This window comes from Kitasatospora sp. NPDC001540, assembly GCF_042894345.1.
In the GTDB taxonomy this organism is placed as follows: Bacteria; Actinomycetota; Actinomycetes; order Streptomycetales; family Streptomycetaceae; genus Kitasatospora; species Kitasatospora phosalacinea_C.
Map to the genome: position 1 here is coordinate 1 of NZ_JBIAVO010000006.1, position 111,311 is coordinate 111,311.

Consider the following 111,311-nt stretch of genomic DNA (forward strand, 5'->3'; position numbering starts at 1 on the left):
GGCTCCCAGTAGACGACTGGGTTGATAGGCCGGATATGGAAGCCCTGTGAGGGGTGGAGTTGACCGGTACTAATAGGCCGAGGGCTTGTCCTCAGTTGCTCGCGTCCACTGTGTTGTTCTGAAACAACGACCCCCCGCCGCACACGTGCGGTCGGGTGGTGCACAGTTTCATAGTGTTTCGGTGGTCATAGCGTGAGGGAAACGCCCGGTTACATTCCGAACCCGGAAGCTAAGCCTCACAGCGCCGATGGTACTGCAGGGGGGACCCTGTGGGAGAGTAGGACGCCGCCGAACAATCTTTGTGGGAAAGCCCCCTGACGGGAAGTCAGGGGGCTTTCTCGCGTTTCCGGACCGGAAGGCGGGAGGAGGAACCCGATGGGGTACACCGGGGTGTGGGTGGTCGCGGCGCTGCCCGATGCCGAACTGGCGCGGTTTCCGAAGGCGGACGAACTGTTCGTGCCGCCGGTGGAGGTCGAGGGTGAGCGGGCCTGGTGGGAGGCGTTGTACGAGCGGAGCCGTGCGGGGCGGGGCGCTCGCAGGTTGTGGGAGGACGAGGACGCCGATCGGCTCGGACGGTTGATCGGCGGGTGGTACGGGGAGACGGGCCCGGCGGAGGAGTTCCGCGAGGCGGTGATGGGGTGGTTGGAGGAGCCGGAGCCGGAGCTGTTCTTCGCCGGGGTGGTGCGGAAGGCGTTCCCGTTCGGGGCGTTGGCGTACGGGGTGGGGCCGGGGGCGGTGCTGGCGCTGCCGGGGTGGTTCGGGGAGTTCGTGCTGACCGCGGACCAGCTACGGGCGCGGCTCCCGGAGTTCGAGGCGGTGTTGGAACGGTCGGGGGAGGAGCGGGAGCGGGTCCTCGACCGGGTACGGGCCTGGTTGGCGGATCTCGGGGACGCGCCGGACTACCCGGTCGAGGAACTGCTCGACGGTCCGCTGCGGGTGGCGCGGCGGGCCGCCGCCCGGGGGTGGGGCCTGGTGGGGGTCGCGCCGGTCTACTGAACCGGGCGGGGGCGGAGTCCGGCTCAGAGCCCGGCGCCGCCCGTCGCGTCGATGGTGCGGCCGGTGACCCAGCGGGCGTCGTGGGAGGCGAGGAAGGCCACGACGTCGGCGATGTCGGTGGGGTCGGCGACGCGGCCGAGAGCGGCGAGGGAGGCGGCGTGGGCCTGGGCGGCGGGGTTGTCGCGGAGCCAGGCGGCGTTGACGTCGGTGTCGACGATGCCGGGGTGGACGGAGTTGGCGGTGATGCCGCGGGGGCCGAGCTCCTTGGCGAGGTTGAGGGTGAAGGTGTCCAGGGCGCCCTTGGTGGCGGCGTAGGCGATGATCTCGGGCATCGCGATGCGGGCGGCGCCGCTGGAGACGTTGATGACGCGTCCGCCGTCGCGCAGGCGGGGGAGGGCCTGCTGGACGAGGAAGAAGGGGGCGCGGACGTTGACGGCGAAGACCTCGTCGAAGGCCTCCTCGGTGAGGTCGGCGAGGGCGGCGCTGCGGCCGATGCCGGCGTTGTTGACCAGGATGTCGATGCCGTCGTCCGCCAGGTGCGGGGCCCTGGCGTCGTCGTAGGCGGCCCAGAGGCGGGCGGCGTCGCCGTGGGTGCCGAGCGGGGCGTGGAGGGAGAAGGCGCGGCCGCCGCGAGCGCGGATGCCGTCGAGGACGGTGGCGGCGGCGGAGTGGTCGCGGGCGTAGGCGAGGGCGACGGTGGCGCCGTCGTGGGCGAGGCGTTCGGCGATGGCGCGGCCGATGCCCCGGGAGGCGCCGGTGACCAGGGCGGTCTTGCCGTCGAGCGGGCGTGCGGACATGGGGGTCCCCTCTCTCTCGGCGTCACCCATTTATTGAGTGATCGCTCAAGAAAGAAGCTAGCACGCCCCGGCGCCTTTCTTGAGCGGTCGCTCTAAAATGGTCGGCATGACACCGGAGACGACGAGGACGGCCGGGACGACCGGGCCGGCGGCGAAGCGGGGCAGGCCGCCCGCGTTCGACCGGGCGGCGGTGCTGGCGGCGGCGACCAGGCTGTTCTGGGAGCGCGGCTACCAGGCCACCTCGGTGGGCGAGCTGACCGGGGCGATGGGGATCAAGCCGGGCAGCCTGTACGCGGCCTTCGGCGACAAGGCGGCGCTGTTCCGCGAGGTGGTGGAGGGGTACGGGCGCTCCCCGGAGGGGGGGTTCATGGGGGTGGCGCTGGCGCAGGAGGCGTCGGCGCGGGCGGCGTTCGCCCGGATCCTGCGGGAGGCGGCGCGGATCTACCCGGACCCGACGCACCCGGCGGGCTGCCTGGTGATGAACGCGGCGGTGAACACCGCCGTCCAGGGCGAGGAGGTGGCGGAGTTCCTGCGCGGGCTGCGGGCGGCGAACCTGCGGCTGTTCGAGGAGCGGCTGGCGGACGCCGACCGGCTGGGCGAACTGCCGCGGGGGGCGTCCCCGGCGGCGCTCGCGCGGTACTTCGGGGCGGTGCTGCAGGGCATGTCGCAGCGGGCCAGGGACGGGGCGGACGCGACGGAGCTGGCCGCGACGGCCGAACTGGCGCTCGCGGCCTGGCCCCCCGAGTCGCCGGAGCCCCCGGAGGAGCCGCCGAGCGGCGGCCTGCAGTAGCACCGTGGGAGCACCCGTACGGAAAGCGAGGCGGAGAACGTACGCTCGCTGGTATGCGGACTTCTGAGAACACGTCAGGCGCGGGCCGGGTCGAGCAGGTCGAGGTGCTGACGGAGGGGCAGGCCGGGCAGGTGCGGGAGCTGCTGGCGGCGGCGGCCCGGGCGGACGGGCGGGAGGCGGTGTCGGAGGCCGGGCGGCTGCGGATCCGGCCGGACCGCCCGCGCGAAGGGGTGCGGCACCTGCTGCAGCCGGTGGACGGCACGGTGGTGGGCTACGCGCAGGTCGAGGGGGAGCGGCCGGGGACGGTGGAGCTGACGGTGGCCCCGGCCGAGCGCGGCCGGGGCCTGGGCGGCGAGCTGGTGCGCGCGGTGCTGGCCGGGGCCGACGGCGGGCTGGACTTCTGGGCGCACGGCGGCCTCCCGGCCGCCCGGCACCTGGCCGAGGTGCACGGGGCGCATCTGGTGCGCGAGCTGCGCCAGATGCGGCGCACCGCGCCCGCGCCGGACGCGGTGCCGCTGCCCGCGGGCGTGCGGCTGCGGACCTTCGAGCCGGGCCGGGACGAGGCGGCCTGGCTGGCGCTGAACGCGCTGGCCTTCGCGCACCACCCGGAGCAGGGCTCCTGGACGGAGCGCGACCTGGCGGAGCGGATCGCCGAGCCGTGGTTCGACCCGAAGGGCTTCTTCCTGGCGGAGCGGGACGGCCGGCTGGTGGGCTTCCACTGGACGAAGGTCCAGCCGGACGGGCTGGGCGAGGTGTACGTGGTGGGGGTGGATCCGGCCGAGCAGGGTAATGGCCTGGGTAAGGCGTTGACGGCGGTGGGTCTGCGACACCTGGTCCTGGAGCGCGGCCTGCCGACGGTGATGCTGTACGTGGACGCGGACAACGCGGCCGCCGTGCGGGTGTACGAGCGGCTCGGGTTCGAGGTCCACGAGGTCGACCTGATGTACCGGTGGGAGCCGTCCGGGCTGCACTGAGCCGGTCGGACGCGGGCGGAAGGGCGCGTCCGACCGCGGCCACAGGGGTGACGGACTCAGCTTTCCTCCTGGCCATGCGGTGTTTACCGTGGATTCAATTGACGCCGCGAAGATCACAGAATGTCGTCCGTATTGCCGCGTCCGCGTCACCGCTCCACCCGCCGCCCGTCCGGGCGGATCCCGGCGTCCCCGGGCGGGTGGACGTGGGTCGACGAGGACGAGCAGCTTGCGGAGTCATGCCCTTCGCCCCGCCGGGGCCGCGTCCTGCAGGAGGAGCTGGAACCGATGAGCATCCCCCGCCCCGTCACCGACTCGGCCGGTCCGGTCGAGCGCAGCAGTGAGCAGAAGCCCGCCGTACGGTCGGGCGCGAGGTCCGGGTCCGGTGCCCGCGGCAGGGCCGCCGGCAAGGACGCCGACAAGGACGCAGGGAAGGACGCCGGCAAGGACAAGGACGCCGACAAGCAGGCGCGGCCGCGCCCGGTGCCGGTGCGCGGCAAGGCCGGGGCGGCCGGTCCCGAGCCGGAGTCCGGGGCTGGGGCCGGGGCACCGCGGGCGGCCACGGCGCTGCCCGCCGCGGTGTCGGCGGCCTTCCCGGCGGGGGCGCCGGGCGGCGTCGGCGCCGCGGAGGAGGCGGAGCTGCCGCAGGGCCGGTTCCTGGACCGCGAGCGCAGCTGGCTGGCGTTCAACGAGCGGGTGCTGGAGCTCGCGGAGGACCCGGACATCCCGCTGCTGGAGCGGGCCAAGTTCCTGGCGATCTTCGCGTCCAATCTGGACGAGTTCTTCATGGTGCGGGTCGCGGGCCTCAAGCGCCGGATCGCCACCGGGGTGGCCCAGCGCTCGGCGTCCGGCCTGCAGCCGCGCGAGGTGCTGGACCTGATCTGGCGGCGCTCGCGCGAGCTGATGGCGCGCCACGCGGCGACCTTCCAGCAGGAGGTGCTGCCGGACCTGGCGGCCGAGGGCATCGAGCTGGTGCGCTGGCCGGACCTGGCGGAGGCCGAGCAGGCCCGGCTGCACACGCTGTTCCGGCAGCAGATCTTCCCCGTCCTGACGCCGCTGGCGGTCGACCCGGCGCACCCGTTCCCGTACATATCGGGGCTGTCGCTGAACCTGGCGGTGGTGGTCCGCAACCCGGTGTCGGGGCACAAGCACTTCGCCCGGGTGAAGGTGCCGCAGTCGCTGTCCCGCTTCCTGGAGGCCTCGCCGCAGCGGTACGTGCCGCTGGAGGACGTGATGGGGGCGCACCTGGAGGAGCTGTTCCCGGGGATGGAGGTGCTCGCCCACCACGCGTTCCGGGTCACCCGCAACGAGGACCTGGAGGTGGAGGAGGACGACACCGAGAACATCCTGAAGGCGCTGGAGAAGGAGCTGATGCGGCGCCGCTTCGGCCCGCCGGTGCGCCTGGAGGTCGAGGAGTCGATCGACCCGTACATCCTGGACCTGCTGGTGCGGGAGCTGAACATCACCGAGGCGGAGGTCTTCCCGCTGCCCGGGCCGCTGGACCTGACCGGGCTGTTCGGGATCGCCGACCTGGACCGGCCGGAGCTGAGGTACCCGAAGTTCGTGGCGGGCACGGCCCGCGGGCTGACCGACGTGGAGTCGGCGACGCTTCCGGACATCTTCGCCGCGATGCGCGAGCGGGACGTGCTGCTGCACCACCCGTACGACTCGTTCTCCACCTCGGTGCAGGCGTTCCTGGAGCAGGCCGCCGCCGACCCGCACGTGCTGGCGATCAAGCAGACGCTGTACCGCACCTCCGGCGACTCGCCGATCGTGGACGCGCTGATCGACGCGGCGGAGTCCGGCAAGCAGGTGCTGGTGCTGGTGGAGATCAAGGCCCGGTTCGACGAGCAGGCGAACATCAAGTGGGCCCGGAAGCTGGAGGAGTCCGGCTGCCACGTGGTGTACGGCCTGGTCGGGCTGAAGACGCACTGCAAGCTGTCGCTGGTGGTCCGCCAGGAGGGCGACACGCTGCGCCGCTACTCGCACGTCGGCACCGGCAACTACCACCCGAAGACGGCCCGGCTGTACGAGGACCTGGGCCTGCTGACGGCCGACCCGCAGGTCGGCGCGGACCTGTCGGACCTGTTCAACCGGCTGTCGGGCTACTCGCGGCGCGAGTCGTACCGGCGGCTGCTGACCGCGCCGCGCGGGCTGCGGGACGGGCTGGTGGCGCGGATCAACGGGGAGATCGCGCACCACCGGGCCGGGCGGCCCGCCTTCGTCAAGATCAAGGTCAACTCGATCGTCGACGAGGTGGTCATCGACGCGCTGTACCGGGCCTCGCAGGCCGGGGTGCCGGTGGACGTGTGGGTGCGCGGCATCTGCGCGATCCGGCCGGGCGTGCCGGGGCTGAGCGAGAACGTCCGGGTGCGGTCGATCCTCGGGCGGTTCCTGGAGCACTCGCGGGTGTTCGTGTTCGGCAACGGCGGCGACCCGGAGGTGTGGATCGGCAGCGCCGACATGATGCACCGCAACCTGGACCGCCGGATCGAGGCCCTGGTGCGGGTCACCGACCCGGCGCACCGGGCCGAGCTGAACGGACTGCTGGAGCTCGGCGTCTCCGACGAGACCGACTCCTGGCACCTGGGCGCGGACGGCACCTGGACCCGGCACGCGCAGGACGCCGAGGGCCGCCCGCTGCGCCACGTCCAGGACCTGCTGATCGACTCGCGCCGCCGCAACCGCGGCTCCGCCGCCGCGCGCTGAGCGGCACCCCGCCCGCGCCGGGAGCCCCGGCGCGGGCGGACTGCACCCCTGGGGCTGGCCCAGGGAGGAAATCGGGGAGAGCCACAGCCATGACCGATGCGCCGACGACGGCCCCGGTGGCGCGCGCCGCGACCGCCGGGGAGGTCCTTGCCGGCTACCTGACCGCCCAGGCGGGCGCGTTCCTGCGCGCCCTGCCGCAGGTGGTCGGCGAGGCGGGGTCGAGACCGGGGGCGCTCCCGGCGTCGGCGCGGGCCGCGGACGACCTGCTGCGCGCGGTGCGCCGGGTCGGCGGGGCGCTGCACACCTTCGCGGCGGCCTTCGACCCGCAGTGGGCGCAGGAGTCGCGCACCGAGCTGCGCTGGCTGCTCAACCTGCTCGCCCAGGAGCCGGGCTACCAGCGGCGCGCGGTGCGGCTGACGGGCGCGCTGGACTCGCTGGCCGACACCTCCCCGGACGGGGCGGGCATGCTGGCCGGGCACGCGGGCGCGCCCAAGGCCCGGGCGCTGCTGGAGCGGCAGCTGACGCTGGCCAGGACCAGGGCCCACACCGCGCTGCTGCAGGAGCTGCGCTCGGCCCGGCTGCACGCGCTGGCGGACCGGATGACGCTGCTGGCCGGGGAGGTGCCGCTGACCGCGGCGGCCGCGGAACCGGCCGCGGCGCTGCTGCCGCAGACCGCGGCGGCGCTGGCGGCGCTGCTGGCGGCGGGCGAGCGGCTGCCGTGGCAGCGGGCGGCGCAGGCGTACGGCGGGGCGGGGCTGCACCGGCTGGGCGGGGCGGCGGCGGAGCCGGGCGCCGTCCCGGCGGCGCGCGGGGCGGCGGACGCGGACGCGACGCTGGCGGCGGACGACGCGCCGTGGCTGCGGGCCCGGATCCTGGTGAAGCGGGCCCGGTACGCGCTGGAGGTGTGCGGCGCCCCGGGCGGGGGCCTGGCCGAGCTGGACGGGGTGCTGGCCCGCCACCAGGAGGCCTCGGACGCGGCGGCGACGGTGGCGACGGCGGCCCGCACGCCGCGGATCACCCCGGCGACGGCGTACGTGCTGGGCGTGGTGCACGCGGACCAGCGTTTGGAGGTCGAGTCGGCCCGGTACGCTTTCGGGCGCCAGTGGCCGGGGGTGGCCCCGGGGCTGGTGGGCCCGGTGGCGGTGCTGCCGGGTTGAGGACCTCGTCGCCCCCGCCCGGACGGACCGCGTACCGCTGATGCCCGATCGTTCCTCCCCGCCCGACCCCGCTCCGGCCCGGTCGGGCGGTGCCCGGCTGAGCCGCCGTCCGGCGGCGGGCTCCCGTTCGACGGTGCTGGCGGCGGGGGCGGTGCTGTGGGTGCCGGGACCGCCGAAGAAGGGCGGCAAGGGCCGGAAGAAGCCGCGGATCGCGCTGGTGCACCGGCCCAAGTACGACGACTGGAGCCTGCCGAAGGGGAAGCTGGACCCGGGGGAGGGCTGGCGGGCGGCGGCGCTGCGCGAGGTGCTGGAGGAGACCGGGATGCGCTGCGTGCTGGGGGCCGAGCTGCCGGCCCAGCACTACCTGGCGCACGGCCGCCCCAAGGAGGTCCGGTACTGGTCGGCGGTGCCCACGGGTGGCGCGTTCCGGCCCAACCGGGAGGTGGACCGCCTGGAGTGGCTGCCGCCGAAGCGCGCCAGGGAGCGGCTGACCCACCCGCGGGACCGGGTGCTGGTGGACGCGCTGCTGGAACTGCTGCTCGGCTGAGGGCCGTCCGGGTGGTTCGCACAGGTCGTGCGGGTGATCTCACCGCGCCCCCACCGTGACGCAACCGTTACTACCGGCCGCAGTTTCCTGACGTCCCTTCGAGGTTCACTCCCCGTTCATTTGCGTCGGGCTGACGCGTCACCTGTCCTGCCTAACTTCTGGGTTACCGGAGGGCCGGAAGGGCCCCGGACCACAGCAAAACCGGTCGTTCCGAGACCGGCATTGCCTCAGAAAGGGACACCCAGTGAACCTGCGGAACGGCCGCTCCAAGGCCCTCGCCATCGGTGCCGTCGCGCTCGTCTCCACGCTGTCGCTCTCGGCTTGCGGCACGGACGACAACACCTCGAACAGCACCTCGGGCTCGTCCGCCTCCGGTGGTTCCACGGCGGCCGCCCCGGCCAAGATCGCCTGCGCCGACAAGGGCGGTCAGCTGCTGGGCGCCGGTTCGACCGCGCAGGCTCCGGCCATCGACGTCTGGAAGGCCGCCTACAGCGCCGCCTGCTCCAGCGCCACCCTGACCTACTCCGGCGGCGGCTCCGGTGCCGGCGTCACCCAGTTCAACCAGGGCAAGATCGCCTTCGCGGGCTCGGACTCGGCCCTCAAGCCGGCCGAGGTCGACGCCTCGAAGACGGTCTGCACCGGCGGCCAGGCGATCGACCTCCCGATGGTCGGCGGCCTGATCTCGATCGTCTTCAACGTCGAGGGCGTCGACAAGCTCGTCCTGGACGGTCCGACCCTGGCGAAGATCTTCGACGCGCAGATCACCAAGTGGAACGACCCGGCGATCGCCACCCTGAACCCGGGCGTCAACCTCCCGGCCGCCGACATCCAGGCGATCCACCGCTCGGACGACTCCGGCACCACCGCCAACCTGACCGGCTACCTGGCCAAGGCCGGCGGCGGCGCCTGGAAGTACCCGGCCGCGAAGACCTGGGCGGGCCAGGGCGGCCAGTCCGCGAACGGCTCCGCCGGTGTCGCCTCCCAGGTGAAGGCCGTCAAGAACTCGATCTCCTACGTCGAGCTCTCCTACGCCCAGACCAACAAGCTGAACAGCGCCGCGATCAACACCGGCGCCTCCAAGCCGGTCGAGGCCACCGCCGCCAACGCCGCCGCCACCCTGGCCGCCGCCAAGGTCGTCGGCACCGGTGCCGACCTGGCGCTGGAGATCGACTACGCGACCAAGGCCGAGGGCAACTACCCGCTGACCCTGGTCACCTACGAGATCGTCTGCGACAAGGGCAACAAGGCCGACAGCCTGCCGGTCCTGAAGTCCTTCCTGAACTACACCGTCAGCGAGGCGGGCCAGCAGGCCATCGGCGCGGTCGGCTACGTGCCGCTGCCGGCCGAGCTCGCGGGCAAGGTCAAGACCCAGATCGGCGCCCTCGCCTGAGGCTGAGCGACGACCGGCCGGGCGGCCCCCCAAGGAGGGGGGAGGGGCCGCCCGGCCGGGGCATTCGTCCACGCGCACCACGCACCACACCACCACGAGAACGTCCGGGGCACCGCCGCCAAGGTGCCGCCCTCCGCGGGGCAGCGCCGCCAGACCGGAGTAAACGATCATGACTTCTGCACCCCCCGCCGACGCGCGGGGACGGGCTCGACGGAGCCGGGGCGACAGCCGCCGCGGCGACAGCGTCTTCTTCAACCTCTCGCGCGGATCGGGCGTCCTGCTGCTGGTCGTCATGGCCGCCATCGCAGGCTTCCTCGCCTACCGCTCCTTCCTCGCCCTGGGCAAGAACGAGGGCAACTTCCTCACCACCTTCGAGTGGGCCCCGGACGGCGCCAAGCCGGTGTTCGGCATCGCCGTCCTCACCTTCGGTACCCTGGTCAGCGCGCTCATCGCGATGGTCATCGCGGTCCCGATCGCGGTCGGCATCGCGCTGTTCATCTCGCACTACGCGCCCCGCCGGATCGCCCAGCCCTTCGCCTACCTGGTGGACCTGCTGGCCGCCGTCCCGTCCATCGTCTACGGCCTGTGGGGCGTGCTGTTCCTCGTCCCGCACATGGACGGCCTGACCAGCTGGCTGGACCAGTACCTCGGCTGGACGTACGTCTTCGACCAGTCCAGCACCGGCGTCCCGCCGCGCAACCTGTTCACCGTCGGCATCCTGCTCGCGATCATGGTGCTGCCGATCATCACCGCGGTCACCCGCGAGGTCTTCCGGCAGGTCCCGCGGATGCACGAGGAGGCGGCGCTCGCGCTCGGCGCGACCCGCTGGGAGATGATCCGCACCGCGGTGCTGCCGTTCGGCCGCCCCGGCATCATCTCCGCCTCGATGCTCGGCCTGGGCCGCGCGCTCGGCGAGACCATCGCCGTCGCCACCGTGCTGTCCACCAACAACGTCCTGTCGCTGCACCTGCTCGACCCGGGCGGCGGCACCTTCGCGCAGAACATCGCGCTGAAGTTCAACGAGGCCCAGCCGCTGGGCCGGGACGCCCTGATGGCCTCCGGCCTGGTCCTGTTCGTCATCACCCTGCTGGTGAACGGCGCGGCCCGCATGATCATCGCCCGTCGCAAGGAGTACTCGGGGGCCGCCGCATGAACGAGCGGAGCGAGTTCGTCATCAACAGGTGTGCACGTGCGAAGCACGCGCCGAGCGCCAGCGAGGCGGGGGCATGAGCAGCACCGTCACCATCACCGATGCCACCCCGCCGCAGCTCGGCCACCGGCTGACCGCGGCCCGGCTGCCCCGCTGGGCGCCGGCCGGCACCGCCGCCGCCTCGATCGCCCTCGGCTGCGGCATCGGCGCCGCCGCCGGGCTGGAGAGCCACGTGCAGTGGGGCCTGATCTCCGCCCTGCTGTTCCTGGTCGTCAGCTACACCGTCTCGGCCTCGGTCGAGGGCCGCCGCCAGGCCAGGGACCGGTTCGCCACCTCGCTGGTCTGGGTCTCCTTCGTCTGCGCCGTGGTGCCGCTGGTGGCCCTGACCTTCTACACCGTCCAGCAGGGCGTCGGCGCGATCAGCCCCGAGTTCCTCACCCACTCGATGAAGGGCGTCGTCGCCACCCTGAGCCCGGACGGCGGCATCTACCACGCCATCATCGGCACCATCGAGCAGGTCCTGCTGGCCACCCTGATCGCCGCGCCGATCGGCCTGCTCACCGCCGTCTACCTGGTGGAGTACGGCCGCGGCCGGCTCGCCAAGGCGGTCACCTTCTTCGTCGACGTGATGACGGGCATCCCGTCGGTCGTCGCCGGTCTCTTCATCCTCTCCCTCTGGAACATCGCCCTCGGCTTCGAGTACTCCGGCTTCTCGGGCAGCCTCGCGCTGGCCATCCTGATGATGCCGGTGGTGGTCCGCTCGACCGAGGAGATGCTCAAGCTCGTCCCGAACGAGCTCCGCGAGGCCTCGTACGCGCTGGGCGTGCCGCGCTGGAAGACCATCCTGCGGATCGTCCTCCCCACGGCCATCGGCGGGATCACCACCGGTGTGATGCTGGCGGTCGCCCGCATCACCGGTGAGACCGCCCCCGTGATGATGCTGGTGTTCGGTGCCGACTTCATCAACAGCGACCCGTTCAACGGGCCCCAGCAGACGCTGCCGCTCTACATCTGGCAGCAGTACTCGCAGATCAACAACGACTTCGGATACCAGCGCGCCTGGGGCGCGGCACTGGTGCTGATCGCCTTCGTGATGGGGCTCAACCTCGTCGCCCGGGGCATCGCGCGCTGGCGCTCGCCCAAGGGCGGGCACTGAGACCGACTGACGTACGAGAAGACGAGAAGAGACCAAGGATCATGGCCAAGCGCATCGACGTCAGCGGACTGTCCGCCTTCTACGGCTCCACCCGCGCCATCGACGACATCTCGATGACCATCGAGCCCCGCTCGGTGACCGCCTTCATCGGCCCCTCGGGCTGCGGCAAGTCCACCTTCCTGCGCACCCTCAACCGGATGCACGAGGTGATCCCCGGCGCCCGCGTCGAGGGCAAGGTGCTGCTGGACGACGAGAACCTGTACGGCGCCAACGTCGACCCGGTCGCCGTCCGCCGCTCGGTCGGCATGGTGTTCCAGCGCCCCAACCCGTTCCCCACCATGTCGATCTACGACAACGTGGTGGCCGGCCTCAAGCTGGCGGGCGTGAAGAAGAAGTCCGTCCTGGACGGCGTGGTGGAGAAGTCCCTGCAGGGCGCCAACCTGTGGAACGAGGTCAAGGACCGCCTGAACAAGCCCGGCGCGGGCCTCTCCGGCGGCCAGCAGCAGCGCCTGTGCATCGCCCGGGCGATCGCGGTCGAGCCCGAGGTGCTGCTGATGGACGAGCCCTGTTCGGCCCTCGACCCGATCTCCACCCTCGCCATCGAGGACCTGATCGGCGAGCTCAAGTCGCAGTTCACCATCGTGATCGTGACGCACAACATGCAGCAGGCGGCCCGGGTCTCCGACCGCACCGCCTTCTTCAACCTGGCGGGCGTCGGCCAGCCCGGCAAGCTGGTCGAGCTCGACGACACCCAGCGGATCTTCTCCAACCCGTCGGTCCAGGCCACCGAGGACTACATCTCCGGCCGCTTCGGCTGACCGGCCCGCGGGGGCCGGAGCGCGGTCCCCGCACCGGTCGGCCCCCGCGCCGCAAGGACCGCTCCGCGGCGCTGCATGGCGGTGCCGCCGCGGAGCAAGCAGGAAGGGCCCGCCCCCGTGCTGTGGGGGCGGGCCCTTCCGTCGCCGGTCCGGGCGTCCGGGTCAGAGCACCAGCAGGTCGGTGATCCCGAACACCGCGGCCGCCACGATCGCCGCGGCCGGCATGGTGATGAACCAGCCCAGCACGATGTTCTTCGCCACCCCCCAGCGGACCGCGCGGACCCGCTTGGTGGCGCCCACGCCCATGATCGCCGAGGTGATCACGTGGGTGGTGGAGATCGGCGCCGCGTAGACGAACGAGGTGGTGTACATCACCGCGGAGGCGGTCGCCTCGGCGGCGAAGCCCTGCGGCGGGTCCAGCTCGATGATCTTCCGGCCGAGGGTGCGCATGATCCGCCAGCCGCCCGCGTAGGTGCCCAGCGAGAGCATCGTGGCGCAGGAGATCTTCACCCAGATCGGGATGCCGTTGCCGGTCTGGTGGCCGGAGATGACCAGGGCCATCACCACGATGCCCATGGTCTTCTGGGCGTCCTGCAGGCCGTGCGCCAGCGCCATCGCGGCCGCCGAGGCGGTCTGCGCCACCCGGAAGTTGCGCTTGGCCTTGTGCGGGTTGGCCCGCCGGAAGATCCACAGGATCGCCAGCATCACCAGGAAACCGCCGACCAGGCCGACCACCGGCGAGACGATCATCGGAATGATGATCTTGTCGACCACGCCGTGCCAGACCACCCCGATGCCGCCCGCCAGCGCCGCGCCCACCATGCCGCCGAACAGCGCGTGCGAGGAGGAGGACGGCAGGCCGAAGTACCAGGTCACCAGGTTCCAGGCGATCGCCCCGACCAGGGCCGAGAACAGGATCGCCATGCCCCTGCTGCCGGTCGGGGTCTCGATGATCCCCTTGGAGACGGTCTTCGCGACCCCGCTGCCGAGGAACGCGCCCGCCAGGTTCATCACCGCGGCCATCGCCAGCGCCGCCCGGGGCGTCAGCGCCCGGGTGGAGACCGAGGTGGCGATCGCGTTGGCGGAGTCGTGGAAGCCGTTCGTGTACGTGAAGAAGAATGCGACGCCGATGACGACGATCAGTGCTGCCATGTCCACGGAGGTCAGGACTCCTTGACGGCGATGGTCTCCACCGTGTTGGCCACGTGCTCGAACGCGTCGGCGGCCTCTTCGAGGACGTCCACGACCTGCTTGAGCTTCAGCACCTCGATCGCCTCGTACTGGCCGGAGAACAGGTGGGCCAGCAGCTTGCGGTGGATCTGGTCCGCCTGGTTCTCCAGCCGGTTCACCTCGATCCAGTACTCGGTGAGGTTCGACATCGACCGCAGGTTGGGCATCGCCCCCGCAGTCAGCTCGGCCGCCCGGGCCAGCACCTCGATCTGCTGCTCGATGCCCTTCGGGAGGGTCTCGATGTCGTACAGCACGACCAGGTCGACGGCCTCCTCCATGAAGTCCATGATGTCGTCCAGCGAGGAGGCCAGGTTGTAGATGTCCTCCCGGTCGAACGGGGTGATGAACGAGGAGTTCAGCTGGTGGAAGATCGCATGGGTGGTGTCGTCCCCCGCGTGCTCGGCGGCGCGCATGCGCTCGACGATCTCCGCGCGGGCTGACACGTCAGAGCCCAGTAGTTCCAGCAGGAGCTTCGATCCGACGACCAGGTTCTCCGCCGCGGCGGCGAACATGTCGTAGAAGCTCGTCTCCTTCGGGGTCAGGCTAAAACGCACGGAAATCTCCGATGTGCGGGGTCGGTACTTGACGATGCTAGGCGCACGCCCCCCGTGCATGAGCACGGGGTTGCCGACGCGCGCCCTAAGTGTGTCCCACGACACGCCGGTTTGCTCCCGCTCTGCACGGGGATCTGTGTCCTGACGCCCGGACGGCGGAACACCGGGCCGGTGTCGCGTGTTGGAGAATTGGCCGAGTACCGAGACCAAGAGGGCGGACCGGATGACCACCATCGACACCCCGAGCACCGACACCGCACCGGCGGCCTGCCATGGCGCCCCCGCGGCCGCCGGTCCGCACGGCTACAGCGGCGAGAAGGAGGCGCACCTCAAGCGGCTGCGCCGGATCGAGGGTCAGGTCCGCGGCCTGCAGCGGATGGTCGACGAGGACGTCTACTGCATCGACATCCTCACCCAGGTGTCCGCCTCCACCAAGGCCCTGCAGTCCTTCGCGCTCTCCCTGCTGGAGGAGCACCTGCGGCACTGCGTCGCCGCCGCGGCCGCCGCGGAGGACGGCGGCGAGGAGCTGAACGCCAAGGTCGCCGAGGCCAGCGCCGCCATCGCCCGACTGCTGCGCACCTGAGACCGGCCGCCGCACGCTGTCGAACCGCCGCGGGCTGACGGCCGGTCAGTCCTCCGGCCGCTCCGGCCCGCGGCGGGCCAGCAGGACTTCGTCGATCTGCTCGGCGGCCAGCCGTTCGGCCCGGCTGGCCGAGGCGGCGATCATCAGCTCGCCGGTCAGGTCGATCTCGTCCAGCGCGGTTCTGTCGTGGCCGCCGGTGCCGTTCTCCCCGGATGCCATGGCCTCCACCCCTTCCGCGCCCCGTCCGCCCGCCCCGGCTTGCCCGCCCCCACCAGCGTAGGGAGCGGGAGGCCGGGCCACATGGCACGGACGGGTCATCTCTGCCGCCCGAAACGGGTGGCCCGGCACCACCGGCCGCTGCCGGTTGCCGCCGGTCACTTCGGCGAGGGGCTGGCCTTCATCGAGTAGATGTCGGCGGCTGCGGGCTCGGCGGCCTCCACCGGCTTGCCGAAGTCGGCCAGCGACAGCGTGGACACCACCTTGACCTGGTCCTTCGCCGCGGTGGACCCGGCCACCCCGGCGAAGGCGAAGTGCTCCACCACCTTGTGCAGCCGCCCCTGGCCGTCCAGCCAGACCTCGTACGGGATCTCCTTCACCGTGAAGGTCTGGGCCGCCATCCGCAGGCCGTCCGCCCCGCGGCCGCCGGTCGCGTCGGCGGCCTTCGCCAGGTCCAGGGTGCCCTTGTAGTGCTTGAGCTCCACGCCGCCCACCGGCTCGGTGCCGACCAGTTCGGCGCTCTGCGCGCCGCGCAGCGCCCCGGCGGCGGTGGCCGGGTCGGTGGCGCCGGAGCTCACCAGGTTGCCGTCCGGGAGCTGGCGCACGTCCAGCTTGACCCACTTGCCCTCGGGGATCTTCGCGCCGCTGTTCTGCAGGTACACCGTGCCGGGCAGCACCACCTCGGTGATCTTCCCGGTGGTGGCGGCGCCGGGCGGGACGTCGATCTCCAGGCGGCCGACCCGCTTCACGTAGTCGTAGCCGCCGTTGCCGTTGAAGACCGCCTTCTTCTCGGCGGACTCGGTGATCAGCTCGGTCGTCGCGCGCACCGAACCCGTCCGGCCGGTGATGTCGGCGGCCGAGCGGACCGCCGTCAGCGGGTCGGAGGACAGCTGGTCGGCGGAGTTCGGCCGGTCCTGGCCGCCGCCCGTGCAGGCCGACAGCGCCGTGACGAGCAGGGCCGCGGCGGCGGCGCGGTTGAGCTTCTTCACTTCTTCGACAACCCCCTCGGGCCCCGGATGACCCGGCAAGCAACCGCCCCGGATGGGCAGAGCGCTTGCCAGGCAAACGAGTTGGGGCGCGGAAGGTTACGCCGTTGTTCACCGGACGGTGGGGACGCCGGGCCGTCCGCCCGGGCTACGGTGAAGGGTGTGGCAGACCAGCGCCCAGGGGCACCCGACGGGGCAGCGCGGACCGACCACCCGGACGAGCACCGGGTGGAGGTGGTGGAGCGCGGCTCGTTCAGCTTCGCGCTCTGCTCCTGCGGCTGGTTCGCGCCCGGGCGGCGCTCCCGCGACAAGTCCCGGCGCGACGCCGCGGGCCACCTGCCGGAGACCGGCGCCGAGGTCGCCTGAACCCGGCGGGCCCCCCTCCGGCGCCGCCGCTCAGGCGGCCAGGTCCTCCGGGGCGCGCTCCCGGTCCGGCTGCGGCCGGCCCCGGCTCCGGCGCCGCCCCGAGCGGCGGGCCGCCGGAGCGGCCGACCGCCGCCCGCCCGGCTCGACGGCGACCGAACGGGCCACCACCAGTGGACGCAGCGCGGAGCGCGAGAGCGCGTGGCACAGCGGCACCAGGACGGCCATCGCGATCGGGGCCAGCAGCAGCACCACGGCGGTGGCCAGCGCGTAGCCGCCGATCACGTCGGTCGGGTAGTGCACGCCGACGAACAACCGGCAGAACCCCTGCAGCAGCGCGAGCGCCCCGGCCGCCAGGCCCAGCTTGCGGTTGACCAGGAACAGCGCGACGGCGATGCCCATGGACATCGCGGAGTGGTCGCTGACGAAGGAGAGGGTGTCCTCCTTGCCGGGCACCAGCACGTCCAGCTCGGGGTGGCTGACGAACGGCCGCGGCCGGTCCACCAGCCGGGAGATCGGCAGGTTGGCCAGCTCGGCGACGGCCACCGCCAGCGGCGCCCACAGCACCCCGGCCACGGCGACCGGGGCGTCCGGCCGACGGCGGGCGACCAGCCAGGCGGTCAGGCCCAGCGCGGCCAGGCCGAGCAGGATGCCGTACTCGGCCGTCCAGGCGACCAGTGAGTCCAACCACCCCGGGGCGTCGGCGGCCAGGCCGTTGACGGCCTTGAGCAGGCCGAGGTCGGGGTCGCCCGAACCGGCTCCGGCGTCGGCGAGCAGCGTCGGCACGCCGCACCTCCCTGTCCGCTCTCCGCAATGGTCCCGGCTGGTGGTGCTCCCGGGCGCGGACCACCGGTAGCCTCCTGAGTCAACGCGATCAAGGCCGCCGCGGTTTCCTTCGAAACGCACCGTTATGCAAACTTGACTGACCGTCCACGGGGCGTGCACATGCCGGGTGCGGGCCGCGGTCAGCTGGTCCTCGGCGCCTCGCTCCTCGTGATGGTGCCGTCGTTCGGGTTCCGGTTCGGCAGCGCGGCGGCGCCGTCCGAGGTGACCCGGGTCGCCCCGATGTAGTCCCGCTGGTCGATGGTGTCGTAGCGCACCTTCGCCCCGGTGTGCGGCGCGTCGATCATGTACCCGCCGCCGACGTAGATCCCGACGTGGTGGATGGTGCGCGGGTCCTCCAGGTCGTTGGCGAAGAACACCAGGTCACCGGGCCGGAGTTGGTCCCGCGACGGGTGCGGCCCCGCGTACCACTGGTCGTTCGCCACCCGGGGCAGCTGGATCCCGACGCTCTCGTACGCGGCCTGCGTCAACCCCGAGCAGTCGAACCGCCCGTCCTCCCAGCTCTGCCCGGTGCCGCCCCACAGGTAGTCCGTCCCCAGCTTGCCCTGCGCGAACCAGATCGCCCCGGCCGCCTGCTGCGTCAGCGCCAGCTGCGCGCCCGGGTCGGCCGGTGCGGTGAAGGACTTCGCCAGCGCCTGGATGCTGCGGACGTAGCCCTGGGTCTCCTTGTACGGGGGGACGCCCCGGTACTGGGACACCGCGCCGGGCCCGGCGTTGTAGGCCGCCAGCATGTTCGCCTGCTTGTCGCCGGGAACATTGGCGACCTCTTTGGCCAGCCGGCAGTCGTAACTGGCGGCGGAGGCGATCGCGTCCAGCGGGTTCCAGACGTCCCGCTTGCCGTCCCCGTCGCCGTCGACGCTGAAGGCGTCCCAACTGGCAGGGATGAACTGGGCCATGCCCCTGGCGTCGGCCGTGCTCTTCGCCCGGGGGTCGAACCCGCTCTCCTGGTAGAGCTGCGCGGCCAGCATCGGCGCGGAGATCTCCGGGCAGAGGTTGCCCCACTTCTCGATCTGTGCCCGGTACGCGGCCGGAACCGTCCCGCCGGAGAGCCCCGGACGGGCGGCGGAGCGCCCCGGGACTCCGCTGGCCGCGTACGTCCCGAGCGTCACGACGCCCACGAAACCGATCCCGAGCACCGCCGTCGCGGCGCCCGCCCACCGAGCCTTCCGGAGCACCATCCAGCACCATCCCGACGGAACGTCAGCGGCCATGTCCTGTTGCGCATTTGCCCGGTGCAATCATCACAGATACCAAGGGCGGGAAGTATCCTTGAAGCACCGGACATCCTGGCGGAGGCGTCCGGCCAGCCACGAGCAATCCGCGAGAAGCAGCCAAGTCGACGTCAGATCTGGCCAAGAGTAGGCCCTGCCCCTTCGCTCGACCGTGGTCCGGGGCCTTGAATTTTCCTGATCGGGCGGTGAGATGGAATGGACCTGAACGTGGACAGCACAGTGATCCGGCACCTGGCGGAGGACCCGCCGAAGAAGGCCGACATCGACACCATCATCGGCGGGATCGCCCCCGACTGGGGCCCGTTCGCCACGCTCGGCTCCTCGGCCCGGGTCATGGTCCAGGTCGTGATGGCCGTCGCGATCCTGGTCTGCCTCGCCATCGCCATCTGGGGCGCCGCCAAGCAGCGGATCGGCGCCACCGCGATGCGCGACACCTTCAGCGCCGAACAGGGCAAGGGGCTGATCATCGCCGGCCTGACCGGCGTGTTCATCATCGGTTCGCTCGGCACCCTGTTCACCATTGTGTACGGCATGGCCATCTGACGATCGGACCGCAACTCCCGCCCCGGCGCAGGTGATCCGTTCCCGCCGAACCACCCCGCCCCCGCCCCTTCCCCACGCCGAGCACCCGTCACGCCGCCGCCCGCACCCCGCGCGGCGGCGTCCCACCAGGAGGGCCCCCGTGCCGTTGTCCGACGACCAGCCGCACACCCGTACGCGGCTACCGGTCGCCGAACAGACCGCCCCCGTGACCGGCCGTCAGGCCAGGCCGCTGCGCACCCTCCTGACCGTCCTCGGCATCGTCACCCTGCTGGTCGTCGCCGTCGCCGTCGCCAACCGCGACAAGCCGCCGGCCGCCCGCGGTGACGGCACCACCTCCGGCGACCGCGCGGCCGGCGCCGCTGCCTCCCCCGACCGCACCGCCGCCAGCGGCCAACAGCCCGTCACCACCACGGTCAACGGCATCGGCACCGGCTACCCGCACACCGACCAGGGCGCGCAGTCCGCCGCCGCCAACTACGCCGTCGCCCTCGGCTCCGCCGACATGTTCCGCACCGACGGCCGCCGCACCGTCCTCACCACCATCGCCGACCCCACCGTCCTCCCCGCCCTCCAGGCCCGCCTGGACCAGGCGTTCACGCCGGAGACGAACGCGCGCTACGGGCTCGACGCCCAGGGCAAGGCGCCGAAGGGGCAGACCTTCGTCAACCGGGTCGTCCCGGTCGGCACCCGCACCACCAACGGGGCCGACACCGCGACCCGGGTCGACGTCTGGTGCACCGGTCTGTACGGCCTGACCGGCGAGGGCTCCGTCGTCCCGGTCACCCAGGACTGGTACACCCTGACCGTCACCATGCGCTGGACCGGCAGCGACTGGAAGCTCACCGACTACTCCCGCGCCGCGGGCCCCGCCCCCCTGCCGGGCGACCAGCAGGCGGCCACCGCGAAAGAGATCGCCGATGCCGTCCAGCAGTTCGGAGGGTTCCGCTATGCCCGCTGACGCCGCTCCCAGAGTGCGCCTGCTGCGCCGCGCCGGGGCGCTCGGCGCCGCGATGAGCGTCCTCCAACTCGCCGCGCTGATGGTCGCGCAGCGGGTGTCGGCGGAGCCGTCGCCGAGCCCGAGCGTGTCCAAGTGCGCGGGCAACGACGCCACCGTCCTCGGCGCCGACAAGCTCTGCGCCCCGCCCGGTGCCACCGTGATCCCCGGGACGGACGCCGTGTCCGGGGTCACCGATCCGCTGGGGTCGTTGGCGAAGGGGTGCGCGCAGGCGGCGGCGTGGGTGGTGCGGCAGTTGTCGGGGGCGATCGACGGGACGACGAAGGTCGACTTCACGAACGCGGCGTTCCTGCAGCAGTACGCGGTGGTGTTCGCGGTCTCGACGGTGATCACGCTGGTGCTGTGGCTGCTGGCGGTGACGAAGCGCGCGGTGCGCGGCGCGGCGCTGGGGCAGGCGTTCGGCGAGGCGGTCGGGTTCCTGTGGTTGACGGTGATCGCGTCGGCGTTCACGCCGCTGATCCTGTACACGGTGGTGACGGTCACCGACGGGCTGACGGACGCGATCGCGTCGGGGACGAAGTCGGACACCGGCACCTACCTGGGCGGGTTCGCGGACACCCTGGAGAAGGGCAGCATGGGCGGTGGCCCGCTGATCCTGATCCTGGTGTCGCTGGTGGCGGTGCTGGCCGCGGCGGTGCTGTGGGTGGAGCTGGTGATCCGGGCGGCGATGCTGTACGTGGGCGCCCTGCTGGGGACGGCGGTGTACGCGGGGCTGGTGGACAAACAGATGTGGAAGCACGTCCGCCGGTGGGCCGCGATGATGCTGGCGGTGGACCTGGCGAAGCCGATCGTGGTGATCATCCTGGGGCTGGCGGGCGCGGTGGCGACCGGCGCGGGGGCGGACGACGACTTCGGGCGGGTGCTGGCGGGGCTGGCGATCCTGTTCCTGTCGATCTTCGCGAGCGCGGCGGTGTACCGGTTCGTGCCGGGCTTCGGCGACGAGCTGATGGCGATGCGGCGGGCCCGGGCGGGTGCGGTGCAGGCCGGTAGCGCGATGATCAACGGCCCGGCGAACTTCGTGAAGCAGGGCATCTCGACGCACGGTTCGCGCGGCGGCGCGGAGGGCGCGGGCGGTGGCGGCGGTGCCCCGGCCGGTGGCGGCGGAGCGGGCGCGGGCATCGCGGCGCACGCCTCCCGGCCCGCGAACCCGCCGCGGGCGGCGGTGCCGCCCGCGCAGGGCCAGGTCCAAGCTCCGGTCAACAACCCGAAGGGAGGGTGACGGGTAGATGAGCAGCGACCAGCTCGGCCAGTACGGCACCCAGTACGCCCAGCCGTACGCCCACCAGCGCCGCACCTACCTGATCGGCAAGGCGCGGCCGAACGCGCCGATCGGGCGTAACCGGGAGACCGGCGAGATCGTGCTGATCATCGCCGGTGCCGGCCTGGGCATGGTGTGGGGGCTGATCCCGAGCCTGCTGCCGTTGCGGATCGCGGGCCTGGTGGGCTTCCCGCTGCTGGCGATCATGGCGGTGTACGTGCCGTACCGGCGGCGGACGTTCTACAAGTGGGTGGAGATCAACCGGACGTTCCGGCGGACGGTGCGCAGCGGCCGCGCGGTGTGGAAGCCGGACGTGCACGAGGCGGGCACCCGGCTGGACGGGCGCGAGGTGGAGGTCGGCCCGCCGCCGGGGGTGGGGCGGCTGCGCTGGCTGACCGCGCCGTTCGGACCGGACGAGGTCGCGGTGCTGATGCACCTGGAGCGCCGGACGGTGACCGCGGCGATCGAGATCGAGGGCCCGGGCGTGGGCCTGCGCGACTCGGAGGACCAGGAGGCGCTGGTCGACCGGTTCGGCACGCTGCTCAAGCACGTGGCCAACGGCGACGGCTTCGTGACCCGGCTGCAGATCCTGGCCCGCACCCTGCCGGCCGACCCGGACGCGCACGCCAAGGACGTGGAGCGGCGCGGCGACCACGCGGCGCCGCGCTGGCTGCAGGAGAGCTACGACCAGTTGCAGTCGATGGTGTCGACCTCCTCGGAGCAGCACCGGGCGTACCTGGTGGCGTGCATGCACTACACCCGTGACCTGGCGGCCGAGGCGCACGCGATGGGGCGCACCGCGTACGGGCGGGGCGAGAGGCGGGCCCGCGACGACGACGGTCTGGCGACCGTGATGGCGCGCGAACTGACCGACATCTGCGCCCGGTTGGCGGAGGCGGACATCCGGGTGCGGCAGCCGCTGGGGCAGGCCCGGCTGGCGTCGCTGATCCACTCGATGTACGACCCGGACCACCCGATCGACCACATCCAGGCGATGAGTCGGCGCAACGCCTGGCCGGCCGAGCTGGACGCCACGCACCCGCAGTACCTGCAGGCGAAGACCCGGGAGGCGGCGACCCGGGAGCCGTGGTGCCACGCCACCGCGTGGATCAAGGAGTGGCCGCTGACGCCGGTCGGGGTGAACTTCCTGGCGCCGCTGCTGGTGCACACGCCGGACGTGATCCGGACGGTCGCGGTGACCATGGACCTGGAGCCGACCGACGTCGCGATCGAGCGGATGCTGACCGAGAAGACCAACGACGAGGCGGAGGCCAGCCGGGCGGCGAAGATGAACCGCACGGTGGACCCGCGCGACCTGGCGCACACCGGCCGGGTGGACCAGCGCGGCGACGACCTGGCGTCCGGCGCGGCCGGGGTGAACCTGGTGGGGTACCTGACGGTGTCCTCGCGCAGCCCGGAGGCGCTGGCCCGGGACAAGCGCACCATCCGGGCGTCCGCGGGCAAGAGCTACCTGAAGCTGGAGTGGTGCGACCGCGAGCACCACCGGGCGTTCGCCAACACCCTGCCGTTCGCCACCGGCATCCGCCGCTGACGCCGCTGACCTTCCGGAGGACCGTCGATGCTCGGCAAGCTCACCGATGCCTTCACCAGCACCCTGTTCGGCCGGGTGGAGACCACCCGGCTGCCGGTGCGCACCTCCAGCGGCCAGGCGCAGGCGGTGTACCTGCCGACCGCGGCGCCCGGCCTGGGCGACTCCGGGGTGATCATCGGCCGCGAGGTGTACAGCGGCAAGGGCTACGTCTACGACCCGTTCCAGCTGTACGGCCAGCAGTTGCCGGCCCCGCACTGGCTGGTGCTGGGGGAGTCCGGCAACGGCAAGTCGGCGCTGGAGAAGACGTACGTGCTGCGGCAGTTGAGGTTCCGCGACCGGCAGGTGGTGGTGCTGGACGCGCAGGGCGAGGACGGCGTCGGCGAGTGGAACCTGATCGCCAACGCGCTGGGGATAAAGTCCGTCCGGCTGGACCCGATGGCGGCCCTGGACGGCGGGGTGAAGCTGAACCCGCTGGACCCGGCGATCACCACCACCGGCCAGCTGTCGCTGCTGCGCACCATCATCGAGGTGGCGATGGGCCGCAGCCTGGAGGAACGGGCCGGGTTCGCGCTGAAGGCCGCGCACGCGTACGTGATCGCGACGGTGAAGGACCGTCAGCCGGTGCTGAACGACATCATCGACACGCTGCGCAGCCCCGACCTGTCGGCGGTGGAGTCGCTGGGCGTGGAGGTCGGCGAGGTGCAGTCCTGGGGCCTGGACGTGGCCCTGGTGCTGGACCGGCTGGTCGACGGCGACCTGCGGGGCATGTTCGACGGCCCGACCTCGGCGGGCATCGACCTGGACGCGCCGCTGATCGTCTTCGACCTGTCGCACATCGACCGGAACTCGATCGCGATGCCGATCCTGATGGCGATCGTCGGCGTCTGGCTGGAGCACACCTGGCTGCGCCCGGACCGGGTCAAGCGGATCTTCCTGGTGGAGGAAGCCTGGCACATCATCAACAGCCCGTTCGTGGCCCAGCTGTTCCAGCGGCTGCTGAAGTTCGGCCGCCGCCTGGGCCTGTCCTTCGTCGCGGTGGTGCACCACCTGTCGGACGTGGTGGACGGGGCGGCGGCGAAGGAGGCGTCGGCGATCCTCAAGATGGCCTCCACTCGGACGATCTACATGCAGAAGGCCGACGAGGCGAGGGCCACCGGCCGGGTGCTGGGCCTGCCGCGCTGGGCGGTGGAGATCATCCCGACGCTGTCGCCGGGCATCGCGGTGTGGGACGTCAACGGCAACGTGCAGGTGGTCAAGCACATCATCACCGAGGCCGAGAAGCCGCTGGTGTACACCGACCGGGCGATGACCGAGGACGCGGTGGCCGAGCGGGAGCGCGCGGACCAGCAGTTGACGGCGCAGCCGCGGATCTGAGCCGGGCCCCGACCGTGAGCAGGGCCCCGACCGGGGGCGGGAGCCGGTTCGTCAGGCCGCGGATACCAGCTCGTTACTCGCAGGTTCCTGACAGCTACGCGCGTTGACCCTAGGCTGCACCCAGACAACGCCAGGCCGCCCTGCCGCGGCCCCGACGGTCCAGGGGACAGCCATGCCCATTTCCGGTACCACCGGCCGCCGCACGACCGCCCTCGCGGCCGTCGCGGCCGCCGCCCTCTTCGGCACGATGGCCCTCCCGGCCACGGCCGAGGCCCACGGCCGGGGCCACGACAAGCCCAAGTACGAGGACCTGCAGCTCCTCGCGATCAACGACTTCCACGGCAACCTGGAGCCCCCGGCCGGCTCCTCGGGCACGATCAGCGAGATCGACCCCGCCACCGGGAAGACCGTCGCCACCCCCGCCGGCGGCGTCGAGTACCTGGCCACCGCGCTGCGCAACGCCCGTCAGGGCCACGCCAACAGCCTGACCGTCGCGGCCGGCGACATCATCGGCGCCAGCCCGCTGGTCTCCGGCCTGTTCCACGACGAGCCGACCGTCGAGGCGATGAACGAGATCGGCCTCGACGTCACCTCGGTGGGCAACCACGAGTTCGACGAGGGCTCGGCCGAGCTGCTGCGCATGCAGAACGGCGGCTGCCACCCGGTCGACGGCTGCTACGAGGAGGGCCGCACCTTCGAGGGCGCGGACTTCCCGTACCTGGCGGCGAACGTCACCAGCGAGAAGACGAACAAGCCGATCCTCAAGCCGTACTGGGTGAAGAACGTCCACGGCGTCAAGGTCGGCTTCATCGGCGTGACCCTGGAGGGCACCCCGAACATCGTCACCGCCGCGGGCGTGCAGGGCCTCAAGTTCGGCAACGAGGTCACCACGATCAACAAGTACGCCGCGGAGCTGAAGAAGCAGGGCGTCAACTCGATCGTGGCGCTGATCCACGAGGGCGGCCTGCCCGCCAGCGGCGTCTACAACTACGACTGCGGCGCGGCCGGGGCGGGCATCTCCGGTCCGATCGTGGACATCGCCAAGAAGCTCGACCCGGCCGTCGGGGCGATCGTCACCGGCCACACCCACAACTCGTACGCCTGCATGATCCCGGACCCGAACGGCGTGCCCCGCTCGGTCACCAGCGCCGCCTCGTTCGGCCGCCTGTACACCGAGATCGACCTCAAGCTGGACAAGCGGACCGGCGCCATCGTCCGCCCGTCGGTCACCGCCGCCAACCACGTGGTGCGCCGCGACCTGCCGAAGGCGCCGGACCTGACCGCGCTGATCGACCGGTACAGCAAGCTGGCCGCGCCGATCTCCAACCGCGCCACCGGCTACATCACCGCCGACATCAACGGCCGCGGCTCCAGCGCGCTGGAGAAGCCGCTGGGCGACCTGATCGCCGACGCCCAGCTGGCCGGGCTCTCGGCCCCCGACAAGGGCGGCGCGCAGGTCGCGTTCATGAACCCCGGCGGCATCCGCTCCGACCTGGTGTACAAGGCCAGCGGCGCCGAGGGCGACGGCGTGGTGACCTACGGCGAGGTGTTCGCCGTCCAGCCGTTCACCAACATGATGCAGGTCAAGACGCTGACCGGCGCCCAGCTGGTGCAGGTCCTGCAGCAGCAGGTCTCCGGGCCCAACGAGGCCTCCCCGAAGGTCCTGCAGATCTCGGGCAACCTGCACTACACCCTCGACCTGAACCAGGCCGGCGCGGCCCGCGTCCTCGTCGACTCGATCCGCCTGAACGGCGCGCCGATCGACCCGGCCGCCAGCTACCGGGTCGCCGCGAACGAGTTCCTGGCCGGTGGCGGCGACGGCTTCCCGGCCTTCGCGGCCGGCACCGACAAGCTGGTCGGCGCCTCCGACCTGGACGTCTTCAACGCGTACCTGTCCGCCCACAGCTCGGCCAGCGCCCCGATCGCGCCGCCGGCCTCGGACCGGATCAACGTCATCCCCGTGGTCAAGGCGGGCTGACCCCAGCAGCACGGCGGAGGGCGGGGCACCCCGGGTGCCCCGCCCTCCCGCGCGCCCTCCCGCGCCTGCTCAGCGCGGTTCCTCCGGCTGCCCCGGCAGCACGATCACCGCCTGCGCCCCCGGCCCGCCGTCCGGCGCCGGTCCCAACGAGACCTGGCCGCCGGCGTCCTGCACGGTCTGCGCCACGATCGACAGGCCCAGGCCGGAACCCGGCAGCTGCCGGGAGGACGGCGAGCGCCAGAACCGGTCGAAGACGTACGGGAGTTCCTCCGCCGGGATGCCCGGACCGTGGTCCCGGACCGTCAACCGGCCGCCCTGCAGCCGCACCTCGATCGTCCCGGCGGGCGGCGAGTACTTCACCGCGTTGTCCAGCAGGTTGATCACCGCCCGCTCCAGCGCCGCCGGGTCCCCGTGCACGTACCAGGGCCGCACGTCCGCGTCGAACACCAGCGAGGGCCCGCGCAGCCGCCCCCGCTCCAGCGCCCGCCCCACCGTCTCGTGGAACGGCACCACCGTCCGCACCGCCTCCCGGTTCGGCGTGTCCGGCCGGGACAGCTGCAGCAGGTCGCCGATCAGCAGCGTCAGCTCCTGCATCTGCGCCTTCATGTTCCCCAGCATCCGCGCCCGCGTCTCCGGCGGCAGCGCCCGCCCCTGCGCGTCCGAGCGGATCAGCAGGTCGACGTTGGTGCGCAGCGAGGTCAGCGGCGTGCGCAACTCGTGCCCCGCGTCGGCGATCAGCCGGGTCTGCCGCTCCCGGGAGTTGGCGAGCGCGGTCGACATCGAGTTGAACGAGGTGGAGAGCCGGGCGATCTCGTCCTGCCCGTGGACGGGGATCGTGGTGCCGACCTCCTCGGTGCGGGCGATGTGCTCGACCACGCCGGTCAGGTGGTCGACGGGCTTGAGCGCGGACCGGGCGACCACCCGCCCGGCGACCCCGGCCCCGATCACGCCGAGCCCGGCGACGCCGGCCATCAGCAGGGCGAGACTCTTGAGGGACTCCTCCACACCGCTGGTGGGCAGCGCGGTCAGCAGCGTCGCGCGCTGCTCCACGGTGCCGGACCGGACGCTGGTGGCGGTGCGGCGGATCAACGCCGAGTCGCCGTTGAGGTAGTTGCCCGCGCGGTAGGTGGCGGTCTTGCTGCCCGGCGCGCCGCTCGGCAGGTCGCCCGTCCGCACCACGACCGCCTTGGTGGCGCCCATCGGGAAGCACACGCTGCCGTCCGCCGTCACGACCTGGTAGTCGTACTTCGGTGGCCCGAAGTGGTCGTCCGGCACCGGGGGCACCTTCGCCAGGGCCGCCTCCGGAGTGCTGCCGCAGTACAGCTGGCGGCCGGGACCGAGCCCTTCCTGCTGGTACGCCTTGTCGAGGCTGTCGTGCACCTCCTGGTAGAGCTTCTCGCGCACCAGCAGCCAACTCGCCACCGACACCACCGCGATCGCCACCGCCACCGCGGCAGCCGTGAGCATGGCCAGCCTGCTCCGCAGCGACCTGCCGCGGAACCACCCCGTGAGCCGGCCGATCGGCTTCACGCCGCGGCGCCGGTCGCGGCGCGCAGCGCGTAGCCGACGCCGCGGACGGTCTGGATGAGGCGGGGCATGCCGTGCTGCTCGGTCTTGCGGCGCAGGTACATGACGTAGACGTCGAGGGAGTTGGAGGAGGGCTCGAAGTCGAAGCCCCAGACGGCCTTGAGGATCTGTTCGCGGGTCAGGACCTGCCGCGGGTGGGAGAGGAACATCTCCAGCAGCATGAACTCGGTGCGGGTGAGTTCGATGGCCCGGCCGTCGCGGGTGACCTCGCGGGTCGCGGTGTTCATCCGCAGGTCGGCGAAGGCGAGCACCTCGCCGCCGTCCCCGTCGGCGGCGGTGCGGGCGGCGGCCTCGGCGGCGAGCGCGTTGCGGCGGAGCAGGGCGCGGACGCGGGCGAGGAGTTCGTCGAGTTCGAAGGGCTTGGCGAGGTAGTCGTCGGCGCCGACGTCGAGGCCGGTGACGCGGTCGCCGACGGCGTCGCGGGCGGTGAGCATCAGGACGGGCACGGTGTCGCCGCGGGAGCGCATCCGGCGGACGGCGGTGAGGCCGTCCATCCGGGGCATCATGATGTCCAGCAGCACCAGGTCGGGGCGGTCGCGCTCGACGGCGGCCAGTGCCTCGTAGCCGTCGGTGGCGGTGGTGACCTGGTAGCCCTCGAAGGCGAGGCTGGATTCCAGCGCGTCGCGCAGCGCGGGCTCGTCGTCGACCACGAGGACGCGGGCGCCGCCGCCCGGGGCCTCGGCGGGAGTGCGGTCGTCGGCGGGGGGAGTCATCGGCGCGGGCCCTTTCTGAGTCCGGTGCGGTCCTGGCCATTGTCCGTCGGAGGGGACGGATCGGGCGGGCGGTCGGCGGTGGTCGTCGACCGGATGGTGCGTCAGAGGGTCTTTCCGGCCTGCAGCTGGGACAGCACCTGCTTGACGCTGTTGATCGGGATGGCGAAGCCGAGGCCGACGCTGCCCGCGTCGGAGCTGCCGCCGGAACTGGAGCCGGAGGCGGAGTACATGGCCGAGTTGAGGCCGATGACCTGTCCGGCGGCGTTGATCAGCGGGCCGCCGGAGTTGCCGGGGTTGAGCGCGGCGTCGGTCTGCAGCGCCTGGTAGGTGGCGGTGTCGGCGGAGTCCGCGGACGAGGAGCCGGAGGAGCCGGAGGAGCCGCGCTGGCCGGGCAGGTTCGGGAAGCCGAAGCCGCCGTTGTTGCTGGTGGTGCTCTCGTCGACCTGGACGGAGACCTTGCGGTCCTTGGCGGAGACGATGCCGGAGGTGACGGTGCCGGTGAGGCCCTCCGGGTTGCCGATGGCGACGACCGGGTCGCCGACGGCGACGTCGTCGGAGTTGCCGAGGACGGCGGTGGTGCGGCCGCTGACGCCGGAGGCGGTGATGACGGCGACGTCCAGGGACTTGTCGGTGCCGGTGACGGTCGCGGTGGCGGTGGAGCCGTCCTGGAAGGCGACGGTCATCTGGCCGCCGCCGCTGACCGCGCCGGAGACGACGTGGTAGTTGGTGAGGATCCGGCCGTCCTCGGTGAGCACCACGCCGGTGCCGGTGGCGGTGCCGCTGCCGGTCCTGACGGTGATCTGCACGACGGCGGGGGAGACCGCCGCGGCGATCGCGGAGACGTCGGGGCTGCCGTCGGCGTTCGCCGAGACGGGGCGCACCAGGGTGCTGCCCGCGCTGGTGGAGCCGGTGCGGTCGTGGGCCAGGGTGCCGCCGGTGACGCCGCCGACCAGGGCGGCGATCGCGGCGACGGCGGTGGCCAGGGCGAGGCGGCCGCGCAGCAGGCCGCGGCGGGCGCGGTGCCCGGCGGGCGGCTGCTGGTCGGCGGTGCCGTCGGCGGGGACGGGGATCGCGGGCAGTGGCGCCGGGTCGCCCGCGTCGGCGGGCGGCAGGGCCGGGTAGGCGGCCTCCCGGTACTCCCGGTGCTCCCGGTACGGGGTGCCGGGGTACGACGGCGGGTACGCGGGGGCGGCGGGCGGCTGCGGCGGGAGCCAGCCCGCGCCGCCGTCCTGGGGGTGGGGCTCGTGGGTGCTGCGGTGCTGGTCGCTCATGACGACCAAGCTCCGCCCGTTTCATGAGGATCGGATGAGAGCGTGCTAGAGGTTCCCCGAGAAGCCCGTCAGCTTCTCATAAAGCCTGGTCAGGCCCGCTCGCCGCCGCAGCCGCAGGAACGCCGCACGACCAGGCGCGACGGGAACTTGCGGACCCGCTCGGTGTCGCTGCCGGGCACCATCAGCGAGTCGTCGAGGACCAGGTCCACGGCGGCCCGGGCCATCGCGTCCCGGTCGGAGGCGACGGTGGTCAGCGGCGGGGAGGCGAAGGCCGCCTCGGGGATGTCGTCGAAGCCGACCACCGCGAGGTCCTCGGGGACGCGCAGGCCGAGTTCCTGGGCGGCCCGGAGCACGCCGATCGCCTGGTCGTCGGTGGAGCAGAAGACCGCGGGCGGCCGCCGGTCGGAGCGGAGCAGCTCCAGCGCGACCTGGTAGGCGCCGTAGCGGTGGAACGGCGCGTCGACCAGGTGCGGTTCGGTGGGCAGGCCGTGCGCGGCCATCGCGAGCTCCCAGCCGGCCACGTGGTCGATGACGGGGTCGCCGGGGGCGGGGGACTCCACCGGGCCGCCGAAGCAGGCCACGTACGGGTGGCCGTGCACCTCCAGCAGGTGGCGGACGATCAGCTCGGAGCCGCCGATGTCGTCGGTGACCACGGCGACGTCGTCGATCGCCTCGGGGCGGCGGTGCAGCAGCACCACCTTGGCGCCCTCCATGGCGGCGAACTCCTCGGCGGCGCGCTGCGAGGGGCCCTGGCTGACCAGGATCAGGCCGGAGACCCGCATGCCGAGGAAGGCGCGGACGTAGTGCACCTCGCGGTCGTCCACGTAGTCGGAGTTGCCGATCAGCACGAGCTTGCCGCGCTCGGAGGCGGCGCGTTCCACGGCGTGCGCCATCTCGGCGAAGAACGGCTGCCGGGCGTCGGGGACGACCATGCCGATCAGGTTGGTGCGCCGGGAGGCCATCGCCTGGGCGACCGAGTTGGGTCGGTACCCGAGCTGCTCGATCGCGGCGAGCACCTTCTCCCGGGTGGCCGGGGCGACCGGCCGGGGACCGTTGTTGATCACATAGCTGACGACCGCGGTCGAGGTGCCAGCCAGTCGGGCTACGTCGTCGCGAGTCACCTTGGCCACGGGGGGAGTCTACGCGGGTGGTTCGGCGCTCCGGCCCGGGGTGACACCTGGTGGGACGGCCGTTTCCGGACCGATCCGGGCAAAGCCGGGCGAGTGCTCCCGCGGGGCGTTCCCACGGGGCCGGGCGGGTGCCTGGAGCACGGGTCCGCCCGGCCCTCCGTCAGCGCTCCTGCGCCGCGCCGGTGCGGCTCGGCTCGGTGCGGTCGGTGCCCTTGTCGGGGCGCTCGGGCACCACGAAGCGGTAGCCGACGTTGCGCACGGTGCCGATCAACTGCTCGTTCTCGACGCCGAGTTTGGCGCGCAGCCGACGGACGTGGACGTCCACGGTGCGGGTGCCGCCGAAGTAGTCGTAGCCCCAGACCTCCTGGAGCAGCTGGGCCCGGGTGAAGACCCGGCCGGGGTGCTGCGCCAGGTACTTGAGCAGCTCGAACTCCTTGAAGGTGAGGTCGAGGACGCGGCCCTTGAGCTTGGCGGAGTAGGTGGCCTCGTCGACCGAGAGGTCGCCGTTGCGGATCTCCATCGGGCTGTCGTCGGCGGCCGCGTTCAACCGTCCGAGGGCGAGCCGCAGCCGGGCCTCGACCTCGGCCGGCCCGGCGGTGTCGAGCAGCACGTCGTCGACGCCCCAGTCGGCGGTGACGGCGGCCAGGCCGCCCTCGGTGACCACCAGGATCAGCGGGCTGCCGATGCCGGTGGAGCGCAGCAGCTGGCACAGGCTGCGGATCTGCGGCAGGTCGCGCCGGCCGTCGACCAGGATCACGTCGGCGCTCGGGGTGTCGACCAGGGCGGACCCCTCGGCGGGGGCCACCCGGACGCTGTGCAGCAGCAGTCCGAGGGCGGGCAGCACCTCGGCGGAGGGTTGCAGGGCGTTGGTCAGCAGGAGCAGTGAACTCATACCCGGTTAGTCCCCTTTCCGGGTCGTCGCGGTCACGGCCGCCGGGGGAACGCCGGCCGCGGTACAGGGTGGGGGAGCGCCGACGGGTCGGCGGGCGCGTCGGAGGACGGGGCGGCGGTGGCTCGCCCGGGGGTCCCGCAACCCCCGGCGTCCCGCTGGTGCCTCGTCCATCGGCGTACCCTCCGGTCTGTCCCGCCGGTTGCGCACCTCGTCGTGCGGCCGGCGGCGGGGGCGTCCCGGCGGCGGGTGCGGGTGGGTGCACCGTTCGCAAGAACGTCCGCATGGCGTCCTGAAAGCACAAAAGGACCCGGGGGCGACTCTGCCCGGATCCCTCATTGGATCGAGGATAGCCGACCGGCCCCGGCCTGGGGAGAGGCGCGGGCGGGGCGCATCGGACGGGTCCGCGCTCCGGTCGGCGGGCCGGGCGGCGCTGCGGGGGCCGGGGTGCTTGCCCACGGGCGGGGGGTGCGGGCGATGATGGGGGCCGCACCGGCCGCACCGTACGTGTACCCCGATCCGCGGGTGGGCCGCCGGCACCGGGCCGGCCGTCGTACCGGGCGAGGACCGTCGAGAGGGTTTGCCGTGAGCGCGACCACCGAGAACCGCACCGCCCCCGGATCACCCGCGCGGGTGAGCGGGACCGTCCGCTACTGGGCCGCCGCCAAGTCCGCGGCGGGGCTGGCCGAGCAGCCGTTCGCGGCGGCGACGCTGGCCGACGCGCTGGCCGCGGTGCGCGCCGCGCACGCCGACCGGCCGGAGCTGCTGCGGCTGCTGGGGGTGTGCTCGTTCCTGCTGGACGGCGAGCAGGTGGGCGGCCGGGACCACGCCGGGCTGGCGCTGTCCGAGGGCTGGACGGTGGAGGTGCTGCCGCCGTTCGCCGGAGGCTGATCACCGTTTCCCCGGCGGCCGTTCCGGAACTGGGTCACCCGTGCGATCGTCCCTATGTCCGTGGAACGGATTCCGTTCGCCTTCGAACGGTCTCCGGCTCGAACGTCTCAGGGGGAGTGCGATGCACGGCTCGGTGAAGCTGCTGATCGGTCTCGGCGTGGTGGGCGGCCTGCTGTTCGGCGCCGACCGGATCGCCGTCGGGGTCGCGGAGGACCAGGCGGCGGACGCGGCCGTCTCCTCCGGCTGGATGACCAGCCGCCCGGACGTCGAGATCGACGACTTCCCGTTCCTGACCAGCGCGCTCTCCGGCGAGCTGGACAAGGTCGTGATGAGTTCGGACGGGATGACCGTGACGGACGGGAAGGAGACCGTGACGGTGCACTCCTTCAAGGCGAACATGTCCGACGTGAAGTTCACCGACTCCTACCGCGGCGTCACGGTCGGGCGCGGCGACGGCCAGGGCGTCATCTCCTACCAGGACCTGTCGAAGTTCGTGGCGGGCGCGGCGGGCGGGCAGATCGCCCTGGAGTACGCGGGCCCGGGCAAGGTGAAGACCTCGCTGCTCGGCGCCACGGTGGAGGGGAAACTGCGCAACGAGGGCAACGAGGTCGTCGTGGACGGCTTCGAACTGGGCGGCCTGGCCGCCAAGTTGAAGCCGGTGGCCGGTGACCTGCTGAAGCCCCGCCGGTTCGCGCTGTCCGGCCTGCCGACCGGCCTCTCGCTCTCCGAGGCCACCCCCGAACCGGACGGCGTCCGGCTGCGCTTCACCCTCGCCCCCGGCACCACGCTCGGCCACTAGCGTCCGTCGAGGGGTCGGTCGCGGGTCCGTCGCACGGCGGGTGCGAGTCCGGCGGCGCCCCCGCCCGGCCGTCCGCTGGGCGAGACGCGCTGTCCAGCGCGGCCGTCGGAACGCCCCGGAACGCCCGTTCGCCCGTCCCTCGCGCCGGGGCGGGCCGGTCGCCGCGCGAGCGAAAACCGGTAAATCCCAATATTCGGACGTTCAGGTCTCAGCATTCGACACGATGATGACAGCACCCCCACCGCTTCCCTAGCATCGTCGTCATGAAGCGACAGGCGGACCTCACGAAGCGGCGGGCGGTAGACCACTGCCGCGTGTCGAGCTGCCTGTGTCGAATGCGCTGATTCTGCGGTCACGTCCCGCAGTCCCGGCGCGTCAGCCCCGCTCCGACGCCGCGAACCGGTAGCCATGGGCACCGGTGCGTCCGGAGCGACGAGCACCCACCTCCGATCCACCCCGGCCGAAGCCGCGCCCGCTCCCGTCCCAGCATGCGGACAGGTGTGCGGACGCGTCCGGCCCGGAGCACTCCCAGCAGCCCTTCCGCCAACCGCCCCCGGATGGAGAAACCCACATGAGCCGCAGCGACGTCCTGGTCGACGCCGACTGGGTCCAGGCCCACCTGGACGACCCGAAGGTGGTCATCGTCGAGGTCGACGAAGACACCGCCGCCTACGACAAGAACCACATCCGCAACGCGGTCCGGATCGACTGGAAGAAGGACCTCCAGGACCCGGTCCGCCGCGACTTCATCGACCAGGCCGGCTTCGAGGCGCTGCTGTCCGCCAAGGGCATCGCCAACGACGACACCGTGGTGCTCTACGGCGGCAACAACAACTGGTTCGCGTCCTACGCCTACTGGTACTTCAAGCTGTACGGCCACGGCGACGTCCGCCTGCTGGACGGCGGCCGCAAGAAGTGGGAGCTCGACTCCCGCGAGCTGGTCGTCGAGCAGCCCGAGCGGCCCGCCACCCAGTACACCGCGCAGCCGGCCGACTCCTCGATCCGCGCCTTCCGCGACGACGTGGTCAACGCGATCGGCACCCTGAACCTGGTCGACGTCCGCTCGCCCGACGAGTTCTCCGGCAAGCTGCTGGCCCCGGCCCACCTCCCGCAGGAGCAGTCGCAGCGTCCGGGCCACGTCCCGACCGCCAAGAACATCCCGTGGGCGAAGAACGCCAACGACGACGGCACCTTCAAGAGCGACGACGAGCTCAAGGCCCTGTACGAGGCCGAGGGCGTCGACCTGGCCACCGACACCATCGCGTACTGCCGGATCGGCGAGCGCTCCGCGCTCACCTGGTTCGTGCTGCACGAGCTGCTCGGCCAGGAGAACGTCAAGAACTACGACGGTTCGTGGACCGAGTACGGCAGCCTGGTCGGCGTGCCGATCGAGCTCGGCAACTGAGCCCCGGCTCGCGCGACAGCAAGGAAGAGGGAAACAGACATGTGCGGTGCGAAGGCCGGCGGCCCGGACCTGGCAGGAGTTGACGTGGCCAACGAGACGATCATCCAGGGTTCGGTGACCCGCAACGACGAGCCGGTCAACGGCTACGTGCGGCTCCTCGACGAGAACGGCGAGTTCACCGCCGAGGTCCCGACCTCGGCGACCGGGCAGTTCCGGTTCTTCGCCCGCCCGGGCAAGTGGACGCTGCGGGCCCTGGTGCCCGGCGCCACCGTGGACCGCCAGGTGGTCGCCACCCAGGGCGAGTTCACCGAGGTCGCGATCGCGGTCTGAGGACCGCGCGGCAGCAGCGTGACGAGGGGCCCGGACGCCTTCTGGCGACCGGGCCCCTCGGCCTACCCTGGAAGGGTGCAGGCACACCGGCGGCACGTGCGCTACTTCGTGATGATGGGCGTCTGCCTGGCGCTGTTCGTCCTGGCCTGGGGCGTGGTGCGCTTCTGGTCGGTCGGCGCCGCCATCGGCATGTGCGTGGTCGCGATGGTGATCCCGCCGGTGGCCGCCGTCCTCGCCAACAAGCGCGACCGGGACGACGACTGGTGGGACGACCCGCGCTGGGACGACCCGCGCTGGGAGCAGCGCGGCCACGACCGGGACGCGCCGGACCGCGAGCCCCCGGACGACGGTCCCCGGCGTCAGTAGACGAGCGCCCTGGCGTCGTCCGCCATCACCTCGGACAGGAACACCTGCGCCCCGGCGATCCGCACCCCCTCGATCACGTCGGCCTGCGCGATGTCCCGGCGCGCCGCGCACTGGGTGCACAGCGTGACGCTCCCGCCCGCCAGGACCGCCTCCAGCAGGTCCGGCAGCGGAGCCGAGTGCGGCAGCTCGAACTCGGCGGCCCGCCCCGGCAGGGCGAACCAGGCGGACTCCCCGGTCAGCCAGAGCGAGACCGGGACGCCGCTGGCGACGGCGACCGAGGCGACGGTGAAGGCCTGCGAGCAGCGCTCGGGCGCGTCCGCCCCGGCGGTGACCTTGATGACCAGCTTCTTCGACATGCCCCAGAGACTACGGGCGCGAGGGCCGCCGGATAGACTCGCGCCGTACCACAGCCCGTCGAACCCGCCCCTGGGAGCGCACCGTGTCCGGTCTTGAGATCTTCTTCGACAGCCTGCTGGCTCTGATGGCCGTGCTGATCACCTGGTTCGCCATCTTCTCCGTCATGAAGCTCTACCAGGGCCAGCGCTGACGGCTGCCGTACGGTTGACCCGGTAACCGTCCGACGACACCAGCCAGGACCATGATCGAGATTCCTTCCGACCTCCACCGCGACGTCGTCCCGCTCGCCTTCCTCCTCGGCACCTGGGAAGGCGCGGGCGTCCACGACTTCCCCGGCTCGGAGAAGTGCAACTTCGGCCAGGAGGTCGTCTTCCGGCACGACGGCCGTCCCTTCCTGGAGTTCCGCTCCCGCAGCTGGGTGCTGGACGAGAAGGGGGAGAAGGTCCGCCCGCTGGAGACCGAGCACGCCTTCTGGCGGGTCACCAGCAACCAGCACGGCACCAGCGGCGAGCGCGAGATCGAGGTCTCCTCGGTCCGCGACGACGGCACCGTGGAGATCTGGTACGGCAAGCTGCACGACGGCAAGCCGCAGATCGACCTGGCCACCGACGCGGTCGCCCGGATCGAGGGCGCGGCCCCCTACAGCGGCGGCAAGCGGCTGTACGGCCTGGTCAAGGACGAGCTGCTCTGGGTCGGCGAGAAGGCCGCCCCCGAGGTGCCGCTGCGCCCGTACATGTCGGCGCAGCTGAAGAAGGTGCTCAACCCGGCGCAGCTGATCAGCGACATCAACGACCTGCCGGACGACGGCATCGCGTTCTTCCGCTGAGCCGCCCGGTGCGCACGGAGTAGGGGCCGACCACCCGGTCGGTCCCTACACTTGTCGGCAGGACCTCTCACCGGGCAGGGACACACGTGGCGAACAGCGAGACCACCGACTGGAAGGCCGACCTGCGCGAGCGCGGCTACCGGCTGACCCCGCAGCGCCAGCTGGTGCTGGAGGCCGTCGACGTGCTCGACCACGCGACCCCGGACGAGATCCTCTGCCAGGTCCGCAGGACCGCCAGCGGCGTCAACATCTCCACCGTCTACCGCACGCTGGAGCTGCTGGAGGAGCTGGGCCTGGTCTCGCACGCGCACCTCGGCCACGGCGCCCCCACGTACCACCTGGCGGGTCGGCACACCCACCTGCACCTGGTCTGCCGGGACTGCGACAAGGTCACCGAGACCGACACCGCGATCGCCGCCCCGCTGATCGACAGCCTGCGCACCGAGCACGGCTTCGACACCGACCTCAAGCACTTCGCCATCTTCGGCCGCTGCGCGGACTGCACCGCCAAGCTGGAGCAGGCGCAGTCGTAAGACCGACCGCCACCCTCCATGTGCCGGTCGGTCTAGGCTGACGGGTATGAAGAGTCCGCTGCTTGCCCTGCCCGGCGCCGTCCCGGCCGAAGGTCCCGACGAGGGGGTCGCCGCCCACTACGGCGACCTGTTCCGCGAGCAGCGCGCGCTGGCCGCCGGGCGCGGCTTCACCGACCTCTCGCACCGCGGCGTGATCACCGTGACCGGCCCGGACCGGCTGAACTGGCTGCACCTGCTGCTCACCCAGCACGTCAGCGAGCTGCCGCCGCAGCAGGCCACCGAGGCGCTGGTGCTCTCCCCGAACGGGCACGTGGAGCACGCGCTCTACCTGGTCGACGACGGAGAGACCACCTGGATCCACGTCGAGCCGGGCGGCGCGCCCGCGCTGGTGAAGTACCTGGAGTCGATGAAGTTCTGGAACCGGGTCGAGGTCGCCGACGCCACCGAGCAGTACGCCGTGGTCTTCCTGCCCGCGGGCTCCACCGCCCCGGTCGGGGCCGCCGCCGCGGTGCGCGAACTCCCGTGGGGCCGCGACCTGTTCCTGCCGCGCGCCGAACTCGCCGCGGCCGCCGAGCAGTTCGGCCCGGCGGCGGGCGTCTGGGCGTACGAGGCGCTGCGGATCGAGGGGCACCGGCCGCGGCTCGGCTTCGAGACCGACCACCGCACCATCCCGCACGAGGTGGACTGGCTGGGCAGCGCCGTGCACCTGCAGAAGGGCTGCTACCGCGGCCAGGAGACGGTCGCCCGGGTGCACAACCTGGGCCGCCCGCCGCGCCGCCTGGTCTTCCTGCACCTGGACGGCACCGAGGAGAAGCTGCCCGCGCACGGCACCGAGGTCCGCGTCGAGGGCCAGGAGCGCCCGGTCGGCTTCGTCACCTCCTCGGCCCGGCACCACGAGCTCGGCCCGATCGCGCTGGCCCTGGTCAAGCGCAACACCCCGGTGGACGCGGTCCTGCTGGCCGACGGCGTCCCCGGCACCCAGGACCTGATCGTTCCGGCCTGACGGGCTACACCTCCAGCAGGACGGTGAACGGCCCGTCGTTCACCAGCGAGACCTTCATGTCGGCGCCGAACCGCCCGGTCTCCACCTTCGCGCCCAGCGCCCGCAGTTCGGCCACCACCGCGTCCACCAGCGGCTCGGCGACCGGGCCGGGCGCGGCGGCGTTCCAGGTGGGGCGGCGGCCCTTGCGGGCGTCGCCGTAGAGGGTGAACTGGCTGATCACCAGCAGTGGGGCGCCCAGCTCGGAGCAGGAGAGCTCGGGGCTGCCCGGGAAGACCCGCAACGTCCAGAGCTTGCGGGCCAGTTGGGCGGCCTGGGCCGGGGTGTCCGCATGGGTGGCGCCGACCAGCACGCACAGGCCCGGCCCCTCGATCGCGCCGACCGTCTCGCCGTCCACCGTCACGGCCGCCCCGGCGACCCGCTGCACCACTGCTCGCATGCCGCCCATTGTGCCGGGCCCGGTCCGCCGGGGGCGCGCGGCCTCCCGGTGCGCGCCGGGGTCGCGCGTGCTGCGCCCCGATTCGTGCAGGTGAACCCGTGGCGCGGATTCTTCGTACTAGCCAGGGGTGTTCGCCAGGGGGCCGTTCGGGTACTCGGGCGTGCGGCGCCGGGGCCCGGAATGGCACGCTGTCCGACGGCCCGGGGCCTTCCGGGCCCCGCGGGGGCGTCCGCCGTCCCGGCGAACCGCGTCACCCGCACGAGTGGCACCGCCCGCCGGGGGGAACCCTGGGTGGCGGGCGGCCCGTGCTGGTGGCGGGCACTGGTACTACGGCAGGTGGTCGGATTGATGGACGTGAGCGCGGTCGACGAGGGCCTGGCCGGTCTGGCCCTGGAGGAACTGCGGGTGCTCCGCCGGGACGCGCTGGAGCAGGAGGCCGACCTGTCCTACCTGCGCCGCCTGCTGCACGGCCGGATGGACATCCTCCGGGCCGAACTGCAGCGCCGGGAGATCATCCCGCTGCAGGCCGCCGACGAGGCCCCCTGCGCCCTGCTGGACCGCCTCCCGGCGATCCTCGCCGACGCCCCCTCGGCGTCCCGCCGCCCGGCCCGGCACCTCACCCTCGGCCCGCCCCGCGGCGAGCGCTACCAGCAGGAGGCCGACGCCCTGATGGGCGACGTCCAGCTGGCCGACCTGGCCGCGCACCCCACCGCCGACCTGCTGGCCGCCGTCGAGCGCCTGGACGAGCACCAGCGCGAGGTCTCCGGCCGCCGCCAGGCCCTGCAGCGCACCGCGGACGACTGCGGGGCCGAGATCACCCGCAGGTACCGTGAGGGGGAGGCCCGGGTCGACGACCTGCTCAGCGAGCGCTGAGCGGGGCGGACGCGGCCGGGGCCCGCCCTCACCCTCACCGCACCGCCCCTGGAGACCCACCCGTGTCGCAGTCCGCCCTGCCCGCCCTCGCCGAGGTCATACGCTCCGGCTTCACCGAGGGCCGCCACCGCGGTTCGCTGGTCCTGCTCGACGCCGACGGCGCCGTCGAGTACGCGCTCGGCACCCCCGAACTCCCGGTCTACCCGCGCTCCACCGCCAAGCCCTTCCAGGCGGTCGCCACCCTGCGGGCCGGCCTCGACCTGGGCGGCGAGCAGCTCGCGCTGGCCGCCTCCAGCCACTCCGCCGAGCCCTTCCACCGCGCCGCGGTGCGCAAGCTGCTCGCCGGAGCGGGCCTCACCGAGGCCGCCCTGCGGCTGCCCGCCGACCTCCCGCTGGACGAGGTGGAGGCCGAGGAGCTGCTGCGCTCCGGCGGGGAGCGCGCCCCGATCCTGATGGACTGCTCCGGCAAGCACGCCGCCTGGCTGGCCGCCTCCGCCGCCAACGGATGGGACCTGGAGACCTACCTCGACCCGGCCCACCCGATCCAGCGGCTGGCCCGCACCGCCCTGGAGGAGGCCGTCGGCGAGCCCGCCGCCCACCTGGGCACCGACGGCTGCGGCGCCCCGCTGCTGGCCGTCTCGCTCACCGGCCTGGCCCGCGGCTACCGCGCCCTGCTGCTGGCCGATCCGGGCACCGAGCAGCGCCGGGTCGCCGACGCGATGCGCGCCCACCCCGAGTACGTGGCCGGCACCCGCCGGGCCGACACCTGGCTGATGCGGGCGGTGCCCGGCGCGCTGTCCAAGATGGGCGCCGAGGCCGTCCAGGTGGTGGCGCTGCCCGACGGCCGGGCCCTCGCCTTCAAGATCGAGGACGGCGCCGAGCGCGCCCGCGGCCCGGTGCTGGCCGCCGCACTGCGCCGCCTGGGCCTCGCGGACCCGGTGCTGGACCGGATCGCGGCCGCCCCGCTGCACGGCGGCGGCAACGTGGTCGGCGAGGTCCGCGCGGCGTTCTGAACCGACGCCCCGGACGCCCCGTCGGCCGACCCCGGGATGCCCGGGGCGGCACTTCGGTGCACGGTGGACGGCGGGGGAGCCACCCGCCGCCGCACCAGGGAGAGACCGCCATGACCGACCACACCTACCGGGTCACCGAGATCGTCGGGTCCTCGCACGAGGGCGTGGACGCCGCGATCCGCAACGGCCTCGCCCGCGCCAACCGCACGCTGCGCAACCTGGACTGGTTCGAGGTGGTGCAGGTCCGCGGCCACCTGAAGGACGGCGAGGTCGAGCACTTCCAGGTCGGCCTGAAGGTCGGCTTCCGGCTCGACGACAACGACGGCGCCTGAGCCCGGTACCCGGGAACGCGCGAGGGGCGGGAGTCCGACCGGACTCCCGCCCCTCGCGCAGGTACGACGGGGCGCCCCGGAGGGCGGCACGGCTCAGTGGCCGCCCTGCTCCTGCAGGCGCTTGATCGAGGCCTCGATCTCGGCCTCGGCCTCGGCCCGGCCGACCCAGTCGGCGCCCTGGACGGACTTGCCCGGCTCCAGGTCCTTGTAGACCTCGAAGAAGTGCTGGATCTCCAGGCGGTCGAACTCCGACACGTCCTGCAGGTCCTGCAGGTGCGACCAGCGCGGGTCGGTCGCCGGGACGCAGAGCAGCTTGTCGTCGCCCCCGGCCTCGTCCGTCATGTGGAACATGCCGATGGCGCGGCACTTGATCAGGCAGCCGGGGAAGGTCGGCTCCTCCAGGATGACCAGTGCGTCCAGCGGGTCGCCGTCGTCCGCGAGGGTGCCCTCGACGTAGCCGTAGTCGGCCGGGTAACGGGTCGAGGTGAAGAGCATGCGGTCCAGGCGGAGCCGGCCGGTCTCGTGGTCGACCTCGTACTTGTTGCGCGAGCCCTTCGGGATCTCGATCAGGACGTCGAACTCCAACGGTTCCTCCAAGGGTTGGGACTGACAGAATCCAAGTGTCTCCTACGGCGGGGTGTGCTCAGGAAAGGGGCCGGTCGGTGAGATCAGGGACAGGGGCGGGACGCGGGCGCAGGGCCGCGCTGGCGGCCGCGCTGGGAGCGGTGCTGGCCACCGGGACGACGTTCGCGGGCCCGGCCCTCGCGCAGCCCTCGCCGGACCCGGCGCACAGCAGGCGGGCCGAGGACGGCCACGACCAGGGGCAGGGGCAGGGGCAGGGGCAGGGGCGGCAGGGCGGCGGCGACCACGGCGGCCAGGGCGACGGCCGGCAGCAGCGCCACGGCGACCGGCACCGGGCGGTTCCGGTCAAGGGGCCGGTGCTGGCCGCGGGGGACGCCGCCGACAGCAAGGCGCCGACCGGCGGCGGGCTGCGCACCGCGCTCGGCGGCACCGTCCAGGACAAGGCGCTGGGGACCCTGAACTTCGCCGTCGCCGACGCCGCCACCGGCGAGTTCCTGTTCGGCGCGCAGGAGAACGTTCCGGCCACGCCCGCCTCCACCACCAAGCTCGCCACCGCCGTCGCCGCGCTCGCGCTGCTGCCCGCCGAGCACCGGATCGCCACCACCGTGGTCCGCGGCGCCCCCGGCGAGATCACCCTGGTCGGCGGCGGCGACCCCACCCTGACCGCCCTGCCCGCCGACCAGGTCCGGGTCGGCGGCGTTCCCGTCGACCCGGACAGCGCCCCCGCCTCGATGGCCGAACTGGCCCACCGCACCGCCACCGCACTCAAGGCCGCCGGGACCACCGAGGTCAAGCTCTCCTACGACACCTCGCTGTACACCGGCCCGCTGCTGCACCACGAGCACGACGCGATGAACATCGCCGCGGTCACCCCGCTGATGGTCGACGAGGGCCGGATCGACCCGCGCTCGCCCGACGAGGCCCCGGCCCGGGTGTTCGACCCCGCCGGGCAGGCCGCCGACTCCTTCGCCGGGTTCCTCAAGGCCGAGGGCATCACCGTCCGGGGCAAGCCCGCCCAGGCCACCGCCGCCGCGGCCGGAGCAGCCGAGATCGCCCGGGTGGAGTCGCCGACGATCGGGCGGCTGGTCGAGCGGATGCTCACCACCTCCGACAACACGCTGGCCGAGGCCGTCGCCCGGCAGGCCGCGGTCGCCGCGAAGCAGCCCGCCAGCTTCGAGGGCGCGGCGAAGGCCGTGACCGGCGAACTGGCCGCGCTCGGCGTGCCGTTGGACGGCGTGGTGCTCACCGACGGCAGCGGCCTGGCCAATGCCAACCTGATCCCGCCGATCACCCTGGTCGACCTGCTCGCCGCGGCCGCCGCCCCGGCCCACCCCGAACTCCGCCCGGTCATCACCGGCCTCCCCGTCGCGGGTTTCTCCGGCACCCTGGTGAGTCGTTTCGGCGCCAAGTCCGGAGCGAACGAGGCGGCCGGGATCGTCCGCGCCAAGACCGGCACCCTCCAGGGCGTCAACACCCTGGCCGGCACCGTGGTCGACGCCGACGGCCGGGTCCTCGCCTTCGCCCTGATGACCCGCACCGACGCCGACCCCGCCGCCGCCCGCGCCGCCGTCGACCGCATCGTCGCCAGGATCGCCTCCTGCGGCTGCTGACCCCGCGGCCCGTCCGCCCCCTGCCGCGCCCGGTCCGCGCCGTCCCGCATGGCCCGGCCCGGGACGGGTAGCCGTCCCGGGGTCCCTCCCCGGGGAGGGGGTCAGCACGTACGGTGAAGGCATGACGAGCGCGAGCGGCGGTGCGGAGATGGTCGACTGGGATCTCGCGGTGGCGACCGCGACGCGGCTCGCCCGGCCGGGCCCGCGGATCGGCCGGGACGAGGCCCGGGCCGCGGTCGCCGAGCTGCGCCGGCACGCCGCGGAGGCGGAGCGGCACGTGCGGGAGTACACCCGGATGGGGTCGACCGCGGCGGCCGGGACGCCGGTGCTGGTGGTGGACCGGCCGGGCTGGGTGCGGGCGAACGTGGCGGGCTTCCGGACGGTGGTGCGCCCGCTGACGGAGAAGCTGGCGGCCCGCCGTCAGGGCGGCGGCCGGGGCGCGGCGGCGGCCGGCGCGGCGGGGGCGAAGGCGACGGGGGTGGAGGTCGGCGTGGTGCTGGCCTTCCTGTCGGCGAAGGTGCTGGGCCAGTACGAGACCTTCGCCCCGGCGGAGCTGCCGAGCGCCCCGGACAGCCCGGAGGGCCTGTTCGACCAGCCGCGGCGCGGCCTGGTGGTGCCGCCCGGGCGGCTGCTGCTGGTGGCGCCGAACATCGTCCAGGTGGAGCGCGAACTCGACGTCTCCCCGCACGACTTCCGGCTCTGGGTGTGCCTGCACGAGGAGACCCACCGGACCCAGTTCACCGCGGTGCCGTGGCTGCGCGACCACATCCAGTCCGAGGTGCAGGAGTTCCTGGCGCAGACCGACGTCGATCCGGCGGCCTTCCTGGAGCGGCTGCGCGAGGCGCTCGGCGGCCTGCCCCTCCCGGGCCGCTCCGGCGCCCGCCGGGAGGCCGCGCCCAGCGTCACCGACCTGGTCCAGACGCCCGCGCAGCGGGAGATCCTGGCCCGGCTGACGGCGGTGATGTCGCTGCTGGAGGGCCACGCGGACGTGGTGATGGACGGGGTGGGACCGGCGGTGGTGCCCTCGGTGGCGGAGATCCGGGAGAAGTTCCAGCGCCGCCGCGACCGGGGCAGCGGCCGACTCGACCTGGCGCTGCGCCGACTGCTCGGGATGGACGCCAAGCTGCGGCAGTACCAGGACGGCGCGGTGTTCGTCCGGGGCGTGGTGGAGCGGGTCGGGATGGACGGCTTCAACCGGGTGTGGACCTCGCCGAACACGCTGCCGACCAAGGAGGAGGTCCACGACCCGGCGTCCTGGGTGTCCCGGGTGATCGGCTGAGCGCGGGAACCGGACCGGTCCGGCTCCCCTCCCGACCGGTCCGTCGAGCGGGCGAGTCGTACACCTGGCGGCAGACGTAACGTTTCTCCATTCACCCGTACGTGGGACGGTGGATCCGCCGTTGGCGCGGGTGGTGTGGGCGGTGTCCGGATTCTGCGACCATCTGTGAGCGCCTGGTGACCGAGAGCTGACAGGCGGCCGACGTACCCCCCCTCCGCCAAGGAGCGCCAACCATGGGCCCACACCCCGCTGTCGCGGCGATACGCCTCGCCGTCCGCCGTACCCTCGCCGAGCTCGCCGCGGAGGCGGGCGTCACCCCCGGCGGGCCGGTCCGCACGCCCGCGCCCGTGCCGGTGCCCGTGCTGGCGGGCACCGCGACGGTGCCCGGTACGCTGATCGGCAACGCCCGCCGGCACCCCTCCGGCCTGCCCCGCACGCCCGCCGCGCCCGGCTCCCCGCTGGTGCTGGTGGCGGTCTCCGGCGGCGCCGACTCGATGGCGCTGGCCACCGCCACCGCCTTCGAGGCCCCCAAGCTCGGCCTGCGGGTCGGCGCCGTGACCGTCGACCACGGCCTGCAGGACGGTTCGGCCGAGCGCGCCGAGCAGGTCGCCGTCCGGCTGCGCGAGCTCGGGCTCGACCCGGTGGAGGCGGTCGCCGTCCGGGTGGGCCGCGGGGGCGGCCCGGAGAATGCCGCCCGGGACGCCCGCTACGCCGCCCTGGACCTGGCCGCCGAGCGCCACGGCGCGCTCGCCGTGCTGCTCGGCCACACCCGCGACGACCAGGCGGAGACGGTGCTGCTGGGCCTGGCCCGCGGCTCCGGCGCCCGCTCGCTGGCCGGGATGCCCGCGCAGAAGGGCCGCTACCGCCGCCCGCTGCTGGAGCTGGACCGGGCCGCCACCCGGCAGGCCTGCGCCGCGCAGTCCATCCCGGTCTGGGACGACCCGCACAACGCCGACCCGGCCTACACCCGCTCCCGGGTCCGGCACGAGGTGCTGCCGGTGCTGGAGAAGCACCTGGGCGGCGGCGTGGTCGAGGCGCTGGCCCGCACCGCCCGGCTGTTCCGCGACGACGCCGACGCCCTGGACCAGTGGGCCGCCCTGGCCGAGCGCGACCTGCGCGCCCCGGACGGCGGCCTGGACGTCGGCAAGCTCGCCGAACTGCCCCCCGCGGTGCGCCGCCGGGTGCTGCGCCGGGCGGCGCTGCGCGCGGGCTGCCCGGCCGGTGACCTGTTCGCCCGGCACCTGGAGACCGTGGACCTGCTGGTCACCGGCTGGCGCGGCCAGGGACCGCTGCACCTACCCGGGGGCGTCGAAGCCGTGCGCCGGTGTGGCACGCTGGTGTTTCGGCGGCAGGGCGACTGAGCACAGTCGTACCGCCGCCGCCGAACCCAGACCCCGAACGTTTGAGGACGTATCCCCGGTGGACCAGAACGACATGGGCGCAGACCTCGCGAAGGTGCTCATCAGCAAGGACGAGATCGACGCCAAGCTGGTGGAGCTGGCCGCGCGGATCGACCAGGACTACGCCGGGAAGGACCTCCTGCTGGTCGGCGTCCTCAAGGGCGCCGTCATGGTGATGGCGGACCTGGCCCGGGCGCTGCACAGCCAGGTCACCATGGACTGGATGGCGGTCTCCTCGTACGGGATGGGCACCAAGTCCTCCGGCGTGGTCCGGATCCTCAAGGACCTGGACACCGACATCGCCGGCAAGGACGTGCTGATCGTCGAGGACATCATCGACTCCGGCCTGACGCTGTCCTGGCTGCTCGGCAACCTGGGCTCGCGCGGCCCGGCCTCGCTGAAGGTGTGCACCCTGCTGCGCAAGCCGGACGCCGCCAAGGTGGAGATCGACGTCGAGTACGTCGGCTTCGACATCCCCAACGAGTTCGTGGTCGGCTACGGCCTGGACTACGCGGAGAAGCTGCGCAACCTGCCGTTCATCGGCACGCTCGCGCCGCACGTGTACGGCGGCTGAGCGGGGCGGCTGAACCGTTCGGGCGACGGGCGGGAACAGTGCACCGTTCCCGCCCGTTGTGCGGGGGTAGGAAAATAGGCCGCACCGTGGTGCGATCCCGCCGGTAGCGGGGCTCGCTGCGGTACGGTCCCATCAAACGCTCGTCTTACGAGCACATATCGGATGCGCCGAGGCCCCAAGCCGAGCAGCGCCCGTTGAACTGGCAGGAGGGACGGGGCGGTGACGCCCCGCATGGATGGACGTCAAGCGATACTTCCGTGCGCCGATCATGTGGGTCGTGCTGGCCGCCCTCGCCGTGTTCGCGTTGATGGAGCTCGTCTCGGATTCGAGCGGCTACAAGACTGCGGACACCGGGCAGATCGTCAGCGCCATCGACAACAACCAGGTGAAGTCGGCGCAGCTCACCACCGGTGACTCGAACCTCATCAAGATCCAGCTGCAGGACGGCCAGAAGCTGAAGGCGGGCTCGAACAACAAGTCGCCGTCCGGCTCCCGCTTCCAGGCCTCCTACACCGGCGACCAGCAGGCCGCCGACCTGGCCAGGAAGCTCCAGGAGAAGTACGCGGCCGGCCAGATCACCGACGGCTACACGGTCAGCCCCGAGAAGCAGTCGACCTTCGTCAGCCTGCTCTTCTCGATGCTGCCGATCGTGATCATCGTCCTGGTCTTCCTGTTCCTGATGAACCAGATGCAGGGCGGCGGCTCCCGGGTCATGCAGTTCGGCAAGTCCAAGGCCAAGCTGCTCACCAAGGACACCCCGAAGACCACCTTCGCGGACGTCGCGGGCGCCGACGAGGCGGTCGAGGAGCTCCACGAGATCAAGGAGTTCCTGCAGGAGCCGGCCAAGTTCCAGGCGGTCGGCGCCAAGATCCCCAAGGGCGTGCTGCTGTACGGCCCGCCCGGCACCGGCAAGACCCTGCTGGCCCGCGCCGTCGCGGGCGAGGCGGGCGTGCCGTTCTACTCGATCTCCGGCTCCGACTTCGTCGAGATGTTCGTCGGCGTCGGCGCCAGCCGCGTCCGCGACCTGTTCGAGCAGGCCAAGGCCAACGCCCCGGCGATCATCTTCGTCGACGAGATCGACGCCGTCGGCCGGCACCGCGGCGCGGGCCTCGGCGGCGGCCACGACGAGCGCGAGCAGACCCTCAACCAGCTGCTGGTCGAGATGGACGGCTTCGACGTCAAGGGCGGCGTCATCCTGATCGCCGCCACCAACCGCCCCGACATCCTGGACCCGGCGCTGCTGCGCCCCGGCCGCTTCGACCGGCAGATCGCCGTCGACCGCCCGGACCTCCAGGGCCGACTGGACATCCTCAAGGTGCACCAGAAGGGCAAGCCGATCGCGCCGGACGTCGACCTCTCGGCCGTCGCCAAGCGCACCCCCGGCTTCACCGGCGCCGACCTGTCGAACGTGCTGAACGAGGCGGCGCTGCTCACCGCGCGCTCCGAGAAGAAGCTGATCGACAACCAGGTGCTGGACGAGGCGATCGACCGCGTCGTGGCCGGTCCGCAGAAGCGCTCGCGGATCATGTCCGACAAGGAGAAGAAGATCACCGCGTACCACGAGGGCGGCCACGCCCTGGTCGCGGCGGCCTGCAACTACTCCGACCCGGTGCACAAGATCACCATCCTGTCCCGCGGCCGCGCCCTGGGCTACACGATGGTGCTGCCGGACGAGGACAAGTACTCGACCACCCGCAACGAGATGCTCGACCAGCTCTCGTACATGCTGGGCGGCCGGGCGGCGGAGGAGCTGGTCTTCCACGACCCGACCACCGGCGCCTCGAACGACATCGAGAAGGCCACCGCCACCGCGCGGGCCATGGTCACCCAGTACGGCATGAGCGAGCGCCTCGGCGCGATCAAGTTCGGCTCCTCCGACTCCGAGCCGTTCCTCGGCCGCGAGATGTCCCACCAGCGCGACTACTCGGAAGAGGTCGCCGGGCTGGTGGACGAGGAGGTCAAGAAGCTGATCGAGACGGCGCACAACGACGCCTGGGAGATCCTGGTCGAGAACCGCGACGTGCTCGACAACCTGGTCCTCGAACTGCTGGAGAAGGAGACGCTGAACAAGGAGCAGATCGCCGAGATCTTCGCTCCGGTGATCAAGCGTCCCCCGCGTCCGGCGTGGACCGGCTCGGCCCACCGCACCCCGTCCACCCGGCCGCCGGTGCAGTCGCCGAAGGAGCTGGCGCTGACCAACGGCTCCGCGACCGCCCCGACCGACCCGGTGGACGTCGTGAAGCTCCCGCCGGTCGACGGCGGCCAGGTCGAGAGCTGAGCGACCGAATATCCGTTCGGAATGGATGCCGCGCTTCCCGGGTTTGTACCCTGGAGGCGCGGCATCCGTGCTGCACCGACCCTCTTGACCGGGATCTTCCCGACTGACGAGCAGCGAGGCACGCATGATCGATCCGGTGACGCTCGACGGTGAGCACCCCGTCCGCGAGTTCGACCAGAAGCGGGCCGAGAACGCCGTCCGCGAGCTGCTGATCGCCGTCGGGGAGGACCCGGACCGCGAGGGCCTGCTGGAGACCCCGGCCCGGGTGGCCCGCGCCTACCGGGAGATATTCGCCGGCCTGTGGCAGCAGCCGGAGGACGTGCTGACCACCACCTTCGACCTGGGCCACGACGAGATGGTGCTGGTCAAGGACATCGAGGTGTACTCCACCTGCGAGCACCACCTCGTCCCGTTCCGCGGCGTCGCGCACGTCGGTTACATCCCGTCCACCAGCGGCAAGATCACCGGCCTGTCCAAGCTGGCCCGGCTGGTCGACGTGTACGCCCGCCGTCCGCAGGTGCAGGAGCGGCTGACCAGCCAGGTCGCGGACGCGCTGATGCGGATCCTGGAGCCGCGCGGCGCCATCGTGGTGATCGAGTGCGAGCACATGTGCATGTCGATGCGCGGCATCCGCAAGCCCGGGGCGAAGACCCTCACCTCCGCCGTCCGCGGTCAGCTGCGCGACCCGGCCACCCGCAACGAGGCGATGAGCCTGATCATCGGCGGTCGCTGACGAGCCGACCGCCGAGCCGGCGTCAGTGCGCCGCGGGGGCGCCGCCCGGACGGGCGGCGCCCCCGCGCGTGCTCAGCCGCGCGGCTCGCGGTCCGGCGGCGGGTCGAGGTGGTCGCTGAGCCACTCCAGGGTGGCGGGCAGCTCGCGGCGCCAGGTCTCGAAGGAGTGGCCGCCGTCGGGCAGGAAGATCGAGTCGACCTGCAGCTCCGGGTGGGCCGCCGACACCTGCTGGGCGTCGGCCAGGAACCGCTGGGTGGCCGGGAAGTCGTCCTCGGCCCGGGTGGAGACCAGCAGCAGCTCGGCCCGCGGCGCGGGCAGGTTCTTCAGCCGCCAGTCCAGGTCGAACTGCTGGGCGGCCGCCCGGTCGCCGCGGAACAGGTCGCCGTCCGTCCAGCGGTCGTTCGGCACCGTGTAGTCCGCGTGCATCCCGGCCGCGTTCCGGTAGGTGTCCGGGTGCCGCATCGCCAGCCGCAGCGCGCAGGACCCGCCGGTGGAGTAGCCGAACACCCCCCAGGACCCGGCCGACCGGCTGACCCGGTACGCCGAGCGCAGCGCCGCCGGGACGTCCGCGGCGAACCAGGTCTCCGCCTGCGGCCCGCCCGGGACGTCCACGCACTCGGTGTTGCGCGGCGGGGCGACGGTGGGGCGGGCCATCACGATCACGGTCGGCGCCATCTCCCCGCCGCGCTGCAGCTCCGACGCGGTCTGCGGCAGCCGCAGGCCCTCGACCAGGTGCAGCGACGGGCCCGGGTAGCCGGCCAGGGCCAGCAGCACCGGGAAGCGCTCGCGGGCGTAGCGCGGGTTGAAGTACTCCGGCGGCAGGTAGACGAAGACCTGGTCGGACAGGCCGGAGGCGGTGCCGGTGATCCGCACCGAGTCGACCCGGCCGACCTCCTCCGGGGTGCCCTCGGGCAGCACGTCCCTGACCGTCTCCAGCCCGCCCTCGTCGGTCGGCACCACCAGCTTCCCGGTCTCCGGGGCGGCGCCCGGGGACTTCGCCGAGACCAGCGCCAGCGGGGCGCCGCCGGGGCGCAGCAGGTCGTTCCAGGAGCTGTAGAAGCCGTACGCGTTGTTCACCGACAGCAGCAGCACCCCCAGCGCCGCCACCTGGGTCACCACCAGCAGCCCGAGCCGTCCCAGCACCGGCAGCGGGCGCTGCCGGGCCAGTCTGGGCCACAGCCAGAGGGTGCCGAGCAGGGCGGCCGCGGCCACCGCGGCCAGCGCGTACACCAGTGTCCGGCTGGTCAGCTCCATGGCTTCCGGTCCTCCTCGACTTCGGCCCCGCCATCGTCATCTGACGGCCCGTCGGCGGCGAGTCGGGGTACGCTGACCGGGCGTCGGAAATCCGTGCGAACGGGCGGGTCCCGTGCCGGGGAACCGGCGCAGTGGAACGCGGCGTCCACCGGGGGGAGACGCGCCGAACCGCCGGGAAGGCGGCCACGGGTGCGGGTGCGGCAGCGGTGCCGCGTCCCCCGGACCGACGAGCGCAACCGTTCGACCGGGGCTCCGGGAGAGCGGCCCACACCGCTCCGTGGACCGCACTTGACGTGCGGATTGCCAGAAAAAGGAACTGTCATGAAGGTCCGTCACGCACCCGGTCCCGGAGTGCGCGCACAGCGCCCCGGTGCCTCTAGGCTGAGTTCTCATGAGCGCTCCCGTGTCCGCTGAGACCACCACCGACGCACCCCGTCCCCGGGGTCTGCAGGCGCTCCGCGACCAGGCCGCCGGGGTGCCGCGCCCCTGGCTGCCGGGGGCGGTCGGCTACGCCTGCCTGGCCATCGGCCTGGTCGACATCGCCTGCGCGGTCTTCCCCAGGCTGCGGCTCACCAAGATGCACGTCTGGGCCGGTCAGCTCCCCGGCGGCACCACCTCGCTGGCCGCCGCCGGCACCCTGATGGTCGGCATGCTGCTGGTGCTGCTCGCGCACGCCCTGCGCCGCCGCAAGGCGCGCGCCTGGCGGGCCGTGTGCGTGCTGCTGCCGGTCGGCGCGGCGCTGCACCTGCTGCGCTGGCACCAGTTCGGGCAGGCCGCGATCTCGCTGGCGCTGCTCGTCGTGATGCTGGTCCACCGGCGCGAGTTCTACGCCAAGGCCGACCCGCGCACCCGCTGGCGCGCGGTGCTCAACTTCGTCGTGCTCGGCGTCGTCTCGGTGCTGCTGGGCCTGGTCATCGTCTCGGTCCGCTGGAAGGCCGAGATCGGCGACCCGTCGCTGTTCCAGCGGCTGGAGCACGTCGGCTACGGCCTGTTCGGCTTCGAGGGCCCGATCCACTACACCTCCGACCGGATCGGCGACCTGGTCGGCTACTCGCTCGGCGCGCTCGGCCTGGTCACCGCCCTCACCACCGCGTACCTGGCACTGCGCCCGGAGCGGCCCGAGCCCGAGCTCACCCCCGAGGACGAGCTGCGGGTGCGCGAACTGCTCGCCCGGCACGGCAGGCGCGACTCGCTCGGCTACTTCGCGCTGCGCCGCGACAAGAGCGTGCTGTTCTCGCCCACCGGCAAGGCCGCGATCTCCTACCGGGTGGTCTCCGGCGTGATGCTGGCCTCCGGCGACCCGGTCGGCGACGTCGAGGCCTGGCCCGGCGCGATCAAGGTCTTCATGACGACCGCCCGCGAGCACGCCTGGGTGCCCGCCGTGATGGGCTGCTCCGAGGTCGGCGGCGAGGTGTGGACCCGGGAGGCCGGGCTCGACGCCCTCGAACTCGGCGACGAGGCCATCGTCGACACCGCCACCTTCTCGCTCTCCGGCCGCGCCATGCGCAACGTCCGCCAGATGGTCAAGCGGATCGAGCGCAACGGCTACTCCTGCAAGGTCCGCCGGGTCGGCGACCTCACCCTCGAGGAGAAGCGCCGGATCGGCGACGCGGCCGCCCGCTGGCGCGGCACCGACACCGAGCGCGGCTTCTCGATGGCGCTCGGCCGCTTCGGCGACCCGGGTGACGACGACTGCGTGGTCGTCACCGCGCACAAGGCCCCCGAGGAGGGCGAGGCCGCCGGGCCGGGCGACGACCTGAAGGCGGTGCTGCACTTCGTCCCGTGGGGCGAGGACGGCATCTCGCTGGAGCTCATGCGCCGCGACCGGGAGGCCGACCCGGGCCTCAACGAACTGCTGATCGTCGCCGCCCTCCAGGAGGTCGGGGCGATGGGCGTGCGCCGGGTCTCGCTGAACTTCGCGATGTTCCGCTCGGCCCTGGCCCGCGGCGAGCGGATCGGTGCCGGGCCGGTTCTGCGGGCCTGGCGCGGGCTGCTGGTGTTCCTGTCGCGCTGGTTCCAGATCGAGTCGCTGTACAAGTTCAACGCGAAGTTCCAGCCCAGCTGGGAGCCGCGCTTCCTGGTCTACCAGCACACCCGCGACCTCCCGCGGATCGGCTTCGCCGCGATGCAGGCGGAGGCGTTCATCACGCTGGGCATGCCGCGGTTCGGGCGCAAGCGGCAGCGGCAGGGGCTGATGCAGGAGCCTGCGGCGCAGCTCGACAAGGCGGCGTAGGGGGAAGGCTGGGAGCGCACCGACAGGGGCGCGGGGAACTGCGCGCGGCGGGAGGTGTACGTCAGCGAGGTCGCGGGACAGTGCAAGTGATCGTCCTGCGTCGCGATCTTGCTGTGCGTGCTCGGTTGGCCGCGCAGTTCCTCGCGCCCCTGGTTTCGCGTTCCCCCCGGGGGGTGCGCCGATAATGGGACGCATGAGCGAGAACGTCCCCGGTCTGCCCGTCCTTGAGCGCTGTGCGGTGATGGGGGTGGTCAACGTCACGCCGGACTCGTTCTCGGACGGGGGGATGTGGCTGGACCCGGCCAAGGCGGTCGCGCACGGGCTGGACCTGGTGGCGCGCGGGGCGGACCTGGTGGACGTGGGCGGGGAGTCGACCCGGCCGGGGGCGGTGCGGGTGACCGAGGCGGAGGAGCTGCGCCGGGTGGTGCCGGTGGTCACCGAGCTGGCCCGGGCCGGGGCGGTGGTGTCGGTGGACACCATGCGGGCGAGCGTCGCGGCGGCGGCCGTCGCCGCGGGCGCCCGGGTGGTCAACGACGTGTCCGGGGGGCTCGCCGACCCGGCGATGGCCGAGGTGGTCGCCGGGACCGGCGCGCCGTTCGTGGTGATGCACTGGCGCGGCCAGTCCGCGGACATGGACTCCCTGGCGGTGTACGACGACGTGGTCGCGGACGTGGTGCGGGAGCTGACCGTCCGGGTGGAGGAGCTGCTGGCCGCGGGGGTGAAGGAGGAGCAGCTGATCCTCGACCCGGGCCTGGGCTTCGCGAAGACCGGCGCGCACAACTGGGCGCTGCTGGGGCGGCTGGACGCGCTGACCGCGCTGGGACGGCCGGTGCTGGTGGCGGCTTCGCGCAAGCGCTTCCTGGGTACGCTGCTGGCCAACCCGGAAACCGGGGAGCTGCGCCCGGCGCGGCAGCGGGACGACGCCACGGCGGCGGTCTCGGTGCTGTCGGCGAAGGCGGGTGCCTGGGCGGTCCGGGTGCATGACGTGTCCGGCACGGCTGACGCCGTACGAGTCGTCGCGGCCTGGGAGCAGGCGGCGCAGAGGGGGTAGACGTGGCGGAAGCGATGAGCGGCGGCAACGACCGGGCGGCGGCGCTGGAGCCGGACCAGGAGGCGGTGCTGGCCGTCAACCAGGCGCTGTACGAGGCGCTGGAGAACGGCGACCTGGAGGCCGTCGAGTCGATCTGGCTGGGCGCGGACGAAGCGGACGACAAGAGCGGGGTGTACTGCGTGCACCCGGGCTGGCCGGCGCTGATCGGCCGGGCCCAGGTGACCCGCTCGTACATGCTGATCATGGCGAACACCGAGTACATCCAGTTCTTCCTGACCGACGTCGAGGTGGACGTCCGGGGCGACGCGGCCCTGGTGACCTGCACCGAGAACATCCTGTCCGGCGGCGAGCCGGAGGAGGAGGGCGAGCTGGGGCCGCTGGTGGGCGGCAAGGTGGTGTCGACGAACCTGTTCCGGCGGACGGCGGACGGGTGGAAGCTGTGGTCCCACCACGGGTCGCCGGTGCTCACCAGCGGGGACGACGAGGACGAGGACGAGGACGAGTAGCGCCGCCGGGGCGGTGGCGTCAAGGGCCGCGGTGGCCGGTCCGATCGGGTGGGCGGCCGGGGAGGCGGTCCCTGGTGGTCGGTGCTCGAAGGTAGATTCGAGGGGCGGCGGGCGACGGTGCCCGCCCGTCCCCGCCCAGGGCGGGGCCGACAGCTGGGAGCAGTGATTCTTTTGCTGGACCGCGTCACCCTGCGCGGGCTCCGTGCCCGCGGCCACCACGGCGTCTTCGAGCGCGAGCGGATCGAGGGACAGACCTTCGTGGTCGACCTGGTGCTGTTCCTCGACACCCGTCCGGCCGCCACGGGGGACGACCTGACCCGCACCGCGCACTACGGCGTGATCGCGGAGGAGGTCACCGCGGTGATCGCGGGCGACCCGGTCGACCTGATCGAGACGCTGGCCCAGCGGATCGCCGACCAGTGCCTGCGTCACGAGGTGGTCGAGGAGGTCGAGGTCACCGTGCACAAGCCGGACGCCCCGATCACCGTCCCGTTCGACGACGTCACCATCACGATCCGCCGGAGCCGCGCCTGACCGCGCCCGGTGGAGCCCGAGCAGAGGGAACTCCATTGGCCACGACCGACCCGACCGCCACGCCGACCACGTTCGACCTGCAGGGCAGGGTGGACCGCGTGGAGTCCACCCTGCACGACTCCCGGACCGCCGCCGTCGCCCTGGGCAGCAACCTGGGCAACCGCCTGGAGACCCTCCAGGGCGCCGTGGACGCCCTGGAGGACACCCCGGGGGTGCGGGTGACCGCGCTGTCCGCGGTGTACGAGACGGACGCCGTGGGCGGCCCCGAGAACCAGCCGAGCTACTTCAACGCCGTCGCGGTGCTGCGCACCTCGCTGCCCCCGCAGGACCTGCTGGAGCGGGCCAACGCGGTGGAGGACGCGTTCGGCCGGGTCCGCGAGGTCCGCTGGGGGCCGCGCACCCTGGACGTCGACGTGCTCGCCTACGAGGGCGTCACCAGCGACGACCCGCACCTGACGCTGCCCCACCCGCGGGCCCACGAGCGGGCGTTCGTGCTGGCCCCCTGGCAGGACGCCGACCCGGCGGCCGAGGTGCCGGGCCACGGACCGGTCGCCGAGCTGCTGGCGGCCCTCGGCGGCGCCGCGGCGCAGGGCGTGCGGCTCCGCGCCGACCTGCAGCTGCGGCTGCCGGAGTGAGCCCGGGAACTTCCGGACGCACGCGGGCGTAGCTCCCCCGGGGGCGCGACCCGGCCGGTACGGTGGCCTAGCGCCCGCCGTCGAACCACTGGAAGGAAGCCCGTCCGCGTGAAGCCGCTCCGTCTCCGCCTGCTGCTCGGCATCACCGCGATCACGGGGCTGCTGTCCTGGGGCGGGGCCCGGCTGTGGGACTCGCTGGGCACGCTGCCCGGGGTGCCCGCCTACGCGCCGTACGTGCTGGCGGCGGTCGCCGTGGTGCTGCTGGCCGCGGCGATCTCGCTGCGCTCCCGGCTGAAGGCGGTGCGGGAGCGGCAGCCGGGCGCCAAGGGGGTGGACCCGCTGCACGCGGCCCGGGCGCTGGTGCTGGGGCAGGCCAGTGCGCTGGTCTCCGCGGTGGTGACCGGGATCTACGCGGGCGTCGGGGTGTTCCTGCTCGGCTCGCTGGACGTCGCGGCCCGCCGGTCGCAGGCGCAGACCGCGCTGTTCGCGGTGCTGGCGGGCGCGGCGGTGATCGCGGTCGCGCTGTGGCTGCAGCACGTCTGCAGGCTCCCGGACGACCACGACGACCCCGAGCACCCGCGCGGGACGGCCGCCTCCCCGCGCTGACGGCCGCTGACGCGCCGTCACCGGAGGGTCGCCTTCCGTGGTCGTCGCGGACTGTCAAGGCCCGAATGGGGGGCGAGGCTGACAGCGCCGCGATTCGCACGCTAGTTTCTAGCCATGTCTCGCGGACGCCACCGTCATTCCTCCGTCCTCGGCCGGCTGCTGCCCCCGGTCGCCTCCGGCGTGCTCGTGGTCGCGGCGCTGGCCGCGCTGGTGGCCAGCCCGGACCAGGTCGTGGCCCGTTCGGTCGGGGTCGCCGCCGTGGTCGCCGTGGTCGGCCTGGCCCTGGTGCTGCGCCAGCGCGACCGGGCCGCCCGGGCCGCCGCAGAGCTCGCGGTGGTGCGCCGACTGCGCGACGAGGAGCGCTACGAGGAGCAGATCGCCGAGGCCGAGTACGCGGCCGAGGTCGCCGAGGAGCGCGCCACCCGGTTCGGGCGGCGGCTGACCGCGGAGAAGTCCCGGCTGGCCAAGGCCGAGACCGAGATCGCCCGGCTGCTGCGCGAGCGCGCCGTGATGGTCGCCGAGCAGGCCCTGAAGGAGGCCGAGGCGGCCCGCAGGGCGGTGGAGGCCGCCCGCCCCAAGCACCCCGTCACCCCCGCCTCGTTCGTCCGGGCGCAGGCCGCGATGCGGCACCTGGAGCGGCAGGCGGCGGTCGCCGAGGCGCGCCGCGCGGTGGACGAGCGGGCCCAGGTCGAGCTGCGCCCGAAGATGCCGGAGCCGGTGCAGGCCACCGGTTCGGCCGCGCTGCGCCCGGTCGGTCCGGCGCTGCCCGCGCAGGAGGCCGCCCGGCCGGTCGTGCCCGCGCCGCAGCGGCCGCGGGCCACCGCGTTCAGCTTCTTCGGCCGCCCCGGCGCCGCCCGGGCCGCGCTGCGCTCCGGCGCCCCGGCGCCCGCGGTCGGCGACCTGGCGGACGTGGTGGGCGACGAGGCGCTGGCCGACAGCGAGCGCTACGCGGTGCTGGACGCGGCTCCGGTGGACGCCGCGCCGCCCGCGCACCAGGCGGTGGAGCAGCCGCCGAGCCACCAGCACGCCGAGTCGGACACCGAGCCCGAGGTGGTCGACCTGACCGCGCACGACGAGACCGAGCTGCTGGAGCTGCCGGAGCTGCGGGCCGGTCGTTCCTGACCCGGCGCACTGCGCGCAGCGGCCCCCCGGAACCCTCCGGGGGGCCGCTGCGCGCGCTGCCGCGGGTCGTCAGACGTTGACGCCGAAGTCCTGGGCGATGCCGACCAGGCCGGAGGCGTAGCCCTGGCCGATGGCGCGGAACTTCCACTCGGCGCCGTTGCGGTAGAGCTCGCCGAAGACCATCGCGGTCTCGGTGGCGGCGTCCTCGGAGAGGTCGTAGCGGGCGATCTCGGCGCCGCCCGCCTGGTTCAGCACCCGGATGTAGGCGTTGCGGACCTGGCCGAAGCTCTGGCCGCGGTTGTTGCCGTCGTAGATCGACACCGGGAAGGTGATCCGCTGCACGTCGGCGGGCAGCGCGGCCAGGTTGACGTTGATCTGCTCGTCGTCGCCCTGGCCCTCGCCGGTGCGGTTGTCGCCGGTGTGCACGACGCTGCTGTCCGGGGTGCTGGTGTTGTTGAAGAAGACGAAGTGCCGGTCCGAGTAGACCTTGCCCTCGCCGTTCAGGACGATCGCGCTGGCGTCGAGGTCGAACTCGGCACCGGTGGTGGTGCGCACGTCCCAGCCGAGGCCGACGGTGACCGCGGTCAGGCCGGGGGCCTCCTTGGTCAGCGAGACGTTGCCACCCTTGGAGAGGCTCACGGGCATGGTCTGTGGTGTCCCTTCGGTCGGTTTTGCCCAGAGAACGCCGGACGGGCGGTCGATGGTTCCACCGATTCGCGGACGGACGGATTCCTCCGCCCGGGCGGTGCCCGGCGCCGGACTCAGATTCTCGGGTAGCGGCCCTGCAGGGTCCAGACGTTGGGGTTGTCGGCGAGTCCCTCGTGCAGCTCGGTCAGGTCGGCCAGCAGGTCCTGCAGGAAGTCCCGGGCCTCGCGGCGCAGTTCGGCGTGCCGGACGACCAGCGGCTCCTCGTCGGGCAGCCAGGTCGCGGTGATCTCGACCCAGCCGAACCGGCGGGCGAAGCGCAGCAGTTCGGTGTTCTGGGTGAAGTCGAGGTCCTCGGTGCGGACCCGGGCCTCCCGGCTGCCGCGCGGGCCCTCGTCGAGCCGTTCGGCGATGTCGCACACCGCCCAGGCGAAGTCCAGCACCGGCACCCAGTGCCAGCGGGTCTCCAGGCCCGCGCCCTCGTCCGTCTCCAGGTACACGTCGCCCGCGAACAGGTCGTGCCGCAGCGAACGGACCGACGCGGTGCGGTAGTCGGTCTGCGGGGGGTCGGGGAAGCGGGTGGAGAGGGAGTAGCCGAGCTCGATCACGCCCGCCATTGTGCCGGTTCGGCCGGGGCGGCTTAACCAGGTGACGGGGCCGGGGACGGGCGGGATGATGGGCGGCATGACTGAGCCCGTGCGCGTACGGGGTTCGGTGGTCGTGCCCGACGCCGAGCTCGTCTGGCGCTTCTCCCGTTCCTCCGGCCCCGGCGGGCAGCACGTGAACACCTCCGACTCGCGGGTCGAGCTGCGGTGGGACCTGGCGGCCTCCGAGGCGCTGCCCGCGGTGTGGAAGGAGCGCGCCCTGGAGCGGCTGGCCTCCCGGCTGGTGGACGGGGTGCTGGTGGTCCGGGCCTCCGAGCACCGCTCGCAGTGGCGCAACCGGGAGGTGGCCGCGGCCCGGCTGGCCGCGCTGCTGGGGGAGGCCACCGCGCCGCCACCGAAGGCCCGGCGGGCCACCAAGCCGAGCCGCGGCATGGTCGAGCGGCGGCTGGAGAACAAGCGGCACCGCTCGGGGCTGAAGCATGGCCGGGGCCGGATCCGTCCGGAGTGACGGGCCGTCAGCCGAGCTGCCGGTAGCCGCCGCGCAGGTACAGCAGCGGGCGCCCGGCGGGGGAGGGCACCCGGGCGGACAGGACGCGGCCGAGCACCAGGGTGTGGTCGCCGGCCGGGACGCGCTGCTCGGTGCGGCACTCCACGGTCGCCAGCGCGCCGTCGACCAGCGGGGCGCCGGTGCGCGGGCCGCGGTGCCAGGCGGCGTCGGCGAACAGCAGCCGGTCGCTGAGCCGGCCCTTCATCGCGAACCGGGAGGCCAGCGTGCGGTGCTCCTCGCCCAGCAGCGACACCGCCCAGGTCTCGGCCCGGGCCAGCAGTTCGTCCATCCGCGAGTCCTCGCGGACCGAGACCAGCACCAGCGGCGGCTCCAGCGACACCGACAGGAACGAGGTGGCGGTCATGCCCGCGTCCTCGCCGTCCTCGGGGTCGTGCACGGTCAGCAGCGAGACGCCCGCGGCGAGCTGCCCGAGGGCGGCCCGGAACTCCTCGGGGGTGGCGTCGGCCGCCGCCGCGGGGGCGGGGGCCGCGGGGGCGGCGGGGGACTGCTGGGAGCTGTACACGTACCGCACGCTAGTCGCCGGTCGGGTGCGCCGGTATCGGGCCGTGGTCGTAGTCCGGTCGTAGGTCCGCCCGGTCCGGGGTCGCACCTCCCTGATCATTATGTGATTTGAGTCACAGTGACCGGCTATTGCTGACCGAGCGTGCCTATCGCAGTGCTCCCTGTGATTCAGTTCTTCTGGCAATCGGACGACAACCTTTCAAGAACCATCCGAAGCAGCCGGGGAGCCCCCGCATGGAAGCCGAGTCGGAGCCCTACGTCCGCCTCGCGACCCTCCGCACCTTGCACCGGGTCGTGGCGGACCTCAACGCTGCCCGGAGCCTGGCGGGGACCCTTCAGGCGGTCGTCGAGGGCGCGGTCCACGGGCTCGGGTTCGACGCCGCCGCGGTCAGCCTGGTCCGCCCCGACGGCGACCTGGTGGTCGCCGCCGTCTGGGAGATCGAGGAGAGCACCTTCGGCGGCCCCGCCGTCCTGCTCGGCCAGGTCGGCTCCCGGGAGTCCTGGGAGCGGATGCTCCAGGTCGCCGACCACTGGGGCACCCTGCGCTTCCTGCCGCACGACCGCGGCTGGGCCATCGCCACCGACGTCCCCACCTGGACCGGCGACGGACCGATGCCCGTCTACGGCAACGACTGGCACCCCTCCGACGTCCTGCTCGCCCCGATGTACAGCGCCGGGGGCGACCTGCTCGGCATCCTCTCGGTCGACCGCCCGCGCAGCGGAAAGCGGCCCGGCGCCTGGACCCGCGAGGCCCTGGAGATGTTCTCCCTGCAGGCCTCCATAGCCATCGGCAACGCCCGGCTGCGGGCCGAGATGCAGCGCGCCCTGGCCCGGCTGGAGAAGGAGCAGCAGGCCCTGCGGGCCAGCGAGGAGTCCTTCCGGCAGGCCTTCGAGTACGCCCCCAGCGGGATGGCCATCACCGAACTGCACGGCGAGGCCACCGGCCAGCTCAGCCGCGTCAACGACGCCCTGTGCCGACTGCTGGGCCGCCCCCGGGCCGCCCTGCGCCAGCAGCGCTTCGTCGACCTGGTCCACCCCGACGACCTGGAGCTGCTGCTGCGCACCAGCGCCGAGGGCGGCCGGGCCGAGCTGCGGCTGTCCCGGCGCGACGGCGGCTACCAGTGGGTCTGCCTGCGCAACTCGGTGGTCGCCGACGCCGCCGAGGGGCCCAGCTTCCTGCTCACCCACGTCGAGGACATCGAGGACCGCAAGCGGCACGAGCTGCAGCTGGCCCACCGGGCCAGCCACGACGCGCTCACCGGGCTGCCCAACGGCGCCGAACTGCGCGCCCGGCTCGCCCGCCGTCTCTGTCCGGTCGCACCGCCCCCCGCCCACGTCCCCGGCCAGGCGCTCCCCGGGGAGCCCCACCAGGGCGCCCACGCCGCCCTGGACGGCCGGGCGGCCGCCGCGGCGCCCGCACCCCCCGCGCACGGCTACGCGCCCCCCGACGGGGCCCTGGAGCGCGACCGGGCCGCCTTCGCCGCCGGGGAGGTGCTGCAGCACACCGGCGTCCCCGCCCACCACGTGCACGCCGTCGTCCCCCCCGAGCACCCGCCCGGCGACCTCTGGCACGGCCACCGCCGCGGCGCCCACGCCGGGGAGCGCGGCCTCGCCGTCCTCTACTGCGACCTCGACGGCTTCAAGCTGGTCAACGACCGGCACGGCCACAACACCGGCGACGCCGTCCTGATCGAGATCGCCCGCCGCCTCCAGCAGGTCGTCCGGGAGGGCGACACGGTCGCCCGGATGAGCGGCGACGAGTTCGTCGTCCTCGCCGACAACATCGGCCGCGAGGAGGCCAAGGAGCTGGCCGGGCGGCTGCGCAGCGCGATCCTGCCGCCGATGCGGATCGACAACCGGGCGGTGCGGGTCGGCGTCAGCCTCGGCATCGGCTGGGCCGGCTGCGGCATGAGCATCGACGAGGTGCTGCACTCCGCGGACGAGCGGATGTACGACGAGAAGCGCACCCGCGGCGGCGCCGCCCGGGGCTCGCGAGGCGAGCGCTCGCACCGCCGGGCGGGCTGAGACCGTTTGTCCCCCGCTCACCGGGGGCAGGTAGGGTGCCCTGGGTACGAGTGCAACCAGCCCAGGAGAGTCGAACGTGACCACGCCCGGCAACAGCGGCGCAGCGCCCGAGGGCGCGGGCGAGGAAGATCCCTTCGCGTACCTGTACCGCCCGGCCGAGGGCGAGCAGCCCGCCGCCGACCGCCCCCGCAGCGGCTACCAGCGCCCGATGGAGGTCGGCCGCGCCACCTACGGCGAGCGGCCCGCCTACCCGCAGGCCCCGCAGCCCGGGTACGGCCCGGGCCCCGGCGGCGCGCCCGGCTACGGCGGCCCCGGCCAGGAGGCCACCACCGCGCTGCCCCAGCAGCCCCGGTACGCCGAGCGCTCGCGCCCGAAGCCCGGCGAGGAGCGGCCCGCGGGCCGCGGCAAGGCCGCGGTCATCGGCGCCGTCGCCGTGGTCGCCGCGATCGCGATCGGCGCGGGCGTCGCGCTCTCCACCGGCGACCCGGACGGCAAGCCCACGGCCGACCCGACCGGCAAGGCCGCGCCGACCGCGGCCGCGAACGCCGCGAACAGCCCCAGCGCGCCCGCGAGCAGCGCCGCGCCCAGCCCGAGCGCCGCGACCGAGCCGATCAGCGACGCGTCCAAGCTGCAGGCGACCGGCGCCGCGACCGACCGCACGGTCAAGGGCGCGCTCTCCGCCGACGGCAGCTACCTCGTCCTGCAGGCCGGGTCGTCCTTCACCTGGACGGTCAACTCGGACGCCGGCGGGCAGACCAAGCTCTGGCTGCACTTCAACAACACCGGCACCGACCAGCCCGCGCAGGTCACCGTCAACGGCAAGGAGCACGCGGGCGGGGTGACCTTCAAGAACTACTCGAAGAACCCGGCCGCCGACCCGGCCCAGTCCTGGTTCAGCACCAACATATGGCCGGTGCTGCAGGCCGGGTCGAACACCATCACGCTGACCGTGCCGGCGGGGGCGGGCAACCCGGTGCTGCTGGACCAGGTCGCGCTGACGCCGATGAGCGTCAACGACTACCCGAAGTAGGGCGGCCGCGGCGCGGGGGAGGGTTCCCCCGCGCCCTGGGCTCAGGCCCGGGCGGAGACCACCCGGGCCAGGTGCTCGACGGTGGCCGCCATCGCCGCGCGGGCCGCGGACAGGTAGCGGCGCGGGTCGGTGGCGGTGGGGTGGGCGGTCAGGTGGGCGCGGATCGCCGGGGTGCAGGCGAGGTTGAGCGCGGTGCCGATGTTGATCTTCACCATGCCCGCGGCGACCGCCTCGGCGAGCGCCGCGTCCGGGACGCCGGAGCTGCCGTGCAGGACCAGCGGGACGGGGACGGCGGCGGCCAGGGCGCGGATCAGGGCGTGGTCCAGGGCGGCGGTGCGGGTGGTCATCGCGTGCGCGGAGCCGACCGCGACGGCCAGCGCGTCCACGCCGGTGTCGGCGACGTAGCGGGCGGCCTCGGCCGGGTCGGTGCGGGCGCCGGGGGCGTGCGCGCCCAGCGGCGGCTCGCCGTCCTTGCCGCCGACCCGGCCGAGTTCGGCCTCCAGGTGCAGGCCGTGGCGGTGGGCCCAGGCGGTGGCCTCCGCGGTGGCCTTGACGTTCTCGTCGTGCGGGAGCGCGGAGGCGTCGAACATCGCGGAGGAGAACCCGGCGGCGGGGGCGGCGCGCAGCAGGTCCGGGTCCTCGACGTGGTCGAGGTGCAGCGAGACGGGGACGCGGGCGGCGGCGGCGACCTCGGCGCAGGCGCGGGCGATCGGCAGCAGCCGTCCGCCGCGGTAGGCGATCGCGTTCTGGCTGAGCTGCAGCACGACGGGCGTCCCGGCGGCCTCGGCGCCGGTGGCGATGGCCTCGGCGTGCTCCAGGGTGATGACGTTGAAGGCGGGCAGGCCGCGCCGGTCGTGGACGGCGGCGGCGAGCAGCTCGGAGGTGCGGGCGAGCGGCAAGGGGGAGCTCCCGGTGGGTGAGTAGCGAGGCGCAGGTTCCGCTGCTCACCCGACCGTGAACGCGTGTCGGGAGGCCGGGGCCGCCCTGGGCGGGCGGCGCCCGGTCAGGCCGGGTTGCCGGCCCGGGCGAAGCGGTCCGCGCCGACGATCCACTCGCCGCGGCGCATCACCGCGACGAGTTCGTAGCTGTCGGAGTCGAGGACGACCAGGTCGGCGTTCTTTCCGGCCTCCAGGGTGCCGATGGTGTCGCCCAGGCCCAGCAGGCGGGCGGGGACGGTGGACAGCGAGGTGACGGCCTGGTTCAGGGACAGGCCGAGGACGGTGACGGCGCGGCGGAAGGCGACGTCCAGGGTGAGGGTGGAGCCCGCGATGGAGCCGCCCTCGACCAGGCGGGCCACGCCGTCCTCGACCCGGACCTGCAGCGGGCCGAGCGGGTACAGGCCGTCGCCCATGCCGGCCGCGCCCATCGCGTCGGTGATCAGCGCGACCCGCTCGGCCCCGGCCGTGCCGTAGGCCAGCTCGACCACCGAGGGGTGCAGGTGGACGCCGTCGTTGACCAGCTCGACGGTGACCCGCTCGTCCTCCAGCAGGGCGACGATCGGGCCGGGGGCGCGGTGCTGGATGCCCGGCATCGCGTTGAACAGGTGGGTGGCCACGGTGGCGCCGGCGTCGATCGCCCGCAAGGTGACCTCGTAGTCGGAGTCGGTGTGGCCGACGGCGGCGATGATGCCGAGCTCGGACAGCATCTGCACCGACTCCAGGCCGCCGGGCAGCTCCGGGGCCAGGGTGAACATCCTGGTGTGGCCGCGGCCCGCGTCGGCGAGCTTGCGCACCAGCGCCGGGTCCGGGTCGCGCAGCAGGTCGGGGCGGTGGGCGCCGCACCGGTTGTGCGAGATGAACGGGCCCTCGAAGTGGATGCCGGCCAGGACGCCGTCCTCGACGAGCTCGGAGAGCACCGCCGCCTGGCGGCAGACCTCGTCGATCTCGCCGGTGACGGTGGAGGCCATCGTCGTGGTGGTGCCGTGCTCCAGGTGCGTGCGGGCGGCGGTGAGCGCCTCCTCGGCGATCCCGGAGGCGTACGAGGCGCCGCCGCCGCCGTGCACGTGCAGGTCGACGAAGCCGGGGACGACGGTGTACCCGGTCAGGTCGAGGTCGCTCGGCTCCGCCTCGCCGCCGAGGCCCGCGACGCGGGTGCCCTCGACGGAGATCCGGCCCGCGTCGATCACCCCGCCGGGCAGGACCAGTCGGGCTCCGGCCAGTGCAGTACGGTCCGCGGTCACGCGGTCACCTCCATGGAGAGCAGATCCCAGGCGAGCAAGCCGGCGCCCAGGGACGCGGCGGTGTCTTTGAGCATGGCCGGAACGACCTTCGGGGGCATCTGGAAGGTCAGGCGCTCGGTCACCGCGGCACGCAGCGGCGTGAAGAGCGTGTCACCGGCCTCGGCCAGCCCGCCGCCGACGATCACCGTCGACGGGTCCAGCAGGCTCTGCGCCAGCACGATGCCGTCGGCGAGCGCGTCCACCGCGTTCCGCCAGATCGCGAGGGCCTTCGGGTCGCCGGCGTCGACGGCGCTCGCGCAGGCGGCGGCGTCGGCCTCCGGGTCGCCGCTGGCCCCGGCCCAGGCCCGGGAGACCGCGGAGGCCGAGGCCAGGGTCTCCAGGCAGCCGCGGGCGCCGCAGCCGCACTGCGGGCCGCCGGGGCGGACCACCACGTGGCCGATCTCGCCGCCGTAGCCGTGGGCGCCTGCCTCGATGGAGCCGTTGATGCCGATGGCGCCCGCGATGCCGGTGCCCAGCGCGATGAACAGGAAGCGCTCGACCCCCTGCCCGGCGCCGACCCGGCCCTCGGCGAGGCCGCCGGAGCGGACGTCGTGGCCGAGGGCGACCGGGATGCCGCCGAGGCGCTCGCCGAGCAGCTTGCGCATCGGCAGGTCCCGCCAGCCGAGGTTGGCGGAGAAGACCGCGATCCCGTTCTTCTCGTCGATCGTCCCCGGCACGGCGACGCCCGCCGCGAGGGGGGCTTCGCCGAACCGGGTGCGGCCCTCCCGCGCCAGGTCGGCGGCGAAGTCGAGGATGGTGGCGACGACGGCGTCGGGGCCGTGCTCCCGCCCGGTCGGTCGGCGTGCTTCGAACAGCACGGAGCCGTCCTGGGCGACCAGCGCGGCCTTCATGCCGGTGCCGCCTACATCGAGTGCGATGACGTGCTTCACGGGGGACAGTTTCCCTTGGCCGGGTCTAAGAGGTCTAGTCCAGTTGCTCGATTGGTCTGGTCCTGAGAGGTGAGGTTTATCGCTCTTTGCCGTCTCCTGGGCGGTTTGGGTGGCGAAGCCGTTACCGGCGGTGCGGGGTGACGGGCGGTCAGCCGAGGACGATCGAGCGGGTCAGGTGGCGCGGCCGGTCCGGGTCCAGGCCGCGGTGCGCGGCCAGCGCGACGGCCAGCCTGTGCACCCGCACCAGGTCGGCCAGCGGGTCCAGGCCGTCCGGGCCGGAGTCGGCCACCAGCCGGCCGCCGACCGCGGCGACCTCGTCGGCCAGGCCCGCGGGCAGCTCGCCGAGCATCCAGGCGGCCCGGCCCGGGGCGGTGATCGAGACCGGGCCGTGCCGGTACTCCATCGCCGGGTAGGCCTCCGTCCAGGCGAGCGCCGCCTCGCGCATCTTCAGACCGGCCTCCTGGGCCAGGCCGTTGGTCCAGCCCGTGCCCAGGAAGGAGATCTGCTCCAGTGCCACCAGCTCGTCCGGCACCCGCCAGGCCACCGCCCGCTCGGCGTCCGCGGCCGCCTCGGCGACGGTGCGCACCTCGGCGGGGAGGGCCCCCTCCTGCTCCAGGTGGGCGCGGAGCAGGGCGAGCACGGTGGTGGCGAAGCGGGTCTGCACCACCGAGCGCTCGTCGGCGAAGCCCAGGTCGACCAGGTGGTCCGCGGCCGCGGCCACCGGCTGGTCGGTGCAGGCGGTGACCGCGGTGGTCGGCAGGTCGGTGCCGTCCAGCAGCCGCAGCACCTCGGTGGTGGTGCCGGAGCGGGTGATCGCCAGCACCCGGTCGTAGCGGCGGCCGGAGGGGAACTCGGAGGCGGCGAAGGCGTCGGTCTCGCCGTGGCCGCCCGACTCGCGCAGCGCGGCGTAGGCCTGGGCCACGAACCAGGAGGTGCCGCAGCCGACCACGGCGACCCGCTCGCCGCGCCGCGGCAGGCCCGCCGGGCCGGTGGCGGCCAGGGCGGCGGCGGTGCGCCAGTTCTCGGGCTGGGTGGCGATCTCCTGGGCGGTCAGGGAGGGGTGCGGCATGGGTGCGGGCTCCTTCGGCTTCCCCGGGGAATGCGCGCGGGCGAGGGGGGCCCGATGCGCAAAGTTGATTGATTTATAGCTCTTTCGCGCAGTACTGCGCAATGAGGGGGGTGGCGGCCGGGTGTGCGAAGCTGTCCCGACCGGGCGCGGGACGCCCGGGGCGAGCGCGGGAGGAGCGGGGACGGTGTCCAGGTACGAGCGGTGGAACGCGCTGCTGGAACTGCTGGCCGAGCACGGGAGGCTGGAGGTCGACGAGGCGGCCGCCGCGCTGGACGTCTCGGCCGCGACCATCCGCCGCGACCTCGACCAGCTGGCCCGCCAGCAGATGCTCACCCGTACCCGCGGCGGGGCGGTCGCGCACAGCGTCTCCTACGACCTGCCGCTGCGGTACAAGACCGCCCGCAACGCCGACGCCAAGCAGCGGATCGGCGCGCTGGTGGCGGGCCTGGTCGAGCCCGGCGAGGTGGTCGGCCTCAACGGCGGCACCACCACCACCGAGGTGGCCCGCGCGCTGGCCGTCCGCCCCGACCTGGTCGAGCGCCCCGAGGGCGGCCAGCGCCTCACCGTGGTCACCAACGCGCTCAACATCGCCAACGAGCTGACGGTCCGTCCGCAGGTGAAGATCGTGGTCACCGGCGGCGTCGCCCGTCCCCAGTCGTACGAGCTGATCGGCCCGCTGGCCGCCCAGGTGCTCGGCGAACTCGCCCTGGACACCGCGGTGCTGGGCGTGGACGGGTTCGACGCCGGGCACGGCGCGACCGCCCACCACGAGGGCGAGGCGGCGGTCAACCGGCTGCTCGCCGAGCGGGCCCGGCGGGTGGTGGTGGCCGCCGACTCCTCCAAGCTGGGACACCGGGCCTTCGCCCGGATCTGCGGCCTGGAGGCGGTCGACACCCTGGTCACCGACGACCAGGTGCCGGACGCGGTGGCGGCCGCCTTCACCGAGGCGGGCGTGACCGTTCTGACGGCCTGAGCGTCCGGATACCGGACGGTTGCGTAGTCCACGTTGCGCGGGGTGCAACCGGATCTGACACTTCGATAACTTCCGCCCCTACAGGTCTGGACCACTGCACGCAGCAACTGCCAGGGTCGCCGCTGTCACCCTCCCGAAGGCGGTTCCCCTTGAAGCGATCAGCGCTGATCCCTCTGCCCCTCGTCGGATGCCTGCTCCTGGCCGGCTGCGGCGTCCTGCCCGGCGGGGGAGGGGTGACGCTCGACCTGGTCGCGGCCGACTACGGGACCGACGCCTCCAACAGCAGCAGCATCTACTGGAACAAGGTCGCCAGGGACTTCGAGGCCGCCAACTCCGGCATCAAGGTGCGCGTCGACGTGGTCTCCTGGGACGACATCGACAAGCACGTCGCCGAACTGATCGCCAAGGGCGACACCCCCGACGTCGTGCAGACCGGCGGCTTCGCCGACCAGGTCGCCGCCGACCGCCTCTACCCCGTCGGCGACGTGCTCTCCATGGAGGCCCAGGCCAACCTGCTCGACTCCTTCAACAGGGCCGGACAGGTCCTCGGCAGCCAGTACGGCATCCCGTTCATCTCCTCCAGCCGGGTCTTCGTCTACAACAAGACGATCTTCGAGAAGGCCGGCATCAGCGCCCCGCCCACCACCTGGGAGGAACTGCGCAAGGACGCGGAGACGATCAGGAGCAAGGTCCCGAACGTCACCCCGTACGCGCTGCCGCTGGGCCCCGAGGAGGCCCAGGCCGAGTCGATGATCTGGACGATGAGCGGCGGCGGCGCGCTCTCCGACAGCGTCGGCAACTACACCATCGACAGCCAGGCCAACCGCGACACCTTCAAGTGGCTGCGCACCAACCTGGTCGACAAGGGCCTCACCTACGACGACCCCGGCAAGGTCAACCGCAAGGCCGCCTTCACCGCCTTCACCAAGGGCGAGGTCGCGATGCTCAACGGCCACCCCGCCCTGATCAAGGACGCGGCCGCAGCCGGCGTCCAGTACGGCACCGCCCCCGTCCCGCGCAAGGGCAAGGACGTCAAGGAGGCCACCTTCGGCGTGGCCGACTGGCTGATGGCCTTCAAGGCCAACGGGCACCGCGCGGAGATCAAGAAGTTCCTGACCTTCGCCCTCAACAAGCAGAACACCCTCGACTTCGACGAGCGGTACAACATGCTCCCCGTCACCCAGGACACCCTGGAGGACATGTCCCAGAACCCCGCCCACCAGGACCTCACCCAGTTCCTGCAGAACCTGCCCACGGCCAGCTTCTACCCCTACGGCGACCCCTCCTGGGACAAGGTCAGCAGCATGATCAAGCAGAAGATCGGCGGCGCGGTGAAGTCCGGCGGCGACCAGGTGCTCGGCGAACTGCAGTCGGCGGCCGGGGCCGAGGCGTCCAAGGCCCACCAGGGCTGAGGGGGCCGCGGCGGCCGGGCCGGGTGACGGAGCGGGGCCGGTCGGCGGGGCGGGGCTGACGGAGGGGGCGGCTAGCCTGGGGGCATGGCCGAACTGACCGAACGCGACCGGGCGGTGCTCGCCCTGGAGGCGCGCGGGTGGCGGACCGCCGGGGCCAAGGAGCAGGCGATCCGGCAGGAGCTCGGCATCTCCGCCACCCGCTACTACCAACTGCTCAACGCGCTGCTCGACCGCGCCGAGGCGCTCGCCCACGACCCCGTCCTGGTCAACCGGCTGCGCCGGATCCGGCAGGACCGGCGCGACGCACGGCAGTGAGCGGCCCGATCGCCCGCCGCCGCCCGGCGGCCGGTAGCGTCGGGGGCATGGGAATCGCTGAACAGATCACGACCCAGGCGGGGCGGACCGGACTGGCGGGGTTGCTCGCCGACCCGAAGTCCGCCGTCGTGGGGCTCGACTTCGACGGCACGCTGGCCCCGATCGTCCCCGACCCCGACCGGGCCCGCGCCCACCCCGGCGTCGTCCCCGCCCTCACCGCACTCGCCCCGCTGGTCGGCGCGGTCGTCGTGGTCACCGGACGGCCCGCCGCGACCGCCGCCGCGTACGGCGGCTTCGCCGCCGCCCCCGGGCTCGAGCACCTCACCGTCCTCGGCCACTACGGCGCCGAACGCTGGGACGCGCACAGCAACGCCGTCACCGCCGCCCCGCCGCCGCCGGGGGTGGCCGTCGTTCGGGCGGAACTGCCGTCGCTGCTGCGGGAGTTGGGCGCGCCCGAGGGGACGTTCGTGGAGGACAAGGAGCGTGCGCTGGCCGTCCACACCCGGCGGGCCCCGGAGCCGGACGTCCTGCTGGAGCAACTGCGCGGCCCGCTCGGCGAGTTGGCGCACCGGAACGGGCTGGTCGTGGAACCCGGCCGGATGGTCGTCGAACTGCGGCCGCCAGGGGTCGACAAGGGCGTGGCCCTCCGCGAGTTCCTGGCGGAACGGGACGCGGGGCCGGTGCTCTTCGCCGGCGACGACCTCGGCGACCTCGCCGCCTACGCGGAGGTCGCCGCCCGCCGCGAAGCCGGACACCCCGGCCTCCTCGTCTGCAGCGGCCCCGTCACCGGCGAACCCCCGGTCGCGGAACTCGCCGAACGCGCGGACCTGGTGGTCGCGGGGCCGGCGGGGGTGGTCGACCTGCTGAACGGGCTGACGGAGCTGCTGCGGGGCTGAGAGAGAGGCCGGGGGCGCGGGGGAACGGGGAACCGCGCGCAGCGGAGTCGCGCGCCGGCAGGATCGCTGGATGGTGCAGGGCATCGTCCTGCGTCGCGATCTTGCCGGCGTTCACGTGGGGGCGCGCAGTTCCCCGCGCCCCCGGCTTTCAGAGTGCGTCGAGCTGGTCCAGGAACCACTGCTGGGGCGGGAGGGCGGTCGCCGCCGCGGCGAGGCGCTTGGTGCGGTCGGCGCGTTCGGCGGGGGGCATGGCGAGGGCCTCGGCGAGGGCGTCGGCGGTGGCGATGACGTCGTACGGGTTGACGGTGATCGCGTCGTCGGCGAGTTCCTCGTACGCGCCGGCCTCGCGGGAGAGGACGAGGGCGCAGCCGTGGTCGGAGACGACGGGGACCTCCTTGGCGACCAGGTTCATGCCGTCGCGGATCGGGTTGACCAGGGCGACGTCGGCGAGCCGGTAGGCGGCGAGGGAGCGCGGGAAGTCGTCGTTGACGTGCAGGATGAGCGGCTGCCAGTCGGCGGTGCCGAACTCGGTGTTGATCTCCTCGGCGATCCGCCGCACGGCGGCGGTGTAGTCGCGGTACTCGGCGAGGTCGGTGCGGGAGGGGTAGGCGAAGGCGATGTGGACGACCTTGCCGAGCCATTCGGGGCGGGTGCGCAGCAGGTGCCGGTAGGCGAGCAGGCCGCGGACGATGTTCTTGCTGAGTTCGGTGCGGTCGACCCGGACGATGGTGCGGCGGTCGCCGACGGCTTCGCGCAGGGCGGCGAGGCGCTCGTCGACGTCGGGGCGGTGGGCGCGTTCGCGCAGGAACTCGGCGTCGGCGCCGAGGCCGTGCACGCCGAGGCGGGTGGTGCGGCCGTCGTGGGTGACGGTCAGGGCGGAGCGGTCGACCTCCGCGCCGAGGACGGCCTCGCAGCAGTCGGCGAAGGCGAGGGCCCAGCGGCGGGTGAGGAAGGCGGCCCGGTCGGCGCCGAGGATGCCTTCGAGGACGGCGGCGGCGACGTCGTCGGGCAGCAGCCGGTAGTAGTCCGGCGGGGCCCACGGGGTGTGCGAGAAGTGGCCGATCCGCAGGTCGGGGCGGAGTTCGCGGAGCAGGGCGGGGGCCAGCGAGAGGTGGTAGTCCTGCACCAGGACGGCGGCGCCGGGGGCGGCCTCGGCGGCGAGGGCCTCGGCGAAGGCGGCGTTGTAGGCGCGGTAGGCGGCCCATTCGGTGCGGAAGTCGGCGTCGAAGGCGGGCTGCACGGGCGTCCGGTAGAGCAGGTGGTGGACGAACCAGAGCGTGGAGTTGGCGACGCCGTTGTAGGCGCGGGCGAAGGTCTCCGGGTCGATGTCCAGCATTCGGACGGCCTGTCCGCCGACGTCGTGCCCGGCCCGGTCGAGGCGTCCGTCGGGGGCCTGCCGGGCGGCGGTGCGGTCGGCGTCGGAGAGCGCGGCGCAGACCCAGACCGCGTTCGGGTCGTCGATCGCGGAGAGCCCGGAGACCAGGCCGCCGCCGCCTCTGCGGAGGGTCAGCGTGCCGTCGTCCTCCGTGCGGAAGGACACCGGACCGCGGTTGGAGGCCACCAGGATCGGGGCGGCTCCGGACTGCTGGGGGCGTTCGGACACGTGATCGGCCATACAGCCAACCTTGCCGTGCGATCAGCCGACCAAACCACTCGGCGCGGCCCGCGGCGGGTGAACTCTCGGGGTCAGCCGCCGGTCACGGAGCCGTTCGGCGGGCGCGGTACTCGGGGACGGTGGCCATCGGGGGGCGTTCGGTGGCGGGGACGGGGTGGGTGCGGGGGGCGAAGCCCTCGGGGGTGCGGGTGTACTGGGTGAGCAGCGGGCGGACCAGGTCGGGGTCGGCCTTGAGGCGGTGGGCGCGGTCCAGGCGTTCCAGGGCGGTGCGGTAGATGGTGGCGGCCATCCGGCCGAGGGCCTGGCCGTCCTGGTGCCGGTGATGCCGGACGCCGACGTCGACCTGGGCCAGCGCGTCCAGGCCGACGAGTTCCAGGGCGTCCACCAGCAGGCCGAGCTCCACGCCGTAGCCGGTCGGGAAGGGCAGCCGTTCCAGCAGGGTGCGGCGGGCCGCGTACTCGCCGCCGAGGGGCTGGACGAAGCCCGCGAGCTGGGGCCAGTGCAGGTTGAGCAGGGGGCGGGCGACGAGTTCGGTGACCCGGCCGCCGCCCGCCGGGACGACGGCGCCGCCGTCCTCGAAGGGGCGGTCGTACATGGCCTTGACCAGGTGCAGGGCCGGGTCGGTGAGCAGCGGGCCGATGGTGCCGGAGACCAGGGCGGGGTCGAACGCGCGCAGGTCGGCGTCGACGAAGCAGACGATCGCGCCGCTGGTGACGAGCAGCGAGCGCCACAGCACCTCGCCCTTGCCGGGTTCGGCGGGCAGCCGGGGCAGGATCGCGTCCCGGTGCACGACCCGGGCCCCGGCGGCGGCCGCGGCGGCGGCGGTGCCGTCCTGCGAGCCGGAGTCGACCACCACCAGCTCGTCCACCAGCGGGACGCGTTCGACCAGCTCGGTGCGGATCGCGGTGACGATCTCGCCGACGGTGGACTCCTCGTCCAGCGCGGGCAGCACCACGCTGACCGTCCCGGCCGCCCCGGCGGCGCGCTTGGCGGCCAGCAGCAGGTCGAGCGGACGGTCGGCGGCCGTCCAGGACCGGCGCCGCAGCCAGTCGGCGACCTCCGGCAGTGCCGCGGGCTCGGGCTGCTCCGGCAAGTCTCGCTCCCTGTCTCGTTCGTCTCGGGTGTCGGACGCGGGGGTCTGTCCGACCGGGCCTTCGGATACAGTCTTCGTACTGCGACCGTGCCTTCGCACGCGGGGGCCGCTCGCAGCGTACGACCACAACTTCACAGAGCTCATCCAGAGGGACTGAGGGAACGGCCCGTTGAAGTCCCGGCAACCCTCCCGCGCGGCCTGCAGGCCCGGCGGGACAGGTGCCAATTCCGTCCCGGCGCAACCGCGATCCGGGGAAGATGAGGAGAAAGGGCCTCGCCACCATGGCTGTTGACACCGCCGCACCCACCGCCGTCGACCTCGGTCCCGCGACCGCGCTGTCCTGTCGCGAGTGCGGTGCGCGCTCCCCGCTCGGGCCGGACTTCGCCTGCTCGGAATGCTTCGGCCCGCTGGAGATCGCGTACGACTACGCGGGCTACGACGCCGAGGAGCTGCGCAAGCGGATCGAGGCCGGTCCGGCGTCGATCTGGCGCTACGCCCCGCTGCTGCCCGTCCCGGCCGACGTGGCGGGCAAGCCGAACCTGAACCCGGGGTGGACCCCGCTGGTCAAGGCCGACAACCTGGGCCGCGAGCTGGGCTTCACCGGCCAGCTGTACGTCAAGGACGACTCGGGCAACCCGACCCACTCCTTCAAGGACCGGGTGGTGGCCTGCGCGATCGAGGCAGCCCGCGCCTTCGAGTTCACCACCCTCTCCTGCTCCTCCACCGGCAACCTGGCCGGTGCGGTGGGCGCCGCGGCCGCCCGGGCCGGCTTCAAGTCCTGCGTGTTCATCCCGCACGACCTGGAGCAGGGCAAGGTCGTGATGGCCGGGGTGTACGGCGGCGAGCTGGTCGGCATCGACGGCAACTACGACGACGTGAACCGCTTCTGCTCCGAGCTGATCGGCGACCCGGCCGGCGAGGGCTGGGGCTTCGTGAACGTCAACCTGCGCCCGTACTACGGCGAGGGCTCCAAGACCCTGGCGTTCGAGATCTGCGAGCAGCTCGGCTGGCGGCTGCCCGACCAGATCGTCATCCCGATCGCCTCCGGCTCCCAGCTCACCAAGATCGACAAGGGCCTGCAGGAGCTGATCAAGCTCGGCCTGGTCGAGGACAAGCCGTACAGGATCTTCGGCGCCCAGGCCGAGGGCTGCTCCCCGGTCTCGGCCGCGTTCAAGGCCGGGCGCGACGTGATCAAGCCGGTCAAGCCGGACACCATCGCCAAGTCGCTGGCGATCGGCAACCCGGCCGACGGCCCGTACGTGCTGGACATCGCCCGCCGCACGGGCGGCGCGGTCGAGGACGTCACCGACGCCGAGGTGGTCGAGGCGATCAAGCTGCTCGCCCGCACCGAGGGCATCTTCGCCGAGACCGCGGGCGGCGTCACCGTGGGCGTGCTGAAGAAGCTGGTCGAGAACGGCCTGCTGGACCCGTCCAAGGAGACCGTCGCGATCAACACCGGCGACGGCCTCAAGACCCTCGACGCGGTCGCCGACGCCGGCATGACCGCGGTGATCCGTCCGACGCTGGAGTCCTTCCGCGCCGCCGGCCTCGCCACCGCCTGACAGACCCAGCCGCAGGACACCCCGCCGTAGGACACCCCCACGCCCCGAGGAGCACCGCATGAGCGCCACCGTCCGCATCCCGACCATCCTGCGCACCTACACCGGCGGCGCCGCCGAGGTGACCGCCGAGGGCGCCACCCTGTCCGCCGTGGTCGCGGACCTGGAGGCGAACCACCCCGGCATCGCCGCCCGCCTGCTGGACGACACCGGCAAGCTGCGCCGCTTCGTGAACGTGTACGTGAACGACGACGACGTGCGCTTCGCCGACGGCCTGGAGACCGAGGTCAAGGACGGCGCCTCGGTGTCGATCATTCCGGCGGTGGCCGGCGGCTGCTGACCGCCCCGCATTCCCGCGGCCGCCGTTTGGTTCGGAATTCAATTTTCCGGACCGGACGGCGGCTTCGTGCGTACGCCGGGGGCAATGGCCCGGCACCTGCGGTTTTCCCGCCGGGCGGGGCGCCGGAATTCCGCCCGACGGCGGGGAGTAGAGTGCCGGTCAGGGCCGTTTCCCCGCTGCGGCCCGGTTCAATCATCGATTTCCGCGCCGCGCCCCGCCCGTGCGGGACCCGTTCCGTCCCGCGCGCTGAGACACGCGCCGGACAGCTTGCCGCCCGTTCTGTCAGGCCGCCGTCAGAATTGTTCCGGCGTTTTGCGGTGACGCGTCCGTTATGTCCGGTGGCAATTGTCGACCGATGTTCCTTTCGCCCCGTCATATCCCCTGCGTAGCCCGGGCTTTCCCCGGAAATTGGGCCTGTTGCACAGGGCGCATATCCGGATACATTCAGCCGCGACAGAGGCTGCGCCGTACGGGGGGGAGTCCCCAGGCCGGCCTTCCAGACCTCCGGGTCCGCGTCCCGCGGATCTCTGAAGGGCCAGCACAGCACAAGGGGAGTTCGGAATGGCTCAGGGCACCGTCAAGTGGTTCAACGCCGAGAAGGGCTACGGCTTCATCGCGGTCGACGGTGGAGCGGACGTGTTCGTCCACTACAGCGCGATCCAGATGGACGGCTACCGCACCCTGGAAGAGGGCCAGCGGGTCGAGTTCGAGATCTCGCAGGGCCAGAAGGGCCCGCAGGCCGACATGGTCCGCGCCGCCGGCGCCTGAGGTCCCGGCGGACCGCAGGACCGCACGCACCGCGCCAGACGCACCGACAGGCCCGCCCCGACGCCGCACGGCGTCCGGGGCGGGCCTGTCGGCTTTCCCGGCGGGGCCGCCCGCAGGGCGCCAATGGGCTTGCACTCGCCACCCGAGAGTGCTAATCATTGGCGTTAGCACTCACAGCGTGAGAGTGACAAACGGACCGGGCCGGTGAGGCCCCGGAAGCGGTAGGGGAAGGGACCCCCGCTCTCCTGGGCCGTCCGTCGCGGGCACCCCTTGGTCCGAGCAGTCGACCGTGTCCCGGAGGACCACTTCTGATGGCCAAGATCATCGCCTTTGACGAGGAAGCCCGCCGCGGCCTTGAGCGTGGCATGAACCAGCTTGCCGACGCCGTGAAGGTCACGCTCGGCCCCAAGGGTCGCAACGTCGTTCTGGAGAAGAAGTGGGGCGCCCCCACCATCACCAACGACGGTGTCTCCATCGCCAAGGAGATCGAGCTCGAGGACCCGTACGAGAAGATCGGCGCCGAGCTGGTCAAGGAGGTCGCCAAGAAGACCGACGACGTCGCGGGTGACGGCACCACCACCGCCACCGTGCTGGCCCAGGCGCTCGTCCGCGAGGGTCTGCGCAACGTCGCCGCCGGCGCCAACCCGATGGCCCTCAAGCGCGGCATCGAGAAGGCCGTCGCCGCCGTCTCCGACCAGCTGCTGGCCCAGGCCAAGGACGTGGAGACCAAGGAGCAGATCGCCTCCACCGCCTCCATCTCGGCCGCCGACACCCAGATCGGCGAGCTCATCGCCGAGGCCATGGACAAGGTCGGCAAGGAAGGCGTCATCACCGTCGAGGAGAGCAACACCTTCGGTCTGGAGCTCGAGCTCACCGAGGGCATGCGCTTCGACAAGGGCTACATCTCCGCCTACTTCGCCACCGACCTGGAGCGCATGGAGGCGAGCTTCGAGGACCCGTACATCCTCATCGCCAACTCCAAGATCTCCTCGGTCAAGGACCTCCTCCCGCTGCTGGAGAAGGTCATGCAGAGCGGCAAGCCGCTCGTCATCATCGCCGAGGACGTGGAGGGCGAGGCCCTCTCCACCCTGGTCGTGAACAAGATCCGCGGCACCTTCAAGTCCGTCGCCGTCAAGGCCCCGGGCTTCGGCGACCGCCGCAAGGCCATGCTCGGCGACATCGCCATCCTGACCGGCGGCACCGTGATCTCCGAGGAGGTCGGCCTCAAGCTGGAGAACGCCGGCCTGGACCTGCTGGGCACCGCCCGCAAGGTGGTCATCACCAAGGACGAGACCACCATCGTCGACGGTGGCGGCGACAGCGACCAGGTCGCCGGCCGGGTCAACCAGATCCGCGCCGAGATCGAGAACTCCGACTCGGACTACGACCGCGAGAAGCTCCAGGAGCGCCTCGCCAAGCTGGCCGGCGGCGTGGCCGTCATCAAGGCCGGCGCGGCCACCGAGGTCGAGCTCAAGGAGCGCAAGCACCGCATCGAGGACGCGGTGCGCAACGCCAAGGCCGCCGTCGAGGAGGGCATCGTCGCCGGTGGTGGCGTCGCCCTGCTGCAGGCCGGTGTCGCGTTCGAGAAGCTGGAGCTGGAGGGCGACGAGGCCACCGGTGCCAACATCGTCCGCGTGGCCCTGGAGGCCCCGATCAAGCAGATCGCGACCAACGCCGGCCTCGAGGGCGGCGTCGTGGTCGAGAAGGTCCGCAACCTGCCCTCCGGCCACGGCCTGAACGCCGCGACCAACGAGTACGTCGACCTGATCGCCTCCGGCATCATCGACCCGGCCAAGGTCACCCGCTCCGCCCTGCAGAACGCCGCCTCCATCGCGGCGCTGTTCCTCACCACCGAGGCCGTCATCGCCGACAAGCCGGAGAAGGCCGCCGCGGCCGCCGGCGGCGGCATGCCGGGCGGTGACATGGACTTCTGATCCTCCGGGATCCGACGTTCCACGCGTTCGCTCGTGAGGGCGGCCTCCTTCGGGAGGCCGCCCTCGCGGCGTTCTCGCCCGGCTCACCCCTTCGTGGGACGCTGGGGCCATGGACGGTTTCGGCGACTCCGGGTCGGACTACCTTGAGGGCGAACAGCGTCGTGAGGAAGAGGGGAGGCCGACGGTGGCGGTCATGGCGGTCGAGTCGGACCAGCAGTGGTCCTACCTGCTGGACACCTGGCGGGAGCTGGACGCCCCCGAGGGCTGGCGCACCGAGATCGAGGGAGGCCGGATCCAGTTGGTGCCACCGCCGGGCAAGCAGCACAACGTGATCGCCGCACGGATCCACCGGGCACTGAACCGTCTCCTGCCGGATGACGTGGAGGTCTTCCAGACGCTGGGGACGCAGATCGCCGGGCTGGAGAAGCTGTACATCCCCGATCTGGTCGTTGTGGACGCCGAACTCCTCGCCGGGGAGGACGAGGACCCGATCGACGCGTCGGACATTCTGCTGGCCGTCGAGATCACCTCGCGCAGCACGGCCCGGCGGGACCGGACGAAGAAGCTCTGGGGCTACGCGCACGCGCCCGTCCCGCTGTACCTGCTGGTCGATCGTTTCGACCAGCCCGGGCCGACGGTGACGCTCTACTCGGAGCCTTCCGACGGGGCGTACGGGCAGAGCGTGCGGGTGCCGTTCGGGAAGCCGGTGGAGCTGCCGGAGCCGTTCGGGATCACCTTGGACACGACGGGCTTCCCGCTGCCGTAGCGGGGTGCGGGACAATGGGCGGATGGCCAGTTCCGACATCGAAGCCGCCCTGCACCGCGCGCGGGCGCTGATCCTCGCCGACCTCACCGCCCGCGACGTCGCGGAGGCGGCGATCGTCTCGTTGGTGGAGGACGCCGTCACCCACCGCCGCTGGTGGCTCGAACAGTGGCCCGCGGGCTGCGAGTTCGTGCTCGGGCTGGTGGCCCAGGACGTGCAGGACGCGTTGCTGGAGTCGTACGGGCGCTGGCCGCTGTGCACGGCCTGCGCGGAGGAGGAGGACGATCCGCACGCGCTGGGGGTGGAGCCGGAGCTCGGGCCCGATCCGCACTGGGTGTGCGGCAAGCGCGGGGTCGTGGTCGCGCCGGTCGGCGGGCTGGCGTGATCCTGATCGACCCCCCGAACTGGCCGGGGCACGGCACGTGGGGGTCGCACCTGGTCAGTGACGTGTCGTCGGCGGAGCTGCACGCCTTCGCGGCCGAGCTGGGCGCCCCCGCGAAGGGATTCGACCGTGACCACTTTGATGTACCGGCGGCCTGGTACGACAGGGCGCTGGCGCTGGGCGCGGTGCCGGTCGGCAGCAGGGAGCTGGTGGCCCGGCTGACGGCGGCGGGGTTGCGGGTGCGGAAGGTGCGGGGGGCCTGAGGGCCGGGGTCAGCCTTCCAGGGCGGCGAGTTCGTGGTGCATGTTCGCGCGGGCCCGGGCGTCGTAGCGGGCGTGGGCCTCGGGGGTGCGGTAGAGGGAGGGCAGGGCGAGGAGCTGGCGCAGGATCGTGGCGCGGCCCTCGCGGAAGGCGTCCGGGGGGACGAAGGAGTACTCCTCGCGGACGGCGGCCGCGTAGGCGGCGTACGCCTCGGGCGGGCCGCCGAGGACGGCGAGGTCGGCGTCGCAGAGGACCTCGCCGTTGCGGTCGCCGGGGGCGGGGTGGTGGTCGGTGGTGAGCCGGACCAGGCGGTCGACCTCGTGGACCAGGGGTTCGGGCAGCCCGGCCTCGCGCAGGGCGCGGCGGGCGAGGGCTGCGCTGCGCTCCTCGTTCTCGGAGCGGTCGGGGCGGTAGACGGCGTCGTGGAACCAGGCGGCGAGCCGGACGGCGTCGGGGTCGTCGGCGTGGGCGGCGAGTTCGTCGACGCGGTCGAGGACGGCTTCGAGGTGGCTGGTGGTGTGGTACCGGCGCTGCGGCTCGGCCCAGCGGGCGAGCAGGTCACGGGCGTAGGGCTCGGGGTCGGCGGTGGCGCCGCAGCGGGTGAGCAGGTCGTGCCAGCGAGCGGACAGCGATGCGGTCATGACGCTCATTCTGCTCCCCGGGAACCGGTCGGCGGGTGTGATCCGTCCTATATGTAGTTCGCCGACTTATGTCGCACACTTGAGTAGTGGGCGTCCGGCAGCTATACATACTCGGTATGCAAGACGTTCCGCTGTTCCGAGGGGGAGCCATGACCGGATCGAACGCGCAGGCAGTCCTGCGCCTGGAGGGGGTCGGGCGGGTGCACGGCCGGGGCGCGGCCGAGGTGCACGCGCTGCGCCCGATCGACCTGGAGGTGCGGGCCGGGGAGTTCCTGGCCGTGATGGGCCCGTCCGGCTCGGGGAAGTCCACGCTGCTCGCGCTGGCCGGCGGCCTGGACCGGCCCTCCACCGGGCGGGTCCTGGTGGAGGGCACCCCGCTGGAGGGCCTGGGCCGGGCCGCGCTGGCCGACGTGCGCCGCCGCTCGGTGGGCTACGTGTTCCAGGCGTACAACCTGCTGCCCGCCCTGACCGCGGCCGAGAACATCGCCCTGCCGAGGGAGTTGGAGGGGATGCCGGCCCGCACCGCCCGCGCCGAGGCGCTGGACGTGCTCGCCGAACTCGGCATCGGCGAACTCGCCGACCGCTTCCCCGAGGACATGTCCGGCGGCCAGCAGCAGCGCGTCGCGATCGGCCGGGCGCTGTCCGGGCAGCGGCGGCTGGTGCTGGCGGACGAGCCCACCGGGGCGCTGGACTCGGCGTCCGGCGAGGCGGTGCTGGAGGTGCTGCGGGCCCGCTGCGACGCCGGGGCGGCCGTCATGATGGTCACCCACGACGCCGCCCACGCCTCCTGGGCGGACCGGGTGGTCTTCCTGCGCGACGGCCGGATCGTCGACGAGCGGATCATCGACGAGCGGGGCGCCGCCGAGCAGGGCGCCGCCACCGGGGCGGTGCGCCGGTGAGCGGCCTGCGGGCGGTGCTGCGGATCGCGCGCCGCGACGCCTGGCGGGCCAAGGGCCGCAGCGCCCTGGTCGCCGCGATGATCGCGCTGCCGGTGCTGGGCGCGACCGGCGTCGACGTGGTGCACCGCAGCGGACAGCTGACCGCCGAGCAGCGCGCCGACCGGCTGATGGGCCGGGCCGACGCCCTGGTCGGCGCGTACGACCCGGGCCGGACGATCGAGCAGGCGGTGTTCCCCGCCGACGGCGTCCGCACCCTGCTGCGGCGCCCCGACGCCGCGCCCGGCGCCGAGCAGAAGCGCGCCACCGACACCGAACCGACCGCCCTGCTCGGCGCGTTGCTGCCGCCCGGCAGCACCCTGACCCCGGCCCGCACCGGCCCGGTCGCCGCCGTCCGCACCGCCGACGGCCTGGCCCCCGTCGACACCTTCGAGGCCGACCTGACCGGCGGGCTCTGGCGGGGCCGGATCGACCTGGTCGCCGGACGCGCCCCCGCCGCCGCGCACGAGGCCGCCGCCACCCGGGCGTTCCTGGACGCCACCGGGCTGCGGGTCGGCGACGCCGTCACCGTCCGCGGCCTGGAGTCGACCCCGTTCACCCTGACCGGCGCCGTCGAGCACCCCGGCGACCTGAACGCCGTCGAACTCGTCGCCCGCCCCGGCGAGTTGTACCGGCAGCTGGACGAGGCGCAGGTCGCCGCCGGGCTCGCCCCGCAGACCCCGTCCGCCGAACAGGCCGCCGCCCGCAAGGCCGCCTGGCTGGTCACCCTGCCCGCCGGGGCGACCCTCGACTGGTCGCGGGTGCGCGAACTCAACGCGTACGGCTACACCCTGGCCAGTCGCCAGGTCGCCGCCCACCCGCCCGCCGAGGCGCTGGAGCGGCAGGAGGCCGTCGGCGCGCAGGACGAGCGCGAACGCACCCTGATGACCGCCGCCACCACCGCCGCGATGGCCCTGCTGGAGGTCGCCCTGCTGGCCGGACCGGCGTTCGCGGTCGGCGCCCGCCGGGCCCGCCGCCAACTCGCCCTGCTCGGCGCGGCCGGCGGCCGACCCGGACACGTGCGGGCCGTGGTGCTCGGCGGCGGCCTGGTGCTCGGCACCCTCGGCGCCGCGCTCGGCAGCCTGCTCGGCACCGGCCTGGTCGCCGCCCTGCGCCCGTGGATCGAGGAGCGCGGCGGCAGCCGGTTCGGCCACCTCGCGCTGCGCCCCGCCGAACTGCTGGCCATCGCCGCCGTCGGCGTCGCCACCGCCCTGCTCGCCGCCCTGCTGCCCGCGCTGCAGGCCGGACGCCGCGAGGTGCTGGCCGGGCTCACCGACCGCGACCCGCAGCGCCGCACCTCCCGCCGCGCCCCGCTGCTCGGCCTGGCCGCCGTCCTGACCGGCGCGGCGCTGGCCCTGTACGGGGCGGTCGCCGGACCGGTCGCCGGACCGCCGGTGCTGGCCGGGCTGAGCGTGCGCACCCTCGCCGTGCTGGGCGGCGCGGTGCTCGCCGAACTCGGCCTGCTGCTGTTCACCCCGCTGCTGCTCGCCCTGCTCGGCCGCCTCGCCCGCCACCTGCCGGTCGGCCCCCGCCTCGCCCTGCGCGACGCCGCCCGGCACCGCACCCGCACCGCCCCCGCGGTGGCCGCCGTGCTCGCCGCCGTGGCCGGTGCGGTCGCCGTCGGCGTGCACTCCACCGGCGCGGAGGTCCAGGACCGGGCCGCCTACCGGCTGGAACAGCCCGTCGGCGCCGTCCGCCTCACCCTGCACGGCGACCAGGACGCGATGGCGCAACTGCGCACCGCCCTGCCGCAGGACCTGCCGGACCTCGGCGAGCGCGCCGACCTGTACGAGGCCGCGTACGTCTTCTGCGAGGGCTGCAGGGGCCTGGTGTCCGCCGTCGGCGGGCCGCGCTACGGCGAGGACGCCACGCGTCCCGCCGTGGTCGGCGACCGCGCCGCGCTGCACAACCTGCTGGCGCTGCACGACCCGGCCGCGGAGGCGGCGCTGCTCGCCGGGAAGGCCGTGGTCACCGACCCGTCCTACCTGCACGACGGGCGGGCCGTGCTGCGGATGCAGGGCGCCGGGCAGCAGGTGCGCGAACTGCGGGTCGACGCCGTGCTGGTCGAGCGCCCGGCCGCGCAGCGCTACGCCCCGCTGGTGATCTCGCCCGAGGCGGTCCGCGGGCTGGGCCTGGCGGTCGAACCCGCCGGGGCCCTCTGGCTGCCGTCCGCACCGGTCGGCGAGCGCGCCGAGCAGCGCGCCGCCGCCACCGTCGCCCGGCTCGCCCCGCACGCCGAGTTCGGCGTGGAGCGCGGCTTCACGCCGCAGGACAGCACGGTGCGGATCGCGCTCGGCGGTTTCGCCGCGCTGGTCGTGCTCGGCGCCGCCGTGGTCTCCACCGCCCTGGCCGCCGCCGACGCCCGCCGCGAACGCGCCCTGCTCTCCGCGATCGGCGCCCGGCCGCGCACCCGGCGCACCGTCGCCGGGCTGCAGGCCGCCCTGATCGCCCTGCTCGGCGCGCTGCTCGGCACCGTCAGCGGCTTCGTCCCCGCCTTCGCCCTGCTGCGCTCCCGGGCCGCCGGGGTGCTGGGCGGCCCCGCGGTCAGCGCCGCCGACGCCCCGTGGGCGACGATCGCGCTGCTCGCCCTGGGACTGCCGCTGCTGGCCGGGGTGCTGGGCGCGCTGCGCCGGGACGACCCCGCGGGGTGGCGGGGGTAGGCACGCTCCGTGGCCGGGGCTGGCGCCGATAGGACGGTCGGCGATATATGTAGTCGCATGACCGAACGCGCCCTGCAGGAACCCACCCTGCTGCTGCTCACCGCCCTCGCGGACGCCCCCCGGCACGGGTACGCGCTGATCCAGGAGGTCGACGCGATCTCCGGGGGGCGGGTGAAGATGCGCACCGGCACGCTGTACGGCGCGCTCGACCGGCTGCTCCAGCAGGGCCTGATCGAGGTCGCCGCCGAGGAGGTCGTCGACGGCCGGGCCCGCCGCACGTACGCCCTCACCGGCGGCGGGCGCGACCTGCTCGCCGCCGAGGCCGAACGCCTCCGCTCCGTCGCCGCCGAGGCCCAGCGCCGCCTCGGCGGCGCCGCCGCGCCGCGGGGAGCCACGGCATGAGTGCCGTCGCGCCCGGCGGGCACCGCGGCGGCGTCGCGCTGCGGGCCGTCCTCGCGCTCTACCCGTCCCGCTACCGCCGCGACCGGGGCGCCGAACTCGCCGAGGTGTTCGCCGACACCACCGCCGGCACCGGCCGCCTCGGCACCGCCCGCGAAGCGCTCGACCTCGCCGCGTACGGCCTGCGGCTGCGCACCGGACTCACCTCCACCGCGCTCGGCGGCCGCCTGCTCGCCGCCGCCGCCCCGCTGCTGGCCGGCACCCTGTGCGGACTCGTCGCGCTGCCCGGCGACACCCGCTTCCGGCGGGTCGCCGACGCGGCCCGCTCAGGGTTCGACGTCCCGTGGCAGCAACTGCCCGACCGCCTCGCCCTGCTCGGCCTGACGGTCGTCCCCGTCCTGCTGGCCGTCGCCGCCGCCCTCGGCGCCTGGCGGGCGGCCCGCACGCTGGCCGGGACGGTCGTGCTGCTGGCCGCCGTCCGGCTCGGGATCCGGCTGCTGACCGCCAACGTCGTTCCCGGGGGCCCCTGGCTCACCGAGGTCAACGTCTGGCTGCTGCTCCTGGACGCCACCGCCCTGCTGCCCTACCTCGCCGCGGGCGCCCTGGTCCTCGCCGCCCCCGCCGACCTGCTGGAACGCCCTGGCCGCCTGCCGGTCGCGATCGGCGCGGGCGCCGGTCTGCTGGTGACGCGGGCTCAGGGCGGCTACGACAGCTGGCACTTGATGGACGGGTGGACACCGCTGCTCCTCCTGCTCGCCCCGCTGCTGCTGCTCCTGTGCGCCGCCCGCGGACGGCTGCTGCCAGCGGCGCTCGGCCTGGCCGTGCTGCCGCTGACCGCCTGGTTCAGCCTGTTCAGTCTCTGGGAGCAGGTCGGCGGGGTGTGGCGGCTGGCGCCCCTGGCGGTGGCCGGTGCGGCGGGGCTGCTGCTGACCGGGCAGGCCCTGGCGCCCCGTCAGGCCGGACGGGAGGGGGCCGCCTAGCGGGACGGGCAGGACGAGCGGGACGAGCAGGACGAACGGGACGCGAGCCGAACGCGAACGGGGGAGGAACCGGGGCCGAACGGCGGTGGGGGCTCGCCCGGGGCCAGCCGATGTGGCAGGCTATCGGATATGTCTAGACCAATGTTCGAAGTCATCGCGCTGACCCCCCAGGACGCCCGGGCCGCCGAATCGGCCGGCGCCGACCGCCTCGAACTGGTCACCGACATGGCCGCCGACGGGCTCACCCCGTCGGTCGCGGACTTCGTCGCGATCCGCGCCGCCGTCGACCTCCCGCTGCGCGTCATGCTCCGCATCCGCGACGGCTTCACCCCCGGCGACCTCGACGACCTGCTCGCCCGCACCGCCGCCCTGCGGGCCGAGGGCGCCGAGGAGTTCGTGCTCGGCTTCCTCACCCCCGACGGCGCGGTCGACCTCGCCGCCACCCGGGCCGTCGCCGACGCCGTCTCCGGCTGCCGCTGGACCTTCCACCGCGCCATCGACCACAGCGCCGACCGCTCCGAGGTCCGCGCCGCGGTCGCCGACCTCCCCGGCCTCGACACCTTCCTCACCTCCGGCGCGGCGGCGGGCGTCGACGCCGGGCGCGAGGTCCTGATCGGCGAACTCGCCAAGTCCGGGGAGCCCGGCTACCGCCAGCAGATCCTGGTCGGCGGCGGCCTGCGCGCCGAGCACGTCCCCGAGCTCCGCGCCGCGGGCTTCGACGCCTTCCACATCGGCGGCGCGGTCCGCGAGGGCGGCTGGGCGGGGGCGGTCGACCCGGCGAAGGTCGCGCAGTGGCGCGAGCTCATCGGCGCCTGAGCTGACCGGACGCGCACCGACAGGGGTGCGGGGAGAGCTGCTGCGCGTGCGGGATGGTGCGGACAGGGGCGCGGGGAACTGCGCGCTTCGGGAGTCGCACGTCAGCGGGGTCGCGAGATAGTGCAAGTGATCATCCTGCGTCGCGATCCGGCTGTGCGTGCTCGCCTGGCCGCGCAGTTCCCCGCGCCCCTGCTTGCGCAGGGTCCGGCGTGGCAGTTCGCCCCGTGCCTCTGCTTGGCGCCCCTCTGCCTAGCTCCCCCCGAGTTCCGCCGGCAGGGGGTCCGCGTGGAGGACCGTCAGGCCGGAGACCGCGCGGGTCAGGCAGACGTAGAGGCGGCGCAGGCCGGTGCGGTGGTCGGGTTCGCCGGTGACGATCGCGGTGGGTTCGTCGAGGACGACGTGGTCGTACTCGAGGCCCTTGGCGAGGGAGGCCGGGACGAGGGTGAGGCGGGCGTCGGCGGTGGTCTCGGTGCCGGGGTCGAGGTGGGGCAGTCCGGCGGCGGTGAGCGCGGCGGCGAGGGCCGGGACGCGGGCGTCGGCGGCGATCAGGCCGACCGAGCCCTCGTGCCGGAGGGCCTCGCGGCAGGCGTCCAGCACGGCGTCGTCCAGCCGGTCCGGCCCGTCCGGGACGTGCCGGAGGGCGAGCGAGCCGGGCAGGTCGCGGACGGAGGTGGCGGGGGCCAGGCCGGGGGCGATCGCGGGGAGGAGGCGGGAGGCGTAGGCGATGACCTCGCCGGGGACGCGGAAGCCCTGGGTGAGCTCCTCGATGTGGGCGCCGTCCTTGCCGAGGTGGTGCAGGGCCTCCTGCCAACTGCCGGTGGCCCACGGGGTGGTGCCCTGGGCGAGGTCGCCGAGGACGGTCGCGGAGCCGGTGGTGCAGCGGCGGCCGACGGCCCGGTACTGCATGGGGGAGAGGTCCTGGGCCTCGTCGACGACCACGTGGCCGAGCGAGGGGGTGCGGTGCACCAGGTCGGCGGCCTCGTCGATCAGGACGGCGTCGGCTGCGGACCACGGCGCGGTGCGGGCGCTGCGCGGGGGCTTGGCCCACAGCAGGGCGGCCTGTTCGTCGGCGTCGAGCAGGCCGTCGGCGGCGGCGGCCAGGAACGCGGCGTCGCTGAGCAGTCGGTGCACCAGCTTGACCGGGTCGACGGCGGGCCAGCAGGCCTTGACGGTGGCCTTGACCGCGGCGTTGCGGGCGACCGCGTCCTGCACCCGGTCGTCGGGGGCCTCGCCGCCCTGCTCCATCTTGACCAGGACGGCGTGCGCGATGCGCTGCGGGAGGGCCTCCAGGGCGGCGCCGTAGCGGATCTCGCGGTCCATCAACTCACGGACGATCTCTTCGAGTTCGTACGCGGGGACCCGCCAGCGGCGGGAGCCGCGGACGACTACGCAGGGTTCGGTGGGCAGGGCGATCCCGGCGCGGACGGCGTTGCGCAGGACGCGGGCCATCCGGGCGTCGCCCTTGATCCGGGCGGTCTCGGCGCTGTCGGTGCCGCGGATCTCGACGTGGCCGACGAGTTCCTGCACGGTGGCCTGGGCGACGTCCAACTCGCCCAGGGCGGGCAGGACCTGCTCGATGTACTGGAGGAAGGAGCGGTTCGGGCCGACCACCAGGGTGCCGGTGCGGGCCAGGCGCTCGCGGTGCGCGTACAGCAGGTAGGCGACGCGGTGCAGGCCGACGGCGGTCTTGCCGGTGCCGGGGGCGCCCTGGACGCAGATGGTGCCGGTGACGTCGGCGCGGACGATCTCGTCCTGCTCGGGCTGGATGGTGGCGACGATGTCGCGCATCGGGCCGACGCGGGGTTTCTCGATCTCGGCGGCGAGCAGGGCGGAGCGGGTGTCGGCCTCGTCCGGGTCGGAGAGGTTCTCGTCCTCGTAGGCGGTCAGTTCGCCGCCGGTGTAGCCGAAGCGGCGGCGCTTGGCGACGTCCATCGGCTCGGTGCGGCTGGCCCGGTAGAACGGCTGGGAGACCGGGGCGCGCCAGTCGATCACCATCGGGTCGCCGTCGGCGTCGTGCACGTGGCGGCGGCCGATGTAGAAGCGCTCGCCGCCGCTGCCCTCGGACTCGGCCTCGCTGATCGCGTGCAGGTAGTCGAGGCGGCCGAAGAACAGCGGGGTGTGCGCGAGGTCGGCGAGGGCCTTGATCCGCTCGTCGATCTGCTTCTGCAGCACCTGGGCGGACACCCAGGTGCCCGCCACGTCGCGCAGGTCGAGTGCCTCGACGTCCTCGCGCATCGCGGTCAGGGCGGCCCGGGAGGCGGCCAGGTGGGCGCGTTCGCGGCCGAGCGGATCGGTGGTGGCGGCGGTGGGGGCCTCGGTGGAGGTGGGGGAGTGCACGGCGGACCTTCCCGGCCGCGGTCGTGGAGGGACGGCGGCCGACTCGTCGGAGAGCTCACGGTGAAGGACACCGGCCGGTTGCCGAGCGGCCGGTACTCCCACGGCTGCCGACGGCGCTGGCACCACGGTTCGGGAGGGGCAGACGGATGATCCTAGACCCGGCGCCGTCCGGGGGCGAATCCTTTTCCCCCGGGATCCCCCCGGTACCCGGGTAGGGGGCCGTACACCCGCAGGACGAGGCGCGCCACCGCAGGCTCGGGTCTTTCGGCTGATGTGCCGACCCGGTTCGTGAACCTACCGTGGAGACATGACCACCGAACGAGTGAACCCGCAGGCCAACGGCGTCCACGGCGCGCACCCCTCCGAGGAGCGCCGCCGCCACCCCGTGGCCAACGCCGTCCGCAACCTCGGCATCGTGCTCGACACCGCCGCGCGCGTCCTGTTCCTCGGGCGCGACGGCGTCAAGCTCTAGCCGCGGTCAGAGGTCGTCGGCGTCGACGATCCGGTACGCGTAGCCCTGCTCCGCCAGGAAGCGCTGGCGGTGCGCAGCGAAGTCCTGGTCGACGGTGTCCCGGGCGACCACCGAGTAGAAGTGCGCCGCGTGCCCGTCCGCCTTCGGGCGCAGCACCCGGCCCAGCCGCTGGGCCTCCTCCTGGCGGGAGCCGAAGGTGCCCGAGACCTGGATTGCGACGGTGGCCTCCGGCAGGTCGATCGAGAAGTTCGCGACCTTCGAGACCACCAGCACGCCGATCTCCTTCGACCGGAACGCCTCGAACAGCTTCTCCCGCTGCGCGTTCGAGGTCTCGCCCTTGATCACCGGGGCGCCGAGCGCCTCGCCCAGCTCGTCCAGCTGGTCGATGTACTGGCCGATCACCAGGGTCTGGTCGCCCGCGTGCTTCTCCACCAGCCGCTCCACCACCCGGCGCTTGGTCGCCGTGGTCGAGCAGAACCGGTACTTCTCCTCCGGCTCGGCCGTCGCGTACGCCAGCCGCTCCGAGTCGGTCAGCGTCACCCGCACCTCGCAGCAGTCGGCGGGCGCGATGTAGCCCTGCGCCTCGATCTCCTTCCACGGGGCGTCGAACCGCTTCGGGCCGATCAGCGAGAACACGTCGCCCTCCCGGCCGTCCTCGCGCACCAGCGTCGCGGTCAGGCCGAGCCGGCGGCGGGCCTGCAGGTCGGCGGTGAACTTGAACACCGGCGCGGGCAGCAGGTGCACCTCGTCGTACACCACCAGGCCCCAGTTGCGGGCGTCGAACAGCTCCAGGTGCGCGTACACGCCCTTCCGCTTGGTCGTCATCACCTGGTACGTGGCGATGGTGACCGGGCGGATCTCCTTGCGGGTGCCGCTGTACTCGCCGATCTCGTCCTCGGTCAGCGAGGTCCGCTTGACCAGCTCGTGCTTCCACTGCCGGGCCGAGACGGTGTTCGTCACCAGGATCAGCGTCGTCGACTTGGCCTCCGCCATCGCCGCCGCGCCCACCAGCGTCTTGCCCGCGCCGCACGGCAGCACGACCACGCCGGAGCCGCCGTGCCAGAAGCCGTCCACCGCGTGCCGCTGGTACGGGCGCAGCTGCCAGCCGTCCTCCCGCAGGTCGATCGGGTGCGCCTCGCCGTCCACGTACCCGGCGTGGTCCTCGGCGGGCCAGCCCAGCTTGAGCAGCACCTGCTTGATCTGCCCGCGCTCCGAGGGGTGCACCAGCACCGTGTCCGGGTCGATCCGGGCCCCCACCAGCGGGGTGATCTTCTTCGAGCGCAGCACCTCCTCCAGCACCGGCCGGTCGGTGGTGGTCAGCACCAGCCCGTGCACCGGGTGCTTCTGCAGCTGCAGCCGCCCGTAGCGCGCCATGGTGTCCGCGACGTCCACCAGCAGGGCGTGCGGCACCGGGTAGCGCGAGTACTCCACCAGCGCGTCCACCACCTGCTCCGCGTCGTGCCCCGCTGCCCGCGCGTTCCACAGGCCCAGCGGCGTCACCCGGTACGTGTGCACGTGCTCCGGCGCCCGCTCCAGCTCGGCGAACGGCGCGATCACCCGCCGGCACTCCGCCGCCCGGGGGTGGTCGATCTCCAACAGCAGCGTCTTGTCGCTCTGCACGATCAGCGGTCCGTCCACGCCTGTGCATCCCCTTCCGCGCGGGCCAAACCTCCAGTGTGCCGCATCGCCCCGGCGGCCGGGCCCGGGGCAGGGGCCAGGGCCGGGGCCGGTGGACCGGGGCCGCGGTCAGCCGAGGAAGAAGTTGTGGCCGACGTCCGGGGGGATGACCTCCTCGTACGGGGTGGAGCCAGGGCCGGGGAGGTGGGTGCCGGGGACGGGGTCGGTGCCGGTGCGGTGCAGCAGGGTGACGCCGTCCTGGTCGAAGAGCCCCTGGTAGCCGTGGGCCAGCAGCAGGGCGCGGTACTCGGCCTGCTCGGGGTCGCGCTGGAACGGGAAGGCGCGCTGGGTGTAGCGGAGGATGACGTACTCCTGGCCGCGCGGGGTGCCGTCGGCCAGCACCACCTCCGTGCGGTTGGTCAGGCGCGGCGCGATCTGGTTGTCGGCCTCGACGGTGGCGCCGTCCGGGATGAGCTTCGCGGCCCGGGCCAGCGCCGCGGTGGGGGCCTTCGGCTGCCACTCGTACGGGACGGCCAGGTGGTACAGGCCGAGCGCGGCGGACGCGGCCAGCGACAGGACGGCGGCGGTGGCGCCCAGGCGGCGGGCCTGCGCGCGCCTGCCGCGGGCCCACAGCACGCCCAGCGCCTCGATCGCGGCGGTCACCAGGACCGGCCACAGGAAGGCGTCGTAGTGCCGGGCGATCGACCAGTGGTTCGGGTTGTCGGAGAACACCCGCTCGGCCAGCAGCGGCAGCGCGACCAGGGCCGTGCCCGAGCGCAGCGGGAGGGCGGCCGTGGTGAGCACCAGCCAGCCCAGCAGCATCGGCTTCAACGGGCTGGAGAACGCCGACTCGACCAGCAGCCAGGGGTTGCCCAGCACGTGCCGCAGCGCCTCGCCGCCGTCCGCGCCGAGCTGCTCGTAGTTCCAGTAGTAGCCGGGGACGCCGCCCATCGCCGGGATCAGGGTGGAGATCTCCACCGCGCTGGACAGCGGCCCCCCCAGCAGCAGCGCCCAGCCCAGCACCTTCGCCCGCCGGTCCGCGCCGCCGCGCTCGCGCCACAGCAGCACCGCGCCGTACGCGCCCACCGCCAGGCCGACGTCCTCCTTGGTCGCGCACAGCAGCAGTGCCGCGAGCGCGGCCCCGCCCCAGCGCCGCGCCCCCGCCCGTTCGAACAGCAGCAGGAACAGCGGAACGGCGAACCCCACCTCGTGGAAACCGCTCCGGGAGGCGATCAGCAGCGGCCAGCCCAGGCCGTACACCAGCGCCGCGACGTCCCGCACCCGGGTGCGGACCCGCTGGTCCGCGTCCGCGAACGCCCGGGTCGCGATCCGGCGCACCAGCGGGACGCCCGCCGCGAACAGCGCCGCCTGGCCGACCAGCAGCATCCGCGGGTCGTCCCACACCCAGTACAGCGGGGCCATCAGCGCCAGCACCGGCGAGAAGTGGTCGCCCAGCAGCGAGAACCCCGGCGGGAACTCGTGGTGCACGCTCTTCAGCGTCGACACCGGCAGCCCGAAGTGCGCGTAGCCGCGCACGCCCTGGTCGAAGATGCCCAGGTCGAAGCCGCCCAGCTGGAGCGAGGTCCACTGCTGGAGGCCCAGCGCCAGGCAGGCGGCGAAGCACAGCAGGGTCAGCAGCACGGTGCGGACCCGGCGCGAGGACAGCCGGACCCCCGACGCGCGGGCCGCCGCCCCACGGGCGGCGGGGGGTTGCAGAGCGGAGGTAGTGGTCACGGCTTCGGTCCTGTCGGGGGCCGACGCGGCCCGGTCGCACGGGTGGACCCAACCACCCCCGGTCGCTCCGCAGTCTAACCGCCGGTCCCGGGACGGCTCCGGCCTCCCGGCGAAGCGGAAGCCGGTCCGCCGGACCAGTGACCCGCACCGCGCTCGCTCGTTGGACATGGCATGATCAAGCCCAACCGATTCCTGGCCGGCCTGGCGCTCTCCGGCGCGGCCCTCGCCACCGCCCTCGGGGCGGCGCCCGCCCACGCCGCCGACACCGAGGCCATGGCCCTCGACCAGGTCGCCGACATCGGCCAGCCCGGCGGCCTGATCGGCACCGTCGCCTTCACCGGCACCGGCCTGCTGACGGGCGTCGAGCCGAAGATGCCGGACCCGCACGCGATCGTGGACGAGGCGAAGAAGCAGAAGGCGGAGGAGGACGCGAAGCAGGCCGCCGGCAAGTAACGCGGACCTGCGAGCGCACCGACAGGGGCGCGGGGAACCGCACGCCGCAGGAGGAGCCCGTCGGCGAGGTCGCGGAACAGGGCGGGCGACCGTCCCGCGTCGCGATCCGGCCGCGCGTTCCTGCCCGGCCGTGCGGTTCCCCGCGCCCCCGCGCTACTCCTCGACCTCGGCGACGCCGGTGATCCGGTGGAGGGCGAAGGTGCGGACCTCGTCGGAGAGGTGGTCGTAGGCGGTGACGAAGCCGCCCTCGACCTTGACGGGGTCGATGACGCGCTGGGAGGAGAGTCCCTCCGCGTTGATGTAGCCGATCCACATGCGCTCGCCGAGCAGGACGGCGGTCTGCAGGGCGGCGAGGGTGTCGGCGGACGCGGTGCGGGGCACGGCCGCGCTGGTGCGTGAGGCGGGCCCCGCGACGGGGTCCTTGCGGACGGCGGTGGCGGCCCGGTCACCGGCCCGGATGGCGCGGACGGCGGCGGTGAGCAGGGCGTCGTCGGGGCGGGCGGGGCCGTCCGGGACGGGCAGCGGCGGGGTGCGGGGCGGGGTGCGGCGGCTGTCGGGGCGGGTGATGACGACGTCGCCCTCGGCGGACTCCGCGGCGGGCGCGTAGCCCATGGTGCGCAGGACGGCGAGCAGGGTCTCCGGCCCGGCCTGGGCGGCGAGGACGGTGGGGGCGAGCAGCCGCAGCCGCAGTTCGGCGGCGCGCCGGTCGGCGAGGACCTCGTCGAGCAGGCGGGGGTCGTCGCAGCGCAGGTAGGAGGAGGCGGCGCCGACCCGGAGGATGCCGTGGCGGCGGGCGACGTCGTCGATCAGGTAGGCGAGCGGCTGCGGGACGGGCGTGCGGGAGTGCTGGGCGAGGAAGGCCCGCAGGTCGGCGGCGGTGCGTCCGGCGTCGAGGGCGCGGCGCACCGACTCGGGGGTGAAGCGGTAGACGGTCGCGCCGCCCTTGGACTCGATGTCGGCGGCGAGGGCGAGGGCCTGGGCGAGCGGGGTGAGCAGCGGGCCGGGGGCGATCGCGGTGAGGTCGGGCTGCAGGATGACGTGGTCGAGGGGTTCGGGCAGCAGCGGCGCGAGGACGAGCGCCGGGTCGGCGCCGTCGAGCAGCGCCCGGACGGGGGCGGCGAGGGCGCCGCGGCCGGTGGCGCCGAGCAGCTCGGCCTCGTGCAGCGTCCAGCCGGTGAGCTGGTCGCGCAGGTCCTGGCCGTCGGGGCCGGTGGGCCCGCCGCGCAGCGGGCGGTGCCAGCGCAGGACGGGCAGCAGGGCGTCGGCGGACGCGGCGGTGCCGGGCGGGAGCTCGGCGAGCCGGGCGAGGACGGCGCGGCGCACGGACGGGGCGAGGGTGCGGTCGAGTTCGGGGCCGAGCACGGCGCGCGGGCGGCCCTTGCCGTCGGGGGTGCCGGTCAGGCGGCCGACCCGGGTGGCGGCGAGCCAGGCGCGGGCGAGCAGGGTCCAGCGCTCGGCGGTGTCCTGCTGGAGCCACTGGTCGTACGCGGGGGTGGGGGCCCAGACCTCGTCGATCTCGCCGTCGGGGGCCAGCAGGCCCGCGGTGTGGGCGAGTTCGATCCAGAACGCGGCGTCGCCCTCGGAGCACTCCAGCAGGGCGGCGGTGCGCTTGAGGTCGCGCACGCCCAGGCCCCCGGCCCGCAGGGTGGGCGGCGGGGTGAGGCTCCAGGACTCCAGGAGCTCCTCGACGGTGCGGACGGCGGTGGCGGCCTGCCCGGCGGCGGTGCGGTCGGTGGTGGCGGGGTCGCGCTCGACGACCGGGGCGACGGCGGGCGGGACGGGGTCGACGCTGCGGTGGGTGCGGCCGCCGCGCAGGTGCAGGGCGAGTTCGCGGGGCAGCACGACCGAGGTGGGGCTGGAGGGCAGCAGCAGGCCGCGGGCGAGCAGCCACTCGACGGGGCTGTGCGCCTGGGCGGCGGTGACCTGCCGGGCGGCGTCCGGGACGGTGCCGGTGGGCGGGCCCCAGACCAGGCGTTCCAGCAGGCCGTGGGCGGCGGGCGGGGCCTGGTCGAGCAGGGCGCCCAGCCGCTTGCGGTCGCCGAGCAGGGCGGTGAGCGCGGCGACGGCGGTGACCGGGTCGGGGGTGGGCGGCAGCCCGGTGTCGGCGAGCAACTGCTGCAGGCGGGCGGGCGACATGCCGGTGGTGGCCTCGGCGAAGGTCGGGCCGAGGCCGGTGCGGCCGGGGTTGAGGGCGCTCGGGGCCAGCGCCTCGCGGACGGCGAGCACCAGGCGCAGCGCGGAGTCCGGGCCCCACAGCAGGGCCTGCTCGCGCAGCCGGTCGAGCGCGGCGGGCAGGGCGGCGGTGACGGCGGCCCGGTCGACGGGCTCGGCGCCGGGGTGCGGCTTGACCCGGGCGGGCCCGGTCAGCAGGTTGCGCACCGTGGTGTCGGAGGCGCCCTCGGGGGCGGCGGCGAGCGCCTCGGCGACCTGCAGGGTGAACCGGTCGAGCCGCTCCAGGGCGCGCAGCACGGATGCCCGGCTGGAGAGCCGCGCGGACAGCTGGGTCAGGTCGGTCGGCACCGGGTTCAGCAGGTCGGGACGGGCCCGGAGCAGCGCGGCGACGGCCTCGTCGCTCCGGCCGCGGAGTTCCTCGGCCAGGGTGCGGGGGGCGGTGGCGCGGGTGGCGCGCGGCGCGCTCTGCGGTGCGGTCATCCGGTCCAGACTAGTCAACGCCTCCCGTCGCGGCCCAGAACAGCGGCGGAACTCGGGGCGAACCGGTGCCCGCTCAGCACCGCCGGGCGTGCCGGGCCCAGCTGTCGGGCGGCTCGGCGAGGGCGCGTTCCACGGCCCACCGGACGCCCTCGGCGAGCGCGGTGACGGCGGCCACCGGGTCGTCGAAGGTGCGCTCGGGGAGTTCGTGGACGCGGTGCGACCCGCAGTCGACCGGCGCCGCGCAGCGCACCGCCGTCCGGACGGACAGCTCCCACGGCGGTCCGGGCAGCGGGTGCCATTCGAGCGGGTCGCGGGGGGCGTCCAGTTCGGCTTCGCACCACAGGCCGGGCCCCTCGGCGTACCCGGCCAGCCCGCAGGGCCCGGCGGGCAGCTGGTGCCAGCTCAACTGCCAATTCCCGCCGAAGCGTTCGGCGAACCCGCGCAGCGCCTCGGCGGCGGCGCGCAGCGGCGGCAGCAGGGCTGACGGGTCGTCGAGGGCGGGGAACAGGCGGTCCGGGTCGCCCTCGTCCCAGCGGATCGTTCGCACGAGGGGCAGTGTGCCAGGGGCCGGACGGGGCTCGCTTCGGTAGGGCGCGGGTGGGTACCGTCTCGGTGGGCGGCGGGTTCGTGGACGTGTTCGTGGACGTGAGGGCGGGTGGCGGGGCGATGGCGGGCGGCTCGTGGTGGCGCGAGGGCGGATCGGCGGACGGCGCGGACGGCGGGGAGAGCGTGTACCTGCCGCGGCAGTCGGTGGATTCGCCGCCCCCGAAGCCCCCAGCGCCCCCAGCGCCTCCGAAGCCCCCGGAGGCCCCGGCGGTCGGTCCGGACCGGCCGCGGCCGCCCGCGATGTCCTCCCCGGCCGAGGTCGAGCGGGCCTTCGCGTACTCGGAGGACCCGGACGGCCCGGGGCTGGGCGCGGTCCAGCCCGGGTGGACCGTCACGTACGACGACCTGCCGGAGCCCGAACCCGCGTCCGCGCCGGAGCTGGCGCCGGAGCCCGACCCCGACCCCGAGCCGGAGGCGGAGGCGGCGCCGGAGCCCGCGGCGGCGCCCGGGCGCGAGCGGCGGGGGCTGGGCCGGACGGTCCTGGCGGTGCTGTTCGGCACGCCGAAGACCGCCCCCGGGCCCGCACCGACGCCCCCGCCCGCCCCTGCGGCGGGCGGGGCCCGCAAGCCCGCGCCGCTGCTGCTGCTGGGCGCGGCCCTGCTGCTGGGCGGGGCGGCGACGGGCACGCTGCTGGCGATGCTGCTCGGCTGGGCGGCGGCGTACCTGTCGCAGGGCTGGACCGACCTGATGAAGAAGTTCGCGGTGCTGGGCATCCCGCTGATCACGGTGACCGGCCTGACGGTGTGGAACTGGGGCCGGGAGAAGGGCCGTTGGGGCAGCCAGCTGTCCCCCGGCACCGACGTGGGCGCGATGACCTGGGCGTCCGCGCCGGGCGTGCTGCGGGTCGCGGCCGTGCTGTCGGCGCTGTTCGTGCTGGCGGTGACGCTGCGCCGCCGCAAGGGCTGACGGCACGCCACCTGACGGGGGGTCCGGCCGCGGCGTCCTCGCGACGTGGACGGCACGGGGGCACAGGCAGCGGGGACGGTGCGGTGCGGGCGGTGCAGAGGGCGCGGTGGTAGCGGAGCCCGGGCCTCGCCGAGGCCGTTTCGCCGTCCGTCCGCGCCCACCAGGCCCGGGCACCCGCGTCCGTCCGCGCCCGTCCGCGCCCGTCCGCGTCCGCCCGGGATCGTTCGGGATCGTTCGGCGGGCCCGCCGCGGTGGTGTCCGGCGCCGTTCCCGTCCGTGGCCGTCTTCTCCCGGCCGCGCCCCGCCGCCGGGCGGGGTCTCAGCTCGCGCCGAGGAGGTGCAGCAGTTCGGCGATCAGGAAGTGCGCGCCGGTGTAGCCGATGCCCTGGAACCACAGCTGGTCGTCGACCGGGAAGGCCCGGTGGCCGCGGACGGCGCCCAGGGCCCGCCAGGCGGGGGAGGCGAGGGCGGCGTTCAGGCCGTTGCGGTCGGGATCGCCGTAGCCGGCGTACAGCAGGAGGTCGCCGTCGGCGGCGGCGAGTTGGTCGGGGGCGGTCTCGACGTCGAAGCGGTCGGCGTTCTGCGGGTCGGGGCGGGGGAGGCCCAGGTCGGCCAGGACGCTGCCGGGGAAGTTCTGCCGGGCGTACAGCCGGACGGCGGGGGAGCCCTCGACGAAGCGGACCAGGCTGATCCGCTGCCCGGCCGTTCCGGAGGAGGACAGCGCGTTCCGGGCCTGGTCGACGTGGTGCCCGTACGCGGCGACCACGGCGGCGGCCTGTTCGCGCCGGTCCAGGGCGGCGGCGTGCAGGTGGAAGTTCTCCTTCCAGGGCGCGCCGGTGGTACCGGTGGCCACGGTCGGGGCGATCGCCCGCAGCGCCGCGGTGTGCGCGGCGTCGCGGGCCAGGTTGGTGAGGATCAGCTGCGGTCGCAGGGCGGTGATCGCCGCGGTGTCGGGGGCGGCCCCGACGTCGCCGACCACGGTGACGGCGGCCAGCCGGGAGGCGGGCCAGTAGGAGGGCAGGGTGCGGTCCAGCGGGGCCTTGGCGGCGCCGACCGGGGTGATGCCGAGGGTCATCGCGGAGTCGAGTTCGGCGGTGTCCAGGGCGACCACCCGCACCGCCCCGCCGGGCACGGTGACCGGTCCGTCCGCGGCGGGGACGGTGACGTCGGGGCGCGGGCTGGGGCTGGGGGCGGCGGGCGTCGCGGTGCCGGTGGCGTCGACGGCCCCGGGCAGCGGCGGGCCCTCGGGCAGCACGCGCGGGCCGCACCCGGTCAGCAGGGCGGCGCCGAGCCCGGCGAGGACGGCCCGGCGGGAGAGCGGCGGGGGTGGCACCTGGGGACCTCCGGCAGCGGGGGCGGACGGCTGCGGCACCGCCCGGGCCCGTGGCGGGGCAGTCGGCGCGGCACTGGCCAGTATGTCCGCCTTGCGGCTTTGCACCCGGCTTTTCCGGCCGGAAACCCCGCTGGCTAGGCTGGCGGCATGGCTCTCACCGTCGGCTTCGACCTCGACATGACGCTCCTCGACACCCGCCCCGGCATCAAGGCCACCTACGACGTGCTGGCCGCCGAGACCGGCACCGTCATCGACTCCGACCTGGTGGTCAGCCGGCTCGGCCCGCCGCTGGTGCAGGAACTGGCCAACTGGTACCCGCCGGAGCGTCTGGAGGCCGTCACCGACCGCTACCGCGAGCTGTACGTGGAGCACGCCATCGCGCCGGCGTTGGAGCTGCCCGGGGCGCTGGCCGCGGTGGCCGCGGTCCGGGCGGTCGGCGGCCGGGTGCTGGTGATCACCGGCAAGTGGGAGCCGAACGCCCGCCGCCACCTGGACGGCATCGGCCTGGAGGTGGACGTGCTGGTCGGCGACCTGTGGGCGGAGACCAAGGGCGAGGCGCTGCGCGCGCACGGCGCGGACGTCTACGTCGGCGACCACCTGGGCGACATCCGGGGCGCCCGGGCCGCCGACGCCGTCGCGGTCGGCGTGGCCACCGGCCCGTACGGCGCCGCCGAGCTCGCCGCGGCCGGGGCGGACGCGGTGCTGCGCGACCTCACCGAGTTCCCCGCCTGGCTGGCCGGGCACCTGGCCTGACGCGCGCGGCTCAGCCGCGCGGCTCAGCCCGCGGCGGCCGCCTCCCGGGCGCGCCGCCGCCGGGTGTTGGCCCGGGCGTCGGCGAACAGTCCGCCCAGCGCGACCAGCAGGCCCAGCGGCATCAGCATCGCCATCCAGTAGGCGAACGAGGGCAGCCTGGTCAGGTCGAAGACGTACGGCACGAAGACGGCGATCACCGACAGCATGCCGACGCCGAACACGATGCCGCCGACGCGGACCAGGACGTCACCGGGGCCGTCGGACCGGTCGCTCACTCCCACCACTCCTTCTTCACGCGGGTCGCTCCCCCCGATTGTCCCACCGCGCGCCCCCTCCGATCGGCGGGGGCGCGGCGCTGTGCGTTCCGACTGAACGCTCAGGATTCCCAGGAATTCCTCAGGCATGCTGATGATCGGAACGGGGAACGGCGACGGGCGAGCGGGGCGTACGGCGGGATGGGACTGACCAGTCACAAGGTGCTGGCGCTGGCGGCGCTGCTGTCGGTGCTGATGGTGGCGGCCACCGTGCGGTACTGGCCCCGGCTGGCCGGGCCGGGCTGGCGGGCGGTGCTGGGGCGGATCGCGACCATCGTCGGCACCCAGCTCTCGGTGATCTGCACGCTCGCCCTGCTGGCCAACAACTCCTTCGCGTTCTACAGCAGTTGGGACGACCTGCTGGGCACCGGCGAGGACGGCCCGGTCACCGTCCAGAACCAGTTGGGCAGCCACGCCCCGGGCGTCCAGCGCCTGTCCACCGAGAACGTCCGGGACACCGGGGCCAGCGGGCGCGCCCCCGAGCGGTCCGGCCGGCTGGAGAAGGTCCGGCTGCCCGGTGCGGGCACCGGCCTGTCCACCGAGGGCTACGTCTACCTGCCGCCGCAGTACTTCCAGCCCGCCTACCAGGGCCGGCGCTTCCCGGCGGTGATCGCGATCACCGGCTTCCCCGGCGACGCGAAGAACCTGGTCACCAAGCTCAACTACCCGTCCGTGCAGCTGAAGCTGACCGAGCAGGGCAAGGCCCGGCCGACCGTGCTGGTGCTGATGCGGCCCTCCCCGGCGATGCCCCGGGACACCGAGTGCGAGGACGTGCCGGGCGGCCCGCAGGTCGACCGGTACTTCAGCGCCGACGTGCCCGCCGCGCTGCGCGCCTCGTACCGGATCGCGGACGGGCCGGGCAGCCTCGGGGTGATCGGCAACTCCACCGGCGGGTACTGCGCGCTGAAACTGGCGATGCGTCACCCCGGGGTGTTCGCCGCCGCGGTGTCGCTGTCCGGCTACTACCGGGCCGCCGAGGACGCGACCACCGGCGACCTGTTCGGCGGCGACCGGCAGCGCCGCGACCAGGCCGACCTGGAGTGGCGCCTCGCCCACCTGCCCGCCCCGGCCACCGCGCTGCTGGTCGGCGGCAGCCGGGAGGGCGACGGCGACTACTACCAGCAGACCGAGCGGTTCCGGGCCGCGGCGAAGGGCACCGCGACCAAGGTCTCCGCGATCACCCTGGACAGCGGCGGCCACAACTTCACCACCTGGTCCCGGATGCTCCCGGCCGCGCTCGGCTGGCTCTCCGACCACCTCGCCGACCCCGCCTGACCGGCCGCGCGTCACAGCGCGCAACTCCTCGCGCGCAGGGAGTTTCGACCCGCGCCGCGCCCGGGTATGCAGCCATCGCGCGGGCGGACCTGACGGATGGTCCACGAACGCCCGCCCGTTCACCGATCGGGGGTGTGAGCCAGTGGAGGGCGCAGCAGGCGCGGGGCACGGCCACGCCCGGGTCCGGAATCCCTTCGCCGTTCCGGTGAGCGCTGAGGGATCATTGCTCCACTGAGCGAAACCGGCCGCCCGATCGGGGCGCCCGTCCGCACATCCACCCGCGGCCCGACGGGGCCGCACGCACCCGATACCGAGGACTGTTCGAGATGCCCACCGGCCAGGTCAAGTGGTTCAACGAGACGAAGGGCTACGGCTTCCTGTCGCGCGACGACGGCGGCGAGGTGTTCGTCCACACCAAGGCGCTGCCCGCGGGCGTCACCACGCTGCGGCCGGGCCAGCGTGTCGAGTTCGGCGTCGCCGCGGGCCACCGCGGCGACCAGGCGATGAGCGTCCAACTGCTGGAGGCGCTGCCCTCGGTGGCCGCCGCCCAGCGCAAGAGCGCCGACGACATGGCCCCGATCGTCCAGGACCTGATCACCAAGCTGGACAGCGTGCTGCCGGGCCTGCAGCGCGGCCGCTACCCGAGCAAGCCGGAGGGCCAGAAGATCGCCATGGTGCTGCGCGCCATCGCCGACCAGTTCGACGTCTGAGCGGGGCCCGGCCGCTCCCCGCTCAGGGGAAGGCCAGCGCGCCCGGGCCGACGGCGGGGACGAGTCCCTGCTCGGCGGCCCGGGCGAGCAGCACGCGCACCGCCGCGTAGCCCTCCTCGCCGAGGTCCGCGGTGAACTCGTTGACGTACAGCCCGATGTGCTGCTCGGCGACGGTCGGGTCCATCTCCTGCGCGTGCGCCAGCACGTACTCCCGGGACGCCGCCGGGTCCGCCCAGGCCGCCCGCACCGACTGCCGCACGGTGTCGGCCAGTTCGCGCAGCCGCTCGGCGCCCAGCGAGCGCCGGGCCACGATCGCGCCCAGCGGGATCGGCAGCCCGGTGGCCGCCTCCCAGGCCTCACCCATGTCGGCCAGGCAGTGCAGCCCGTACTGCTGGTACGTGAACCGGGCCTCGTGGATCACCAGTCCGGCGTCCACCTCGCCCGCCCGGACGGCCGGCATGATCTCGTGGAACGGCAGCACCACGATCTCGCCGAACCCGCCCGGCACCGCCTCCCGCGCCCACAGCCGGAACAGCAGGTACGCCGTCGAGCGCTCGCTCGGCACCGCCACCCGCCGCCCGGCCAGCGCCGCCGCCTCCAGCGGCCCCGCCGTCAGCACCAGCGGCCCGCAGCCCCGGCCCAGCGCCCCGCCGCACGGCAGCAGCGCGTACTCCTCCAGCACCCAGGGCAGTTGGCCGTACGAGATCTTCAGGACGTCCAGCTCGCCGCGCTCGGCCAGCCCGTTGGTGACGTCGATGTCCGCGAACCGCACCTCGGGCGCGTCGGCGCCCGGCACCAGGCCGTGCGCCCAGGCGTGGAAGACGAAGGTGTCGTTCGGGCAGGGCGAGTACGCGACGGAGAGCGGCTCGGCCATCTCAGACCTCCTGGAGCAGACGCGGTACCGGCGGCAGCGCCGCGAAGGCCCGTTCCAGGGCCGTCAGCGCCTCGCCGATCCGCCAGGCGGCGCGGTCGCGCGGCCCGACGGCATTGGACACGGCCCGCAGCTCACCGGCCACGAGCCCGAACCGGGCGGCCGCCTCGGCCACCCCGAAACCCTCCATCGCCTCGGCCAGCGCCCGCGGGTGACGCCGCCTCAGCAGCTCGGCGCGCTCCGCCGAACCCGTCACCGTGGAGACCGTCAGCACCTCGCCGACCGCCCCGCCGCAGGCCCCCGCGAGGGTCTTCACCAGCGCGGGCGGCACCGGGTGCCGGACGGTGCCGAAGCCCAGCTCGGTGACGTCCGCGAAGCCGTCCGGCGTCTCGGCGCCCAGGTCGGCCGCCAGCACCGCGTCCGCGACCACCAGCGACCCGAGCGGCGCGCCCGGCGCGAAACCGCCCGCGATGCCCGCCGACAGCACCAGCCGGTGCCCGCCGCGGGCCAGCGCCACCGCCGTGCCCGCCGCCGCGGCCGCCGGGCCGACGCCTACGGCCAGCACCTCGGCCCCCGAACCGGGGCCCAGCCCGCGCCGCACCGCATCGGCCTCCGCCTCCACCGCGACCACGACGAGCAGCCCGGCCGCGGGGCCGGGCTGCTCGTCGGTGCGCTCAGCGGTCATCGACCGGAAGGTCAGTCGGTCTGGTTCTTCAGCTCGAAGAACCAGACCGCGTAGATGTCGCTGCTCTCCTGGTCGCGGACGGCCACCGTCACCGAGGTCTTGTCGATGGAGGACATCACCGTGTGCGCGGGCACCGTGCCGGAGAAGGTGGTGCCGCGGGCCGAGTTGATGATCGGGGCACCGCCCTGGGACTGGCTGGAGCCGCCGTCCGTGTACGCGAACCAGCCCTTCTTGGCCAGGTCCTTCGGCACGCCGACGCCGATCCGGTCACTGGCCCGCACGTCCAGGAGCGGCAGGTCGTTCTTCTTGCCCGCCGCCTCGGCCGCGTCGGAGCAGGCCTTGAGCGCGGCCTGCCCGATCGGCTTGCCGTCGTTGTAGCAGAAGGGCGCCGCGGTGGTGGACGAGGTGCCGACGACCAGCGTGGCCACGTTCTCACGGGGCTTGCCCGCGTCGTGTGCCCAGTAGATACCGGTACCGAGGGAGGCGGCGCCGACGACGACGACGCCGGCGATACCGGCGATGGCACGGGTGCTGAGGCTCATGCGCAAGAGGCTACTCGCCTTCCGTGATCACACGACGCCGGGGTGCCCGAGTCGTCCGAGGTTACGCCGTGCGCGGGCGCGCCGCGGGCCGCGCCCGGGCCCGCCGCTCAGGCCATCCGGGCCCGCGCCGCCGCCCGGCGCGGCCCGATCCGCAGCAGCGAGCGGAACGTCCACAGCAGCATCACCGTCATCACCGCCGCCGCCACCGTCAGCCCCAGCACCGGGTTCAGCGGCAGCGCGATGCCCACCGCGCCGCCCGCCACCCAGCACAGCTGCAGCACCGTCTCCGAGCGGGCGAACGCGGACGTCCGCACCGCCTCCGGCACGTCCCGCTGGATCAGCGCGTCCAGCGCCAGCTTGCCCAGCGAGGCCGACATCCCCGCGACGCCCGCCACCAGCGTCACCGTCACCGCCCCGTACCAGAGCGCCGCCGCGGCCGCCGCCACCGTCGCCAGCGCCAGCACCGCCGTCACCGTCACCTCCGACCCGCGGGTGCGCAGCCACGAGCCCAGCACCGACCCCAGCGCGTTGCCCAGCCCCGCCGCCGCCGCGACCAGGCCCAGCGCCACCGTCCCCGGCAGGCCGCCCGGCGGGTCCCGGCGGATCAGGAACGCCAGGAACATCACCAGGAACCCGACCAGCCAGCGCAGCGCCGCCACCCCGCGCAGCGCCATCACCACCGAGGGGCCGACCGCCCGCAGCACCCCCTTGGGCCGCACCTCCTGCGGCTCGGCGTGCAGTTCCGCCCGCTGCTCGCCCTTGGCCGAGTCCACCTGGTGCGGCAGGTGGAAGGCCATCAGCGTCCCGATCACGAACACCACGAACGCCCCCCGCAGCGGCCAGGCCGGCCCCAGCAGGTGCAGCAGACCGCCCACCCCGCCCGCCACCAGCGTGGTCAGCAGACCCGCCAGCGTCACCCGCGAGTTCGCCTTCACCAGCGACAACTGCGGGGGCAGCAGCCGCGGCACCACCACGCTGCGCACCACCCCGTACGCCTTCGAGGCGACCAGCACCCCCAGCGCCTCCGGGTACAGCGCCAGCCCGCCGCCGGTCACCACCCCCGCCATCACCCAGGCCAGCGCCGCCCGCGCCAGCATCGACATCGCCATCGCCGAGCGGCGGCCGTTCGGCAGCCGGTCCAGCAGCGGACCGATCACCGGGGCCAGCAGCGCGAACGGCGCCATCGTGATCAGCAGGTACAGCGCGACCCGGCCGCGGGCCTCACCGGTCGGCACCGAGAAGAAGATGGTGGACGCCAGCGCCACCGTGATCAGCATGTCGCCGAACGAGTTCAGCGCGTGCAGCTCGATCAGCTTCGCCAGGCCGGACTCGCCCGCGCCCTCCGCCGAGGTCGCCCGCCGGATCCGGCGGCCCGTCCCGTGCACCACCCGGCCGGTGCGCACCCCCGCCCCCGACGCGACGCGGGTCCAGAACCCGCGGGCCCGCACCGTCGGCGCGCCGTCCTCCGCCGCAGGGCCGGGGCCGTCCTGACGGGGCGTCGGACGCGAGGCATCCGCCTCCGGCTCACCGGGGGCCACGGGATGCTGCCGCGACACGGCGGACGCTCCCGACAGGCCCTCGGCCTGCCCGGGACGCAGTCCGTGTTGCGGTGGGTTCTCCTCCGCCACACACCCATCCTGCCCGAGAATCGCAGACCTAACGAGTGATTGGCCGGGCCTCGGCGCGCCCGCTCCCGCGGCCCCGGACTGTGCTGCACCACCGACCGGCGGGTAGCCTGCACTACGCGCGTGCCCGGCCTCCCGCAGGGGGGTGGCCGACCTGGGCGGCGCGGCCCGGCCACGGAGCGGCCCCGGGTCTAGCAGAATGGACCGGCCCCGTGCTCGCGGGGGCCGCCCCGGAGACGTGGCAGCGGCAGCCGGCGCGGGCCCGGAACGCCGGGCGACACCGGCAAGGCCGCAGGATGACAGGACTGGGAGAGAATCGACGCCGTGAGTGCTGCGATGCGAAGCCGTACCCCTGACCGGCTCTGTGCAGAGGCCGTCGACCTCGCCCGCCAGGCGGTGGTGGAGAGCGTCGGAGAGGCCGTCGTCGGCCCCCACGTGAAGGCGAGCGCGGACGCCGAGCGCGTCGTCACCCACACCTTCGAGTGCCTCGACCCGGCGTACCGCGGCTGGCACTGGGCGGTCACCGTCGCCCGCGCCCCGCGCGCCAAGAACGTCACCCTCGACGAGGTCGCCCTGCTCCCCGGCGCGGACGCCGTCCTCGCCCCGCAGTGGGTGCCGTGGAGCGAGCGCCTGCGGCCCGGCGACCTCGGCCCCGGCGACCTGCTGCCCACCGGCGCCGACGACCTGCGCCTGGAGCCCGGCTGGACCGGCGAGGACGAGCCCGCCCCCAACTCGGTGCTGGCCGAGGCCGCCGAGGAGGAGGCCCCCGCCGAGGGCATCCAGCCCGCGCCCGCCCGCGCCAAGATCAGCGCGATCGCCGAGGAGCTCGGCCTCGTCCGCCCCCGGGTGCTCTCCCGGCACGGCCTGCACCAGGCCGCCGAACGCTGGGAGACCGCGTACGGGCCGCAGACCCCGATGGCGCAGTCCGCCCCGGCCTCCTGCAACACCTGCGGCTTCCTCGTCCCGATCGGCGGCTCGCTCGGCCAGGCGTTCGGCGTCTGCGGCAACGAGTTCGGCCCCGCCGACGGGCAGGTCGTCTCGCTCGCCTACGGCTGCGGTGCCCACTCCGAGGCCGCGGTCCTCCCGGCCCCGCCCGTCCCCAGCGAGCTCATCCTCGACGAGACGGTGGTCGAACCCCTCCGGCTCCACCCCGACCGCGCCTCCGGCTCCGTCGAACCGGACGCGCCCGCCGAGGAACTCGGCCACGCGTAGCGCCGCGCGCCGGGCGGAACCAGGGCCGTGCGCGCCCTGGTCGCGCGTCCGCTGCGTACGGTGCCGTCGGCGACCCCTGGCAGAATGCCGACTCGTACGCAGACCACGCGAAGGGCGGCTCGGCACGTGGAGTCTCGGATCATCGGCAGTGCGGCGTCCCCCGAGGAATCGGACGTCTTCGACACGGCCAGACTGCGGCACACCGTGCTCACGGCCTGGACGGCCGCGCCCACCCGGTTCCGGGAGGACGCCAACGCCGAGGAGGAGCTCGCGCTCGGCGGCTACCGGGACCGCCTGATCGTCGAACTCGCCCAGAACGCCGCCGACGCGGCCGCCCGCGCGGGCGTCACCGGGCGGCTGCGGCTGACCCTGCGGGACGGCGTGCTGGCCGCCGCCAACACCGGTGCCCCGCTGGACGCGGCCGGGGTGGAGTCGCTGTCCACGCTGCGGGCGTCCGCGAAGCGGGAGGACGAGCGGGCGGTGGTCGGCCGGTTCGGCGTCGGGTTCGCCGCGGTGCTGGCCGTCAGCGACGAACCCGCCGTGCTCGGCCACACCGGGGGCGTGCGCTGGTCGCTCACCGACGCCCGCGCCCTGGTCGCCGAGATCCCGGAACTCACCGGGGAGTTGGCCCGCCGCGAGGGCCACCTGCCGGTGCTCCGGGTGCCGTTCGCGGCCGGGGGCGAACCGCCCGCGGGCTACGACACGGTGGTGGTCCTGCCGCTGCGCGACGCCGCCGCCGAGGACCTCACCCGCCGCCTGCTCGCCGAGGTCGACGACGCCCTGCTGCTGACCCTGCCCGGCCTGGCCGAGGTGGTCGTCGACACCGACGGCACCGAGCGCACGCTGACCCGCACCGCGCACCCGCCGCGCCCCGAGCAGCTGCCCACCGTGACGATCACCGACGGGGAGCGCAGCACCACCTGGCAGACCGTCAGCGCCTCCGGCACCGCCGCCCCCGAACTGCTGGCCGACCGCACCACCGAGGAGCGGGCCCGCCCGTACTGGACGCTCACCTGGGCCGTCCCCGTCGACGGCGAGGGCCGCCCGCAGCGCCCGCGCACCGCCGCCGTGGTGCACGCCCCCACCCCCAGCGACGAGCCGCTCGGCGTGCCCGCGCTGCTGATCGCCTCGTACCCGCTCGACCCGACCCGGCGGCACGTCGCGCCCGGGCCGCTCACCGACTTCCTCACCGAGCGCGCCGCCGAGGCCTACGCCGACCTGCTGCGCGCCCGCGGCGCCGACCTGCACTCGCTGGACCTCGTCCCCGCCCCGCTCGGCCGGGGCGCCCTGGACGGCGCGCTGCGCACCGCGGTGCTGCGGCGGCTGCCCGAGGTCCCGTTCCTGCCGCACCCGCGCGGCACCGAGGAGGGCACCCCGGCGCTGCGCCCGCGCGACGCCGTGCTGCTGGAGGGCGCCGACCACTCGGTGGTGGAGGCGCTGGCCCCGGTCTTCCCCGGCCTGCTCCCGGCCGGCCTGGAGCGCCGCACCGAGCTGCGCACCCTGCAGGTGCGCCGCACCCCGCTCGCCGAGGTGGTCGACCAACTCGGCGGCCTGGAACGGGAACCCGCCTGGTGGCGCAGCCTGTACGCGGCCCTGGCCGGGGCCGACCCGGAGTCCCTGGGCGCGCTGCCCGTCCCGCTCGCCGACGGCCGCACCGTCACCGGCCCGCGCCGCGTCCTGCTGCCCTCCGACCCCGCCGACTGGGCCGGTTACGAGGGCTACCCGGCCGCGCTCGCCGAGGCGCTCGACCTGCTCGACCTGCGGCTGGCCCACCCCGACGCGGCGCACCCGCTGCTGGCCAAGCTCGGCGCCGCCACCGCCACCCCCGCGGGCGTCCTGGACACCCCCGAGGTGCGGGCCGCCGTCGCCCGCTCGCTGGAACTCGGCGAGGACGACTACGAGGCCGCCGTCGACCTCGCCGACGCCGTCCTGGCCCTGGTCAAGGCCGCCGCCCCCGCCCCCGGCGAACACCCCTGGCTGGCCCGCCTGGCCCTCCCCGACGACGAGGGCGAGCTCGCCCGCGCCGGTGAACTCCTGCTGCCCGACAGCCCGTTGTCCCGCCTGGTGGACGAGGACGACGCCGCCTTCGTCGACGACGACCTGTACGACCGCTGGGGCCCCGAGGTGCTCGCCGCGGCCGGGGCGCTCACCAGCTTCACCCTGGTCCGCGCCGAGGACGTCGTCCTCGACCCCGACGACCTGGAGCGCCTCGACCCCACCGCCCCCGCCGACCGGGCCGCCGGGGGCCGCCCCACCGGCCTGATCGACGAGGCCCCCGACGGCCTCGCCGACTGGTGCGAGGACGCCCTCGAGGCCCTGCACGCCGACGACGCCGGGGAGTTGGGCGTCCCGCCGGTCGCCGCCGAACTGCTCGCCGTCCGCGACCTCGACCTGGTCGCCGACGACGCCTGGCCCGAGGCGCTCGCCCTGCTCGCCCAACCCCCGTACCGGGACGCCGTGGTGACGCCGGTGCGCACCCTGCTGCCCGACGGCAGCTACGCCGACCTGCCCCCGTACACCGCCTGGTGGCTGCGCGACCACCCCGTCCTGGACGGCCGCGAACCCGCCGGGCTGCGCGCCGCAGGCGCCGACCCGCTGCTGCGCGGCCTCTACGACGAGGCCCGCACCGACCTCGACCCGCAGTTCCTGCACGCCCTGGGCGTGCGCACCACGCTGAACGCGCTGCTCGCCGAACCGCACGGCCCCGAGGAGCTGATCGACCGGCTCACCGACCCGCTCTCCGAGGTCAGTCACCGCCAACTGCACGGCATCTACAGCCTGTTGGCGGCCCTCCCGGCCGAGCGGGTCGAAGGCCTCGACGTGGTGCGGGCGCTCGCCCCGCTCGACTCCGCCTCCGGTCGCCGGGACGACCGCACCGTCATCGTGGACGCCACCACCGCGGTCGTCGCCGACGCCCCCGACCTGGTCGAACTCCTCCACGACCACGCCGTGCTGCCCGTCCACCCGCTGCTGGCCCCGGCCCTGGCCGAGCGCCTGCACGTCTCGCTGGCCAGCGAGGTGGCGGGCGGCCGGGTGCTGTCCGAGGGCACCCTGCACCGCACCCCCGCGGTGGTCCGCGAACTCCTCCCCGGCTGCCCCGCCGTCTACGAGGAGCACGACGAACTCCTGGTCGTCGGCCCCGACGGCGAGGAGGCGCACGTCGCCTGGCGCTGGGACACCTCGGCGACCGCCCCCGAGCTCCCCTACGACCCGGAGGACGCCGAAGCGGCCGACGAGGACGACGAGTTCGACGTCCCGCCCGTCCCCGGCCTGCTGCACGCGGCCACCCCCGAGGGGCTGGCCGCGGGCCTGGCCTGGTCCGTCCACCAGTGGCACCGGCGCTTCGAGATCCTCGCCGCCCTCACCGAACCGGACCGGGCGTACGAGCTGCTGGCGGCGCGCGACTACGAATAGCGGGCCCCGAGGGCGCGTGTTCAGGGGCCCGAGCCCCTGAACGCGCATCTCGTCAGCTCTTCTCGACGAGGATCCGCGAGGTGACCTCCAGCAGGCAGCCCGCGATCAGGGCGATCGCGACGCCGGTCAACGGGTCGCGCCAGCCGACGAGTTGGAGCTGGAAGAAGTCGGAGAGCCAGGGGACCACCAGCACCAGCGCGAACGCGCCGGACATGGTGCCGATCAGCAGCAGGCGCCACCAGGTGTAGGGGCGGGCGACGATCGCCAGCACCCAGATCGCGCAGATGAACAGCGTCAGGGTGGCGACCGAGGTGTCGGCCTTCAGGGTGGTCTCGTCGTCGCCGCGGGCCAGCGCGTAGGCGGCGAAGGTCGCGGCGCCGCAGATCACCCCGCCGGGCACCGCCAGCCGCAGCACCCGGCGGACGAAGCCGGTGCGGGCGCGCTCGTTGTTGGGGGCCAGGGCGAGGAAGAACGCCGGGATGCCGATGGTCAGCGAGGAGAGCACCGTCGAGTGCCGGGGCAGGAACGGGTACGGGACCTGGGTGAACACCACCAGCAGGGCCAGCAGCACCGAGTAGACCGTCTTCACCAGGAACAGCCCGGCGACGCGCTCGATGTTGCCGATCACCCGGCGGCCCTCGGCGACCACCGAGGGCAGGGTGGCGAACCGGTCGTCGAGCAGCACGATCTGGGCGACGGCCCGGGTCGCGTCCGAGCCGGTGCCCATCGCCACGCCGATGTCGGCGTCCTTGAGGGCGAGGACGTCGTTGACGCCGTCGCCGGTCATCGCGACGGTGTGGCCCTTCGACTGCAGGGCGCCCACCAGGGCGCGCTTCTGCTGCGGGGTGACCCGGCCGAAGACGGCGGTGCGGTCGGCGACCTCGGCGAGCTGCTCGGGGTCGGTGGGCAGGGTGCGGGCGTCGGTCGCGGTCCCGGCGTCGGGCAGGCCGAGGTGGGCGGCGACCGCGCCGACCGAGACGGCGCTGTCGCCGGAGATGACCTTGGCCCGGACGTCCTGGGAGCGGAAGTAGCGCAGGGTGTCCGCGGCGTCCTCGCGCAGGCGCTGCCGCAGCACCAGCAGGGCCAGCGGCCGCAGCTGCGCGGCCGGGTCGGGGGCGTCCAGCGGCAGCGGGCTGCGGCCCAGCAGCAGGACGCGCAGGCCCTTCGCGCCCAGCTCGTCGACCTCGGCGAGCGCGGGGGCGCCGGGCGGGAGCAGCACGTCGGGGGCGCCGAGCAGCCAGCTGCCCTCGGTGCCGCCGGGCTCCAGCAGCTGCACGCCGCTCCACTTGCGGGCGGAGGAGAACGGGACCGCCTCCAGCACCCGCCAGCGGCCCTCCGGCGGCGGCCCGTACGCGTCGATGACGGCCTGCATGCTGGGGTTGGGGCGGCCGTCGGCGGCGCCGATCGCGCCGAGCGCCTCGGCCAGCAGGGGCTCCTCCGGCTGCGGGGAGCCGTCCGGGGCGGCGAGCGGGCGCAGGTCGACCAGGTCCATGCCGCCCTCGGTGAGGGTGCCGGTCTTGTCCAGGCACACGGTGTCGACCCGGGCCAGGCCCTCGATCGCGGGCAGCTCCTGCACCAGGCACTGCTTGCGGCCCAGCCGGACCACGCCGATCGCGAAGGCCACCGAGGTGAGCAGCACCAGGCCCTCGGGCACCATCGGCACGATGCCCGCCACCATCCGGCGCACCGCCTCCTTCCAGTCGTTGCGCTGCACCGCGAGCTGGCTGACCACCAGGCCGATCGCGGTCGGCACCAGCAGGTAGGTGATGAACCGCAGGATCCGGTCGATGCCGGTGCGCAGCTCCGACCGCACCAGGGTGAACCGGCTGGCCTCCTCGGCGAGCCGGGCGGCGTACGCCTCCCGGCCGACCTTCGTCGCGGTGAACGCGCCCGCCCCGGCCACCACGAAGGAGCCGGACATCACGTGGTCGCCGGGGCGCTTGTGGACGGGGTCGGGCTCGCCGGTCAGCAGCGACTCGTCGACCTCCAGGGCGTCCGCCTCGGTGACCGTGCCGTCCACCACGACCTTGTCGCCGATGCCCAGCAGCACCGTGTCGTCCAGCACCACCTCTCCGGTGGCGACCTGCACCGCGGCGCCGTCCCGGCGGACCTGGGGGCGGGCCTCGCCGATCAGCGCGAGGCCGTCCA

Annotated in this window: 107 protein-coding genes, 2 rRNA genes and 1 riboswitch (1 of these 110 running past the window's edge); of the genes, 71 read left to right on the plus strand and 38 right to left on the minus strand. The window is 74.0% G+C overall.

Annotated elements, in window-relative coordinates; translation table 11 throughout:
- The 3 genes from ACFY00_RS09895 to ACFY00_RS09905 all read left to right on the plus strand — a co-directional run.
- Window positions 1-93: ribosomal RNA gene (locus ACFY00_RS09895) — 23S ribosomal RNA — on the plus strand; the annotation flags it as partial.
- Window positions 94-177: 84 nt separating this feature from the next.
- A 5S ribosomal RNA gene (gene rrf, locus ACFY00_RS09900) occupies window positions 178-294 on the plus strand.
- Between the two features lie 81 nt (window positions 295-375).
- The gene (locus tag ACFY00_RS09905; protein ID WP_388029230.1) at window positions 376-996 is read left to right on the plus strand and encodes a hypothetical protein; all 621 of its coding nucleotides are present in this window, start codon (window positions 376-378) and stop codon (window positions 994-996) included.
- 23 nt (window positions 997-1,019) lie between these two features.
- On the opposite strand, the gene ACFY00_RS09910 is transcribed toward ACFY00_RS09905, so the two are convergent.
- The gene (locus ACFY00_RS09910; RefSeq protein ID WP_388029231.1) at window positions 1,020-1,793 is read right to left on the minus strand and encodes an SDR family oxidoreductase; all 774 of its coding nucleotides are present in this window, start codon (window positions 1,791-1,793) and stop codon (window positions 1,020-1,022) included.
- A gap of 97 nt (window positions 1,794-1,890) precedes the next feature.
- Between ACFY00_RS09910 and ACFY00_RS09915 the strand changes: the two genes are divergently transcribed.
- The 9 genes from ACFY00_RS09915 (at window position 1,891) to pstB (ending at window position 12,481) form a co-directional block, all read left to right on the plus strand.
- Window positions 1,891-2,583, plus strand: a complete 693-nt coding sequence (locus tag ACFY00_RS09915) for a TetR/AcrR family transcriptional regulator (protein WP_388029233.1) — start codon at window positions 1,891-1,893, stop codon at window positions 2,581-2,583.
- A 53-nt stretch (window positions 2,584-2,636) separates the two neighbouring features.
- On the plus strand, window positions 2,637-3,557 hold the full coding sequence (gene mshD, locus ACFY00_RS09920) for a mycothiol synthase (RefSeq protein WP_388029235.1): 921 nt from the start codon (window positions 2,637-2,639) through the stop codon (window positions 3,555-3,557).
- 285 nt (window positions 3,558-3,842) lie between these two features.
- Window positions 3,843-6,263 carry an RNA degradosome polyphosphate kinase gene (locus ACFY00_RS09925; RefSeq protein ID WP_388029238.1) on the plus strand — a complete coding sequence of 807 codons (2,421 nt, stop codon included), beginning with the start codon at window positions 3,843-3,845 and terminating at the stop codon, window positions 6,261-6,263.
- An 89-nt stretch (window positions 6,264-6,352) separates the two neighbouring features.
- Window positions 6,353-7,420, plus strand: a complete 1,068-nt coding sequence (locus tag ACFY00_RS09930) for a CHAD domain-containing protein (protein WP_388029241.1) — start codon at window positions 6,353-6,355, stop codon at window positions 7,418-7,420.
- Between the two features lie 40 nt (window positions 7,421-7,460).
- The gene (locus ACFY00_RS09935) at window positions 7,461-7,967 is read left to right on the plus strand and encodes an NUDIX hydrolase (RefSeq protein WP_388029244.1); all 507 of its coding nucleotides are present in this window, start codon (window positions 7,461-7,463) and stop codon (window positions 7,965-7,967) included.
- A gap of 244 nt (window positions 7,968-8,211) precedes the next feature.
- Complete coding sequence (gene pstS, locus ACFY00_RS09940) at window positions 8,212-9,357, plus strand: phosphate ABC transporter substrate-binding protein PstS (protein WP_388029247.1); 1,146 nt, start codon at window positions 8,212-8,214, stop codon at window positions 9,355-9,357.
- A gap of 169 nt (window positions 9,358-9,526) precedes the next feature.
- Window positions 9,527-10,510 carry a phosphate ABC transporter permease subunit PstC gene (gene pstC / locus ACFY00_RS09945; protein WP_388029249.1) on the plus strand — a complete coding sequence of 328 codons (984 nt, stop codon included), beginning with the start codon at window positions 9,527-9,529 and terminating at the stop codon, window positions 10,508-10,510.
- 73 nt (window positions 10,511-10,583) lie between these two features.
- Window positions 10,584-11,663: a phosphate ABC transporter permease PstA gene (pstA, locus tag ACFY00_RS09950; protein WP_388029252.1), complete on the plus strand. Its 1,080-nt coding sequence runs from the start codon at window positions 10,584-10,586 to the stop codon at window positions 11,661-11,663.
- 41 nt (window positions 11,664-11,704) lie between these two features.
- Window positions 11,705-12,481: a phosphate ABC transporter ATP-binding protein PstB gene (gene pstB / locus ACFY00_RS09955; RefSeq protein ID WP_388029255.1), complete on the plus strand. Its 777-nt coding sequence runs from the start codon at window positions 11,705-11,707 to the stop codon at window positions 12,479-12,481.
- 162 nt (window positions 12,482-12,643) lie between these two features.
- Here pstB and ACFY00_RS09960 read toward each other — a convergent pair whose 3' ends face one another.
- Both ACFY00_RS09960 and ACFY00_RS09965 read right to left on the minus strand, forming a co-directional pair.
- A complete protein-coding gene (locus ACFY00_RS09960) occupies window positions 12,644-13,639 on the minus strand; it encodes an anion permease (protein ID WP_388029258.1) in 996 nt (331 codons plus the stop codon).
- A gap of 5 nt (window positions 13,640-13,644) precedes the next feature.
- Complete coding sequence (locus ACFY00_RS09965) at window positions 13,645-14,265, minus strand: DUF47 domain-containing protein (protein ID WP_388029261.1); 621 nt, start codon at window positions 14,263-14,265, stop codon at window positions 13,645-13,647.
- A 223-nt stretch (window positions 14,266-14,488) separates the two neighbouring features.
- Between ACFY00_RS09965 and ACFY00_RS09970 the strand changes: the two genes are divergently transcribed.
- Window positions 14,489-14,848, plus strand: a complete 360-nt coding sequence (locus ACFY00_RS09970; protein ID WP_285736278.1) for a metal-sensitive transcriptional regulator — start codon at window positions 14,489-14,491, stop codon at window positions 14,846-14,848.
- A gap of 45 nt (window positions 14,849-14,893) precedes the next feature.
- On the opposite strand, the gene ACFY00_RS09975 is transcribed toward ACFY00_RS09970, so the two are convergent.
- Both ACFY00_RS09975 and ACFY00_RS09980 read right to left on the minus strand, forming a co-directional pair.
- A complete protein-coding gene (locus tag ACFY00_RS09975; RefSeq protein WP_158714998.1) occupies window positions 14,894-15,067 on the minus strand; it encodes a hypothetical protein in 174 nt (57 codons plus the stop codon).
- A gap of 155 nt (window positions 15,068-15,222) precedes the next feature.
- Entirely contained in the window at window positions 15,223-16,053 is an 831-nt protein-coding gene (locus ACFY00_RS09980; RefSeq protein ID WP_388029265.1) for a hypothetical protein, read from the minus strand.
- Window positions 16,054-16,212: 159 nt separating this feature from the next.
- On the opposite strand from ACFY00_RS09980, the gene ACFY00_RS09985 reads away from it, so the two are divergent.
- Complete coding sequence (locus ACFY00_RS09985; protein ID WP_388029267.1) at window positions 16,213-16,416, plus strand: hypothetical protein; 204 nt, start codon at window positions 16,213-16,215, stop codon at window positions 16,414-16,416.
- A gap of 30 nt (window positions 16,417-16,446) precedes the next feature.
- Here the strand turns inward: ACFY00_RS09985 and ACFY00_RS09990 are convergent, their stop codons facing one another.
- Together ACFY00_RS09990 and ACFY00_RS09995 are read right to left on the minus strand one after the other, a co-directional pair.
- Window positions 16,447-17,199, minus strand: a complete 753-nt coding sequence (locus ACFY00_RS09990) for a phosphatase PAP2 family protein (protein ID WP_388029270.1) — start codon at window positions 17,197-17,199, stop codon at window positions 16,447-16,449.
- A gap of 179 nt (window positions 17,200-17,378) precedes the next feature.
- Window positions 17,379-18,434 (minus strand): NlpC/P60 family protein, encoded by a 1,056-nt coding sequence (locus ACFY00_RS09995; protein ID WP_388029272.1) that lies wholly within the window; start codon window positions 18,432-18,434, stop codon window positions 17,379-17,381.
- 249 nt (window positions 18,435-18,683) lie between these two features.
- Here ACFY00_RS09995 and ACFY00_RS10000 point away from each other — a divergent pair, with 249 nt between their 5' ends.
- From ACFY00_RS10000 to ACFY00_RS10025, 6 genes are all read left to right on the plus strand, one after another.
- Window positions 18,684-19,031: a hypothetical protein gene (locus ACFY00_RS10000; protein ID WP_388029274.1), complete on the plus strand. Its 348-nt coding sequence runs from the start codon at window positions 18,684-18,686 to the stop codon at window positions 19,029-19,031.
- Between the two features lie 139 nt (window positions 19,032-19,170).
- Window positions 19,171-19,989, plus strand: a complete 819-nt coding sequence (locus tag ACFY00_RS10005) for a hypothetical protein (protein WP_388029277.1) — start codon at window positions 19,171-19,173, stop codon at window positions 19,987-19,989.
- Window positions 19,979-21,265 (plus strand): hypothetical protein, encoded by a 1,287-nt coding sequence (locus ACFY00_RS10010; RefSeq protein ID WP_388029278.1) that lies wholly within the window; start codon window positions 19,979-19,981, stop codon window positions 21,263-21,265. Before ACFY00_RS10005 ends, ACFY00_RS10010 begins: the two co-directional genes overlap by 11 nt.
- A 7-nt stretch (window positions 21,266-21,272) precedes the next feature.
- Complete coding sequence (locus ACFY00_RS10015; RefSeq protein WP_388029280.1) at window positions 21,273-22,856, plus strand: SCO6880 family protein; 1,584 nt, start codon at window positions 21,273-21,275, stop codon at window positions 22,854-22,856.
- Between the two features lie 27 nt (window positions 22,857-22,883).
- On the plus strand, window positions 22,884-24,230 hold the full coding sequence (locus tag ACFY00_RS10020) for an ATP-binding protein (RefSeq protein WP_388029282.1): 1,347 nt from the start codon (window positions 22,884-22,886) through the stop codon (window positions 24,228-24,230).
- A gap of 172 nt (window positions 24,231-24,402) precedes the next feature.
- Complete coding sequence (locus ACFY00_RS10025) at window positions 24,403-26,208, plus strand: bifunctional metallophosphatase/5'-nucleotidase (protein WP_388029285.1); 1,806 nt, start codon at window positions 24,403-24,405, stop codon at window positions 26,206-26,208.
- A gap of 69 nt (window positions 26,209-26,277) precedes the next feature.
- Here the strand turns inward: ACFY00_RS10025 and ACFY00_RS10030 are convergent, their stop codons facing one another.
- The 5 genes from ACFY00_RS10030 to ACFY00_RS10050 form a co-directional block, all read right to left on the minus strand.
- Window positions 26,278-27,675: a sensor histidine kinase gene (locus tag ACFY00_RS10030; protein WP_388029288.1), complete on the minus strand. Its 1,398-nt coding sequence runs from the start codon at window positions 27,673-27,675 to the stop codon at window positions 26,278-26,280.
- A 59-nt stretch (window positions 27,676-27,734) separates the two neighbouring features.
- Entirely contained in the window at window positions 27,735-28,508 is a 774-nt protein-coding gene (locus ACFY00_RS10035) for a response regulator transcription factor (protein WP_388029291.1), read from the minus strand.
- 101 nt (window positions 28,509-28,609) lie between these two features.
- Window positions 28,610-29,779 carry a S1C family serine protease gene (locus ACFY00_RS10040; RefSeq protein WP_388029294.1) on the minus strand — a complete coding sequence of 390 codons (1,170 nt, stop codon included), beginning with the start codon at window positions 29,777-29,779 and terminating at the stop codon, window positions 28,610-28,612.
- An 89-nt stretch (window positions 29,780-29,868) separates the two neighbouring features.
- Complete coding sequence (locus tag ACFY00_RS10045; RefSeq protein ID WP_285736267.1) at window positions 29,869-30,909, minus strand: LacI family DNA-binding transcriptional regulator; 1,041 nt, start codon at window positions 30,907-30,909, stop codon at window positions 29,869-29,871.
- Window positions 30,910-31,069: 160 nt separating this feature from the next.
- Window positions 31,070-31,801: a response regulator transcription factor gene (locus ACFY00_RS10050; protein WP_388029297.1), complete on the minus strand. Its 732-nt coding sequence runs from the start codon at window positions 31,799-31,801 to the stop codon at window positions 31,070-31,072.
- Between the two features lie 582 nt (window positions 31,802-32,383).
- On the opposite strand from ACFY00_RS10050, the gene ACFY00_RS10055 reads away from it, so the two are divergent.
- From ACFY00_RS10055 to ACFY00_RS10075, 5 genes are all read left to right on the plus strand, one after another.
- Window positions 32,384-32,689, plus strand: coding sequence for a MoaD/ThiS family protein (locus ACFY00_RS10055; protein WP_388029299.1), 306 nt, complete (start codon window positions 32,384-32,386; stop codon window positions 32,687-32,689).
- A 121-nt stretch (window positions 32,690-32,810) separates the two neighbouring features.
- The gene (locus ACFY00_RS10060) at window positions 32,811-33,488 is read left to right on the plus strand and encodes a DUF2993 domain-containing protein (protein ID WP_388029302.1); all 678 of its coding nucleotides are present in this window, start codon (window positions 32,811-32,813) and stop codon (window positions 33,486-33,488) included.
- Between the two features lie 571 nt (window positions 33,489-34,059).
- Complete coding sequence (locus ACFY00_RS10065) at window positions 34,060-34,893, plus strand: sulfurtransferase (protein WP_388029305.1); 834 nt, start codon at window positions 34,060-34,062, stop codon at window positions 34,891-34,893.
- Window positions 34,894-34,932: 39 nt separating this feature from the next.
- Entirely contained in the window at window positions 34,933-35,223 is a 291-nt protein-coding gene (locus ACFY00_RS10070; RefSeq protein WP_014137449.1) for a DUF1416 domain-containing protein, read from the plus strand.
- A gap of 75 nt (window positions 35,224-35,298) precedes the next feature.
- Window positions 35,299-35,589, plus strand: a complete 291-nt coding sequence (locus ACFY00_RS10075) for a DUF3099 domain-containing protein (protein WP_388029307.1) — start codon at window positions 35,299-35,301, stop codon at window positions 35,587-35,589.
- Here ACFY00_RS10075 and ACFY00_RS10080 read toward each other — a convergent pair.
- Window positions 35,583-35,945 carry a DsrE family protein gene (locus tag ACFY00_RS10080; protein ID WP_033217627.1) on the minus strand — a complete coding sequence of 121 codons (363 nt, stop codon included), beginning with the start codon at window positions 35,943-35,945 and terminating at the stop codon, window positions 35,583-35,585. The two genes, ACFY00_RS10075 and ACFY00_RS10080, sit on opposite strands and share 7 nt — an antisense overlap.
- Before the next feature lie 242 nt (window positions 35,946-36,187).
- Here ACFY00_RS10080 and ACFY00_RS10085 point away from each other — a divergent pair, with 242 nt between their 5' ends.
- The 3 genes from ACFY00_RS10085 to ACFY00_RS10095 all read left to right on the plus strand — a co-directional run bounded on the left by ACFY00_RS10085 (window position 36,188) and on the right by ACFY00_RS10095 (window position 38,308).
- Window positions 36,188-36,772: an FABP family protein gene (locus tag ACFY00_RS10085; protein ID WP_285736261.1), complete on the plus strand. Its 585-nt coding sequence runs from the start codon at window positions 36,188-36,190 to the stop codon at window positions 36,770-36,772.
- A gap of 86 nt (window positions 36,773-36,858) precedes the next feature.
- Complete coding sequence (locus ACFY00_RS10090) at window positions 36,859-37,305, plus strand: Fur family transcriptional regulator (protein WP_388029310.1); 447 nt, start codon at window positions 36,859-36,861, stop codon at window positions 37,303-37,305.
- Window positions 37,306-37,351: 46 nt separating this feature from the next.
- On the plus strand, window positions 37,352-38,308 hold the full coding sequence (locus tag ACFY00_RS10095; RefSeq protein WP_388029313.1) for a YgfZ/GcvT domain-containing protein: 957 nt from the start codon (window positions 37,352-37,354) through the stop codon (window positions 38,306-38,308).
- Between the two features lie 4 nt (window positions 38,309-38,312).
- Here ACFY00_RS10095 and dtd read toward each other — a convergent pair whose 3' ends face one another.
- The gene (dtd, locus tag ACFY00_RS10100) at window positions 38,313-38,744 is read right to left on the minus strand and encodes a D-aminoacyl-tRNA deacylase (protein WP_388029316.1); all 432 of its coding nucleotides are present in this window, start codon (window positions 38,742-38,744) and stop codon (window positions 38,313-38,315) included.
- A gap of 348 nt (window positions 38,745-39,092) precedes the next feature.
- Between dtd and ACFY00_RS10105 the strand changes: the two genes are divergently transcribed.
- From ACFY00_RS10105 to ACFY00_RS10115, 3 genes are all read left to right on the plus strand, one after another.
- Complete coding sequence (locus ACFY00_RS10105; protein WP_388029318.1) at window positions 39,093-39,617, plus strand: ABC transporter substrate-binding protein; 525 nt, start codon at window positions 39,093-39,095, stop codon at window positions 39,615-39,617.
- 62 nt (window positions 39,618-39,679) lie between these two features.
- Entirely contained in the window at window positions 39,680-40,630 is a 951-nt protein-coding gene (locus ACFY00_RS10110; protein WP_388029320.1) for an asparaginase, read from the plus strand.
- A 110-nt stretch (window positions 40,631-40,740) separates the two neighbouring features.
- Window positions 40,741-40,962 carry a dodecin gene (locus ACFY00_RS10115; RefSeq protein WP_388029323.1) on the plus strand — a complete coding sequence of 74 codons (222 nt, stop codon included), beginning with the start codon at window positions 40,741-40,743 and terminating at the stop codon, window positions 40,960-40,962.
- A 93-nt stretch (window positions 40,963-41,055) separates the two neighbouring features.
- Here ACFY00_RS10115 and ACFY00_RS10120 read toward each other — a convergent pair whose 3' ends face one another.
- Window positions 41,056-41,547, minus strand: coding sequence for an inorganic diphosphatase (locus tag ACFY00_RS10120; RefSeq protein ID WP_033217614.1), 492 nt, complete (start codon window positions 41,545-41,547; stop codon window positions 41,056-41,058).
- A gap of 77 nt (window positions 41,548-41,624) precedes the next feature.
- Here ACFY00_RS10120 and dacB point away from each other — a divergent pair, with 77 nt between their 5' ends.
- The 6 genes from dacB (at window position 41,625) to folE (ending at window position 49,418) form a co-directional block, all read left to right on the plus strand.
- Window positions 41,625-43,154: a D-alanyl-D-alanine carboxypeptidase/D-alanyl-D-alanine-endopeptidase gene (gene dacB, locus ACFY00_RS10125; RefSeq protein ID WP_388029326.1), complete on the plus strand. Its 1,530-nt coding sequence runs from the start codon at window positions 41,625-41,627 to the stop codon at window positions 43,152-43,154.
- Between the two features lie 121 nt (window positions 43,155-43,275).
- Window positions 43,276-44,433, plus strand: a complete 1,158-nt coding sequence (locus ACFY00_RS10130) for a zinc-dependent metalloprotease (RefSeq protein WP_388029329.1) — start codon at window positions 43,276-43,278, stop codon at window positions 44,431-44,433.
- Window positions 44,434-44,666: 233 nt separating this feature from the next.
- Window positions 44,667-45,794, plus strand: a complete 1,128-nt coding sequence (gene tilS / locus ACFY00_RS10135) for a tRNA lysidine(34) synthetase TilS (RefSeq protein ID WP_388029331.1) — start codon at window positions 44,667-44,669, stop codon at window positions 45,792-45,794.
- Window positions 45,795-45,867: 73 nt separating this feature from the next.
- On the plus strand, window positions 45,868-46,407 hold the full coding sequence (gene hpt / locus ACFY00_RS10140) for a hypoxanthine phosphoribosyltransferase (protein ID WP_033217699.1): 540 nt from the start codon (window positions 45,868-45,870) through the stop codon (window positions 46,405-46,407).
- Window positions 46,408-46,642: 235 nt separating this feature from the next.
- Window positions 46,643-48,685: an ATP-dependent zinc metalloprotease FtsH gene (gene ftsH, locus ACFY00_RS10145; RefSeq protein ID WP_388029334.1), complete on the plus strand. Its 2,043-nt coding sequence runs from the start codon at window positions 46,643-46,645 to the stop codon at window positions 48,683-48,685.
- Between the two features lie 124 nt (window positions 48,686-48,809).
- On the plus strand, window positions 48,810-49,418 hold the full coding sequence (gene folE / locus ACFY00_RS10150) for a GTP cyclohydrolase I FolE (RefSeq protein ID WP_388029337.1): 609 nt from the start codon (window positions 48,810-48,812) through the stop codon (window positions 49,416-49,418).
- Between the two features lie 72 nt (window positions 49,419-49,490).
- On the opposite strand, the gene ACFY00_RS10155 is transcribed toward folE, so the two are convergent.
- The gene (locus ACFY00_RS10155; RefSeq protein WP_388029339.1) at window positions 49,491-50,672 is read right to left on the minus strand and encodes an alpha/beta hydrolase; all 1,182 of its coding nucleotides are present in this window, start codon (window positions 50,670-50,672) and stop codon (window positions 49,491-49,493) included.
- A gap of 391 nt (window positions 50,673-51,063) precedes the next feature.
- On the opposite strand from ACFY00_RS10155, the gene ACFY00_RS10160 reads away from it, so the two are divergent.
- The 7 genes from ACFY00_RS10160 to ACFY00_RS10190 all read left to right on the plus strand — a co-directional run bounded on the left by ACFY00_RS10160 (window position 51,064) and on the right by ACFY00_RS10190 (window position 57,359).
- Window positions 51,064-52,905 (plus strand): phosphatidylglycerol lysyltransferase domain-containing protein, encoded by a 1,842-nt coding sequence (locus ACFY00_RS10160; RefSeq protein ID WP_388029341.1) that lies wholly within the window; start codon window positions 51,064-51,066, stop codon window positions 52,903-52,905.
- A 184-nt stretch (window positions 52,906-53,089) separates the two neighbouring features.
- The gene (folP, locus tag ACFY00_RS10165; RefSeq protein ID WP_388029343.1) at window positions 53,090-53,956 is read left to right on the plus strand and encodes a dihydropteroate synthase; all 867 of its coding nucleotides are present in this window, start codon (window positions 53,090-53,092) and stop codon (window positions 53,954-53,956) included.
- Window positions 53,957-53,970: 14 nt separating this feature from the next.
- The gene (locus tag ACFY00_RS10170; RefSeq protein WP_388029799.1) at window positions 53,971-54,462 is read left to right on the plus strand and encodes a nuclear transport factor 2 family protein; all 492 of its coding nucleotides are present in this window, start codon (window positions 53,971-53,973) and stop codon (window positions 54,460-54,462) included.
- Between the two features lie 174 nt (window positions 54,463-54,636).
- Window positions 54,637-54,996: a dihydroneopterin aldolase gene (gene folB, locus ACFY00_RS10175; protein WP_388029802.1), complete on the plus strand. Its 360-nt coding sequence runs from the start codon at window positions 54,637-54,639 to the stop codon at window positions 54,994-54,996.
- A gap of 35 nt (window positions 54,997-55,031) precedes the next feature.
- Complete coding sequence (folK, locus tag ACFY00_RS10180; protein ID WP_388029345.1) at window positions 55,032-55,631, plus strand: 2-amino-4-hydroxy-6-hydroxymethyldihydropteridine diphosphokinase; 600 nt, start codon at window positions 55,032-55,034, stop codon at window positions 55,629-55,631.
- A 108-nt stretch (window positions 55,632-55,739) separates the two neighbouring features.
- Window positions 55,740-56,237, plus strand: coding sequence for a DUF3180 domain-containing protein (locus ACFY00_RS10185; RefSeq protein WP_388029347.1), 498 nt, complete (start codon window positions 55,740-55,742; stop codon window positions 56,235-56,237).
- Window positions 56,238-56,351: 114 nt separating this feature from the next.
- Window positions 56,352-57,359 carry a hypothetical protein gene (locus tag ACFY00_RS10190; RefSeq protein ID WP_388029350.1) on the plus strand — a complete coding sequence of 336 codons (1,008 nt, stop codon included), beginning with the start codon at window positions 56,352-56,354 and terminating at the stop codon, window positions 57,357-57,359.
- Between the two features lie 69 nt (window positions 57,360-57,428).
- On the opposite strand, the gene ACFY00_RS10195 is transcribed toward ACFY00_RS10190, so the two are convergent.
- Window positions 57,429-58,004, minus strand: a complete 576-nt coding sequence (locus ACFY00_RS10195; protein WP_388029353.1) for a TerD family protein — start codon at window positions 58,002-58,004, stop codon at window positions 57,429-57,431.
- Window positions 58,005-58,120: 116 nt separating this feature from the next.
- The gene (locus ACFY00_RS10200; RefSeq protein WP_388029356.1) at window positions 58,121-58,621 is read right to left on the minus strand and encodes a hypothetical protein; all 501 of its coding nucleotides are present in this window, start codon (window positions 58,619-58,621) and stop codon (window positions 58,121-58,123) included.
- Between the two features lie 58 nt (window positions 58,622-58,679).
- Here ACFY00_RS10200 and arfB point away from each other — a divergent pair, with 58 nt between their 5' ends.
- Entirely contained in the window at window positions 58,680-59,117 is a 438-nt protein-coding gene (arfB, locus tag ACFY00_RS10205) for an alternative ribosome rescue aminoacyl-tRNA hydrolase ArfB (protein ID WP_388029359.1), read from the plus strand.
- Between the two features lie 7 nt (window positions 59,118-59,124).
- Here the strand turns inward: arfB and ACFY00_RS10210 are convergent, their stop codons facing one another.
- Window positions 59,125-59,679: a flavin reductase family protein gene (locus tag ACFY00_RS10210; RefSeq protein WP_388029362.1), complete on the minus strand. Its 555-nt coding sequence runs from the start codon at window positions 59,677-59,679 to the stop codon at window positions 59,125-59,127.
- A gap of 233 nt (window positions 59,680-59,912) precedes the next feature.
- Here ACFY00_RS10210 and ACFY00_RS10215 point away from each other — a divergent pair, with 233 nt between their 5' ends.
- Together ACFY00_RS10215 and ACFY00_RS10220 are read left to right on the plus strand one after the other, a co-directional pair.
- Window positions 59,913-61,703, plus strand: coding sequence for a diguanylate cyclase domain-containing protein (locus ACFY00_RS10215; protein WP_388029365.1), 1,791 nt, complete (start codon window positions 59,913-59,915; stop codon window positions 61,701-61,703).
- 76 nt (window positions 61,704-61,779) lie between these two features.
- Entirely contained in the window at window positions 61,780-62,733 is a 954-nt protein-coding gene (locus tag ACFY00_RS10220; RefSeq protein ID WP_388029368.1) for a hypothetical protein, read from the plus strand.
- 41 nt (window positions 62,734-62,774) lie between these two features.
- Here ACFY00_RS10220 and ACFY00_RS10225 read toward each other — a convergent pair whose 3' ends face one another.
- From ACFY00_RS10225 to ACFY00_RS10240, 4 genes are all read right to left on the minus strand, one after another.
- A complete protein-coding gene (locus ACFY00_RS10225; protein ID WP_388029370.1) occupies window positions 62,775-63,632 on the minus strand; it encodes a ketose-bisphosphate aldolase in 858 nt (285 codons plus the stop codon).
- A 104-nt stretch (window positions 63,633-63,736) separates the two neighbouring features.
- A complete protein-coding gene (nagA, locus tag ACFY00_RS10230; protein ID WP_388029373.1) occupies window positions 63,737-64,912 on the minus strand; it encodes an N-acetylglucosamine-6-phosphate deacetylase in 1,176 nt (391 codons plus the stop codon).
- A complete protein-coding gene (locus ACFY00_RS10235; RefSeq protein ID WP_388029376.1) occupies window positions 64,909-65,841 on the minus strand; it encodes an ROK family protein in 933 nt (310 codons plus the stop codon). Before ACFY00_RS10235 ends, nagA begins: the two co-directional genes overlap by 4 nt.
- Before the next feature lie 148 nt (window positions 65,842-65,989).
- Complete coding sequence (locus tag ACFY00_RS10240; protein ID WP_388029378.1) at window positions 65,990-66,910, minus strand: SIS domain-containing protein; 921 nt, start codon at window positions 66,908-66,910, stop codon at window positions 65,990-65,992.
- A gap of 184 nt (window positions 66,911-67,094) precedes the next feature.
- On the opposite strand from ACFY00_RS10240, the gene ACFY00_RS10245 reads away from it, so the two are divergent.
- The 4 genes from ACFY00_RS10245 to otsB all read left to right on the plus strand — a co-directional run bounded on the left by ACFY00_RS10245 (window position 67,095) and on the right by otsB (window position 70,506).
- On the plus strand, window positions 67,095-67,883 hold the full coding sequence (locus ACFY00_RS10245) for a DeoR/GlpR family DNA-binding transcription regulator (RefSeq protein WP_388029381.1): 789 nt from the start codon (window positions 67,095-67,097) through the stop codon (window positions 67,881-67,883).
- Window positions 67,884-68,116: 233 nt separating this feature from the next.
- Window positions 68,117-69,295 (plus strand): extracellular solute-binding protein, encoded by a 1,179-nt coding sequence (locus ACFY00_RS10250; RefSeq protein WP_388029384.1) that lies wholly within the window; start codon window positions 68,117-68,119, stop codon window positions 69,293-69,295.
- Window positions 69,296-69,379: 84 nt separating this feature from the next.
- Window positions 69,380-69,610, plus strand: coding sequence for a DUF3263 domain-containing protein (locus ACFY00_RS10255; protein ID WP_285736232.1), 231 nt, complete (start codon window positions 69,380-69,382; stop codon window positions 69,608-69,610).
- A gap of 47 nt (window positions 69,611-69,657) precedes the next feature.
- Window positions 69,658-70,506 carry a trehalose-phosphatase gene (gene otsB / locus ACFY00_RS10260; protein WP_388029387.1) on the plus strand — a complete coding sequence of 283 codons (849 nt, stop codon included), beginning with the start codon at window positions 69,658-69,660 and terminating at the stop codon, window positions 70,504-70,506.
- A 148-nt stretch (window positions 70,507-70,654) separates the two neighbouring features.
- Here otsB and ACFY00_RS10265 read toward each other — a convergent pair whose 3' ends face one another.
- Both ACFY00_RS10265 and ACFY00_RS10270 read right to left on the minus strand, forming a co-directional pair.
- Complete coding sequence (locus ACFY00_RS10265) at window positions 70,655-72,121, minus strand: trehalose-6-phosphate synthase (RefSeq protein ID WP_388029389.1); 1,467 nt, start codon at window positions 72,119-72,121, stop codon at window positions 70,655-70,657.
- Window positions 72,122-72,203: 82 nt separating this feature from the next.
- Window positions 72,204-73,214 carry a glucosyl-3-phosphoglycerate synthase gene (locus ACFY00_RS10270; RefSeq protein WP_388029392.1) on the minus strand — a complete coding sequence of 337 codons (1,011 nt, stop codon included), beginning with the start codon at window positions 73,212-73,214 and terminating at the stop codon, window positions 72,204-72,206.
- 137 nt (window positions 73,215-73,351) lie between these two features.
- Window positions 73,352-73,478, plus strand: a riboswitch (SAM riboswitch).
- Window positions 73,479-73,495: 17 nt separating this feature from the next.
- Here ACFY00_RS10270 and thrC point away from each other — a divergent pair.
- From thrC to ACFY00_RS10305, 7 genes are all read left to right on the plus strand, one after another.
- Window positions 73,496-74,776, plus strand: a complete 1,281-nt coding sequence (gene thrC, locus ACFY00_RS10275; protein ID WP_388029394.1) for a threonine synthase — start codon at window positions 73,496-73,498, stop codon at window positions 74,774-74,776.
- Between the two features lie 58 nt (window positions 74,777-74,834).
- Window positions 74,835-75,113, plus strand: coding sequence for a ubiquitin-like small modifier protein 1 (locus ACFY00_RS10280; RefSeq protein ID WP_388029396.1), 279 nt, complete (start codon window positions 74,835-74,837; stop codon window positions 75,111-75,113).
- Window positions 75,114-75,674: 561 nt separating this feature from the next.
- Complete coding sequence (locus ACFY00_RS10285; RefSeq protein WP_014137493.1) at window positions 75,675-75,881, plus strand: cold-shock protein; 207 nt, start codon at window positions 75,675-75,677, stop codon at window positions 75,879-75,881.
- A 311-nt stretch (window positions 75,882-76,192) separates the two neighbouring features.
- Window positions 76,193-77,815, plus strand: a complete 1,623-nt coding sequence (groL, locus tag ACFY00_RS10290; RefSeq protein WP_388029399.1) for a chaperonin GroEL — start codon at window positions 76,193-76,195, stop codon at window positions 77,813-77,815.
- 193 nt (window positions 77,816-78,008) lie between these two features.
- Window positions 78,009-78,581 carry a Uma2 family endonuclease gene (locus ACFY00_RS10295; RefSeq protein WP_388029401.1) on the plus strand — a complete coding sequence of 191 codons (573 nt, stop codon included), beginning with the start codon at window positions 78,009-78,011 and terminating at the stop codon, window positions 78,579-78,581.
- Window positions 78,582-78,603: 22 nt separating this feature from the next.
- Window positions 78,604-78,963, plus strand: a complete 360-nt coding sequence (locus ACFY00_RS10300) for a hypothetical protein (protein ID WP_388029403.1) — start codon at window positions 78,604-78,606, stop codon at window positions 78,961-78,963.
- The gene (locus ACFY00_RS10305; protein ID WP_388029406.1) at window positions 78,960-79,223 is read left to right on the plus strand and encodes a DUF4031 domain-containing protein; all 264 of its coding nucleotides are present in this window, start codon (window positions 78,960-78,962) and stop codon (window positions 79,221-79,223) included. Before ACFY00_RS10300 ends, ACFY00_RS10305 begins: the two co-directional genes overlap by 4 nt.
- 9 nt (window positions 79,224-79,232) lie before the next feature.
- Here the strand turns inward: ACFY00_RS10305 and ACFY00_RS10310 are convergent, their stop codons facing one another.
- Complete coding sequence (locus tag ACFY00_RS10310) at window positions 79,233-79,862, minus strand: hypothetical protein (RefSeq protein WP_388029408.1); 630 nt, start codon at window positions 79,860-79,862, stop codon at window positions 79,233-79,235.
- Between the two features lie 149 nt (window positions 79,863-80,011).
- Here ACFY00_RS10310 and ACFY00_RS10315 point away from each other — a divergent pair, with 149 nt between their 5' ends.
- From ACFY00_RS10315 to ACFY00_RS10335, 5 genes are all read left to right on the plus strand, one after another.
- Window positions 80,012-80,761 (plus strand): ABC transporter ATP-binding protein, encoded by a 750-nt coding sequence (locus tag ACFY00_RS10315; protein WP_388029411.1) that lies wholly within the window; start codon window positions 80,012-80,014, stop codon window positions 80,759-80,761.
- On the plus strand, window positions 80,758-83,457 hold the full coding sequence (locus ACFY00_RS10320) for an FtsX-like permease family protein (RefSeq protein ID WP_388029413.1): 2,700 nt from the start codon (window positions 80,758-80,760) through the stop codon (window positions 83,455-83,457). Before ACFY00_RS10315 ends, ACFY00_RS10320 begins: the two co-directional genes overlap by 4 nt.
- A 57-nt stretch (window positions 83,458-83,514) precedes the next feature.
- Entirely contained in the window at window positions 83,515-83,859 is a 345-nt protein-coding gene (locus tag ACFY00_RS10325; protein ID WP_033250536.1) for a PadR family transcriptional regulator, read from the plus strand.
- Entirely contained in the window at window positions 83,856-84,836 is a 981-nt protein-coding gene (locus ACFY00_RS10330; protein WP_388029417.1) for a hypothetical protein, read from the plus strand. The genes ACFY00_RS10325 and ACFY00_RS10330 overlap by 4 nt, the downstream gene beginning before the upstream one ends.
- A gap of 141 nt (window positions 84,837-84,977) precedes the next feature.
- On the plus strand, window positions 84,978-85,652 hold the full coding sequence (locus tag ACFY00_RS10335) for a copper homeostasis protein CutC (protein ID WP_388029420.1): 675 nt from the start codon (window positions 84,978-84,980) through the stop codon (window positions 85,650-85,652).
- A 249-nt stretch (window positions 85,653-85,901) separates the two neighbouring features.
- On the opposite strand, the gene ACFY00_RS10340 is transcribed toward ACFY00_RS10335, so the two are convergent.
- Window positions 85,902-87,989, minus strand: coding sequence for a HelD family protein (locus tag ACFY00_RS10340; protein ID WP_388029423.1), 2,088 nt, complete (start codon window positions 87,987-87,989; stop codon window positions 85,902-85,904).
- Window positions 87,990-88,296: 307 nt separating this feature from the next.
- Between ACFY00_RS10340 and ACFY00_RS10345 the strand changes: the two genes are divergently transcribed.
- Window positions 88,297-88,461, plus strand: a complete 165-nt coding sequence (locus tag ACFY00_RS10345) for a hypothetical protein (protein WP_388029426.1) — start codon at window positions 88,297-88,299, stop codon at window positions 88,459-88,461.
- Window positions 88,462-88,467: 6 nt separating this feature from the next.
- Here the strand turns inward: ACFY00_RS10345 and ACFY00_RS10350 are convergent, their stop codons facing one another.
- Both ACFY00_RS10350 and ACFY00_RS10355 read right to left on the minus strand, forming a co-directional pair.
- Window positions 88,468-90,099 (minus strand): DNA repair helicase XPB, encoded by a 1,632-nt coding sequence (locus ACFY00_RS10350; protein ID WP_388029428.1) that lies wholly within the window; start codon window positions 90,097-90,099, stop codon window positions 88,468-88,470.
- 108 nt (window positions 90,100-90,207) lie between these two features.
- Entirely contained in the window at window positions 90,208-91,812 is a 1,605-nt protein-coding gene (locus ACFY00_RS10355) for a DUF2079 domain-containing protein (RefSeq protein ID WP_388029431.1), read from the minus strand.
- A 171-nt stretch (window positions 91,813-91,983) separates the two neighbouring features.
- Here ACFY00_RS10355 and ACFY00_RS10360 point away from each other — a divergent pair, with 171 nt between their 5' ends.
- Window positions 91,984-92,265: a hypothetical protein gene (locus ACFY00_RS10360; protein ID WP_033250540.1), complete on the plus strand. Its 282-nt coding sequence runs from the start codon at window positions 91,984-91,986 to the stop codon at window positions 92,263-92,265.
- Between the two features lie 153 nt (window positions 92,266-92,418).
- On the opposite strand, the gene ACFY00_RS10365 is transcribed toward ACFY00_RS10360, so the two are convergent.
- Both ACFY00_RS10365 and ACFY00_RS10370 read right to left on the minus strand, forming a co-directional pair.
- Window positions 92,419-94,917 (minus strand): helicase-associated domain-containing protein, encoded by a 2,499-nt coding sequence (locus ACFY00_RS10365; protein ID WP_388029434.1) that lies wholly within the window; start codon window positions 94,915-94,917, stop codon window positions 92,419-92,421.
- A gap of 73 nt (window positions 94,918-94,990) precedes the next feature.
- Window positions 94,991-95,464, minus strand: coding sequence for a hypothetical protein (locus tag ACFY00_RS10370; RefSeq protein WP_388029437.1), 474 nt, complete (start codon window positions 95,462-95,464; stop codon window positions 94,991-94,993).
- A gap of 50 nt (window positions 95,465-95,514) precedes the next feature.
- Here ACFY00_RS10370 and ACFY00_RS10375 point away from each other — a divergent pair, with 50 nt between their 5' ends.
- Complete coding sequence (locus tag ACFY00_RS10375) at window positions 95,515-96,429, plus strand: hypothetical protein (RefSeq protein WP_388029439.1); 915 nt, start codon at window positions 95,515-95,517, stop codon at window positions 96,427-96,429.
- Between the two features lie 319 nt (window positions 96,430-96,748).
- On the opposite strand, the gene ACFY00_RS10380 is transcribed toward ACFY00_RS10375, so the two are convergent.
- Window positions 96,749-97,762 carry an ABC transporter substrate-binding protein gene (locus ACFY00_RS10380; RefSeq protein WP_388029442.1) on the minus strand — a complete coding sequence of 338 codons (1,014 nt, stop codon included), beginning with the start codon at window positions 97,760-97,762 and terminating at the stop codon, window positions 96,749-96,751.
- Window positions 97,763-97,909: 147 nt separating this feature from the next.
- On the opposite strand from ACFY00_RS10380, the gene ACFY00_RS10385 reads away from it, so the two are divergent.
- Window positions 97,910-98,515: an HAD family hydrolase gene (locus ACFY00_RS10385; RefSeq protein WP_388029444.1), complete on the plus strand. Its 606-nt coding sequence runs from the start codon at window positions 97,910-97,912 to the stop codon at window positions 98,513-98,515.
- Window positions 98,516-98,538: 23 nt separating this feature from the next.
- Here the strand turns inward: ACFY00_RS10385 and ACFY00_RS10390 are convergent, their stop codons facing one another.
- Window positions 98,539-98,790 (minus strand): hypothetical protein, encoded by a 252-nt coding sequence (locus ACFY00_RS10390; protein ID WP_285736211.1) that lies wholly within the window; start codon window positions 98,788-98,790, stop codon window positions 98,539-98,541.
- A 180-nt stretch (window positions 98,791-98,970) separates the two neighbouring features.
- On the opposite strand from ACFY00_RS10390, the gene ACFY00_RS10395 reads away from it, so the two are divergent.
- The gene (locus tag ACFY00_RS10395; RefSeq protein WP_388029446.1) at window positions 98,971-100,104 is read left to right on the plus strand and encodes an alpha/beta hydrolase; all 1,134 of its coding nucleotides are present in this window, start codon (window positions 98,971-98,973) and stop codon (window positions 100,102-100,104) included.
- 326 nt (window positions 100,105-100,430) lie between these two features.
- Complete coding sequence (locus tag ACFY00_RS10400; protein ID WP_285736209.1) at window positions 100,431-100,814, plus strand: cold-shock protein; 384 nt, start codon at window positions 100,431-100,433, stop codon at window positions 100,812-100,814.
- A gap of 22 nt (window positions 100,815-100,836) precedes the next feature.
- On the opposite strand, the gene ACFY00_RS10405 is transcribed toward ACFY00_RS10400, so the two are convergent.
- The 4 genes from ACFY00_RS10405 to ACFY00_RS10420 form a co-directional block, all read right to left on the minus strand.
- The gene (locus tag ACFY00_RS10405; protein ID WP_388029450.1) at window positions 100,837-101,688 is read right to left on the minus strand and encodes a 1,4-dihydroxy-6-naphthoate synthase; all 852 of its coding nucleotides are present in this window, start codon (window positions 101,686-101,688) and stop codon (window positions 100,837-100,839) included.
- Between the two features lies 1 nt (window position 101,689).
- On the minus strand, window positions 101,690-102,370 hold the full coding sequence (locus ACFY00_RS10410; RefSeq protein WP_388029453.1) for a futalosine hydrolase: 681 nt from the start codon (window positions 102,368-102,370) through the stop codon (window positions 101,690-101,692).
- 11 nt (window positions 102,371-102,381) lie between these two features.
- Window positions 102,382-102,912, minus strand: a complete 531-nt coding sequence (locus tag ACFY00_RS10415) for a hypothetical protein (protein WP_388029456.1) — start codon at window positions 102,910-102,912, stop codon at window positions 102,382-102,384.
- 107 nt (window positions 102,913-103,019) lie between these two features.
- Window positions 103,020-104,468, minus strand: a complete 1,449-nt coding sequence (locus ACFY00_RS10420; protein ID WP_388029458.1) for an MFS transporter — start codon at window positions 104,466-104,468, stop codon at window positions 103,020-103,022.
- Window positions 104,469-104,873: 405 nt separating this feature from the next.
- Between ACFY00_RS10420 and ACFY00_RS10425 the strand changes: the two genes are divergently transcribed.
- Both ACFY00_RS10425 and ACFY00_RS10430 read left to right on the plus strand, forming a co-directional pair.
- On the plus strand, window positions 104,874-105,749 hold the full coding sequence (locus ACFY00_RS10425; RefSeq protein WP_388029804.1) for a DUF3027 domain-containing protein: 876 nt from the start codon (window positions 104,874-104,876) through the stop codon (window positions 105,747-105,749).
- A 126-nt stretch (window positions 105,750-105,875) separates the two neighbouring features.
- On the plus strand, window positions 105,876-109,163 hold the full coding sequence (locus tag ACFY00_RS10430) for a sacsin N-terminal ATP-binding-like domain-containing protein (protein WP_388029461.1): 3,288 nt from the start codon (window positions 105,876-105,878) through the stop codon (window positions 109,161-109,163).
- Between the two features lie 52 nt (window positions 109,164-109,215).
- Here ACFY00_RS10430 and ACFY00_RS10435 read toward each other — a convergent pair whose 3' ends face one another.
- Window positions 109,216-111,311 carry the 3' portion of an HAD-IC family P-type ATPase gene (locus ACFY00_RS10435; protein ID WP_388029464.1) on the minus strand. The gene runs 349 nt beyond the window's last position, so 2,096 of the gene's 2,445 nt are visible here — the last part of the coding sequence; its start codon lies off the right edge, out of view; its stop codon occupies window positions 109,216-109,218.

Excerpts from the sequence above, each read along its gene's own strand:
- ACFY00_RS10190 (WP_388029350.1), top strand. The coding sequence starts at position 56,352 with ATGTCTCGCGGACGCCACCGTCATTCCTCCGTCCTCGGCCGGCTGCTG.
- ACFY00_RS09975 (WP_158714998.1), bottom strand. The coding sequence starts at position 15,067 with ATGGCATCCGGGGAGAACGGCACCGGCGGCCACGACAGAACCGCGCTG.
- ACFY00_RS10160 (WP_388029341.1), top strand. The coding sequence starts at position 51,064 with ATGAGCGCTCCCGTGTCCGCTGAGACCACCACCGACGCACCCCGTCCC.
- ACFY00_RS10065 (WP_388029305.1), top strand. The coding sequence starts at position 34,060 with ATGAGCCGCAGCGACGTCCTGGTCGACGCCGACTGGGTCCAGGCCCAC.
- pstA (WP_388029252.1), top strand. The coding sequence starts at position 10,584 with ATGAGCAGCACCGTCACCATCACCGATGCCACCCCGCCGCAGCTCGGC.
- thrC (WP_388029394.1), top strand. The coding sequence starts at position 73,496 with ATGGCTGTTGACACCGCCGCACCCACCGCCGTCGACCTCGGTCCCGCG.
- ACFY00_RS10000 (WP_388029274.1), top strand. The coding sequence starts at position 18,684 with ATGGACCTGAACGTGGACAGCACAGTGATCCGGCACCTGGCGGAGGAC.
- ACFY00_RS09970 (WP_285736278.1), top strand. The coding sequence starts at position 14,489 with ATGACCACCATCGACACCCCGAGCACCGACACCGCACCGGCGGCCTGC.
- folP (WP_388029343.1), top strand. The coding sequence starts at position 53,090 with ATGGGACGCATGAGCGAGAACGTCCCCGGTCTGCCCGTCCTTGAGCGC.
- mshD (WP_388029235.1), top strand. The coding sequence starts at position 2,637 with ATGCGGACTTCTGAGAACACGTCAGGCGCGGGCCGGGTCGAGCAGGTC.
- ACFY00_RS10050 (WP_388029297.1), bottom strand. The coding sequence starts at position 31,801 with ATGAGTTCACTGCTCCTGCTGACCAACGCCCTGCAACCCTCCGCCGAG.
- ACFY00_RS10285 (WP_014137493.1), top strand. The coding sequence starts at position 75,675 with ATGGCTCAGGGCACCGTCAAGTGGTTCAACGCCGAGAAGGGCTACGGC.
- ACFY00_RS10280 (WP_388029396.1), top strand. The coding sequence starts at position 74,835 with ATGAGCGCCACCGTCCGCATCCCGACCATCCTGCGCACCTACACCGGC.
- ACFY00_RS10410 (WP_388029453.1), bottom strand. The coding sequence starts at position 102,370 with ATGACCGCTGAGCGCACCGACGAGCAGCCCGGCCCCGCGGCCGGGCTG.
- ACFY00_RS10345 (WP_388029426.1), top strand. The coding sequence starts at position 88,297 with ATGACCACCGAACGAGTGAACCCGCAGGCCAACGGCGTCCACGGCGCG.
- ACFY00_RS10020 (WP_388029282.1), top strand. The coding sequence starts at position 22,884 with ATGCTCGGCAAGCTCACCGATGCCTTCACCAGCACCCTGTTCGGCCGG.
- ACFY00_RS10300 (WP_388029403.1), top strand. The coding sequence starts at position 78,604 with ATGGCCAGTTCCGACATCGAAGCCGCCCTGCACCGCGCGCGGGCGCTG.
- ACFY00_RS09925 (WP_388029238.1), top strand. The coding sequence starts at position 3,843 with ATGAGCATCCCCCGCCCCGTCACCGACTCGGCCGGTCCGGTCGAGCGC.
- ACFY00_RS10315 (WP_388029411.1), top strand. The coding sequence starts at position 80,012 with ATGACCGGATCGAACGCGCAGGCAGTCCTGCGCCTGGAGGGGGTCGGG.
- ACFY00_RS10095 (WP_388029313.1), top strand. The coding sequence starts at position 37,352 with ATGAAGAGTCCGCTGCTTGCCCTGCCCGGCGCCGTCCCGGCCGAAGGT.
- ACFY00_RS10255 (WP_285736232.1), top strand. The coding sequence starts at position 69,380 with ATGGCCGAACTGACCGAACGCGACCGGGCGGTGCTCGCCCTGGAGGCG.
- ACFY00_RS10395 (WP_388029446.1), top strand. The coding sequence starts at position 98,971 with ATGGGACTGACCAGTCACAAGGTGCTGGCGCTGGCGGCGCTGCTGTCG.
- ACFY00_RS10200 (WP_388029356.1), bottom strand. The coding sequence starts at position 58,621 with ATGGCGGGCGTGATCGAGCTCGGCTACTCCCTCTCCACCCGCTTCCCC.
- ACFY00_RS10325 (WP_033250536.1), top strand. The coding sequence starts at position 83,515 with ATGACCGAACGCGCCCTGCAGGAACCCACCCTGCTGCTGCTCACCGCC.
- ACFY00_RS10405 (WP_388029450.1), bottom strand. The coding sequence starts at position 101,688 with ATGGCCGAGCCGCTCTCCGTCGCGTACTCGCCCTGCCCGAACGACACC.
- ACFY00_RS09910 (WP_388029231.1), bottom strand. The coding sequence starts at position 1,793 with ATGTCCGCACGCCCGCTCGACGGCAAGACCGCCCTGGTCACCGGCGCC.
- ACFY00_RS10010 (WP_388029278.1), top strand. The coding sequence starts at position 19,979 with ATGCCCGCTGACGCCGCTCCCAGAGTGCGCCTGCTGCGCCGCGCCGGG.
- ACFY00_RS10015 (WP_388029280.1), top strand. The coding sequence starts at position 21,273 with ATGAGCAGCGACCAGCTCGGCCAGTACGGCACCCAGTACGCCCAGCCG.
- ACFY00_RS10385 (WP_388029444.1), top strand. The coding sequence starts at position 97,910 with ATGGCTCTCACCGTCGGCTTCGACCTCGACATGACGCTCCTCGACACC.
- otsB (WP_388029387.1), top strand. The coding sequence starts at position 69,658 with ATGGGAATCGCTGAACAGATCACGACCCAGGCGGGGCGGACCGGACTG.
- tilS (WP_388029331.1), top strand. The coding sequence starts at position 44,667 with ATGGGCCCACACCCCGCTGTCGCGGCGATACGCCTCGCCGTCCGCCGT.
- folE (WP_388029337.1), top strand. The coding sequence starts at position 48,810 with ATGATCGATCCGGTGACGCTCGACGGTGAGCACCCCGTCCGCGAGTTC.
- ACFY00_RS10265 (WP_388029389.1), bottom strand. The coding sequence starts at position 72,121 with ATGGCCGATCACGTGTCCGAACGCCCCCAGCAGTCCGGAGCCGCCCCG.
- ACFY00_RS10400 (WP_285736209.1), top strand. The coding sequence starts at position 100,431 with ATGCCCACCGGCCAGGTCAAGTGGTTCAACGAGACGAAGGGCTACGGC.
- ACFY00_RS10030 (WP_388029288.1), bottom strand. The coding sequence starts at position 27,675 with ATGCTCACGGCTGCCGCGGTGGCGGTGGCGATCGCGGTGGTGTCGGTG.
- ACFY00_RS10215 (WP_388029365.1), top strand. The coding sequence starts at position 59,913 with ATGGAAGCCGAGTCGGAGCCCTACGTCCGCCTCGCGACCCTCCGCACC.
- ACFY00_RS10425 (WP_388029804.1), top strand. The coding sequence starts at position 104,874 with ATGCGAAGCCGTACCCCTGACCGGCTCTGTGCAGAGGCCGTCGACCTC.
- ACFY00_RS09930 (WP_388029241.1), top strand. The coding sequence starts at position 6,353 with ATGACCGATGCGCCGACGACGGCCCCGGTGGCGCGCGCCGCGACCGCC.
- ACFY00_RS10360 (WP_033250540.1), top strand. The coding sequence starts at position 91,984 with ATGATCAAGCCCAACCGATTCCTGGCCGGCCTGGCGCTCTCCGGCGCG.
- ACFY00_RS09905 (WP_388029230.1), top strand. The coding sequence starts at position 376 with ATGGGGTACACCGGGGTGTGGGTGGTCGCGGCGCTGCCCGATGCCGAA.
- ACFY00_RS10035 (WP_388029291.1), bottom strand. The coding sequence starts at position 28,508 with ATGACTCCCCCCGCCGACGACCGCACTCCCGCCGAGGCCCCGGGCGGC.
- pstB (WP_388029255.1), top strand. The coding sequence starts at position 11,705 with ATGGCCAAGCGCATCGACGTCAGCGGACTGTCCGCCTTCTACGGCTCC.
- ACFY00_RS10310 (WP_388029408.1), bottom strand. The coding sequence starts at position 79,862 with ATGACCGCATCGCTGTCCGCTCGCTGGCACGACCTGCTCACCCGCTGC.
- ACFY00_RS10330 (WP_388029417.1), top strand. The coding sequence starts at position 83,856 with ATGAGTGCCGTCGCGCCCGGCGGGCACCGCGGCGGCGTCGCGCTGCGG.
- ACFY00_RS10040 (WP_388029294.1), bottom strand. The coding sequence starts at position 29,779 with ATGAGCGACCAGCACCGCAGCACCCACGAGCCCCACCCCCAGGACGGC.
- groL (WP_388029399.1), top strand. The coding sequence starts at position 76,193 with ATGGCCAAGATCATCGCCTTTGACGAGGAAGCCCGCCGCGGCCTTGAG.
- ACFY00_RS10170 (WP_388029799.1), top strand. The coding sequence starts at position 53,971 with ATGAGCGGCGGCAACGACCGGGCGGCGGCGCTGGAGCCGGACCAGGAG.
- ACFY00_RS10060 (WP_388029302.1), top strand. The coding sequence starts at position 32,811 with ATGCACGGCTCGGTGAAGCTGCTGATCGGTCTCGGCGTGGTGGGCGGC.
- ACFY00_RS09915 (WP_388029233.1), top strand. The coding sequence starts at position 1,891 with ATGGTCGGCATGACACCGGAGACGACGAGGACGGCCGGGACGACCGGG.
- dtd (WP_388029316.1), bottom strand. The coding sequence starts at position 38,744 with ATGCGAGCAGTGGTGCAGCGGGTCGCCGGGGCGGCCGTGACGGTGGAC.
- arfB (WP_388029359.1), top strand. The coding sequence starts at position 58,680 with ATGGGCGGCATGACTGAGCCCGTGCGCGTACGGGGTTCGGTGGTCGTG.
- ACFY00_RS10240 (WP_388029378.1), bottom strand. The coding sequence starts at position 66,910 with ATGCCGCACCCCTCCCTGACCGCCCAGGAGATCGCCACCCAGCCCGAG.
- ACFY00_RS10415 (WP_388029456.1), bottom strand. The coding sequence starts at position 102,912 with ATGAGCCTCAGCACCCGTGCCATCGCCGGTATCGCCGGCGTCGTCGTC.
- ACFY00_RS10105 (WP_388029318.1), top strand. The coding sequence starts at position 39,093 with ATGGACGTGAGCGCGGTCGACGAGGGCCTGGCCGGTCTGGCCCTGGAG.
- hpt (WP_033217699.1), top strand. The coding sequence starts at position 45,868 with ATGGGCGCAGACCTCGCGAAGGTGCTCATCAGCAAGGACGAGATCGAC.
- ACFY00_RS10335 (WP_388029420.1), top strand. The coding sequence starts at position 84,978 with ATGTTCGAAGTCATCGCGCTGACCCCCCAGGACGCCCGGGCCGCCGAA.
- ACFY00_RS09995 (WP_388029272.1), bottom strand. The coding sequence starts at position 18,434 with ATGGTGCTCCGGAAGGCTCGGTGGGCGGGCGCCGCGACGGCGGTGCTC.
- ACFY00_RS10295 (WP_388029401.1), top strand. The coding sequence starts at position 78,009 with ATGGCGGTCGAGTCGGACCAGCAGTGGTCCTACCTGCTGGACACCTGG.
- ACFY00_RS10155 (WP_388029339.1), bottom strand. The coding sequence starts at position 50,672 with ATGGAGCTGACCAGCCGGACACTGGTGTACGCGCTGGCCGCGGTGGCC.
- ACFY00_RS10365 (WP_388029434.1), bottom strand. The coding sequence starts at position 94,917 with ATGACCGCACCGCAGAGCGCGCCGCGCGCCACCCGCGCCACCGCCCCC.
- ACFY00_RS10085 (WP_285736261.1), top strand. The coding sequence starts at position 36,188 with ATGATCGAGATTCCTTCCGACCTCCACCGCGACGTCGTCCCGCTCGCC.
- ACFY00_RS09935 (WP_388029244.1), top strand. The coding sequence starts at position 7,461 with ATGCCCGATCGTTCCTCCCCGCCCGACCCCGCTCCGGCCCGGTCGGGC.
- ftsH (WP_388029334.1), top strand. The coding sequence starts at position 46,643 with ATGGACGTCAAGCGATACTTCCGTGCGCCGATCATGTGGGTCGTGCTG.
- ACFY00_RS10080 (WP_033217627.1), bottom strand. The coding sequence starts at position 35,945 with ATGTCGAAGAAGCTGGTCATCAAGGTCACCGCCGGGGCGGACGCGCCC.
- ACFY00_RS10115 (WP_388029323.1), top strand. The coding sequence starts at position 40,741 with ATGACCGACCACACCTACCGGGTCACCGAGATCGTCGGGTCCTCGCAC.
- ACFY00_RS10130 (WP_388029329.1), top strand. The coding sequence starts at position 43,276 with ATGACGAGCGCGAGCGGCGGTGCGGAGATGGTCGACTGGGATCTCGCG.
- ACFY00_RS10195 (WP_388029353.1), bottom strand. The coding sequence starts at position 58,004 with ATGCCCGTGAGCCTCTCCAAGGGTGGCAACGTCTCGCTGACCAAGGAG.
- ACFY00_RS10025 (WP_388029285.1), top strand. The coding sequence starts at position 24,403 with ATGCCCATTTCCGGTACCACCGGCCGCCGCACGACCGCCCTCGCGGCC.
- pstC (WP_388029249.1), top strand. The coding sequence starts at position 9,527 with ATGACTTCTGCACCCCCCGCCGACGCGCGGGGACGGGCTCGACGGAGC.
- ACFY00_RS10070 (WP_014137449.1), top strand. The coding sequence starts at position 34,933 with ATGTGCGGTGCGAAGGCCGGCGGCCCGGACCTGGCAGGAGTTGACGTG.